The organism is Alkalihalobacillus pseudalcaliphilus (assembly GCF_028610675.1).
Classification (GTDB): domain Bacteria; phylum Bacillota; class Bacilli; order Bacillales; family Bacillaceae_D; genus Alkalihalobacillus; species Alkalihalobacillus pseudalcaliphilus.
This window is the reverse complement of sequence record NZ_JAQQWS010000001.1, coordinates 1-96843: the sequence shown is the minus strand read 5'-3', so window position 1 is coordinate 96843 and position 96843 is coordinate 1. Positions and strand designations below refer to the sequence as shown.

Annotated in this window: 97 protein-coding genes; 1 reads left to right on the top strand and 96 read right to left on the bottom strand. The window is 38.3% G+C overall.

The window, feature by feature from the left end; all coding sequences use genetic code 11:
- Positions 1-329: 329 nt before the first annotated feature.
- The 20 genes from ymfI to truB all read right to left on the bottom strand — a co-directional run bounded on the left by ymfI (position 330) and on the right by truB (position 22696).
- Complete coding sequence (ymfI, locus tag PQ479_RS00485; RefSeq protein WP_047987937.1) at positions 330-1064, bottom strand: elongation factor P 5-aminopentanone reductase; 735 nt, start codon at positions 1062-1064, stop codon at positions 330-332.
- Positions 1054-2352: an EF-P 5-aminopentanol modification-associated protein YfmH gene (gene yfmH / locus PQ479_RS00480; protein ID WP_047987936.1), complete on the bottom strand. Its 1299-nt coding sequence runs from the start codon at positions 2350-2352 to the stop codon at positions 1054-1056. Before yfmH ends, ymfI begins: the two co-directional genes overlap by 11 nt.
- Before the next feature lie 3 nt (positions 2353-2355).
- Positions 2356-3633, bottom strand: a complete 1278-nt coding sequence (yfmF, locus tag PQ479_RS00475) for an EF-P 5-aminopentanol modification-associated protein YfmF (protein WP_047987935.1) — start codon at positions 3631-3633, stop codon at positions 2356-2358.
- Between the two features lie 35 nt (positions 3634-3668).
- The gene (locus tag PQ479_RS00470) at positions 3669-4394 is read right to left on the bottom strand and encodes a GntR family transcriptional regulator (RefSeq protein WP_047987934.1); all 726 of its coding nucleotides are present in this window, start codon (positions 4392-4394) and stop codon (positions 3669-3671) included.
- Positions 4395-4456: 62 nt separating this feature from the next.
- Positions 4457-6820, bottom strand: a complete 2364-nt coding sequence (locus tag PQ479_RS00465) for an FtsK/SpoIIIE family DNA translocase (RefSeq protein ID WP_273716688.1) — start codon at positions 6818-6820, stop codon at positions 4457-4459.
- Positions 6821-6961: 141 nt separating this feature from the next.
- On the bottom strand, positions 6962-7183 hold the full coding sequence (locus tag PQ479_RS00460; RefSeq protein WP_047987932.1) for a YlzJ-like family protein: 222 nt from the start codon (positions 7181-7183) through the stop codon (positions 6962-6964).
- Complete coding sequence (locus tag PQ479_RS00455; RefSeq protein WP_047987931.1) at positions 7180-7923, bottom strand: ClpP family protease; 744 nt, start codon at positions 7921-7923, stop codon at positions 7180-7182. The genes PQ479_RS00460 and PQ479_RS00455 overlap by 4 nt, the downstream gene beginning before the upstream one ends.
- 131 nt (positions 7924-8054) lie before the next feature.
- Positions 8055-9722 (bottom strand): ribonuclease J, encoded by a 1668-nt coding sequence (locus PQ479_RS00450; RefSeq protein ID WP_047987930.1) that lies wholly within the window; start codon positions 9720-9722, stop codon positions 8055-8057.
- Between the two features lie 387 nt (positions 9723-10109).
- Positions 10110-10976: a 4-hydroxy-tetrahydrodipicolinate synthase gene (gene dapA / locus PQ479_RS00445; RefSeq protein ID WP_047987929.1), complete on the bottom strand. Its 867-nt coding sequence runs from the start codon at positions 10974-10976 to the stop codon at positions 10110-10112.
- Positions 10977-11030: 54 nt separating this feature from the next.
- Positions 11031-12248 carry an aspartate kinase gene (gene dapG, locus PQ479_RS00440; protein WP_047987928.1) on the bottom strand — a complete coding sequence of 406 codons (1218 nt, stop codon included), beginning with the start codon at positions 12246-12248 and terminating at the stop codon, positions 11031-11033.
- Positions 12249-12263: 15 nt separating this feature from the next.
- Positions 12264-13307 carry an aspartate-semialdehyde dehydrogenase gene (asd, locus tag PQ479_RS00435; RefSeq protein WP_047987927.1) on the bottom strand — a complete coding sequence of 348 codons (1044 nt, stop codon included), beginning with the start codon at positions 13305-13307 and terminating at the stop codon, positions 12264-12266.
- Between the two features lie 129 nt (positions 13308-13436).
- Positions 13437-14030, bottom strand: coding sequence for a dipicolinate synthase subunit B (dpaB, locus tag PQ479_RS00430; RefSeq protein ID WP_047987926.1), 594 nt, complete (start codon positions 14028-14030; stop codon positions 13437-13439).
- Between the two features lie 19 nt (positions 14031-14049).
- Positions 14050-14925: a dipicolinic acid synthetase subunit A gene (gene dpaA / locus PQ479_RS00425; protein ID WP_047987925.1), complete on the bottom strand. Its 876-nt coding sequence runs from the start codon at positions 14923-14925 to the stop codon at positions 14050-14052.
- 477 nt (positions 14926-15402) lie between these two features.
- On the bottom strand, positions 15403-15648 hold the full coding sequence (locus PQ479_RS00420) for a YlmC/YmxH family sporulation protein (protein WP_047987924.1): 246 nt from the start codon (positions 15646-15648) through the stop codon (positions 15403-15405).
- An 81-nt stretch (positions 15649-15729) separates the two neighbouring features.
- Complete coding sequence (locus PQ479_RS00415) at positions 15730-16971, bottom strand: M16 family metallopeptidase (RefSeq protein ID WP_047987923.1); 1242 nt, start codon at positions 16969-16971, stop codon at positions 15730-15732.
- 11 nt (positions 16972-16982) lie between these two features.
- A complete protein-coding gene (locus PQ479_RS00410) occupies positions 16983-17960 on the bottom strand; it encodes a polysaccharide deacetylase family protein (protein WP_047987922.1) in 978 nt (325 codons plus the stop codon).
- A gap of 107 nt (positions 17961-18067) precedes the next feature.
- Positions 18068-20185 (bottom strand): polyribonucleotide nucleotidyltransferase, encoded by a 2118-nt coding sequence (gene pnp / locus PQ479_RS00405; protein ID WP_047987921.1) that lies wholly within the window; start codon positions 20183-20185, stop codon positions 18068-18070.
- Between the two features lie 224 nt (positions 20186-20409).
- A complete protein-coding gene (gene rpsO / locus PQ479_RS00400; RefSeq protein ID WP_047987920.1) occupies positions 20410-20679 on the bottom strand; it encodes a 30S ribosomal protein S15 in 270 nt (89 codons plus the stop codon).
- 112 nt (positions 20680-20791) lie between these two features.
- On the bottom strand, positions 20792-21748 hold the full coding sequence (ribF, locus tag PQ479_RS00395) for a riboflavin biosynthesis protein RibF (RefSeq protein WP_047987919.1): 957 nt from the start codon (positions 21746-21748) through the stop codon (positions 20792-20794).
- A gap of 21 nt (positions 21749-21769) precedes the next feature.
- Positions 21770-22696: a tRNA pseudouridine(55) synthase TruB gene (truB, locus tag PQ479_RS00390; RefSeq protein WP_047987918.1), complete on the bottom strand. Its 927-nt coding sequence runs from the start codon at positions 22694-22696 to the stop codon at positions 21770-21772.
- Positions 22697-22737: 41 nt separating this feature from the next.
- Between truB and PQ479_RS00385 the strand changes: the two genes are divergently transcribed.
- On the top strand, positions 22738-23151 hold the full coding sequence (locus PQ479_RS00385; RefSeq protein WP_273716687.1) for a hypothetical protein: 414 nt from the start codon (positions 22738-22740) through the stop codon (positions 23149-23151).
- 126 nt (positions 23152-23277) lie between these two features.
- On the opposite strand, the gene rbfA is transcribed toward PQ479_RS00385, so the two are convergent.
- The 76 genes from rbfA to PQ479_RS00005 all read right to left on the bottom strand — a co-directional run bounded on the left by rbfA (position 23278) and on the right by PQ479_RS00005 (position 96339).
- Positions 23278-23637, bottom strand: a complete 360-nt coding sequence (gene rbfA / locus PQ479_RS00380; protein ID WP_047987915.1) for a 30S ribosome-binding factor RbfA — start codon at positions 23635-23637, stop codon at positions 23278-23280.
- 33 nt (positions 23638-23670) lie between these two features.
- Positions 23671-23952 carry a DUF503 domain-containing protein gene (locus PQ479_RS00375; RefSeq protein ID WP_047987914.1) on the bottom strand — a complete coding sequence of 94 codons (282 nt, stop codon included), beginning with the start codon at positions 23950-23952 and terminating at the stop codon, positions 23671-23673.
- The gene (gene infB, locus PQ479_RS00370; protein ID WP_047987913.1) at positions 23949-26090 is read right to left on the bottom strand and encodes a translation initiation factor IF-2; all 2142 of its coding nucleotides are present in this window, start codon (positions 26088-26090) and stop codon (positions 23949-23951) included. Before infB ends, PQ479_RS00375 begins: the two co-directional genes overlap by 4 nt.
- 15 nt (positions 26091-26105) lie before the next feature.
- Positions 26106-26417 carry a YlxQ family RNA-binding protein gene (locus tag PQ479_RS00365; protein ID WP_047987912.1) on the bottom strand — a complete coding sequence of 104 codons (312 nt, stop codon included), beginning with the start codon at positions 26415-26417 and terminating at the stop codon, positions 26106-26108.
- Positions 26414-26689 carry an RNase P modulator RnpM gene (rnpM, locus tag PQ479_RS00360; protein ID WP_047987911.1) on the bottom strand — a complete coding sequence of 92 codons (276 nt, stop codon included), beginning with the start codon at positions 26687-26689 and terminating at the stop codon, positions 26414-26416. The genes PQ479_RS00365 and rnpM overlap by 4 nt, the downstream gene beginning before the upstream one ends.
- A 21-nt stretch (positions 26690-26710) precedes the next feature.
- The gene (gene nusA / locus PQ479_RS00355) at positions 26711-27844 is read right to left on the bottom strand and encodes a transcription termination factor NusA (RefSeq protein WP_047987910.1); all 1134 of its coding nucleotides are present in this window, start codon (positions 27842-27844) and stop codon (positions 26711-26713) included.
- Between the two features lie 48 nt (positions 27845-27892).
- Positions 27893-28363 (bottom strand): ribosome maturation factor RimP, encoded by a 471-nt coding sequence (gene rimP, locus PQ479_RS00350; RefSeq protein WP_047987909.1) that lies wholly within the window; start codon positions 28361-28363, stop codon positions 27893-27895.
- A 181-nt stretch (positions 28364-28544) separates the two neighbouring features.
- Positions 28545-32849 carry a PolC-type DNA polymerase III gene (locus PQ479_RS00345; RefSeq protein WP_047987908.1) on the bottom strand — a complete coding sequence of 1435 codons (4305 nt, stop codon included), beginning with the start codon at positions 32847-32849 and terminating at the stop codon, positions 28545-28547.
- A gap of 521 nt (positions 32850-33370) precedes the next feature.
- Positions 33371-35083 carry a proline--tRNA ligase gene (locus PQ479_RS00340; RefSeq protein ID WP_047987907.1) on the bottom strand — a complete coding sequence of 571 codons (1713 nt, stop codon included), beginning with the start codon at positions 35081-35083 and terminating at the stop codon, positions 33371-33373.
- Positions 35084-35121: 38 nt separating this feature from the next.
- The gene (gene rseP / locus PQ479_RS00335) at positions 35122-36378 is read right to left on the bottom strand and encodes an RIP metalloprotease RseP (RefSeq protein WP_047987906.1); all 1257 of its coding nucleotides are present in this window, start codon (positions 36376-36378) and stop codon (positions 35122-35124) included.
- 20 nt (positions 36379-36398) lie between these two features.
- A complete protein-coding gene (dxr, locus tag PQ479_RS00330) occupies positions 36399-37547 on the bottom strand; it encodes a 1-deoxy-D-xylulose-5-phosphate reductoisomerase (RefSeq protein ID WP_047987905.1) in 1149 nt (382 codons plus the stop codon).
- 38 nt (positions 37548-37585) lie between these two features.
- Positions 37586-38386 (bottom strand): phosphatidate cytidylyltransferase, encoded by an 801-nt coding sequence (locus tag PQ479_RS00325; RefSeq protein WP_047987904.1) that lies wholly within the window; start codon positions 38384-38386, stop codon positions 37586-37588.
- A gap of 19 nt (positions 38387-38405) precedes the next feature.
- Positions 38406-39176 (bottom strand): isoprenyl transferase, encoded by a 771-nt coding sequence (locus PQ479_RS00320; RefSeq protein ID WP_047987903.1) that lies wholly within the window; start codon positions 39174-39176, stop codon positions 38406-38408.
- A 125-nt stretch (positions 39177-39301) separates the two neighbouring features.
- Positions 39302-39859: a ribosome recycling factor gene (frr, locus tag PQ479_RS00315; RefSeq protein ID WP_047987902.1), complete on the bottom strand. Its 558-nt coding sequence runs from the start codon at positions 39857-39859 to the stop codon at positions 39302-39304.
- 1 nt (position 39860) lies between these two features.
- On the bottom strand, positions 39861-40577 hold the full coding sequence (gene pyrH, locus PQ479_RS00310; RefSeq protein ID WP_047987901.1) for a UMP kinase: 717 nt from the start codon (positions 40575-40577) through the stop codon (positions 39861-39863).
- A gap of 115 nt (positions 40578-40692) precedes the next feature.
- Positions 40693-41577, bottom strand: a complete 885-nt coding sequence (tsf, locus tag PQ479_RS00305) for a translation elongation factor Ts (protein ID WP_047987900.1) — start codon at positions 41575-41577, stop codon at positions 40693-40695.
- 168 nt (positions 41578-41745) lie between these two features.
- Entirely contained in the window at positions 41746-42471 is a 726-nt protein-coding gene (rpsB, locus tag PQ479_RS00300; protein WP_047987899.1) for a 30S ribosomal protein S2, read from the bottom strand.
- Between the two features lie 164 nt (positions 42472-42635).
- Positions 42636-43193: a DUF6115 domain-containing protein gene (locus PQ479_RS00295; RefSeq protein WP_053070324.1), complete on the bottom strand. Its 558-nt coding sequence runs from the start codon at positions 43191-43193 to the stop codon at positions 42636-42638.
- 11 nt (positions 43194-43204) lie between these two features.
- Positions 43205-43525 carry a hypothetical protein gene (locus PQ479_RS00290; protein ID WP_047987898.1) on the bottom strand — a complete coding sequence of 107 codons (321 nt, stop codon included), beginning with the start codon at positions 43523-43525 and terminating at the stop codon, positions 43205-43207.
- Positions 43526-43541: 16 nt separating this feature from the next.
- Positions 43542-44939, bottom strand: a complete 1398-nt coding sequence (locus PQ479_RS00285) for a DUF342 domain-containing protein (RefSeq protein WP_047987897.1) — start codon at positions 44937-44939, stop codon at positions 43542-43544.
- Between the two features lie 112 nt (positions 44940-45051).
- Positions 45052-45819 carry a FliA/WhiG family RNA polymerase sigma factor gene (locus tag PQ479_RS00280; RefSeq protein ID WP_047987896.1) on the bottom strand — a complete coding sequence of 256 codons (768 nt, stop codon included), beginning with the start codon at positions 45817-45819 and terminating at the stop codon, positions 45052-45054.
- Positions 45820-45838: 19 nt separating this feature from the next.
- Entirely contained in the window at positions 45839-46327 is a 489-nt protein-coding gene (locus PQ479_RS00275) for a chemotaxis protein CheD (protein WP_047987895.1), read from the bottom strand.
- Positions 46328-46329: 2 nt separating this feature from the next.
- Positions 46330-46959: a chemotaxis protein CheC gene (locus PQ479_RS00270; protein WP_047987894.1), complete on the bottom strand. Its 630-nt coding sequence runs from the start codon at positions 46957-46959 to the stop codon at positions 46330-46332.
- Between the two features lie 18 nt (positions 46960-46977).
- Positions 46978-48051: a protein-glutamate methylesterase/protein-glutamine glutaminase gene (locus PQ479_RS00265; RefSeq protein WP_083991191.1), complete on the bottom strand. Its 1074-nt coding sequence runs from the start codon at positions 48049-48051 to the stop codon at positions 46978-46980.
- Positions 48052-48078: 27 nt separating this feature from the next.
- Positions 48079-48930: a MinD/ParA family protein gene (locus tag PQ479_RS00260; protein ID WP_047987893.1), complete on the bottom strand. Its 852-nt coding sequence runs from the start codon at positions 48928-48930 to the stop codon at positions 48079-48081.
- Positions 48923-50068 carry a flagellar biosynthesis GTPase FlhF gene (gene flhF / locus PQ479_RS00255; protein WP_047987892.1) on the bottom strand — a complete coding sequence of 382 codons (1146 nt, stop codon included), beginning with the start codon at positions 50066-50068 and terminating at the stop codon, positions 48923-48925. The genes PQ479_RS00260 and flhF overlap by 8 nt, the downstream gene beginning before the upstream one ends.
- The gene (gene flhA, locus PQ479_RS00250; RefSeq protein WP_047988018.1) at positions 50065-52077 is read right to left on the bottom strand and encodes a flagellar biosynthesis protein FlhA; all 2013 of its coding nucleotides are present in this window, start codon (positions 52075-52077) and stop codon (positions 50065-50067) included. The genes flhF and flhA overlap by 4 nt, the downstream gene beginning before the upstream one ends.
- Positions 52078-52113: 36 nt before the next feature.
- Positions 52114-53208 carry a flagellar biosynthesis protein FlhB gene (gene flhB, locus PQ479_RS00245; protein WP_047987891.1) on the bottom strand — a complete coding sequence of 365 codons (1095 nt, stop codon included), beginning with the start codon at positions 53206-53208 and terminating at the stop codon, positions 52114-52116.
- A 3-nt stretch (positions 53209-53211) separates the two neighbouring features.
- Complete coding sequence (gene fliR / locus PQ479_RS00240; protein WP_047988017.1) at positions 53212-53985, bottom strand: flagellar biosynthetic protein FliR; 774 nt, start codon at positions 53983-53985, stop codon at positions 53212-53214.
- A gap of 2 nt (positions 53986-53987) precedes the next feature.
- Positions 53988-54257 (bottom strand): flagellar biosynthesis protein FliQ, encoded by a 270-nt coding sequence (gene fliQ / locus PQ479_RS00235; RefSeq protein WP_047987890.1) that lies wholly within the window; start codon positions 54255-54257, stop codon positions 53988-53990.
- A gap of 15 nt (positions 54258-54272) precedes the next feature.
- A complete protein-coding gene (fliP, locus tag PQ479_RS00230; RefSeq protein WP_047987889.1) occupies positions 54273-54977 on the bottom strand; it encodes a flagellar type III secretion system pore protein FliP in 705 nt (234 codons plus the stop codon).
- Complete coding sequence (fliO, locus tag PQ479_RS00225) at positions 54970-55695, bottom strand: flagellar biosynthetic protein FliO (RefSeq protein ID WP_047987888.1); 726 nt, start codon at positions 55693-55695, stop codon at positions 54970-54972. The genes fliP and fliO overlap by 8 nt, the downstream gene beginning before the upstream one ends.
- Positions 55696-55731: 36 nt before the next feature.
- Positions 55732-56094 carry a response regulator gene (locus PQ479_RS00220; RefSeq protein WP_047987887.1) on the bottom strand — a complete coding sequence of 121 codons (363 nt, stop codon included), beginning with the start codon at positions 56092-56094 and terminating at the stop codon, positions 55732-55734.
- A gap of 27 nt (positions 56095-56121) precedes the next feature.
- A complete protein-coding gene (gene fliY, locus PQ479_RS00215; protein ID WP_047987886.1) occupies positions 56122-57312 on the bottom strand; it encodes a flagellar motor switch phosphatase FliY in 1191 nt (396 codons plus the stop codon).
- Positions 57305-58297 carry a flagellar motor switch protein FliM gene (gene fliM / locus PQ479_RS00210; protein WP_047987885.1) on the bottom strand — a complete coding sequence of 331 codons (993 nt, stop codon included), beginning with the start codon at positions 58295-58297 and terminating at the stop codon, positions 57305-57307. The genes fliY and fliM overlap by 8 nt, the downstream gene beginning before the upstream one ends.
- A 50-nt stretch (positions 58298-58347) precedes the next feature.
- On the bottom strand, positions 58348-58782 hold the full coding sequence (fliL, locus tag PQ479_RS00205) for a flagellar basal body-associated protein FliL (protein WP_047987884.1): 435 nt from the start codon (positions 58780-58782) through the stop codon (positions 58348-58350).
- Entirely contained in the window at positions 58769-58993 is a 225-nt protein-coding gene (locus PQ479_RS00200; protein ID WP_047987883.1) for a flagellar FlbD family protein, read from the bottom strand. Before PQ479_RS00200 ends, fliL begins: the two co-directional genes overlap by 14 nt.
- A 402-nt stretch (positions 58994-59395) precedes the next feature.
- Entirely contained in the window at positions 59396-60247 is an 852-nt protein-coding gene (gene flgG, locus PQ479_RS00195; protein WP_047987882.1) for a flagellar basal body rod protein FlgG, read from the bottom strand.
- Positions 60248-60340: 93 nt separating this feature from the next.
- Positions 60341-60718, bottom strand: coding sequence for a TIGR02530 family flagellar biosynthesis protein (locus PQ479_RS00190; RefSeq protein WP_047988016.1), 378 nt, complete (start codon positions 60716-60718; stop codon positions 60341-60343).
- Positions 60719-60731: 13 nt separating this feature from the next.
- Positions 60732-61217, bottom strand: coding sequence for a flagellar hook assembly protein FlgD (gene flgD, locus PQ479_RS00185; RefSeq protein ID WP_047987881.1), 486 nt, complete (start codon positions 61215-61217; stop codon positions 60732-60734).
- 16 nt (positions 61218-61233) lie between these two features.
- Complete coding sequence (locus PQ479_RS00180; protein WP_047987880.1) at positions 61234-62619, bottom strand: flagellar hook-length control protein FliK; 1386 nt, start codon at positions 62617-62619, stop codon at positions 61234-61236.
- Between the two features lie 33 nt (positions 62620-62652).
- On the bottom strand, positions 62653-63234 hold the full coding sequence (locus PQ479_RS00175; RefSeq protein ID WP_047987879.1) for a magnesium transporter MgtE N-terminal domain-containing protein: 582 nt from the start codon (positions 63232-63234) through the stop codon (positions 62653-62655).
- A 14-nt stretch (positions 63235-63248) separates the two neighbouring features.
- On the bottom strand, positions 63249-63686 hold the full coding sequence (gene fliJ, locus PQ479_RS00170) for a flagellar export protein FliJ (protein WP_083991189.1): 438 nt from the start codon (positions 63684-63686) through the stop codon (positions 63249-63251).
- Positions 63687-63688: 2 nt separating this feature from the next.
- Positions 63689-65005, bottom strand: a complete 1317-nt coding sequence (gene fliI / locus PQ479_RS00165; RefSeq protein WP_047987878.1) for a flagellar protein export ATPase FliI — start codon at positions 65003-65005, stop codon at positions 63689-63691.
- The gene (fliH, locus tag PQ479_RS00160; protein ID WP_047987877.1) at positions 64986-65777 is read right to left on the bottom strand and encodes a flagellar assembly protein FliH; all 792 of its coding nucleotides are present in this window, start codon (positions 65775-65777) and stop codon (positions 64986-64988) included. Before fliH ends, fliI begins: the two co-directional genes overlap by 20 nt.
- Positions 65770-66786, bottom strand: coding sequence for a flagellar motor switch protein FliG (gene fliG / locus PQ479_RS00155; RefSeq protein WP_047987876.1), 1017 nt, complete (start codon positions 66784-66786; stop codon positions 65770-65772). The genes fliH and fliG overlap by 8 nt, the downstream gene beginning before the upstream one ends.
- A gap of 13 nt (positions 66787-66799) precedes the next feature.
- Positions 66800-68374 (bottom strand): flagellar basal-body MS-ring/collar protein FliF, encoded by a 1575-nt coding sequence (gene fliF / locus PQ479_RS00150; protein ID WP_047987875.1) that lies wholly within the window; start codon positions 68372-68374, stop codon positions 66800-66802.
- Positions 68375-68423: 49 nt separating this feature from the next.
- On the bottom strand, positions 68424-68717 hold the full coding sequence (gene fliE / locus PQ479_RS00145) for a flagellar hook-basal body complex protein FliE (protein WP_273716684.1): 294 nt from the start codon (positions 68715-68717) through the stop codon (positions 68424-68426).
- A gap of 14 nt (positions 68718-68731) precedes the next feature.
- Positions 68732-69196: a flagellar basal body rod protein FlgC gene (gene flgC / locus PQ479_RS00140; RefSeq protein ID WP_047987873.1), complete on the bottom strand. Its 465-nt coding sequence runs from the start codon at positions 69194-69196 to the stop codon at positions 68732-68734.
- 2 nt (positions 69197-69198) lie between these two features.
- On the bottom strand, positions 69199-69606 hold the full coding sequence (gene flgB / locus PQ479_RS00135; protein ID WP_337957068.1) for a flagellar basal body rod protein FlgB: 408 nt from the start codon (positions 69604-69606) through the stop codon (positions 69199-69201).
- 426 nt (positions 69607-70032) lie between these two features.
- Positions 70033-70812, bottom strand: coding sequence for a GTP-sensing pleiotropic transcriptional regulator CodY (codY, locus tag PQ479_RS00130; RefSeq protein ID WP_047987871.1), 780 nt, complete (start codon positions 70810-70812; stop codon positions 70033-70035).
- A 26-nt stretch (positions 70813-70838) separates the two neighbouring features.
- The gene (gene hslU, locus PQ479_RS00125; RefSeq protein ID WP_047987870.1) at positions 70839-72236 is read right to left on the bottom strand and encodes an ATP-dependent protease ATPase subunit HslU; all 1398 of its coding nucleotides are present in this window, start codon (positions 72234-72236) and stop codon (positions 70839-70841) included.
- 35 nt (positions 72237-72271) lie between these two features.
- Positions 72272-72817, bottom strand: a complete 546-nt coding sequence (hslV, locus tag PQ479_RS00120; protein WP_047987869.1) for an ATP-dependent protease subunit HslV — start codon at positions 72815-72817, stop codon at positions 72272-72274.
- 60 nt (positions 72818-72877) lie between these two features.
- Positions 72878-73789, bottom strand: coding sequence for a tyrosine recombinase XerC (gene xerC / locus PQ479_RS00115; protein ID WP_047987868.1), 912 nt, complete (start codon positions 73787-73789; stop codon positions 72878-72880).
- Positions 73790-73852: 63 nt separating this feature from the next.
- On the bottom strand, positions 73853-75160 hold the full coding sequence (gene trmFO / locus PQ479_RS00110; protein WP_047987867.1) for an FADH(2)-oxidizing methylenetetrahydrofolate--tRNA-(uracil(54)-C(5))-methyltransferase TrmFO: 1308 nt from the start codon (positions 75158-75160) through the stop codon (positions 73853-73855).
- Positions 75161-75419: 259 nt separating this feature from the next.
- Positions 75420-77492, bottom strand: coding sequence for a type I DNA topoisomerase (gene topA, locus PQ479_RS00105; protein WP_047987866.1), 2073 nt, complete (start codon positions 77490-77492; stop codon positions 75420-75422).
- Positions 77493-77660: 168 nt separating this feature from the next.
- Entirely contained in the window at positions 77661-78530 is an 870-nt protein-coding gene (gene dprA / locus PQ479_RS00100) for a DNA-processing protein DprA (protein WP_047987865.1), read from the bottom strand.
- Between the two features lie 623 nt (positions 78531-79153).
- Complete coding sequence (gene sucD / locus PQ479_RS00095) at positions 79154-80068, bottom strand: succinate--CoA ligase subunit alpha (RefSeq protein ID WP_047987864.1); 915 nt, start codon at positions 80066-80068, stop codon at positions 79154-79156.
- A gap of 17 nt (positions 80069-80085) precedes the next feature.
- The gene (sucC, locus tag PQ479_RS00090; protein WP_047987863.1) at positions 80086-81246 is read right to left on the bottom strand and encodes an ADP-forming succinate--CoA ligase subunit beta; all 1161 of its coding nucleotides are present in this window, start codon (positions 81244-81246) and stop codon (positions 80086-80088) included.
- Positions 81247-81603: 357 nt separating this feature from the next.
- A complete protein-coding gene (gene mnhG, locus PQ479_RS00085; protein ID WP_273716838.1) occupies positions 81604-81969 on the bottom strand; it encodes a monovalent cation/H(+) antiporter subunit G in 366 nt (121 codons plus the stop codon).
- Entirely contained in the window at positions 81962-82237 is a 276-nt protein-coding gene (locus PQ479_RS00080) for a Na(+)/H(+) antiporter subunit F1 (protein WP_047987861.1), read from the bottom strand. The genes mnhG and PQ479_RS00080 overlap by 8 nt, the downstream gene beginning before the upstream one ends.
- Positions 82230-82715, bottom strand: coding sequence for a Na+/H+ antiporter subunit E (locus tag PQ479_RS00075; protein WP_047987860.1), 486 nt, complete (start codon positions 82713-82715; stop codon positions 82230-82232). Before PQ479_RS00075 ends, PQ479_RS00080 begins: the two co-directional genes overlap by 8 nt.
- Positions 82716-82720: 5 nt before the next feature.
- Entirely contained in the window at positions 82721-84205 is a 1485-nt protein-coding gene (locus tag PQ479_RS00070; protein WP_047987859.1) for a Na+/H+ antiporter subunit D, read from the bottom strand.
- The gene (locus PQ479_RS00065) at positions 84198-84536 is read right to left on the bottom strand and encodes a Na(+)/H(+) antiporter subunit C (protein ID WP_047987858.1); all 339 of its coding nucleotides are present in this window, start codon (positions 84534-84536) and stop codon (positions 84198-84200) included. The genes PQ479_RS00070 and PQ479_RS00065 overlap by 8 nt, the downstream gene beginning before the upstream one ends.
- Entirely contained in the window at positions 84536-84970 is a 435-nt protein-coding gene (locus PQ479_RS00060; RefSeq protein WP_047987857.1) for an MnhB domain-containing protein, read from the bottom strand. The genes PQ479_RS00065 and PQ479_RS00060 overlap by 1 nt, the downstream gene beginning before the upstream one ends.
- Positions 84967-87375: a Na+/H+ antiporter subunit A gene (locus PQ479_RS00055; RefSeq protein WP_047987856.1), complete on the bottom strand. Its 2409-nt coding sequence runs from the start codon at positions 87373-87375 to the stop codon at positions 84967-84969. Before PQ479_RS00055 ends, PQ479_RS00060 begins: the two co-directional genes overlap by 4 nt.
- 251 nt (positions 87376-87626) lie before the next feature.
- The gene (locus tag PQ479_RS00050; RefSeq protein ID WP_047987855.1) at positions 87627-88589 is read right to left on the bottom strand and encodes an MBL fold metallo-hydrolase; all 963 of its coding nucleotides are present in this window, start codon (positions 88587-88589) and stop codon (positions 87627-87629) included.
- Positions 88590-89714: 1125 nt separating this feature from the next.
- Positions 89715-90002 (bottom strand): EscU/YscU/HrcU family type III secretion system export apparatus switch protein, encoded by a 288-nt coding sequence (locus tag PQ479_RS00045; RefSeq protein WP_047987854.1) that lies wholly within the window; start codon positions 90000-90002, stop codon positions 89715-89717.
- Positions 89999-91663 (bottom strand): hypothetical protein, encoded by a 1665-nt coding sequence (locus tag PQ479_RS00040; protein WP_047987853.1) that lies wholly within the window; start codon positions 91661-91663, stop codon positions 89999-90001. The genes PQ479_RS00045 and PQ479_RS00040 overlap by 4 nt, the downstream gene beginning before the upstream one ends.
- A 45-nt stretch (positions 91664-91708) precedes the next feature.
- Positions 91709-92515 (bottom strand): ribonuclease HII, encoded by an 807-nt coding sequence (locus tag PQ479_RS00035; RefSeq protein ID WP_047987852.1) that lies wholly within the window; start codon positions 92513-92515, stop codon positions 91709-91711.
- A gap of 78 nt (positions 92516-92593) precedes the next feature.
- Positions 92594-93457 carry a ribosome biogenesis GTPase YlqF gene (gene ylqF, locus PQ479_RS00030; RefSeq protein WP_047987851.1) on the bottom strand — a complete coding sequence of 288 codons (864 nt, stop codon included), beginning with the start codon at positions 93455-93457 and terminating at the stop codon, positions 92594-92596.
- A gap of 10 nt (positions 93458-93467) precedes the next feature.
- Positions 93468-94022 carry a signal peptidase I gene (lepB, locus tag PQ479_RS00025; RefSeq protein WP_047987850.1) on the bottom strand — a complete coding sequence of 185 codons (555 nt, stop codon included), beginning with the start codon at positions 94020-94022 and terminating at the stop codon, positions 93468-93470.
- Between the two features lie 185 nt (positions 94023-94207).
- On the bottom strand, positions 94208-94555 hold the full coding sequence (rplS, locus tag PQ479_RS00020) for a 50S ribosomal protein L19 (protein WP_047987849.1): 348 nt from the start codon (positions 94553-94555) through the stop codon (positions 94208-94210).
- A 113-nt stretch (positions 94556-94668) separates the two neighbouring features.
- A complete protein-coding gene (gene trmD / locus PQ479_RS00015) occupies positions 94669-95415 on the bottom strand; it encodes a tRNA (guanosine(37)-N1)-methyltransferase TrmD (protein ID WP_047987848.1) in 747 nt (248 codons plus the stop codon).
- Entirely contained in the window at positions 95405-95932 is a 528-nt protein-coding gene (rimM, locus tag PQ479_RS00010; RefSeq protein ID WP_047987847.1) for a ribosome maturation factor RimM, read from the bottom strand. Before rimM ends, trmD begins: the two co-directional genes overlap by 11 nt.
- Positions 95929-96339, bottom strand: coding sequence for a YlqD family protein (locus PQ479_RS00005; RefSeq protein WP_047988014.1), 411 nt, complete (start codon positions 96337-96339; stop codon positions 95929-95931). Before PQ479_RS00005 ends, rimM begins: the two co-directional genes overlap by 4 nt.
- Positions 96340-96843 lie beyond the last annotated feature (504 nt).

The following is a 96843-nucleotide window of genomic DNA, read 5'->3' as shown; positions in this document are numbered from 1 at the left end:
CGTGCCTTTTCGTTACTTTACTCGCTCACTTCCCTCGAGTAACTGTCGCGTTCGACTCTTTTCGTTACTTTACTCACTCACTTCCCTCGAGTAACTGACACGTTCGGCCCTTTTCGTTACTTTACTCACTCACTAACTCACATATTATTAACCTTATCATGCAGACTCTTCGATTTTTGTACTTCTCATTCAAATACCAAATGAACGAAAAGCTACCAGTTAAAGAGCTAGACACTACTTTCATCTTTGTTGGTGGCGAACACCTTCTCAAAGATCACTTTAAGAGGAATGAGACCCCCCTCCCGACTAAACGCCAGAGACATTCTGTTTTATGTATACCATGCACCGTTGATGGATAGGATTTGTCCATTGATATAGGATGCTTGCTCGGTTAATAAGAACGTAATATAGGCAGCAACTTCTTCGGATTCTCCTAAGCGTCCAGCTGGTATTTCGTCGATTAATTGCTGGCGGTCTGTTTCGTTATAGCGGGTGAGCATTCCTGTATCAATTGCTCCTGGTGCTATTGCATTTACTTGGATGTTACTTAAGGCTACTTCTTTAGCTAGTGCTTTAACAAAGGCGTTAATTCCACCTTTAGCGGCTGAATAAGTCACTTCACAAGAAGCCCCCGCCAAACCCCAAATAGAAGAAACAAAAATTAACTTTCCTTTTTGGTTACGAATCATTCCCTTTAATAGTTGCCTTGCTATCCTCATTGGATTATAAAGATGTACCTGCATTACCTCAAGAAGCGTCTCATCGGATATATCAGTGAATAACTGCACAGAGTCCATACCCGCATGATAAACAAGAGCATCAATATTTGTTGGAATTTGAGCAATGAGTTGATCAGTTCCATCTCTCGTACTTAAATCTGCTTGAAGAATGAAAACTTCAGCTCCTAAGTTCTCACACGTATGTTTCACCTGCAAAATTCGCTCTCTATTTTTATGATAATGTAAATACAGTATACGACTAGAAGAGGCAAGCGCCTTAGCGGTCGCTTGCCCAATACCTCCAGAAGCTCCTGTTATCAGGAGATGTTCTTTTTTATTGCTCATGGTAACCTTCTGCCTTTACTTCAGAAACCGTAAAGCAATCAAAATCGAAGTGTTCCTGTAAAATAGCTTCGAGGTCTTTAGCTTGCAAGCTTTCAAGAACAGGCACAATATCAAATAAATTCATATCATTAAATTTATACCGCGTAAATTGATTAGCAATATACTCCGGTGAATTTAATGAGCGTAAAAATGAACCGATTTTTTTCTTAATCGCTCGATTAACTACTTCTTCTGAAAGCTTGCTTTGTTTGAATTGGCGAATTTGCTCATCCAATTTTTTAGCAAGCTGAATTGGCTTTTTCGTATCTCCTCCAATAATCGTAAAACCAAAACCATTTTCTGCCGAATAGTCAAATGAGAAGCTGTCATCAATAAGACCTTCTTCATAAAGGGTTTGATAATTCGAAGAGCTTTGCCCAAACATGAGATCTAAGAGGATATTCAGAGATAACTCGTAACGAAGTAATTCCTCACCTTGTTTATTTGGATTTTTATCCTTAAAACCAATTAATAGCTTTGGCGTTTGAACCGGCATTGTCACGACATGGTGGGCTTTGGCGACTCCAGGACCTTCTTCCGGATAAAATCGTTGAATTTTCTCAGGTTCAGCAAAATCCTTTTTAGCTTGATTCGCTTTGACCTGTTCTAAAATTTTCTCAGGTTCAACAGGACCCACCACAAATAAAAGCATATTATTGGGGTGATAAAATGTATGGTAGCACGTATACAATAAATCTTTTGTTATTTTTGCAATGGATGCTGCCGTTCCAGCTATGTCAATTTTAACGGGATGATTTTCATACATATTCTCAATAACACCAAAATAAGCTCGCCAGTCTGGGTTATCATCATACATCGTAATTTCTTGTTCAATAATGCCTTTCTCTTTTTCCACACTTTCTTCTGTAAAGTAAGGATGCTGAACAAAATCAATGAGCGTTTCTAAATTCTTTTCTACATTTGATGTACTCGAAAATAAATAAGCTGTTCGTGTAAAGCTTGTAAAGGCATTAGCTGAAGCCCCTTGTTTACTAAAGTCTTGAAACACATCTCCATGTTCATCCTCAAACATTTTATGTTCTAAGAAATGAGCAATTCCATCTGGAACCCTAATAGCTTCCTGTTCAGCAATTGGGACAAACTCGTTATCAATCGAACCATATTTTGTTGTAAAAGTAGCAAATGTTTTGTTAATCTCCTTTTTCGGAAGGATATACACATCAAGACCATTATCCAATTGCTCGTAATATAATGTTTCTTTTAATTGGGCAAACTCAATCGGTTTCATGGCTTACTCCTCCTTCCCTTTTAAGAAATAAATCGTATCTAACTCTATTTTCTTAGCAGCCGCAACGACTTGTTTCTTCGTGACAGCTTTAACTTCTTCAATCCAATCATACACCGTACGTTGATGGTCACTGACCACTTGATGATAGCTTAGCTCAACAAACCCTCTAGCTACGTCAACACTTTCTAACAATTGATTAATGAGCATCGCCTTCGTTTGCTCTAATTCAGCCTCACTGAAGTCTCCTGCTTTCATCGCATCCATTTGCTCTTTAATAATTTCAACAGCCCGACCGTATTTCGAAAACTCTATTCCTGACATAACCATTAACAAACCTTTATGGCTTTCAAAGCGAGAGGCCGCATAATAGGCAAGACTTTCTTTTTCCCTAACATTAATAAAAAGCTTAGAATGAGAAAAGCCGCCAAATAAGCCATTACATACTTTCATCGCAACATAGTCAGGATCGGCAAAAGTAGTATGTGCTCTAAAGCCGATATGTAACTTGCCTTGTTTAACATCCTGCTTGTCAAAAACGACTTTTTCCTTTATTTCTGTTGGTGTTGATGTCTCAAGTGCCTGATATTGACTAGACACATTTACATTGGCGAAGGTTTGCTCGACTATTTCTTTTACAGAGGCTTCTTCAAAATCACCGACAATATAAAGGTTGAACCGACTTTGTGCAAGCATTTTTTGATAGGCGGTATATAATGATTGAGGAGTAATAGCTTGGACTTGTTCCTTCGTACCAAAGGATGTTAGGGCGTAACGCTCATCCTTACACATTTCCTCTGTAATTCTCATGTTTGCATAGCGCATCTTGTCATCAAAAACCGATTCAATACGTTGGATAAGTGAACGTTTTTCACTTTCTACAATTTCCTGCTTAAACTGCTCATTTTCAATATTTGGTTCAAAAATTACTTCATGTAACAAAGAAATTCCTTCTTGAAGCAAGGATGTCCCCTCACTTAAAAACTTCTCATTGGCTACGTCAATACGAATTGAAATCACATGGTTTTCACCTTTTTTTTGAACATCCGTGGCAAGCATTGCTCCGTACATATCATCTAAGCGTTGGCGAAATTTAGCTCGTTGATTCGTTTTAGCCGTTGTGCTTTGAAGTACTTCTGGTAGAAGTGCGCGCCCTGCAACAGTATCAGCCTCTAAGGGGGCTTCAATCATCATTACAATACTATACGTTTTAAATTTTTCTGTTTGCACAAGGTGTGCCTTAATGGCATTTATCGAATAAGGAATTTCCTTTAGCACGGTCATCTTATCTAGACTCCTTTTTTGGTGTTTTGATTAGGTTATGCTTTTATCCGCTTTCTTAAAACGTGAAACTTAAATTTATCAGCCCGAAAATAATTCAAAGAATATAAAATCGGTTCATCCTGCTGATTATAATGAACTTGCTTTAACAATAATAAAGAAGTTTCTGGATCACATTCAAGAATTTCTGATACTGTTGGATGGTACCCCATCGGTTCAATATAGGTCACAGCGTAGGCAATTTCTTGACCAGATTGCTCTAGAAATGTAAAAATCGACTTCAAATCATGAATGGAAAACCCTTGTAGCCGCTCATATGGTAGTCGGTCTAAACAATAAACAATCGGTGTATGATTAGCCGTTCGAACACGTTCTATTTCTAAAATTTTCTCCGTTTCTATTGGAGAAAATTTACTCTTATCGTCTTCTGTAGCTTCCTTAATTGAAGATGACAAAAATATCGTACCAGGCTCCATGTTAGCCTGTGCAATCATATCTGTCACACTATGAAGCTCTTCTATACCAGCTGAAAATAACGGCTTTGCATGAACGAAGGTCCCCACACCGTGACGTCTAATCACGATACCCTCTTCCTCTAATAACCGTAATGCCTCTCTAAGTGTAGCTCGACTTATGCCTAATTGCTTTGATAAATCAAACTCAGAGGGTAGTTTTTCCCCTTCTTGATAAACCTTTTGCTCAATATCTTGCTTAATTCGGTCAATGACTTGTAAATATAATGGCCGCTGGTCCGACTTGATCACATACCCCACTCCTTCAAACTTCCCATTTACTCTCGAATAATCACTTATCTTTATCTAAAAAATTACAACGACTGTTCTTCATCTTCTCTTTTTGAAATTAATACTTCACGAGGTTTACTTCCTTCGTATGGCCCCACAACACCACGTTCTTCAAGTTGATCAATGATTCGAGCTGCTCTTGCATAGCCCACACGGAATCGCCTTTGGATCATCGAAACAGATGCAGAGTTCATCTCCGTTACTAACTGGACAGCATCATCATATAAATCATCCGTTTGCTCATGATTCTTCGTCGACGTTTCTTCTTGTGGAATCATTTCTTCTATATACTGTGCTTTTTGCTGAGATATCACATACGATACCACCGCTTCTACTTCATCATCTGATAGAAACGCACCTTGTACTCGAGTTGGTTTGGTAGCTCCGACCGGTAAATATAACATATCCCCTCTACCTAAAAGCTTTTCCGCACCAGCCGAATCAATAATCGTTCGTGAATCTACTTGTGAGGAAACACCAAATGCTATTCGGGATGGGATGTTTGCTTTAATGACACCGGTAATAACATCAACGGATGGTCTTTGCGTCGCAATAATCATGTGAATACCTGAAGCCCTCGCCATCTGTGCAAGTCGGGCAATGGAATCCTCCACATCACCGCTAGCTACCATCATCAAATCGGCTAACTCATCGACAATAACGACGATATAAGGTAAGAATGGTTGTTTCGCTTGCTGACCTTCATTAACACGACGAATATATTCATTATACCCTTCAATATTTCGCGTCCCAGAATGAGAAAATAAATCGTACCGCCTTTCCATTTCTGCGACAACCTTTTTTAATGCTTGAGACGCTTTTTTTGGTTCTGTCACAACAGGGGTTAATAAATGTGGAATCCCATTATAGACATTTAGTTCAACCATTTTCGGGTCGATCATCATTAATTTCACTTCATGTGGTTTAGCTTTTAACAAAATGCTTGTAATAATTCCATTAATACATACACTTTTTCCACTACCCGTTGCCCCAGCTACGAGTAAATGCGGCATTTTATTTAAAGGAGCGAGCACTGGTTCACCAGAGATGTCCCTGCCTAATGCTACCGATAAGACATTCGTATCCTCTTTGGAACGATCAGAATCTAGCACTTCTCGTAATGTGACAATGGCTACCTCTTGATTAGGGACTTCAATCCCAATGGCTGATTTACCTGGGATAGGTGCTTCAATCCGAATATCTTTCGCTGCCAACGCTAATGCTAAGTCATCCACAAGGTTTACGATTTTACTTACTTTTACACCCACACTCGGGTTCACTTCATATTTGGTTACAGAAGGACCTAAATGAACCTTCATGACCTTTGCTTTTACACCAAAACTTTCTAATGTTTGCTCAAGCTTCCTTGCATTAGATGTCAATCGCTGTCTATCATGACTTTGATTAGCTAATTGCGGGGCTTGTAAAAGGTCAAACGTCGGCAACTGATAATCCTTATTCTCTTCCATCTCAGTTGTGATCAAACCAACAGAGAGTTCTTTTTCTTGTTCATCCTCTGTTTGATTCCCTTTTTGTTGAACTTTATTTGCTTTGATGATGTCTTCATTGTCAGCTAGTGGTTCATCGGTTTCACTCATATTATTAGCATTTGCGTAAGCTTTTTGAGCAAAATCAACAATTTCCGGCTCGATTTCTTCTCCATCTGATTGCTGTTCTACTTTGGTCAATTCTTGTTTATTTGTTTTTCGTTTTCTTTGATTTTCACGCTCTTCCTGAAGTTTTTCTTGTGTTTGTTCCTTCCAAGCTTTCCCTTCTTTCCAGAAATTTTGGAAGGTATCTGCTAAATATACGTAAGATTTCCTCATGCTATTTGAGACCATTTCAGTAAATGACTTACCTGTAATCAATATGAGTCCGACTATAAATAAAACAAAACAAAGAAAGTAAGATCCCGTATCAGCAAAGAGAAAATGACTCAGTGCATAAATAATTGAACCGACCATACCTCCACCTAAATCTTGCGATCCAGGTGATTCTCCCCTAATTTCCATCATAAATAATCGGACTGTGTTTCTAATGACGGATTGGTCAGCAAAGCCTTCTCGAAACCCTAGATTTCGAAACAAACCAATATGACTAAATAATGCAAATGAACTCATTAATACATAAATTCCAGCTATTCTTCTTGACCATAAAACAGGCTTCTCTCGTTTAAAAATTATGTATAAGGCAATAGCCAATAACCCCAAAGCTAATAATACAAACCATTCACCTAAAATAAAGCGAAATAAACTAACAAAGGTTTCCCCCACCGTTCCTAGTCGCGCCAGGGTGACAACTGCAATAACCAACAGACCCAAACCAATTAATTCAAAGGTCAGCTGTGACTTCCATTGTGTTTTTTTCTTTTTCTTTCTTTTCGCCAATGTACTCACCCTTATTTTTCTTAAAATAACCAATACTAACAAGCAGCCAAAATATGGCTGCTTGTCTTCAATACATATATTATAGCATACTCATCGTCAACAGATAATCAAAGAATGCTTAAACATTCCCGCCTTTCCATATTAGTGCAATAATCCTGCTTTCACTATTGTGCCTGGGGTATAGTGTTCTTGAAGATAAGCCATCGGATTCGAACAGACAAGACGAACAATCATACATTCATCCGTACTTATTTGTTGAACGATAACATGTCCATGTTCTATAGGGATCGTTTTATATTGACTATAATGGCTGTCATCTTCTGGAAAGATCATTTCGTGAGGGACCATCGTATACATAATCATTGGATTGGTACCCCTTCGTGTTTCTTTTCATCGATAAGCAGATTTAACTTTTTAAGAGCTTGTCCAATTCCTCCCACTTCATCAATTAATCCATACTCTACCGCATCAGTTCCGACCACATTCGTGCCAATATCTCTTGTTAAATTCCCTTTACTAAACATTAATTCTTTAAACTTATCCTCCGAAATCTCAGAATGCTTCGTCACAAACTTAATCACTCTTTCTTGCATTTTATCTAAGTATTCAAAGGTTTGCGGAACACCAATAACAAGCCCCGTTAAGCGTACGGGATGAATCGTCATAGTTGCTGTTTCTGCAATCAGAGAATAATTGGAAGCAACTGCTATTGGTACACCAATTGAATGTCCTCCACCTAATACGAGTGTGACGGAAGGTTTCGACATCGAGGCAATCATCTCAGATATAGCCAAACCCGCTTCAACGTCACCACCAACTGTGTTGAGGATAATAAGTAGTCCTTCTATTTTAGAATTTTGTTCAACCGCTACTAATTGCGGAATGAGATGTTCGTACTTTGTTGTTTTATTTTGTGGCGGCAATTGCATATGTCCTTCAATTTGTCCAACCACAGTCATACAATGTATATTTGAATTTTCCATTTGCGGGACGTTCGTTTGCCCTAATTCTTGAATTTTTTCTAATATACCACCTGTCTTTTCTTCTTTTTTAGGCATTTCTTCAACAGGTTTTTCTTGGCTAGAGGCTTGATTATCAAACATATACATCCTCCTTCTAATGTGATGCTGTTAGTATGATCCTTATTTAGGCATTTATTCGATGGCCGTCGTTGAATAGCAGATTGAAAAAGAAAAGACGAGCAGCTCATTACATGCTACTCGTCTTTTTAACATTATACCTCCATAATAATTGGTAAAATCATTGGGCGGCGTTTCGTTTTTTCGAAAAGGTAACGACTTAATCCTTCTCTAACATTACTTTTTAATGATGACCATTCATTTACATTTTCAGTCATACATTTTTGTAAAATACCTGATACGAGTTCATTCGCGTCTTCTAGCAACTTCTCTGATTCTCGTACATATACAAAACCTCTTGAAATAATATTTGGTCCTGATACGATTTGGCTGGTTTTCTTATTTAACGTTACCACAACAACCAAAATCCCATCTTTGGATAAAAGTCTGCGGTCTCTTAGTACGATATTACCTACATCTCCGACACCTAATCCATCGATTAAAACATTACCAGAAGGAACTTTTCCTGCTTTACGTGCTTGACCTTTGGCAAACTCAACAACATCACCTTTATCGACAAGGAAAATATTTTCTTCAGGTATACCAACTGCCACCGCTAAATCTTTATGTGCATGCTGCATTTTAAATTCACCATGAACTGGCACAAAGTATTTTGGTTTCATTAAGTTTAACATCAACTTAAGCTCTTCCTGACTTCCGTGTCCTGAAGCATGAACTTTAGCTTGTCCGTAAACAACATCTGCTCCAATTCTATGCAACTTATCAATAATACCTGCTACAGATTTTTCATTACCTGGAATCGCATTCGCCGCAATAATGACCGTATCATACTGGGTAATTGTAATTTGGCGATGTGCCCCCTTTGCCATTCTTGTTAAAGCTGACATAGGTTCACCTTGGCTTCCAGTCGTTAAAATTGTTACATGTTCATCATCATACTTATTCAACTCATCGACTTCTATAATTAAGTCTTCAGGATATGTTAAATAACCTAATTTTGATGCAATCGAAATGACACGAACCATACTTTTTCCAACAATCGCCACTTTTCGATTGTTTTTTAAAGAGGCCTCAAACACTTGTTGAATTCGATGGACATTGGATGCAAAAGTTGTCACAATAATTCGGCTCGCTGTATTTTCAAAGACATCCTGAATCCCTTGCCCTACCTCTGTCTCAGATTTCGTTAAACCCGGACGTTCAGCATTTGTACTATCAGAAAGTAAACAAAGAACGCCTTTTTGACCGATTTGAGCCATTTTACCAATCTCTGCATGAAGACCATCCACAGGTGTTTGATCAAATTTAAAGTCACCTGTATGTACGACATAACCTTGCTCGGTTTCAATACAAATCCCAACAGAATCAGGAATACTGTGATTCGTTCGGAAAAAGGAGACATTCGTACTTCCTACAACAATCTCTGAGCTTTCCGTTATAAGATTTAACTTCGTCTGACGCCATATGCCAGCTTCCTTTAATTTCTCTTCCACTAAGCCAAGGGTTAATTTTGTTCCATATACAGGAACATTTATTTTCTTTAATACATAGGAAAGGCCACCGATATGGTCTTCGTGACCGTGTGTTAAAAGAATCGCTCTAACACGATCTTCATTTTCCAGTAAATATGAAACATCCGGTATGACGATATCAACACCTAACATATCATCATCAGGGAACATGAGACCCGCATCGACAATAATGATATCTTCGTTAACTTCCACTCCATACATATTTTTTCCGATCTCGCCTACTCCACCTAAGGCGAAAACGCGTACTTTTTCAATTTTTTCGTTCGACAATGTGCTTCCTCCTATTTTGCAGAAAAAACATAGCTGATGCTTGCTTTTTTTCTTTCTTTTTAATTAGTTTGACTTCTTTTATGTTCATTGACATTGCTAATAACACTAGACTATTTCACAAATAGCTAGTTCGATTCTTTCATATATCCGACCCATATTCTTGGCATAAATGGTTCAAATAAAAGGGGTGAATAACAATTATTCACCATAACCGTCCGAATCACTTGTTATCAGTATACCTTATTTTAGAAATGAAAGACAAGGCTTGTCTTCCTTCGTTACTAAAAACAAGCAAATTTCTCCACAACTTGCCAAGGCATTAGCTAGAATGAATAAAAGTAAAAAACTACCTCAAGAGCCTTTAAAGACTCATTAAGGTAGTTTTATTTAAAACTGAAAAATTTGATCAAGAATTTGTTTCGTTGCTGGTTCTGGCTCTACGAGTGGAAGCCTGACACCACCAACATCTATTCCCTTTTTCATGAGGGCATATTTCACACATGTTGGACTCGGTGCTAAAAACATCGCTTTCATTCTAGGGAGTAAATAACGATGTAAGGTGCCAGCCTCGCTATGTTCACCCTTTAAATAAGCCTGAATCATCTCTTTCATCTCTAGTCCATATACATGGGCCGAAACAGATACAACTCCATTTGCTCCAATAGCAAGGGCAGGCAATGTTAATGAGTCATCTCCACAATATACGATAAACTCTTCATCCGTACCACTTATAATCTCAGCCATCTGTTCTAAGCTTCCGCTCGCTTCTTTAACTGCAAATATATTTTCAACTTTTGACAATTCTACGACTGTCGCACTTTCCAAATTTGTCACTGTACGAGGCGGAACATTATAAAGCATTACCGGTAAATGAGTCGCTCTGGCAATCGATGTAAAATGTTGAATCAACCCTTTTTGAGAGGGTTTATTATAATAAGGTACTACAGCCATAACTCCATCTACCCCAAGTTCAGTAGCTTTCTTTGCCGCTTCTATTGATTGTAAAGTAGAATTACTACCCACTCCTGCAATCACAGGAATACGTTTATTGACATATTGAACAACAAAGTCAAAAAGCTTCTCCTTTTCATCCTTTGTTAATGTTGGAGACTCTCCTGTTGTCCCATTGACAACAAGAGCATCCGTACCTGTGGCAATTAAATGTTCAATTAATTTTTCAACTTGACGATAATTAATTTGACCATCTGCTTGAAAAGGAGTAACCATCGCTGTTAATAATCTTCCAAACTTCATTCAATACAACTCCTTTAATCGTCAAAACAGACAATATGAGGTAGGATGGATGGCTTATCGGTCTGCTTCCATTAATTCAAACATATGGTGAAGGGCATTAACAGCTTTCACTAAGTCAACACCTTTTACTAACACCCATATCGTTGTATGTGAGTCCGCCGATTGAAGTATTTGTATATTTTCACGAGAAAGTGCACCGACTATTTTGGCTGTTACACCTGGTACGCCTGTCATACCAGCACCAACTGCTGAAACCTTTGCACAATCCTTTTGCAGTTCAGGTTCATAGCCCATTTCCTTTAATACCCGAACAGCCCGATCCGCTACATGGTCGGCTACGGTATATACGACTCCTCGTGGATTAATATTAATAAAATCGACACTGATTTTCTCATTGGCCATCGCTTTAAAGACCTTCTCTTGTAAATCATACTGCCCATCCTGAGCAAATACTTTAATTTGAGTGACATTAGATAAATGAGCAATCCCTGTAATGATGCGTTCTTTTACATCTCTTGTCGTTTCTTCATGTAATGATGATGTAATTAAGGTTCCTTTAGCATTCGACATTGTCGATCGAATTCGAATTGGAATTTTTGCCTGCATGGCAATTTCAACTGCACGTGGGTGAATAACTTTAGCTCCTTGATAAGCCATATTACAAATCTCTGTGTATGTCATGACATCTAATGCTTTCGCTTCTTTAACAATACGAGGGTCAGCCGTCATAACTCCTTCTACATCGGTAAAAATATCGACCCATTCTGCATGTAATGCTGCTCCTAAAGCGGTCGCCGATGTATCACTACCACCTCGACCGAGTGTCGTCACTTCTCCACTTTCTGATTGACCTTGAAAGCCAGCGACGACTAACACATCATAATCAACAAAATGTGTCTTTAAATGCTCAGAACGCATATCTGTAATTTTTGCTTGTGTAAAGTCGCCGTTTGTACGAAAACCAGCCTGAGCACCTGTTAATGCACGTGCTTTTAGGCCTTTTTTTAATAATGTTTCTGTAAAAACAACCGAGGAAATAACTTCTCCACAAGAAACTAGTAAATCTTGTTCTCGCTTCGGCAATACATCCGTATCCATTAATCCAAGCAATGTATCGGTTGCATACGGCTGACCTGCCCTCCCCATTGCTGAGACAACAACAATGACTTTATTTCCTTCTTGAACGGCTCTTTCTACGTGTCTCGCCGCTAAATCTCTTACTTCTTCATCTTTAACTGATGTTCCACCAAACTTTTGAACAACGATTTTCATAATCCACCACTCTATTTATCCTAGTATATTTAACTTAATTAAGCTTTCTGCAATCTGAACGGAATTCCATGCTGCACCTTTTAATAAATTATCAGAAACGATCCACATATGATAACCATTGTCACGATCTAAATCACGGCGTAAACGACCTACAAAAACATCATTTTTTCCTACAGAAGTGGATGCCATTGGATAGATTTGGTTCTCTGGGTCATCTTGAACGGTAATGCCAGCAGAAGCTGCTAATAATTCCTTTACCTCAGCAACACTTGTGCCACCTTTTTCTGTTTCAATATAGACCGATTCTGAATGTCCTGTCTCAATTGGAAGTCGTACACACGTTGCGGCAACTTCCAAATCAGCCATATGCATTATTTTTTTCGTCTCGTTGATCATTTTCATTTCTTCAAATGTATATCCATTTTCCTGGAATAAATCGATTTGTGGAATTGCATTAAAAGCAATTTGGTAATGCTTTTTGTCACCACTGCAAGGTAGTATTTCTGCTTTTACCTCGTCACCATTTAAAATTGCTTTCGTTTGGTCGTGCATTTCTTCAATCGCTTCAAGGCCTGCACCTGACACGGCTTGATACGTTGAAACGACAACCTTCTTTAATCCTAAATTCTGACGAATTGGTTCTAAGGCTACAACCATTTGAATCGTTGAACAATTAGGGTTAGCAATAATACCTTGGTGTTTGGCTATATCTTGTTCATTCACTTCTGGAACGACCAATGGTACATTCGGGTCCATTCGGTAAGCACTTGTATTATCAACAACAACCGCACCTCTTTTCACAGCCTCTGGTGCTAGCTTTTTAGATACAGAACCACCTGCACTAAAGAGTGCAATATGAATGCCCTCAAATGAATCTGGTGTAGCTTCTTCTACTGTATATTCAATACCTTTATATTTAATTTTTGTACCAGCTGAACGCTTAGAAGATAATAATTTCAATTGATCGATGGGGAAATTTCTTTCTGATAATGTTTTTAGCATTTGTTGACCGACTGCTCCCGTTGCTCCTACGACTGCTACATTGTACTGTTTTTGCATGAATACGTCTCCCTTCAGTTTTCAATCCTCTGGCATTTAAATCAGCCTTCTTTGTTTGGCTGTTTTCATCACTCTATTAAACTTTAAGGGAAAACAAGTTTTAATGCAACTTTTGCTATAAAAGGTGAGCTAATCGCGATATTTCTCAACGAGAATCGGTTGGAATTGTTCTCCTGCAATCGCAGATTCAACGGTATCAACTAATGAAGTCATTCTTGCTACTAATGAATTTGGCTTTTTTACTGGGTCATCTTGACCAAATGGAATAAAATAAATATTTTTTGTCGCCATTAAACGCATAATATTAACGCCATTTAATCCTAAAGCATCATTTGTTGATATACCTAATACAACCGGATTTCCATTTCTTAAGGTCGCTTTTGCCCCCATTAAAACAGGAGAATCCGTTAATGCATTGGCAAATTTACTTGTTGAATTCCCTGTAATTGGTGCAATTACCATACAATCTAAAGGTGTCTTTGGCCCAAATGGCTCCGCTAAAACAATGGAGTTAACAATAGGTTCTTTTGTAATCTCTTTAATTCTTTTCAACCAATCGTCACTATTTCCAAACTTCGTATCTGTTGATTGAACCGTATATGTGACAAAAGGTGTAACTTTTGCTCCTAATTGAACTAACTTTTCCATTTCCGGCAAAACAGCGTCATACGTACAATGAGAGCCTGTTAATCCAAATCCGATGTGTTTTCCTTTTAATGACATAATTCTCCTCCTTCTTTACCTATTGTTCTAAAATTAACTCGGTTAGAACATTAGCAAGAATTATTCCAGCTGTTTTTGGAGCTACAATACCTGGTAAGCCAGGTACAAGCTGTGCACGAATACCTCTTTTTTCCGCATAATCAAAATCCGTTCCCCCTGGCTTGGATGCAAGATCAATGATTAACGAATGAGTTGGGATTTTGGCTAACACCTTTTCTGTAAGAACAAGGGCAGGAATCGTATTGATAAACAAATCACACGCCTCACTATGCTGCTCCAGATCCGATATCGGTATGGCTTTTAACCCCATTTCTGTTGCTCTTGCTAATAAATCAGCTTCTCTAACAGCCACCTTCACCTTGGCTCCAATGGCAGAAAATGTTCGAGCAATGGTCATCCCCGTACGTCCAAGTCCTAGTACGATAATATCAGCGTTGTGAAGAGTAATATCTGTATGCTGTATGGCAATCATCAAGGCACCTTCTGCTGTTGGAATGGAGTTATATATGGCAATATCATCACGGTCCATTAATTTAACAAGTTTCCGATTCGCTTTTTTTGTAATATCCGTTAAATATTCATTACTAATGCCACTGTATATGACACAATGTTTAGGTGATTGTTGTAAATGTTTGCGGTTAAGTATCACTTTTTCATTTGAAAAAACAGTTTCAACACTGCCATGCGCATCAGTCCCACTAACTGGTAAGATGACAGCATCAACATTTGACCAGTTAATATCATCTATTCCTTCTTTGGAAGCACCGATAAAGCCATCATCTAGTTGTTGAAAGCCAACCAGTGACAGCTTTGCTTGTAGCCTTGATAGCTTTCTAATAATTTCAAGCTGTCTAGCATCTCCACCAATGATGACTATATGTTTTCCTTCAAGCATCAAAATCGGTCTCCTTTCCAACCATTTTTCATCTTTTCTTTGTTTAAACTTTGCGTATTGGGATGAACGATAGTGCTTCAAAATAGCATATGTCTCCAATCAGTTCATGGTGAATACAATTGCTTAAGTCCCCTTTATGAAAAAGCCTAACTTTATGTAGGTGAAAATACGTCTTGATCGTTCTCTCGCGCACTCACCTTGCTCTGTTCTTCTTGCTCGGGCTTTCTACGGCTTTTTTCAGCTCGCAAGCCCGCAACCACTTGTAACTATCCCAATATGTATAACTAGCCACCTTCCATTTATCATTTACACACACGTCCACTCTTTAACTGGTGACTTTTCATTCATAAATGATTTTGAGACTGCTCATGTTTGATCGTAATCAGGTTATTGCTCGTACCTATCGCTCATAAGTACATCTCCATACAAAAAACCTGAGATTTTTCTATATATAGAAAAGTCTCAGGTTTTTTAAAACTAAGATTCCATTCTTTCTAAATCAATTATGATCATATCCTGACCAATTTTTTTGATTTGCTGCCAATAAACGGTCACCTCATGCTCCTTTTTACCGAAACCAAACCATTTCATCGTCGGAATCATAAAAGCATGAATGTCGCCCGTCTCCTCATCAATTAACAAATCCGTTTGACCGAGAATCCCTAATCGCTCACCACGCTGAAAATCAATAATTTCCTTATTACTCATTTCACTTAATCGCAACGGATATCACCCCACTAAAAATTAGTTGTCCTTATTTCAATGTATGTACTCAATTAAAAATAAGACCAACTAAGCTAAGTATTAGTGTTGAAGTGAGTGTGGCATTTCTCCATTGGCATTAATTAATGAAATCGATGGTTTATTTGATAAAATCGACTTCGCCAGTTGATTAACATCCTCAAGGTTAACATCGTTTATTTCCTCAATGATTTCATCTAAACTACGATGCTTTTTTAACAATAGCTCGTTTTTGCCATTTCGACTCATTCGACTATTGGTACTTTCAAGACTTAACATAAGATTTCCTTTTAGTTGCTCTTTGCCGTTTTCAAGCTCTTTTGCTGTCATCCCAGATGCTGACAGTTGCTCCGTTGTCTCTTTAACCGCCGTAACCAGCTCATCTAATTGCTTATGACCTGTACCTGCATAAATGGTTAACATTCCACTATCTTGATAGGAGGAATGATAGGAAAACACAGAATAACATAAGCCACGTTGTTCTCGAATTTCCTGAAACAGACGACTACTCATACTTCCACCTAATAAATTGTTAAGTAAAACGAGACCGTAAATATCTTTATGACCAATTTCTAAGCCAGGATAACCTAAACAGATGTGTGCTTGCTCTGTATCTTTTTTACGAACAATTTTTTCTGGCATAAAAGTCGGTGCTGTTATTGTTGGTGTATGTGTCGTTGGTTTTACCTTAGAAAATACTTCCTTGATCTGTTCAATCATTTCTTTAGTAATATTACCAGCAATTGAAATGACGACATAGTCGCCCGTATAATAGCGGTCCATATAATCACGTAAATGCTCATTGGTAAACGTCTCTAATGTTTGGACCGTACCAAGAATCGGATAAGCCAAAGCATGATTGCCATAGCTGACTTCACTTAATAGATCATGAACAATATCATCGGGGGTATCATCCACCATCTTTATTTCCTCAAGCACTACATTTCTTTCTTTTTGTAGCTCCGTTTTATCGAACTTCGAATGAAAGAACATATCAGATAAAATATCAATAGCTATTTGTGTATGCTCATCTAATACTTTTGCATAATAGCACGTATATTCCTTTGAGGTGAAGGCATTCACTTGCCCACCGATACGATCAAATGATTCGGCAATTTCAGCCGCTGTTCGTGTTTCTGTTCCTTTAAAAAACATGTGTTCCAAAAAGTGAGAAATTCCATTTTCCTCTTTTAATTCATTTCTTGATCCTGTCCCAACCCATATTCCCATTGAAACAGAACGTACATATGGGATTTCCTCAGCTAAAATCCGAACCCCATTTTCTAGTTCAATCTTCTGAATCACTCTTTTACCTCCTAGTTTTGAGTAGAGGTTACACCTTGTAATCTTTTCTCATCCATCAAATCCGATACAGTACCAATTTGAAAACCTTGTTCTTTTATACCACTAATCATTGACTCCATACCTTTTGCCGTTGACTCTGTTGGATGCATAAGAATCGTTGCTCCATTATGGACTTTACTTACGACCTTCTGACTCATTTGCATCGGATCTGGTTTACGCCAATCAATGGTATCGACAGACCAAAGAATGGTTTGCATTTGATAAAAAGCTGCCCTGTCTACGACTAATTGGTTAAAACTACCACTCGGTGGTGCAAACCACTTAGGTGACACATTTAATGTTGCCTCAATCACGTCATTGGTTTTGGATAACTCTTCGTCTATTCTTTTTTCCGTTAAAGTTTGCATATCCGGGTGCGAATAAGCATGGGAGCCTATTTCATGACCTTCTTCCTGAATCATCATCGCCATTTGTGGATTGCTTTTAACCCAAGAACCATCTAAGAAAAAAGTTGCTTTTATGCTGTGTTTATTTAGTGTTTTTAAAATGTCAGGAATATATTCATTACCCCAAGCAACATTAATTAAGAAGGAGACCATTGGTTTCTCTTCATTGCCACGGTATATCGGTTGTGGCTCTAAGTCCTCTAAATGTATCTTCGGTGAAACCTCTTCAAAAACAAGCTCATTTTCATCAAAAAGCCCTAACTTCTTCATCTTATCATAGGAACTTTCTACGTCAACTTTTAATCCATTATAACCAGGCACCGCTTTCCAGACACGGTCAATTCGTGCATCAATTGGTTTCATTTCATAATCAGGTGCTTTAGAACTAATTTCTTGCCATAATGGATCTTGCTCAGCCATCACGAGCAAACTTTCTTCTTTCACAGACTCTATATAGTTTAATGAAAAAGGATTATGAACAGCTGCAAATGATAGGCTTACTAATACTAAGCAAAGCAAAGTGTGAATGACTACCTTTTTCATATCATCCCTCCCTTTGCTTCATCCTATGACAATCAGGGACAAGTTAGAACATAGCTCACTTGTCTAAGAGCATAAAAAAAAGACTGGAAAAACTCCAGCCTAAGCTCTTATTTCTGAGCTTGTTGTTCGCTTTGCTCTTTTAAAATAACTTTACGAGAAAGATTAACGCGACCTTGGTTATCAATCTCTGTTACACGCACAAGGATTTCATCACCAATTTTCACAACGTCTTCCACTTTGTTCGTACGCTCTTCCGCAAGTTGGGAAATGTGAACGAGGCCATCTTTTCCTTTGAACAATTCTACAAACGCCCCAAATTTCTCGATACGTTTTACCTTACCTAAGTAAGTTTGTCCAACTTCAACTTCACGAACGATATCTTCAATCGTAGAGCGAGCTTTTTTGTTCATTTCACTATCTATCGATGAAATGTAAACTGTACCATCTTGCTCAATATCAATTTTGACACCTGTATCCTCAATGATTTTATTAATCATTTTACCGCTTGGTCCAATAACATCACGGATTTTATCAGGATTAATTTTCATTGTTAGAATCTTTGGTGCATATTCAGAAAGCTCTTCACGAGATTCAGAAATCGTTGCTAACATACTATCTAAAATAACCATACGACCTTTTTTCGCTTGTTCTAAAGCTTCTTCTAAGATCTCACGATTAATACCAGAGATTTTGATATCCATTTGCAGAGCCGTTACGCCTTTTTGTGTACCAGCTACTTTAAAATCCATATCTCCTAAAGCATCTTCCATACCTTGAATATCTGTTAAAACACTAATATGTTCATCTTGTTTTACTAATCCCATCGCAATTCCAGCTACAGGTGCTTTAATCGGAACTCCGGCATCCATCATCGCAAGTGTGCTTGCACAGATACTAGCTTGAGAAGTTGAACCATTAGATTCTAATACCTCTGATACTAGACGAATTGTATAAGGGAAATCTACCTCATTTGGAATGACTGGTTCTAATGCACGTTCACCTAAGGCACCATGTCCAATCTCACGGCGACCAGGACCACGGATAGGACCGGTTTCACCCACACTGAACTGAGGGAAATTATAATGATGCATAAAACGCTTAGACTCTTCGATTCCAAGTCCATCAAGAATTTGTACATCACCTAAAGCACCAAGCGTACAAATACTAAGCGCTTGAGTTTGTCCGCGTGTAAATAAACCAGAACCGTGTGTACGAGGTAATAAAGTTACTTGAGATGATAGAGCTCTAATTTCATCAATCGCTCTTCCGTCAGGTCGAATCTTTTCAACCGTTATTAAGCGTCTAACTTCTTCTTTCACAAGCTTTTGTAACGTTTCTTTTACGTCACTTAGCTTAATATCTTCATCTGCACGCTCTTCAAATTTTGCCAACGTTGCATTCATTACTTCATCAATGGCAGCTTGTCTTGCATGCTTCTCTTGTACTTGAACCGCTTGTTTCAAGTCTAATTCAGCTATTTCACGTACTTCTTTTTCGAGCTCAGCATCAACTTGTTTTAAAACAACTTCACGCTTTTCCTTACCTACTTTGGCGACAATTTCTTCTTGGAACGCAATTAAGCGTTTAATTTCTTCATGACCGAACATAATCGCTTCAAGCATTACTTCTTCTGGTACCTCATCAGCACCTGCTTCAACCATATTTATTGCATCTTTTGTTCCAGCCACAACAAGATTTAAATCACTTTTGTCTAGTTGCTCTGGCGTTGGATTAACCATAAAGGTACCGTCTTCTGAACGACCTACTGTCACACCAGCAATCGGTCCGTCAAACGGGATATCTGAGATTGACAAAGCCAGTGAAGAACCAAACATAGCAGCCATTTCAGATGAACAGTTTTGTTCAACACTCATGACGATACTAATTACTTGAACTTCATTACGGAAACCATCTGGGAATAATGGTCGGATCGGACGGTCAATTAATCGGCTAGCTAAAATCGCTTTTTCACTAGGGCGACCTTCCCTTTTAATGAATCCGCCTGGAATTTTACCAGCTGCATATAATCTTTCTTCATAATTAACAGTTAAAGGGAAAAAGCTTACATCCTTTGGATCCTTGGAAGCTGTTGCTGTACTTAAGACAGCTGTATCCCCATAACGAACAAGAACCGCACCGTTCGCTTGTTTAGCTAATTGTCCCGCTTCAATAGTTAGCGTACGTCCGGCCCATTCCATTGTAAATACTTGTCTTTCTTGTTCCATTACGCGTACTCCTCTCGTACACAAAAATAATCATGCTTATATACTACTTTTAAGCTCACTACTTATTATTGCCTATTTAACCAAAAAATAAAAGGATTACTTCTATTTAACACGTATAAACTAATTGAAGCTTCATATGTATGATTCTTTTGATGATGCTATCTTCATATTTTAAAGGCTTAAAGAGCGAAAAAAGCGGGAATTCTCCCGCTTTCACTTCGATACTATCGACGTAAGCCAAGCTTATCAACTAAGTTACGGTAACGTGTTACATCTTTGTTACGTAAGTAAGTTAACAAGTTACGACGTTGACCTACCATTTTTAAAAGACCACGACGTGAATGGTGATCCTTCTTATGAGTACGTAAATGCTCATTTAATGTGTTGATCTGCTCAGTAAGGATAGCGACTTGAACTTCTGGAGAACCAGTGTCCGTATCATGCACTTTAAACTCAGCGATAATTTCATTTTTACGCTCTTGTGTTAATGCCATCCTATTCACCTCCCTTTCGAAAATCTCCCATCCCTCGCAAACGTCGGTGAAATCGTTTTGCCAAGAAAAGGATTAGTACTTCATGTACATGACTACTATACATGGATTCTTACTAGAATGCAAGTTCATTTTCATTGAAAAAATCAATGGCTGTTAGTTTATCAGTGTTGATTTGTTTAACTAGATCATTAAAGTCGGCAAATTTCTTTTCAGAGCGAATTCTAAAAATCCATTCTACTTTTAATGATTCTCCATACACATTTTGATCAAAGTCTAATAGATGGACTTCAATCGATGGTTCAGGCTTTTGATTTTCATTAAAAGTCGGTACATAACCAAGATTACAGACTCCAAAATAGGCTTTATTCTTATAGCTAACACGAACACCATATACACCCGTTTTCGGGATCACATAACGTTTGTTCATTTGAATATTGGCAGTAGGAAAACCTAGCTTTCGTCCTCGTTTATCGCCATCAACAACGATCCCCTGAATGGAATAGTAACGGTTTAAATCATATGGAACTTGCTCAACTTGCCCAGCTTCTAATAACTTTCTTATATGGGTTGAGCTGATTTTTTTATTCTCGTACTCCAATTTTGGTACAATACTTTGTGTAAATCTCTCTTTCGAATGCTCAGGTAATGTGTTTATATTACCTTTCCCTCGTGATCCATATGTGAAATCAAATCCACAAACAGTGTGCTGAACATGCAGATTTATTATATATTGTTCTACAAATTGCTCTGGAGTTAGCTTAGCGAAATCTTCCGTAAAGGAAACGACGAGTACTCGATCTACGCCTAATTTCTCTAATAACTGCAACTTATCTTCAAGTGGCGTTAAATGCCTCATTGGTTCAGCCACTTTTGATAATACTTCCTTTGGATGTGGAGAAAACGTCATGAGCGTTAATAACAAGCCTTTCTCAACGGCTTGCTCGGCAGCCACTTTGATAACCTCTTGATGACCTTTATGGACACCGTCAAAATAACCTAATGCCATCACAGTCGGTTTGATATCTATTTCTGTTGGATCGATGGGATGCTGCAAATAAATCGTCTCCATCTTCAGTCCCCCTTGTATGATTTACTGACCAGCTGATATAAAAAGCATCTTTTCAGGTTTGATCAATCCTTCTTTTGTTGGATGATCTTGATAGATCGCTAAACATTGACCTTCTCTATTATAAAAGGTAAATCGACTTTCTTCTATAGATTTGTCTTTGGTTAATACCGAACCAAATTTAATCTTCTGTTCTATCTCTTCATCAACTGTATAGGAAGGTAAATGAGCGATCGCTCGATCAAGAGGTAATAAGTAACGATACCTTTCTTCAACACTCGGAAAATTTTCAAGCTCTTCTAAAGTTATGCAATCATCTAGCAGAAATGGTCCTGAAGATGTTCGAATGAGCTTAGACATATGAGCAGGCAAACCAAGCTTTTTACCTATATCAACCGCTAATGTCCTTACATATGTCCCTTTTGAGCAAAGAACGGATATACGAAAGCGGATGACTTTAGCTTCTTGGTCTAACTGGACATCATCAAGACGTATTATTTCATAGATGTTTACTAGCCTCTTTGGCCGTTCTACGACTTCATTTTTCCTTGCATAATCATACAATCTCCGACCATTTACTTTTACTGCTGAATACATAGGAGGAATTTGTGTGATTTCTCCTTGAAAGGTCTTTAATGTTGCATCTATTTGTTCATTTGTAAGGAGCTGATCGATGTCAACTTGCTCAATCATTTCACCTGTTTGGTCTTCGGTCGTTGTGGCGATTCCTAAAGTGACTTCAGCTTCATAGGCTTTTGCATAGTCAGACATATATTCGGCAACTTTGGTAGCTTGTCCAATACAAATTGGTAAAACACCCGTGACTGCAGGATCTAATGTCCCTGTGTGCCCTACCTTTTTTGTTTGAAATAGTTTTCTTATTTTTACGACACAATCATGTGACGTCATTCCGGCTGGTTTTAATAATGACAGGATGCCAGCTGTTTTCATCTACAAAACTCCTTAATATATATACTTTGTATGGAAGTTACTTGGAGCGATGGGTTTTACGTTTACTCGGGCTTCCTCCACCTTTTTCAGCTCGCAACCCGCGTTTGCTCGGGCTTTCTTACTATTTTTCAGCTCGCAACCCCGTGATTCCGCGTTTGCTCGGGCTTTCTTCTCCTTTTTCAGCTCACACCCCCGTGATTCCGTGTTTGCTCGGGCTTTCTTCTTCTTTTTCTGCCCGCAACCCCGCGATTCAGCGTTTGCTCGGGCTTCCTTCTCTTTTTTCTGCTCACAACCCCGTGATTCAGCGTTTGCTCGGGCTTTCTTCTCCTTTTTCAGCTCACAACCCCGTGATTCAGCGTTTGCTCGGGCTTTCTTCTTCTTTTTCTGCCCGTAACCCCGCGATTCAGCGTTTGCTCGGGCTTTTCCTTCTCTTTTTTCTGCTCGCAACCCCGTGATTCCTCGTTTGCTCGGGCTTTCTTACAATTTTTTCTAGCTACGTTCAATCTTTATGGTGAAAGATTGAACAGGGGATCCTCTATGTAAAAAAGGATAAGAGCCGATGTGGCCCTTATCCTATTTCATTATTCTCCTGATTTAGGCTCATCGTTAATTTTATTCAATAATGATTCAATTCGATTTCCGTATTCGATCGATTCATCAAATTCAAAAATGAGCTCAGGTGTTTTGCGTAAACGAATTCTTTTACCGATTTCACTGCGGATAAAACCCTTTGCTTTTGATAGACCCATCAGCGTAGCTTCTTTTTGTTCATCACTACCTAAAACAGTAATAAAAACCTTCGCTTGCTGTAAATCACCGGTCACATCTACACCGGTCACCGTTACAAAGCTAATTCTAGGATCCTTCAGTTCACGCATAATAATATCACTTAGTTCTTTTTTCATCTGCTCACCAACACGGTGTGCTCTTACATTACTCATACGTTATTCACCTCAAAACATACAACAATCTTATTATAACCATTCATAGTCCGTTAATGTGCGCTCAGCTCTATCATCTTGATCGATCAAAGCTAACCCACGTTGTAATTCCTTTTCACAAACAGCTCTAGTATTACCGACTGTGACGATTGATACTTCAGCTCGTTGCCAAACATCTTGGTAATCCGTTTCAGCAATTGACAGGTTATATTTTTGTTTTAAACGTGTAAGGATACTTTTGAGAACGGAACGTTTCTCCTTTAAGGAGTGAACATCACTAATTATGAGCTCACAACGTATAGAGCCTATGATCATTTACGTTCAATTTCCTCCATAATGTAAGCTTCAATTATGTCGCCTTCTTTTACATCATTAAAGTTCTCAAGTGTAATACCACACTCATAACCTGCTGCAACTTCTTTAGCGTCATCTTTGAAACGTTTTAAAGCATTAATAGCACCTTCATAAATAACGACACCATCACGGATCAAACGAACGGTAGAATCACGAGAGATCTTACCTTCTGTGACATACGACCCTGCAATTGTACCAATTTTGGACACTTTAAAAGTCGTACGAATCTCAACTTGACCGATAACTTTTTCTTGATATTCTGGGTCAAGCATCCCTTTCATCGCTTGTTCAACTTCTTCAATCGCATTATAAATGACTCGGTGTAAACGAATATCCACCTTTTCAGCTTCAGCGATACGTTTCGCATTGACATCAGGTCTTACATTAAAACCGATAACAATCGCATTTGAAGCAGAAGCTAAAATAATATCAGACTCAGAAATAGCCCCAACGCCTGTGTGAATAATTTTCACTTTCACACCAGCTACTTCGATTTTCTCTAATGAACCTCTCATTGCTTCAACGGCACCTTGTACATCCGCTTTAATAATGATATTGATATCTTTCACTTCACCTTGTTGAATTTGATTAAATAGATCATCAAGACTAACACGAGAATTTTCTGTACGATTTTCTTCACGTTGGCGGCTATAACGGGCTTCACCAATTTGACGTGCTTTTTTCTCATCAGCAAATACTTGGAATTGGTCACCAGCTTGTGGTACATCATTCAAACCTGTAATTTCAACAGGCGTAGATGGACCTACTTCTTTCACACGACGACCGATATCATTAACCATCGCACGAACACGACCAAATGTATGACCAACTACGATTGGATCACCGACTTTTAATGAGCCATTTTGAACAAGTAAAGTCGCTACTGCTCCGCGTCCTTTATCTAGCTCTGCTTCAATGACTGTACCTTTAGCCGCAATCGTTGCGTCAGCTTTATACTCTTCCACTTCAGAAACAAGTAAAATCATTTCTAATAATTCATCTATTCCTGTTCCGTTTAATGCTGAAACATTTACAAAAATCGTGTCTCCACCCCAAGCCTCTGGAACTAATTCAAATTCCGTCAGCTCTTGCATCACACGGTCAGGGTTAGCTGCTTCTTTATCCATTTTATTCACAGCAACAATGATTGGAACACCAGCTGCTTTCGCATGGCTAATGGCCTCTTTCGTTTGTGGCATAACACCATCATCTGCAGCTACGACTAAAATCGTAATATCAGTAACTTGGGCACCACGAGCACGCATCGTTGTAAAAGCGGCGTGACCAGGTGTATCTAAGAAAGTAATCTTTTTACCTTCCGTTTCAATTTGGTAAGCACCGATATGTTGAGTGATACCACCAGCTTCACCTTCAGTTACTTTCGTATGACGAATAGAATCAAGTAATGTTGTTTTACCATGGTCAACGTGTCCCATAATCGTCACAACTGGAGGACGCTCTCTTAATGCTTCTTCATTAACTACTTCTTCGTATTCTTCAAAATCAATTTCATCAATAATAATTTCTTCTTCGACTTCCACACCATAATCAGTCGCAATAAGTTCAATTGAATCTTTATCTAATTCTTGATTAATGGTGGACATAACACCAAGGAACATTAATTTCTTAATGATTTCACTTGGTTCCTTATGAAGAAGCTTAGCTAATTCTCCTACTGTTAGAGAACCAGAGAAGGTAATCTTTTCAGGTAATGGCTTAGGAGCAGCAGGTTGTTGCGGCCTTTTAGGACCCTTACTATTCCCTTTATTGATTCCTTTTTGATTACGATTTTGTGGACGGTTTTGACCGCCTTTTTGTTGCTTTTGGTTCTTATTTGCTGGATGTTGATTATTTTTTTGATTTTGATTCTGGTTCTGATTAGTTTTAGGGCGAGCTTTAGCACTTGTTTCTTTTTTGCCGCCCTCGGATTTTGAACTTGTTTGATCCGTAGAACCATTATTCAAAACCTTTAACATATCATCGGTAAGAACAGACATATGATTCGTTACTTCAATGTCTTTTGCTTTTAATTGATCGATGACTTGTTTACTTGAGATGTTGCGTTCTTTTGCATATTCGTAGATTCTCATTTTTTTCATATAAGTCCTCCACATTCATTGGTCAATGAATGCAGTCATTTTGGTGGCAAAACCGCTATCTTTAATGCCGATGACGACTCTTTCTGTCTTGCCAATCGCCCGACCAAGCGTTTCACGGTCGGCGACAATCCGAACTGGTACTTGATAATGACTACATTTGTCCAAGATTTTTTTCTTTGTATTTTCTGAGGCATCTTGCGAAAGGAGTACTAATCGAACCGATTTGGCTCTCACTTCCTTTGTGACGAGTTCCTCTCCAGTCACAATTTGTCTTGCTCTTGCTGCAAGTCCTAGTAAGGATAACCATTTAGAGCTTTGCTCGTTCATGATTTTGCTCCTTGCTCTCTTTCAAGCTCTAATTGATCGTACGTTTCAGGGCTCACCGATATTTGCAGCTGCTTTGATAAGATATCTTTTTTCTTTGCTAATTCGAAGTACTCTTTACCGTTAGTGATATAAGCACCACGACCATTTTTTTTGCCTGATAAATCAAGAGAAACTTCCCCTTCTGGAGAACGCACGATTCGAATAAGCTCTTTTTTAGGTTTCATCTCATTCGTGACAATGCATTTGCGGAGTGGCACTTTTCTATTTTTCATCAATACCTTCCCCTTTTCCTCTTATTCAAATTTTGAATCGGCTTCTACAGATTGGTTAGCTTCATCAAAATTAGGTGATGAATCCTCTAAAAATGAGTCATCCTCTTTTAATAAGCCTAGATCTCTCGCTTCAGATTCACTCTTAATATCAATCTTCCAACCTGTTAACTTAGCTGCCAATCGGGCATTTTGGCCTCGTTTACCAATCGCTAATGATAATTGATAATCTGGAACGATAACCTGAGTCATCTTATCTTCTTCATTAACATTGACTTTTAATACTTTAGAAGGACTCAAAGCATTCGCCACATATTCAACAGGGTCTTCTGACCAACGGACGATATCAATTTTTTCACCTTTTAATTCGTTTACAATCGTTTGAACCCGTCCACCCTTAGGTCCTACACAGGCACCTACTGGATCTACTTCAGGATTATCTGCATGTACAGCAATTTTAGAACGATCGCCGGCTTCACGTGACACGGACTTAATTTCAACTGTTCCATCATAGATTTCAGGTACTTCTAACTCAAATAAACGCTTTAATAAGCCCGGATGAGTTCTAGAAATTAAAATCTGTGGACCTTTTGTTGTTTTTTCTACCTTCGTAATATACGCCTTAATACGGTCATTATGTGCGTATGATTCGTTTGGCATTTGCTCATTAATAGGAAGTAAGGCCTCTACTTTACCTAAGTCGACATAAATAAAGCGATGGTCCTGTCTTTGGACAATCCCAGTCATAATATCTTCTTCACGGTCGATAAAATCAGCGTAAATAATGCCTCGCTCCGCTTCACGAACTCGTTGAGTCACTACCTGTTTAGCTGTTTGTGCAGCAATACGACCAAAATCTTTTGGTGTCACTTCAATTTCAACAATGTCATCCACTTCATAACTAGGGTGAATTTTTTTAGCTTGCTCAACAGCAATTTCAAGTCTTGCATCAAAAACTTCTTCTACAACTGTTTTCCTTGCAAAAACACGGATACGTCCATTATCGCGATCAACATCAACACGAACATTTTGGGCTGAGTTAAAATTTCTCTTATAGCCAGAAATCAAAGCAGCTTCAATCGCTTCAATGATTACCTCTTTGCTAATCCCCTTTTCTTTCTCTAATGTCGTTAATGCATCCATAAATTCAGTATTCATGGATTTCACTTCCCCCTTTCAAGTATTCAAAATCAACCTTTTGACTTCTTATAGTTTTATAGCCAATCTTGCTTTAGCAACTTTATCATATGGAATGGTTACTACTTTTTTTCTTGTCTTAATGGTTAATTCAATTTGTAATTGTTCACCATCGAAAGAAAGTAAATCACCTTCAAAAGCCTTCTGTCCATCAATCATTTCATAGGTTGAAACATGAATGTATTTATTCATAGCTTTTTCTAAATCCTGCTTTGTATTGAGAGGGCGTTCAGCTCCGGGTGATGAAACTTCTAAAAAGTAGGCTTGTTGAATCGGATCAACTTCATCTAATACTTCACTTAGCTTCTCACTTACGGTGCTACAATCTTCTAAATCAACACCCGTATCAGAATCTATAAATACACGTAAAAACCAATTAGGTCCTTCTTTTTTAAACACGACTTCAACTAATTCTAATTGCAATTCTTCTACAATCGGTTCAACAAGATTTGCGACTACGTCCGTTACTTTATTGCTCACTTCAAACCCTCCTTCATCACGACAAATAAGTGCTCACAGTTGTTAAGTTGGAGAAAATTTCTCCCAATCAACAACGAAAGAGTGGGTTTCCCCACTCTTTCCCGGACTGTTATACTAAGTATTACCATAAACAGAATATCATAATCACCCATAATTTGCAACTTAAGCTAGTAGGTAAAGGCTAAAACAAGGAAAGCTGATTCGAATCAGGTAGCCCTTCAAGGCAACCGTGGTCATCTAAACTTTCTAAAACCGTCTTCGTCAGCTTACTTCTTTGTTGTAAATCCTCTTTGGATAAAAATTCACGTTCTTCCCTTGCCTTAACAATGTTAATAGCAGCATTTGTTCCAACCCCCGTCATTGCATTAAATGGAGGCAGTAAATCTTTACCGTCTACAATAAATTCCGATGCACTCGAACGGTATAATTCAACCTTTTTAAAATTATATCCACGTTCTACCATTTCTAAAGCCAATTCCAATACGGTGAGGACAGCTTTTTCTTTCGGTGCTGCATCTAATCCTTTTTGATTAATTTCCTCAATTTTTGCTTTAATAGCAGCTGAACCTTTAATCATCGTGTCTAAATCAAAATCATCCGCTCTTACTGTAAAATATGAAGCATAATACAAGATCGGGTGATGAACTTTAAAGTATGCGATCCGAACCGCCATTAAGACATAAGCGGCAGCATGGGCTTTAGGGAACATATATTTAATCTTCAAACATGAACCAATATACCAATCTGGTACACTATTTTCCTTCATGACTTCGATCCATTCCGGTTGTAGCCCTTTGCCTTTACGAACCGACTCCATTATTTTAAACGCCAAAGAAGGTTCAAGACCTTTATAGATTAGATAGACCATAATATCATCACGACAACCAATAACATCTTTTAATTCACAAGTTCCATTATAAATGAGCTCGTTGGCATTATTTAGCCAAACATCTGTCCCGTGAGATAATCCCGAGATTTGTACGAGTTCCGAAAAAGTACTCGGTTTCGTTTCTTCAAGCATTTGCCGAACAAAGCGCGTCCCGAATTCCGGAATCCCTAAAGTACCGGTTTTACATAAAATTTGCTCTTCTGTAACCCCTAACACCTCTGGCCCACTAAAGATTTTCATAACCTCTGGGTCATCTGTCGGTATCGTTTTCGGGTCAATTCCACTTAAATCCTGTAGCATTCGAATTACTGTAGGATCGTCATGCCCTAGTATATCAAGTTTCAGCAAATTATCATGGATAGAATGAAAATCAAAATGAGTTGTTTTCCATTCCGCTTTTTGATCGTCTGCGGGAAATTGGATCGGGCAAAAATCATGAATGTCCATATAATCAGGGACAACGATAATTCCACCTGGATGCTGACCTGTTGTTCGCTTAACCCCCGTACAACCTGAAACTAAACGATCAATTTCAGCTCCGCGCATCGCCAAGTCATGGTCGCCTTGATATCCTTTGACATAACCATAGGCTGTTTTTTCTGCGACGGTTCCTATTGTGCCGGCACGGTATACATAATCCTCACCAAACAATTCTTTTGTATAATGGTGGGCCCTTGGTTGATATTCTCCTGAGAAGTTTAAGTCGATATCAGGAACCTTATCACCTTTAAACCCTAAGAAGGTTTCAAAAGGAATATCTTGTCCATCTTTCACATAGGCTGTGCCACATTCAGGACAATCTTTATCAGGTAAATCATAACCCGATCCCACTGAACCATCATCAAAGAAATAAGAATGGTGACATTCTGGACAAACATAATGTGGTGGCAATGGGTTAACTTCCGTAATTTCTGTCATGGTAGCGACAAAGGAAGACCCTACTGAACCACGTGACCCAACTAAATAACCATCGATCAGTGATTTCTTTACGAGCTTATGAGAGATGAGGTAAATAACAGCGAAGCCGTGTCCGATAATACTTTTTAATTCCTTCTCAATTCGAGCTTCAACGATTTCCGGTAAATCTTCACCATAGATTGAACGGGCACGATTATAACTCATCTGTCTAACCTCATCATCTGCACCTTCAATTTTTGGTGTATATAGATCATCTGGGATTGGTTGAATCTCTTCAATTAAATCAGCAACATGATTAGTAGCATCAATCACGACTTTTTCAGCAATGTCATTACCTAAAAATTGAAATTCCTGAATCATTTCATCCGTTGTTCGAAAATGTACTTTTGGTAATGTTTGTTTATTCAATGGGTTTGCCCCACCTTGAGAGGCAACGAGAATTTTACGGTAAATATAATCTTCCTCATCAAGATAGTGTGCATTTCCGGTTGCCACGACGGGTTTATCTAACTTGTCACCTAACTTGACAATGTTATGAACAATCTCTCTTAAGGCCGTTTCACTTTTCACCAATTCTCGTTCAATTAAATGACGATAATTACCTAACGGCTGAATTTCTAAATAATCATAAAACCGAGCGATTTCTTCGACTTCATCCGGTGACTTTTGCATCATCGCTTCAAAGACTTCACCCTTATCACAAGCTGAACCAATTAAGATCCCTTTACGATATTTTTGTAATTGTGACCGTGGGATACGTGGTGTTCTAAAATAATAGTTCACATGTGACATCGTCACTAATTGATAGAGGTTTTTAAGACCCTCTTGCGTTTGAGCAAGCAAGATACAATGGGAAGGTCGCTGGCGATGAAAATTCCCTTGTCCCATATGTTCATTTAATTGATGATGATGGGTAATCTCCTTTTCGATCGCATCTCGAACCATACGCCAAAGTAAATAACCAGTTGCCTCAGCATCGTAAATCGCCCTATGATGACTGACAAGTTCAATGTCAAACTTTTTACATAAAGTATTTAAACGATGATTCTTCAGCTCAGGATAAAGGAATCGACCAAGCTCTAATGTATCAATGACCGCGTTATGAGCTTCATCTAGACCTACTTTTTGGTAGCCAACATTGATAAACCCCATATCAAAGCTAGCGTTGTGAGCCACTAAAATCGCATCGCCACTCCACTCTCTAAATTTCTTTAAAACATCCCCAACTTCTGGAGCACCTCTCACCATATCATCTGTAATACCGGTTAATTCTATAATCGTATTGGTTAGAGGTTCATGCGGATCAGCAAAGGATTCAAAACGATCAATAATTTCACCATTTTTAACTTTAACAGCGGCAAGTTCAATAATTGTATTATAGACGGCAGATAAGCCTGTTGTCTCAACATCAAAGACAACATATTCGGCATCAAATAACTCCTTATTTTGCTCATTGTAAGCAATCGGAACACCGTCATCAACTAGATTTGCTTCTAAACCATATAACACCTTAACTCCATGTTTTTTACCAGTAGAATAGGCCTCTGGAAAAGATTGCACGACACCATGATCCGTGATCGCGATCGCTTTATGTCCCCATTTCGCCGCTTGTTCTACATATCTTCCAGCAGAAACAATCCCGTCCATTTGACTCATCGTTGTATGGAGGTGGAGTTCTACCCGCTTTCTATCTTCTTCACCTTGGTCAATTCTTAGCTGTGGTTGAATTTCATTAATGTCATTGGCAATCATTACGAGGTCACGTACAAAAGTATCCATTTGAATGCCACCACGGACCTTCAACCACATCCCCTTTTTCACAGATTGTAATAAGGGTACATCTTCTTTATCACGCGAGAAAATTTTAATCAGGATTGAATCGGTATAATCCGTTATTTTAAAGGTTAATAATGTACGTCCACTTCTTAATTCTCTTGTTTCAGCAGCAAAAACATAACCTTGTAGGGTAACGCGACGCTCCTCATCAATAATTGATTCAATAGGTAACGGCTCGTCCTTAATTGGATATCCAAGTGTTAAGGTTTGGTTCTTCAGATGTTTCTCTGTTTCTTTTTCTTGCTTTTTCTTTTCTAAGATTGCTTCAACTACTTTGGAATGATCTTCTTGGTCTCTTTGCTCAATAAAGCGTTCAAAAGCTTTTTGTGATTCTTGAACATGAGCATCAATATGAACCATTGGTAGAGAGAGCTTACTTAAGCATTCTCTAAGGGGCTCGTCTAATTTTCGTTTGAGAGCCACAGCTTCGGTTTCATTTCGAACATTGATTACAAGTCTCTTACCGTCGTATCTAGGCGTTTGGTTTTGTAATAATTCCCGTAAGCCCGAAGAGATATTTTCTAATTTTCCCACGACAGTTGGCCAGTATTGTTGCCATTGTTCTTCTGTTAATTCTTTTGTCCCATATTCTATCGAGAAGTGGACCGTTGCTATATTTTGAAAGGTATCTTTGAGTCGTTGTGCAAATAGCTGATATAGATTGGCTGGAATAATTTTAGGAATATAAAATTGGAAATGCCAACTTTTTTGTTCTCTATGAATCGTTAATTTTTGAATGAGTGCTTCTTCTAAATAGGTTTGAACGAGTTCTTCGGGTATTTCAATTTGCTTCATGAGGAGCTTGAACCGTTCTTTTCTTACTTGATTGTCGGCTTGAGTCATTGTTTCGTCTCCTTTCTATGGGAGGTTCTATTAGCAAATAGAGGGCACCTCGTCTTTTGAGATCCCCTGCTTTTTGTATGGAAGTTACTTAAAGCTCATGTGCGGAGCGTTAATTACCGCTACCGAAAATCATGCTCCGAGACAATCACGTGGCGCTGAGCTAACCGGCGCAGCCAGTGGATCTCAGCTCTGCCACTTCGTCCCATGGGAGTCTCGGCATGACTCGCCCGCTGGGTTACTGCTGATTCTCAAGTACAAATAACATTCATTAAAAAAACCAAAAAACAAAGTGAATCTAGAGCCAACATGCTAAAGGCAATATCCAACTTCCATGTTTGCTGATGGTGGCTGGATGTGCGGTGTGCTGAATTTTTGGGTGTTGTCCGTGCGGGCAACACCCAAAAAATGTCGGGGCTACGGCAGCATATGAGCATCCTCAAAACCGTTTTTGAATGAAGAGCCACCAGTTAAAGAGTGAATCGGTCAAAGAACAAAGCGTTTATCATTATTACTGAATGTTTTTACGCTTGTCCTTTTAGTTCTAGGACTTTGTTGGCAAGGGCTTCTTCGATTTCTTGGAGGGCTACTTCTTCCATTTCGCCTTCTTTACGAATTTTTAATTCGACGATACCTTCATTTGCTTTTTTACCAACGGATAGTCGAATTGGAATACCAATTAGATCCGCATCTTTGAATTTTACGCCCGCACGCTCTGGTCGATCATCATATAGGACTTGATAACCTTTACTTTTTAATAATTCATACAGATGGTCAGCTAACTCTTTTTGCTCCGCATTTTTACTGTTCATCGCTAATAAATGAATGTGGAAAGGAGCAACATCATATGGCCAAACGATGCCGTTTTCGTCATGATGCTGTTCAATTATTGCTGCCACTACACGTGAAACACCAATTCCGTAACATCCCATTAAAATTGGTTTTGCTTTTCCGTTTTCATCTAATACTTGAGCATTCATACTTTCAGAATAGAAAGTGCCCAATTTAAAGACTTGACCAATTTCAATTCCTTGGGCGAAGTGAATCGTCCCATTTCCATCAGGTGAAAGCTCTCCTTCTTGAATAAAACGAATATCACCGTAAGCGTCGACTTGGAAATCGCGTTCCACATTGACACCGACAAAGTGGTGCTCGGTTTCATTTGCTCCACAAATACTATTTACCATATTTTTAATTGCAAAATCGGCGTAAATCTTCACCTTTGTGCCAACAGGTCCAATTTGACCGACAGAAGCATTCATCACATCTTGTACGTCTACTTCTGACGCTAGACGGACTTCTTTAGCATGAAAAGCATGTTTAAGCTTGACCTCATTTAGTTCATGATCGCCACGTACAAGAACGAGAACAAATTCATCGTCAAGTTGTACTAACAATGATTTAATGATGTTTTTCTCTTCAACATCTAAATGATTGGCTACTTGTGATACTGATTTGGCATCAGCCGTATGAACTTTTGACAATTCCATTTGTGACTCATCAGACTTTTCATCACTTACATGAACAGCAGCCATTTCAATGTTTGCTGCATAATCCGACCCATCAGAATACGCAATCGTATCTTCTCCTACACTAGCAAGGGCCATGAATTCATGTGTATCCTTACCACCCATTGCTCCGGAATCCGCAATAACCGGACGGAAAGTTAAACCAACTCGTGTAAAAATATTAGAGTACGCTTGATACATGTTTTGATATTCCGCATCTAATGAATCTGCATCCGTATGGAAAGAATACGCATCTTTCATGATAAACTCACGCCCACGTAGCAATCCAAATCGAGGTCTTCTCTCATCACGGAACTTCGTTTGAATTTGGTATAAATTCATCGGTAATTTCTTATAAGACTGTACGAAGTCACGTACGATAGAGGTAATCACCTCTTCATGTGTTGGACCTAATGCAAAGTTGCGCTCATGGCGATCTTGCAAACGAATTAACTCACCGCCCATTTTATCCCAACGACCAGATTCTTGCCATAACTCGGCAGGATGTAACGTAGGCATGGTTAGTTCCTGTGCACCTGCTTTATTCATTTCATCACGCACAATCGATTCAACGTTTTGAATAACTCGTTTGGCTAATGGTAAATAAGCATATACACCAGAAGCAATTTGTTTCATCATACCTGATCTTAACATTAATTGATGGCTTATTACTTCTGCATCAGAAGGAACATCTCTTAATGTCGGTAACAAAAAAGAAGATTGTTTCATACTCATAATCCTTTCTATTCCAAACAATAAATTCTTATTTACATAAATAAACGGTTAATATCGTTCCAAGTAACGATAATGACTAGTAAAAATAAGAGGGCAAATCCAATAAAGTGGACCATTCCTTCTTTATTAGAATCGATTGGCTTTCCGCGAATCGCTTCAAGTCCTAGGAAGACAAGTCTCCCTCCATCCATTGCTGGAATCGGCAATAAATTAATAACACCGAGGTTAACACTTAAAGCAGCGGACCACTGAATTAATACAAAAATCCCCATTGCTGCAGCTTGCCCCGTATAATCATAAATACCTACTGGACCCGCAATATAATCCATTGAGAACTCTCCTGTAATTAACAACCCTAATACTTCAAAAATCATCGTTGTGAATGTGTAGGTTTGCTCAACCCCAAAAGATAAAGCTCCCCATAGCGAAAACTCAGTCGGTTGGAAAATACCGACGACACCCTCCGGTTCACCGTTTTGACCTTCACGCATTTGTGGGGTCACCGGAATCGTTAATGCTTCGCCATCACGCTCCACCACAAAATCAATTTCTTCGTTAGGGTTTGCTTGAATGATAGAAGTCATATCTTCCCAAGTTGAAACATTCGTTCCATCAATGGAGACTACCTCATCACCAGTAACAAGTCCAGCTTCTCCAGCAACTCCATCCTCAGACAAATTACCGATACGTGCTTCATCAACAGGAGTACCTTGTACTAAAGCTACAATCGTTAACAATACAATCGCTAAGACAAAGTTCATCATCGGTCCAGCAAAGATCGTTAATGCACGTTTGCCTACTGATTTAGATCCAAACTGCCGACTCCATGGAGCAATTTGAGTTGGAATTTCATCATGTATGACTTTTGCTTTTTCATCTACATGATAAATCACTTTCTCATCAAGTTCATTGTAAGCAACGATTTTTAGTTCATGCACTAAATCGATACTTTCAACTTGAACCACTGTCGCATTAGGATGTTTTGATTTATTATTAATAATAATTTCACTGACTTTGTCCTCATCATTAACAATTAAACCAATATCATATCCAGGTTTGATTTCATACGCCTCTGGCTCTTCTCCCGCCATACGTACATAACCACCCAATGGAAGCATCCGAATCGTATAAACCGTTTCATTTCTTTCAAATGAAAATATTTTTGGGCCAAAACCAATAGCGAATTCACGGCAAAGAATACCTGCTTTTTTAGCAAAATATAAATGTCCCCATTCATGGATAAAAACTAATAATCCAAAAACTAATATAAATGAAAGTAACGTTTCCAATGCCTACTTCTCCACCTTTCCTAATCGATTTTGGAGTGGATAAACGCTCTTGTAAGCTGATCGATTTCCATGATCTCCTCAAGCGAAGGTTGCTTTATTCCTTCATGATATTCAAGTGCTTGTTCAATTAAACATTCTATTTCTAAAAAGCTAATTTTATTATGTAAAAATGCGGCAACCGCTTCTTCATTTGCGGCATTTAATACCGTAGGAAATGACCCACCTCGTTTCCCAGCTTCGAACGCATAGGAAATTGCCTTGAAGCGTTCAACATCTAAAGGTTGGAAATGAAGCTTTCCGACTTCCCATAAGTTTAACCTTTCCGTATTTCTTCTTTCAAGTCTTTTTGGATAAGTTAACGCATATTGGATCGGTACTCGCATATCCGGTGTTCCTAATTGAGCCATGACACTCTTATCATGAAACTCTACCATAGAGTGTATGATACTTTCCTTATGTAAAAGTACATCGATTTTTTCATAGGGAACTTGAAATAACCAATGAGCCTCTATCACTTCTAAACCTTTATTCATCATGGTCGCTGAATCAATCGTAATTTTTGCTCCCATCGACCAATTAGGGTGATTTAACGCCTGTTCAACCGTTACTCCTTGCAATTGCTCGCGACTTAAATCACGAAAACTGCCACCAGAAGCCGTCAAGATTAATCGATCTATGTCCTCATAACGCTCACCATTCAAAGCTTGAAAGATCGCCGAATGCTCACTATCAACCGGCAATAAAGAAACCTGATATTTTTGTGCGGCAGCTGTAACTAGATGTCCCGCTGTTACAAGCGTTTCTTTATTAGCTATTGCAATGGGTTTGCCTTCTTTTATAGCTGCTAAAGTAGGTTCTAAGCCGACACTACCAATAACCGCATTGACTAAAATATCCACCTCATGAAATGCCGCTACTTCTATTAACCCATGCTTACCATCAACAAATCGTACCTCTGAGCTACATTGCATCGCTAATTTATCTTTATCTTCTTTAGAAATGACCGAGACTAGCTTCGGCTTAAATTCTTCGATTTGTTGAATCGCAAGGTCTAGATTTCGTCCTACAGACATCGTTATTAGCTCAAACTCTTCACGATGCTCTCTAATAATATCTAGTGTTTGAGTTCCAATCGAACCTGTTGAACCCAATAATCCAATTCTTTTCATCGTTCATGCCCCTTTTCAGTCATTACTAGATTTGACGTTTAAATTAACTGCAGTAAATGTAAAATCGGCATGACATAAATCAAACTGTCAAATCGGTCTAATATCCCACCATGACCAGGTAAAACCGTTCCAGAATCCTTTACAGAATAATGACGCTTTAAGGCAGATTCAACTAAATCACCTAGTTGGCCAAATGTTGATGCGACAAGCATTACAAGTAACGCAATGAAATAACTTTCAAATAATTGAGGGAAAATCATATAAAAAGCGGTCCCTAATGCAATTGCACTAATAATTCCACCAATTGCACCTTCAATCGTTTTTTTCGGGCTAATATCTGGCCAAAGCTTATGTTTACCAAACGCTCTCCCTATAAAATAAGCACCTGAATCGGTTGTCCATATTAATAATAAAACAAAAAATACTAACCACATTCCTACGTCTGCAATTTCTCTTGTCATTAATAAATAATGAAAACCGAAGCCGACGTATACAGAAGATAGTACAACGAAACCAACTTCATCAAAGGTAAATTTATTTTTAGACAGAACTGTAAGCATTAATAAAAATAAAATCAAAAATACAAATGATTCTATTTTTGTAAATTGGATCGGTACTACTGCGTCAAACCAGGTAGAAGGAATGAGAAGCAGCCACATCGAGCCAAGGCTAATTATGCCCATCGTTGAAAACGGTGATATCTTTTTCATCTTTAACAACTCTGTCATCGCAACAGAGGCAACAATAAAGATAAAAGCAGAAAATAACCAGCCGCCTGCAATAACTAAACTTATAAAAACGATTCCACCAATTAATCCTGTAATAATCCTTTGCTTCATTTATTTGCCGCCCCCTTCATTAGACGCCACCATAACGTCGTGCTCTTTTTTGATAGACGGCAATCGCTTCCGCAAAGTGTGATTCATTAAAGTCCGGCCAGAGTACATCCGTGAACCATAACTCACTATATGCAGCTTGCCATAACATAAAATTACTTAAACGAATTTCACCGCTCGTCCTAATTAACAGATCGGGATCTGAAATGGAAGCGGTCATTAAATACGAGCTCATAACCTCTTCGGTAACCTCATCACTTGACAGCTTACCAGCTGCAACATCCTCACTAATCTGTTTAATTGCCTCTAACATTTCAGACCGACTACCATAATTTAAAGCAAAATTTAAAATTAATCCGTCGTTATCTTTTGTTTCCTCTACTGCATTTCGAACAGCCTTTAACGTATGTTCTGGTAATTGTGCCATACTACCCATTAATCGAACATTAACATTTTCTTGCTTTAAAATCGGCAATTCACTTTTAAAAAATATCTCGGGCAAACTTAACAAATAATCCACTTCTGCTTTTGGACGTTTCCAATTTTCTGTTGAAAAAGCATACAATGTCAAAACTTTAACATCTAGTTGATTTGCTTGCCTCACGATTTTATTAATCGCTTTTATTCCTTCACGATGCCCGGCGATTCTCGGTAGGCCTCGCTTTTTTGCCCAACGTCCATTACCATCCATAATAATTGCCACATGGTTAGGTATATTCGTTGTTTCAAGTTCGGCAATGGCTTCATTTGAATCCTTACCTCTTGCTCTCCATTTAGAGAATTTATCAAGCATCCGTCTGCCCTCCATTTATGCACAGCTGGACCACTGCTTTGCTTCTTACGATTCTAAGAGAAAAAGTGTAAAAAACCCCCTAAAAAGAGGGTCTTTCTTCTTGATCTAGTTTACAACGATTTCGCTTAGACTTCCATAACTTCTTTTTCTTTTTGTGCGGCTACAGCGTCTACTTTTTCAATCGTTTTATCTGTAAGCTTTTGCATCGTATCTGTATCACGACGCAAGTCATCTTCCGTCATCTCGCCATCTTTTTGAGCTTTCTTTAACTCATCATTGGCGTCACGACGTACATTACGGATTGCCACTTTTGCTTCTTCTGCAGAACGTTTAACTAATTTAACTAGTTCTTTACGACGCTCTTCCGTTAACGGAGGAATTTGAATACGAATGACCGAACCATCATTTGAAGGTGTTAATCCTAAATCAGCCTTCATAATCGCTCGTTCCACATCAGAAATAGATGATTTATCAAAAGGTTGAATAACAAGTAAACGTGCTTCTGGCACAGAAATCGTTGCTAACTGATTTAAAGGCGTCTCAGCTCCGTAATACTCAACCGTAACTCGGTCTAATAAAGCAGGGTTTGCACGACCAGCACGAAGTTTTGCAAGTTCACGGTTTAAAGACTCAATTGCTTTTGTCATTCTTGATTCTGCGTTTTTCAAAATTTCTTGTGACATCTTATTTCCCCCTAACTACTGTACCGATATCTTCACCAAGTACAGCTCGCTTAATATTTCCTTCTTCCATAATGGAGAAGACAATTAATGGTATATTATTATCCATACATAAAGATGATGCTGTTGAATCCATAACGGCTAAGCCTTCTTTTAATACATCCATGTAAGTTAATGATGTATATTTAACCGCGTTTTCATCCACTGAAGGATCAGCACTATATACGCCATCCACTTTATTTTTGGCCATAAGAATCACTTCTGCTTCAATTTCAGCTGCACGTAGGGCTGCTGTCGTATCCGTTGAGAAGTATGGATTCCCTGTTCCTGCCGCAAAAATGACAACTCGTCCTTTTTCTAAATGACGAATCGCTTTACGACGGATATATGGCTCTGCTACCTGACGCATTTCAATTGATGTTTGTACACGTGATTCTACACCAATATCCTCAAGGCTATCTTGAAGGGCTAATGAATTCATGACCGTAGCCAACATCCCCATGTAATCTGCTGTTGCACGATCCATACCTTTCGCACTTCCAGCCATACCTCTCCAAATGTTCCCACCACCAACAACAACGGCCACTTCTACATCAAGTTCAATAATTTCTTTCACTTGAGTCGCAATCGATTGGATGACAGATGGATCAATACCATAGCCTTGCTCACCAGCTAATGCCTCACCACTTAGTTTTAAAACAACACGATTAAATTTTTGCATGACGACCTCCATTATCACAAATAGAAACAGTAATTGATTTCGAAATAAATAAATCCTCTAATTTAGGTTTTTCTTGAAAAAAAGGGACACGTACAACTGTGCCCCAAATCTCCAATTATTTCTTTACTTGAGACATAACTTCATCAGCGAAGTTATCCACTCTTTTCTCAATTCCTTCTCCTACTTCATAACGGATGAATGTTTGAACAGATGCACCCTTAGCTTGTAAGAACTTGCCTACTTTTTGGTCACCATCTTTTACAAACGGTTGATCAACTAAACAAACTTGTTCGAAGAATTTGCTTAAACGACCTTCAACCATTTTTTCAACGATTTTTTCTGGTTTACCTTCATTTAATGCTTGTTGTTTTAAGATTTCGCGCTCATGGTTAATCGTCTCTTCTGAAACAGACGTACGATCTACATAAGTTGGATTAATCGCGGCTACGTGCATCGCGATATCTTTTGCTAATTCAGCATCCGTTGTTCCGTTAAGAACCGTTAAAACACCAATGCGGCCACCCATGTGTAAATACTCGCCAAATGCGTCTGCATCTGTCTTTTCAATAACTGTGAAGCGACGTAAAGTTAGTTTTTCACCAATTTTCGCTACGGCTGTATTAATATACTCTTCAACTACTGGTCCATCACCTTTGAAAGCTTGTGTTAAAGCTTCTTCAACGTTTGCTGGGTTTTCCGTTAAAACATGTTCAGCTAATTCTTTAACTAAAACTTGGAACGCTTCGTTTTTAGCAACAAAGTCCGTTTCAGAGTTAACTTCAATAAGAACCGCTTTGTTACCTTCAGATTTAACAAAAGTTAAACCTTCTGCTGCGATACGATCAGCTTTCTTCGCTGCTTTTGCAATCCCTTTTTCACGAAGAAGGTCAACCGCTTTTTCCATATCACCATCAACTTCAGTTAATGCTTTTTTACAATCCATCATTCCTGCGCCTGTTTTTTCACGCAATTCTTTTACCATACTTGCTGTAATTGCCATTATTTACGCCTCCTCAAACCTCAGTATGTTCAACATTTTTATGGTTCAAACATCGTTTTCCCCATATGTAAAGCTTCATTGTCATAGAACCGCTTTTGGTTCATATGCTTTAAAAAAGGGCGGAAAAGGGTAACCCCCTTTACCACCCTTGAAGTCAAACTAATAAAATTAAGCAGTTGTTGTTTCTTCTACTTCTTCTACTTCTACTTCTTCAGCTGTTGTTGCTTCAATTACAGCATCAGCCATTTTAGCTGTTAGAAGTTTAACGGCACGAATCGCATCATCGTTACCTGGGATTACATAATCAATCTCATCTGGATCACAGTTTGTATCAACAATCGCTACAATTGGGATATGAAGCTTGTGAGCTTCTGCAATTGCAATGCGCTCTTTACGTGGGTCAATAACAAATAATGCATCAGGAACTCCCGGCATATCTTTAATACCGCCTAAGAATTTCTCAAGACGCTCCATTTCTTTCTTAAGAAGAATAACTTCTTTCTTAGGAAGAACTTCAAATGTACCGTCTTCTTGCATTTTCTCAAGGTTTTTCAAACGCGTAATACGCTTTTGAATGGTTTCAAAGTTTGTTAATGTACCACCTAACCAACGTTGGTTGATGTAATACATTCCACAACGTTCAGCTTCTTCTTTCACTGAATCTTGTGCTTGTTTTTTTGTACCAACGAAAAGGATTTTCCCTCCGTCAGCTGCGATGCTACGTACGAAATTGTACGCTTCATCTACTTTCTTAACTGTTTTTTGTAAGTCGATAATGTAAATACCGTTACGCTCTGTGAAGATGTAGCGATCCATTTTTGGGTTCCAACGACGAGTTTGGTGACCGAAGTGTACCCCAGCTTCTAATAGTTGTTTCATGGAAATAACTGCCACATCAAACACCTCCTTATAATTGGTTTTTATTTTCCTCCGCATCCTTCATATTTAAGCAAAACTGTCATTGACAGCACCAATGCTCAAATCAGCATGCGTGTGTGATTAACACCGTCAATTAATATACCATAATAGCACTGCTTCTTGCAAGTAATTCTTCTAGTTTAGCGATAAAAATTCAAAATTAATTGGACTTCCCCTTTGCCAATTTGTAACTTTTGGGCAATTTCTTCAACTGTTAATCCTTGCTTAGCTAAATTTAGCACTTGTAAAGTCTGGGATTGTTCCATAATAACACCTTGCTCACCCGTATCAAAAGGGGCTTCGTAGGACTCGTACTTTTTCTGTTCAATTTCTAAATGTTCGGTAAAGCTTTTCGGTTGCTCCAAAGAAACTTGAGCTTCATTCGTTTGCTGGTGGATAGAGTGATTGCTACCTAATTCGAGTTCAGCGTTTGATTTGGTACTAGGCTCTACTGCTGCTCTATCCTCACTATGTATGTGTGGTTGCTTTTTCTCTTTTCTTTGGAGCTCTAAAATGAATCGCTCATTTTCTTGCTTGATTTCATCTGTTAATTGAATTAAGAGTGCTTGCATTTCTGTTTTTTGTTCTTGAATGCTCGTAACTGTTTGTTCTAATCGGGTCACTTTCTTCCATAATATAACGACTAGAAATAATAGCACGACTAAAGCTACGATCAAAAAACTAGTTATATCATTCATCGTCTAACCTCTCAACCTGAATAATCGATAAATTTCCCTTTAAAAGGATGCTGTTGCTTGTGAGTGTGCGTGCTCTTGTCTTGCTTCTCCTCTTGAGGCTCATCGCCTTGATTGGATTGCTCTTGCTTGTCGTTTTTCTCGTCTCTTATTTTCTGAAAATTTGACTGATGTGTTTCTTGAATGGATTGACGAAGTTGCTTCATTTTCTGCTCTTCCTCTTGAGCCTGCAATTCTTGCCGTGTTTGAAAACGTTGCTGCATTTGCTCTTGAATCTTTCCTGTTTTCTGAGATTGTGGAAAAGAACCTTGCATTTCAATAGGGCGAAGACTCATCGTTATCCTCCTTGCCTCATTTCAAGCTAGAAATGGTAATTTCATTTTGCATCAAAGCTATTTGTGACTTTGAATAACTCGAGGTAAGTTTCCTACGATACTTCCCAAAATGAACATTTACATTAGGATAAATCATTTTATCCGCTTTCATAAAACCAAAGTTTGCCGACTGATTCATTTCTTTCATTTCCGCTACACTTTCTTCAAGTAGCTCTCGTTTCGTTATCGACTCTTTTAAGAAATGAAGCACCCTTAATTTATGTATTTTTTCTTTGCCTTGTAAAGGGCCGACTCTTTTCTCTTTTTCTAATAAAACATTCAATAATTTAGATGATTTCATGATACCATCTTTTAGCTCTATTAACTGCTTCTCCATCGTACGCTGCTGCTCAACAATTTGCTTGGAAGGACCTACATAAAAATCGGTTTTAGTATGTAGGGCATTCCCAAACTCATTCGCTTGAATTTTAAAACCTGCCGACACAACGCCTCCGACAATATTCCCTTTTCCCTTCATACAAACGATTTCAGTAGTCGCATAACAATGACTATGTAAAATCGACTGTGTCACATAAATAGAATCGCCAACCTTCACATTTCCTTCATTAATAAAGGTCGTGTAAAGTGAATGCTTTGCTTGAATATCACTTTTGTTTTGACCAACAATACCAGCACCTACATAAATAGATCCACCCGCCTGAATCGTGGCACCCTCAATCGTTCCATTCACACGAATATCTCCACCTGCAATAATTTTAAATCCAGAAGGAACATTTCCATTGACATGTACATTGCCAATAAAATCGATATTACCCGTTCTCGTTCCAATATCTCCTTTAACTTGGTAGACAGGATAAACATGAACCGTTTTTTTCGTCATCGACATTTGACCACTTACAAGTGCATACAAAGTTTGACTCTTTTGATCAATCCTCGTATTTTTTCCTATTCTTAGCTTGAAATCTTTTCCTCTTTTTGGCTCTACCGGCTCACCTAGCACATTCATACCTGCTTCACCATTAGTTGCCGCCACTTTCTGTGCGAGCTTTTCACCCTCTTTCACAGAAGGGATGTCTAACACTTGCTTCAAATCAATAATACCAGAATGTTCGACTGAATGTTGATTAGCCTCATCCGTCGCTCTAACCGCAATTAGAAGATACGCATCCTGCCCCTTAACCGGTTCTATCCCTTTGGCAACTTCTATCGGCTCAAGCCATTCCGTTTGATTCTCAACCAATGTTGAAATAGCATCCATTAAAAGGCCATACGTTACACCTTTCGTTTGAAGATAGTCAATTATCAATTCAACCGATAAAGTATCTGCTTTTTCTACTTTCTCTTTTTGATGAAGAATTGCTTTCATTTTTTGTTGTTCCAAGCGCAGTGAAAGATAAGGTTCAACAACATGCATTCAATCATCCCCTTTATATATGACATCATATAGTTATATATTTTTTAAGATTAGACAGCACCATCGATACTACCTTCCAGATCCTTGGTTTCTTCATTGGATGATTAAGCTTTCACTTTATTTTTTTTGAGAAAGCTTGTTTTAGCCGAGCAATAGATTTGGAGTGAATTTGTGAGATTCTTGATGTAGAAAGATTTAACACTTCTCCGATTTCCGTAAGCGTAAGGCCCTCATAATAAAATAAACTAATCACCAACTGTTCTTTTTCATTCAGTGAGCGAATATGTTCGACGAGCTCTTTTTTCGTTAAATCATCCATTAATTTTTGTTCTGGTGTTAATGTTTTTTCATCTACAATCGTCGCCATAAAAGTGTCTGACTTATCTTGTTCTTGTGTATACTCATCTATCGACAGCATATTGGCCGTAAATTGCTCCATCTGAATTTGCGTAACCTCTGCCTCAGTCATTCCTAACTCATGGGCGATCTCTAAAACTGTTACATTTCTACCTAATAATTGCTCTAGTTTTTCAACAACAGCATCAACCTTTTTTACCTTTTCTCTCATAGAACGTGGTAACCAATCCGCTTTTCTTAATCCATCAATGATGGCTCCGCGTACACGGAAGGATGCATACGTATCAAACTTTAAATCACGTTCTGGGTTGAATTTTTCTATAGCATCAAATAAGCCATAATGTCCATGACTGTATAATTCGTCGCGATTAACATTCTTAGGCAACCCACTAGCGATTCGTTGAACATGATAATGAACAAGCGGTAAATACAATCTCACTAAATCATCACAAGCTTCTCGGTCTTTTTGTTTTAACCATAAATCCCAAAGTTTCTTATCATCCTCAATCATAACTTGAGCCATAAAGATTCACCCTTTCTAATTAAATGTCTTTTGTCCCCTCATGGACGGTTCTTATATGTAATAGCTGAGTTACCGAATCAAATTCAATGGTTCGACCACTTTTTCCACCAATATCTTCAGATACGATGGGTATGTGAAGCTCTTTTAATTTTTCTTTGACTGCTTCTGTGTTTCTCGGTCCAATTCTCATTAAATTAGAGCTTCCAGCAAATGAAAACATTTGGGCTCCACCAGCAAGCTTTGCTTTGATAAACTGGCGGCTCGCACCCATATTAAGCATCGTCTCAACTAAATCATCAATAGCTGTATCCGCATATTTAGCTCTGTTAGGAACCATTTGTCTCGCTTGTTTAGAATCAGGAAGCATAATATGGGCCATGCCTGCAACCTTTTTCAAGGAGTCATATAGGACAATACCAACACATGAACCTAATCCAGATGTTCTCAGTTTTAAAGGAGCTACGATTGTTTGGACATCTGCCATACCTACTTTTACAACTTCGTTCATACTTAGGACACTCCTAACGCTTCAAACAACGTGGGAAAAGATTCAGGATCAGGAATAAAGAAGAATTGTCCGTTAATAGGATTTGTCCGATGATCAACTTCAATAATATTCGTTTCTATTAGAATAGCTGCATCTGCCACTTCTGAAATCGTTAACACACCATAATGAACGACCGCCCCCGCCATATCCACGACCATTTGCGGTACAGTTGGCTGCAAATTAAGACCGGTAAAGTCAGAAAGTGCCGACAAATAAGAACCCACTAGAATATTCCCTAATTCTGAGAGAGCTGAAATCCCCATTTGAACCTGCTCATCGTCAGCTCTAAATGAAAATGATTGTCCTATTAACTTACTTGCAAATTTTTCAGCATCGGTAACCGTCGTCAAAAAAAACATACTTCCTAACGAATCGCCAGTAAACCTAAAAAATACGGCCGCCACCTCGGCATCTGCACCACCAACAATATTCGGTAAATCTTGGAAGTCAACTAAGCTAGCATTTGGTACATTCATTTCTACTTTCGTATTCATCAATTTTGATAATGAGGTAGCTGCATGTGCTGCTCCAATATTTCCAATTTCCTTCAAAATGTCAAAATGATGTGATTGCAAAGTTTGTAAAAAGGACATCGTTTCAACTCCCTTTCATTAAGCAAGGCTTATTAATTCATGCGCTATCTGTGGCAAATCCACTACTTTTTCAATTAATTGAGACGAGATGGCCACCTTAGGCATCCCAAACACAACACTTGTTTGTTCTGATTGAGCTAAGGCGATAACTTTTTTTGACTTTCTTAAATGAAAGAGGCCCTCTGTTCCGTCTGACCCCATCCCTGTCATAATGACGGCTATAATTTCCTCGATATCAACATCTGCTAGCGAGTAAAAAAGCTTATCCACTGCAGGCCTAAGTCCTCTAATTGGAGAATCTTGTGATAAGTTAGCACGTAATAAAGATTGATGCTGTTCAACTTTTAAATGACAATGACCCGGAGCAATATAAACATGGCCTGCCTTCAGCTCTTCTAAATGACTCGCTTCCTTAACCGTTAACTGAGACAAACTATTCAACCTATTCGCTAATGATTCCGTGAAACCAGCTGGCATATGTTGAACGACCAATATCGGATGAGGGAAATCTTTTGGTAATCGTGGAATCACTTCTTTTAGTGCTCTTGGACCACCAGTAGAAGTGCCAATCACGACTAACTTTTGCCATGTACGTTGATTAGAATTATTTTTATGCCAATGCTTGTTTGGTGTTAGTAAAGATTCATTAGACGACTCTGCTAACATGGAGGAACTGCTAGTTAAGACCGTGACCTTAGCTGCACATTTCACTTTTTCAATAATCTCAGCTTTAATCGTCATTAAGTCTAATGAAATCGAACCAGATGTTTTGGTTACAAAATCGATCGCTCCATACTCCATTGCTAACAATGTATTTTCAGCACCTTCTTTAGTCGTGCTACTTAACATAATAATCGGACAAGGGTTCGTTGCCATAATCACTTTTAAAGTTTCTATACCATCTAATAGAGGCATCTCGACATCTAAGGTCATAACATCCGGTTGCAGCGTATCTCTTTTTTTAAGTGCATCCTTTCCGTTCCGAGCGGTACCCACCACTTCTATATAAGGGTCTGATTGCAGGATATCCGAAATAACCTTTCGCATAAATGCAGAATCGTCAACGATTAGAACACGAATTTTTCGTCTCACAAAAACAACTCCTACAGCACATTCTATTTATCTTAAAAACCAAGACTTTAATTGGTTTACGAAACGGTTAGGGCTTGGTTGCTCGCCCAAACTACCACTCAGTGAACCTGCTACTTTTCTCACTTCTTTACTGATCTGTGCCCTTGGACTCATAAGTAAAAATGGCTTTTGTGCTTTGACCGCCTTCATTACATGGTTATCCTCAGGCAATATTCCAAGCAAGCGTAAGTCAACATGTAGAAATCTCTTCGTCACTGTACTTAAATTCGCAGCGGTTCGCTCCCCCTCCGCTTTTGATTCTGCTTTATTAATAATGAGGTGAAGCGGTTGTCTATGCCCCTTATTCCTCATATATTTGATCGTTGAATAGGCATCCGTAATCGCAGTTGGCTCTGGCGTTGTAACAACAATAACTTCATCCGCTGCTAGCATAAGCCCATAAGAGTTTTCTGATATACCCGCTCCTAAATCGATAATTAAATAGTCATTCAAATAACCAAGCCTATTTATCTGTTCACCAAAATGTGTCATCTTATCTTGATCGAGATGGATTAAATCCGTTAAACCTGTCCCTCCAGCGAGAAAAGGAAGTGAACCCGGCCCCCATTCTAAAACGTCTTCAACCAATAATTTAGATTCAAATAAGTCCACGATACTTTTTGATGCTGGCTTCCCAAGTAATACTTCTAAATTACCCATCCCTAAGTCGCCATCAATGAGTGTCACTTTATGATGTAACTGCTGCAAGGCTAGGGCTAAGTTAATCGAAATATTAGATTTACCTACGCCACCTTTTCCACTTATGACAGCTAACACTTTAGAGCGTTGTTGATAACGCTCTTGCATCAGTTTACGAAGTTTATCGGCTTGGTCAATCATGTTCATTGCCCCTGATTATTTGAGAAACAAGCCACTCTTTTGAAGGGATCAACCAATCGTCTGGGACGTTCTGTCCGTGACTAACACAGGCCAGCGGTAAACCTTCTTCTATAGGTATATTAAGAAGTGCTCCGAGTGAGCTTGTTTCATCTTTTTTCGTTAATATGACTTGATTAATTTCAATCAAAGAAAATTGTTCGATAATCTGTTTCATATCTTCATATTTTGACGTAAGTGATAACACTAAGTACGTATGTGCATCTTCTTTAAAGTCGATGATTTGTGAGAGTTCAGATACATACTTCCTATCTGTAAAATTTCTACCCGCTGAATCTATTAAAATAAGGTCATACTGTTCAAATTTTTGTTTAGCTTGACGCATTTCCTCCATCGTATAAACAACTTCTAATGGAAGCTCTAAGATTTTGGCATACGTCTTTAACTGCTCCACAGCGGCAATTCTATACGTATCTGTTGTAATAAAAGCGACTTTCTTCTGCTTCTTTAAAGACGCCCATGCGGCTAGTTTGGCGATTGTTGTTGTTTTCCCTACACCAGTAGGCCCGATTAGCTGGATGAATTTTTTATCAAAGTTCACATCACCAATCGAGCTCTCTCGTAATTCTTCTTTCAATACGTTCACTAGCTTTAGTTCCCAACCATTTGCAGACAAAGCTGGCATTTGGTCAAGCGTCGCCGCATACTCCATCATGAGCTCCTTAAGCACTCTTTGAATAATCGTTTGACTTACCCCATGTGTTTGAAGTTTTCTCGATAACCTCTCGATCGGTGCCGGATAAAGGTTGACCTCAAACTTGTTCTGTTCCGATAAATCCTTGAGTAAACCTTTTACCATTTTCAACTCTTCTGTTAGTACGCTTTGATCATGCTGGGCTTTCTCCATTTCACTGTGAGAAAAATCAGGTTTGTCGAAACTTTTTTTGATAACACCTGGCTTTTCTTGTTCTTTAGAATCGACAGCAGCAATAACTTCGAGCTTTTTCTTTGTAAAAAATCCTAAAAAACCACCTGTTTCAACTTCCTTAGAGTGGAGGATAATGGCATCTTTTCCGAGTTCGGTCTGAATAGATGCCCTTGCCTCAGCCATAGATTTGACGATATATTTTTTTACCTTCATGCCGGATTCACCACCCCAACACTTTGTACTTCAACTTCAGCTTCTAATTCGTTATATGAAAGAATCGTCACTTGTGGTAAATACCTTTCAAGTAGTTGGCGTACATACATTCTAACAGCAGGTGAACATAAGATGATTGGTGCCTGTCCCATTTGAGCTAAGCGCTCTGCTTCTTGTTGACTCGCCTGAATGATGGCTTGGGAATCATTTGGATTTAATGAGACAAAGTTACCATGTTCTGTTTGTTGAATCGCGTCCGCTACCTTTTTTTCAACGGAACCACTTAGCGTAATGACGTATAAAGGTTCGCCAGGCGTGGTTATTTGTTTCGTAATTTGCCTTGATAATGATTGACGTACATATTCAGTCAGTAAACTCATATCTTTCGTCATTGAGCCATAATCGGCTAAGGTTTCAAAAATAACCGGTAAATTCCTAATCGAAATATTTTCTTTTAATAAACCTTTTAATACTTTTTGAATCTCACCAATAGATAATAGATTTGGAGTTGTTTCCTCTACTAATGCAGGGTAAGATTCTTTTAAATGGTCAACAAGCTGTTTCGTTTCTTGACGACCTAAAAGCTCAAAGGCATGCTTTTTAATAATTTCGGTTAAATGTGTGGAAACAACAGATGGTGGGTCAACAACGGTATAACCCGAAAGCTCTGCCTGTTCCTTCATTTCTTCATTAATCCAAATCGCAGGTAAACCAAACGCTGGTTCGATCGTTTCAATTCCTACAATGGATTCATCATCGATCCCAGGACTCATCGCCATATAATGATCAAGCAATAATTCCCCTTTGGATATTTCATTACCTTTAATCTTAATCACATATTCATTCGGTTGGAGTTGGATATTATCTCTAATTCTTATGACTGGAACGACCATACCTAACTCTAGTGCCAGCTGTCTTCGAATCATCACGACCCGATCTAACATATCGCCACCTTGATTCGTATCAGCTAGAGGAATTAAACCATAACCGAATTCAAATTCAATTGGTTCAATTTGTAACAAACTAACGACACTTTCAGGCGATTTCATATCTTCTTTTGGCTCTTCCTCATTGGAAGCTGCCACTTCATTTTCAAGTGTATGTTTCTCCATACGCTGAAGCTGAAATGCCCCTGCCGCAATAAGACCAGCCACAGAAAACGTAATCCATTTATCAATCGGTGTTAGTACACCTAACAAAAAGATGGTCGCTGCCGCAACATATAGCATTTTCGGATAGGCAAATAATTGGCTAGTTAAATCCTCACCTAAAGTTCCATTTGAAGCTGCACGTGTCACGATAATACCTGTGGCAGTTGAAATAAGTAAAGCAGGTATTTGTGTAACAAGCCCGTCTCCAATTGTTAATACGGTATATGTTCTTGCAGCTGTCCCAAGATCCATACCCATTTGCATCATTCCAATAATTAATCCAAATATCATTGAAATAAAGACAATCACGATATTGGCAATCGCGTCACCCTTTACAAATTTACTGGCACCATCCATGGCACCATAAAAATCTGCTTCTTTTTCAATTCTTTCTCTTCGGTCTTTAGCTTCATGGTCAGAAATTAATCCCGCATTCAAATCTGCATCAATACTCATCTGCTTACCAGGCATCGCATCTAACGTAAAACGAGCCCCAACTTCAGAGACACGCTCTGCCCCTTTTGTAATAACGATAAACTGAATTAAGACAAGAACCATAAATACAACAAAACCTACTAAAGCATTACCACCTACAACAAAATTTCCGAACGTATCGATCACATTTCCAGCATCCGCTTGTGAAAGGATCGAACGAATCGTCGAAACACTTAGCCCAATTCGGAACAAAGTTACGAGTAAGAGCAACGTAGGAAATATGGAAAATTGTAAGGAATCCTTTGTACTCATCGCCACTAAAATAACGATGAGAGAGAGGGAGATATTTGTAATAATCAAGAAATCAATTAATGTCGTAGGAAGTGGAATAATTAACATAATGACGATAAAAATAACGCCCATTAAAACGGATAACTCTTTTAGCTTCAAAATGTCTCCCTACTTTCCAACCTGTTTATTTTTTAAACGATATACATACGCTAGTACTTCAGCAATGGCTTTAAATAACGACTCAGGCACTTGGTCACCTATTTCAGTTTGACCATATAACGCCCTAGCTAATGGTTTGTTTTCTACTAAAATTACATCATGTTCTGTTGCGATACTTTTGATTTTTTGTGCAACAAAATCAACACCCTTTGCAATCACAACCGGTGCATCCGACTTTTGATCATCATACTGTAAAGCTACTGCATAGTGAGTCGGGTTTGTAATGACGACGTCAGCTTTTGGTACTTCCTGCATCATTCTTTGCATCGCCATTTCCATTTGTTTTTGCTTCCGCTTTGATTTAATTCGAGGATCACCCTCCATATTTTTATGCTCATCTTTTATATCTTTTTTTGACATCCGCATTTGTTTTTCATTATCGTAACGTTGGTAAATATAATCTGGGACAGAGAGCAGTAATAAAAGTAAAGCTACTAGCATACCCATTTGAGCGGTTAATGTTGCGATTTGAGCAAAACCAATTTCCACAGATTTTTGAGATATAAGCATGACGTCCTCTAAGTTAAACCAAATTAATACAAAAACAACGACACCGACAAATGTTATTTTTAATAATGATTTGGCCAATTCAACAAGGGCACGTGCAGAAAATATCCGTTTTGCCCCTTTTATCGGGTCAATTTTTTTAAGATTAAATTTTAACGGTTCTGTCGTAAACATCACACCAACTTGGATAAAACTAGCAAAGACACCCGCGACCATTGCCATTAACATAATCGGTAATAGAACAACGGCAACTTGAACAATAATATCCCAAAACATAATCTCCAAATTCCTAGCGGTTACATCCATTAATAAATACGTTTGGAAGTTATGTCTTAGAAAATCATAAAGGGCTTGCCCGACCATACCTCCACCAAATAACCATAAAAAGATAAACACAAATAATAAAATAAAAGCCGTATTGACATCTGTACTTTTGGCAACCTGTCCTTTTTTTCGCGAGTCTTGTCGTTTTTTAGGCGTTGCTTTTTCTGTTTTCTCTTCTGCAAAGAATTGCAGGTTTATTTTGACTTCCTTCATGAATTACGCCCCTAACAATTGCATGAGAGTTCGCATTGCTACAATGATTTCATTCATTAAAGCCCTCACAAGCATAAAGAAAACACCCATATATACCGTTAATAATAAGAGACCTACCATTATTTTTACGGGCAACCCAACTACAAACACGTTCATTTGTGGTACAGATCTTGAAATCATACCTAATGCAACATCTACTAAAAAAAGAGAACCAACAATTGGTAATGCCATTTGAAAAGCAATCATAAACATCTTTGCAAATGTAGCAGCCACAAAATACACAACACCCTCATCACCAAAGGGCAGGAAGAGCTGATCAATAGGAATAAACTGATAGCTGTAAAACACACCATCCAGTAATAAGTGATGACCATTAATCATGAGTAAAAATAAAATCGCAAACGTATATAAATACGTTCCAACCAATGGACTTTGAGCCCCAGTCTGTGGGTCCACGACATTAGCAATGAGAAAGCCCATGTTCATATCAATAAAACCACCCGCTATTTGAATAGCATATAACATAATCATCGCTATTAATCCGACCATTAATCCGACAAGTACTTCTTTGATGATTAGTAAAAAATATACCGCGTCGATTTCAACAAACGGATCTTGTAACGTAAATATGAGCGTCCATGCTAAAAAAAGAGAAAGCCCGATTTTAAAAGTTGATGGAATCGTTCGATAACCATAAATCGGTAATACCGCAATAAAAGCTAGTATTCGTACAAATACTAACAAAAAGCCTGGTAGATAGTTTAACCATTCCATCATCATTACCCAATAAACCGATAAAGATTGCTAAAAATATCGTGAGCAAAATCAGTTAGTAATGAAAGCATCCAAGGGCCAAACACAACTAAAGCCACTAATACACCGACAATTTTCGGAATAAACGCCAACGTTTGCTCTTGAATTTGCGTTGTCGCTTGAAAGATACTAACGAGTAATCCAAGCCCCAGTGCCACGAGTAACAAAGGGCCCGCAATTAGTAAAATAACCCATACGCCATTTTCAGCTAAACTAATAATAAATTCTTCACTCATTTACGCACCCTCCCTTCACTGAAAGCTCCTGAGCAAGGATTCAACAATCAAATACCAACCATCAACGAGCACAAATAATAAGATTTTAAATGGTAATGCAATCATAACTGGAGGAAGCATCATCATCCCCATCGACATCAAGACACTAGCAACAATCATATCGATAACAAGAAATGGTACAAAGATAAGAAAACCGATTTGAAACGCTGTTTTTAATTCACTAATGGCAAAGGCTGGTATAAGTGAAGTTAAAGGTATGTCATCTAATGTTTCGGGTTGTTCTAATCCTGCATAGCCCATAAAAAGAGCCAAATCTTTTTCGCGTGTATGCTTAGCCATAAACTCCTTCATCGGAATCACGGCTTCTTCTAAAGCCTCTTCCTGAGTCATTTCCTCATTTAAAAAGGGGGTTAAGGCTCGTTCATTCACCTCTGACATAACCGGGGCCATGATAAAAAATGTAAGAAAAAGTGCTAGTCCGATTAATACTTGGTTAGGTGGCATCGATTGGGTAGCCAGACCTTGACGTACAAACGATAAGACGATCACAATCCGTGTAAAAGAAGTCATCATTATTAAAATCGCAGGAGCTAAAGATAGGACTGTTAAAATAAGCAATAACCGAATCGTTGTTGCAACACTTGCTGGTTCATCTGAAAAAACACCTAAGTCCAAACCAGGTATGGTTACTAAATTAGGGAGTGCCACTAATTCAATCATGCTTGTCTCGCTCCTTTACCGATTGATGCAATTTCTTCTGTGAGCTAGACACATCTGCTAATTGCTTGTCCAATAACTGCTTAAATGCTTGAGCTTCTTGGTCATTTTCTGTCTTTGTACTTGTTTGTGCCTTTTGCTTATTAGTCAAACCCTTTAACCAAGCCACACCTTTTTCTAAAGGAATATCATTCATTTTTTGCATTTGCTCTTCATGCATATTTAATAACTTCTCAATTTCCTCGGGATCATCTACTTCTTTTAACAATTGAATAGAATCGCCAACACCTACAATTAATAACTTCTCCCCAACTCGAACAATCTGAACTGAGCGATTAGCACCTAATGAAACACCACTTAAGTTTTGTAGATAGTGACTAGACTGAAACCGTTGCGTTTTTTTATTAATAAAACGTAAACCAAAATAGATTAAAACAACGATAAATGCAAAAGCTATTAATAACCGAATGACCGAAGAAAATAAGTTGGGGCCACTAAATCCGACTAACTCCTGTTCCTCACGGTCGTTTGTTCCTTCTTCTAATTCATCACCTTGTTCAACTACATCCCCCTGCACATCTTGCTCTTCTTCATTTAACTGATTCAACTCGAGCACTTCTGAAACACTCGGATTCTTGTCTTGCTCAGAAGCCACAATATGAGTTGGTTCCATAATCATGAACGAAAAACAAAGGGCTACGAGTCCGATTCGAAATAACATCACCTTCGTACTCCTCACAATAATCCTGATAATCTCCTAATCTAGTGTTTTCTTAATCGCTTCTAAAACGCGATCAGACTGAAAAGGTTTAACGATGAAATCTTTGGCACCTGCTTGAATCGCGTCAATAACCATCGCTTGCTGCCCCATCGCCGAACACATAATCACTTTAGCACTAGGATTTATTTCTTTAATTTCCTTTAAAGCCGCAATTCCATCCTTTTCAGGCATCGTAATATCCATCGTGACTAAATCAGGTTGCAGTTCTTTATACTTTTCAACTGCTTGAAAACCATCGGCTGCTTCACCTACAACTTGATAACCACCTTTATTTAAAATATCTTTAATCATCATTCTCATAAATGCCGCATCATCTACGATCAAGATATTTTTACCCATGCTTATTTCATCCCTTCTCCACATACATTACTTTAAGTTTCTTACGCGTTGTTCCTGACTAATAATATCAGTAACTCTTACCCCAAAATTCTCATCAATTACGACTACTTCACCTTGAGCAATTAACTTTTGATTAACAAGAATATCTACAGGCTCACCAGCCAGCTTATCGAGCTCAATAATCGAACCTTGTGTAAAGCTTAAAATTTCTTTAATTGATTTTTTTGTTCTCCCTAGCTCTACCGTTACTTGCAAAGGAATATCTAATAGAAGATTAAGATTGTGAGACTCCTCTTCTTGAAGTTGAGTTGGCTCAAAATTGGAGAACATTGCCGGTTGGACATCTACATGCCGCTGTCCAAACTGACTTCCAAAATGCTTTTGCTCTTTAGGCTTGTTCTCACTTACATGATCCATCGTATTCCACTCCGAGCCTTTGAGCCCGTTCCTTTCAGTAAACTGAATTTCTTTCGGGATATCACTCTCCCTATGATTCGGTTTCTTGATTTCTTCCTTTGGTTCCTCCATAAGTATCTCACTTGGCTTCATTAATTCTTCAATCATCTTTTTCGCAAAAGATACGGTTACTAGCTGCATAATGGTCGAATCTATCAGTTCACCCACCCTTAAGCGGAACGAGATTTTGACAAGAGTCTTTTCGTTAGGAAGGTGTTCAAGACCAATACCGTTCTTTAAGTCCATCATGTCAATACTTGGTGGTGAAATATCGACTTTTTTATTAAAGATAGTTGACATCGACGTAGACGCGGAACCCATCATTTGATTCATCGACTCTTGAACGGCACTTAAATGCATTTCTGACAGCTCTTCATCAACGTTCGTACCATCGCCACCTAACATTAAATCAGCGATGACCGCTGCGTCTCTCGTATGAATGACAAGTAAGTTTGTACCTTCAAACCCTTCTGTATACTGAACATGTACAGCAACATGGGGCTTAGGAAACGCTTCTTTTATATTTTTATATTCAATAAGGCTCACTTTCGGTGTGGTGATATCTACTTTTTGCCTCAATAATGTTGATAGAGCCGTAGCCGCACTCCCAAAAGAAATATTACCAATTTCACCGAGGGCATCCTCTTCAATTTCTGATAAATAATCTGAAATAACTAAGGAGTCTGCCGTTGATGTGGTAGACTCACCATCTATCCCTTGCAAAAGAGCGTTAATTTCTTCCTGTGATAACATATCACTCATCACTCAATACCTCCTCTAACTTTTCAGTGACTTGTACAGCCATTTGTTTCTTTAACTTACCTGGTTGGGCAGAAAATTTGGCTTCCCCTCCAACATAAACGGTTAATGGTTCAGTTATTAAATTGTTTAATTCAATGACGTCACCTTTATCAAGGTGTAAAAATTCCTCAACCGTAATCGAGGAACGACCTAACTCCGCTTGAACTAATAATGGAGCTTTACGTACATTCGACTCTAAATATGTAAATTCATTAGGTTCACGTTCTTTTTTCTTTTCTTGCATCCAATAATGAAGAGATAATTTAGGTAAAATCTCCTCCAACACAACATGGGGTAAACAGATATTAATCATGCCTGACGTTTCAGCAATCGTTGTTGATAATGAAATAACAACAACCGTTTCATTTGGGGATACCATCTGAAGGAATTGGGGATTCACTTCTAAATCCTCTAATTCTGGTTCTAGTTCAACGATTGATGACCATGCATCTTGAAAGCTATCTAATGTTCGTTGAAATAATTGAGACATGATTTTTGTTTCAATTTCTGTTAGATTCTCTACTTTATTTAAACTTATCCCTTTACCACCCAATAAACGATCTAGCATCGCATAGGCTATATGAGGATTAATTTCCATTATAAATCTGCCATTTAAAGGCTTCGGTTGAAACACATTTAAAATCGTCATTTTAGGTATAGAGCGCACAAATTCCTCATATGGCAATTGGTCAACAGACGTTACAGAAATTTGCACATAGGTCCTTAATTGTGCGGAGAAGAAAGTGGTTAATAGTCTCGCAAAGTTTTCGTGTATACGTGTAATGCTCCTAATTTGATCTTTAGAAAATCTTAGGGCACGCTTGAAGTCGTATACTCGAATTCTTTTTTCCAATTCTTCCTTTTTAAGCTCCTCAGCATCCATCTCCCCCGTTGAAATGGCCGATAATAAAGCATCTATTTCACCTTGTGATAATACATCAGTCAAAACGCTCACCTCACTTTTCCTTCTGACATCTTTCTTTTATAGACTCATGATTATTGAATGACCCAACTTGTTGTATATACATTTTGCACCTCGCCGGAGTCTAAAAGAGTATTAATCTCCTCTTTCAACTGAGCTTCAATTGCCCTCATTCCATCACGACCACTTAGTTCGCTTGAGGTTTTTTCTGACAACAAACTTAAAATGAGGTGATTGAGTTGAAAATCACGTTTCTCAATTTCAGTTAATGTATCTTTGGAATCTCCTTGAATGAAGAAGCTTACACGTATATAGTCATTGGATTTCAGATTCGTAACAATTTGTTCTGTCTCAAATGACATTTCGATGATGTCGTCAATCGATGATTGATTATTATCTGCACGAGCAAATTGACCACTCTGATTCAAAAAGATAATGACAGCCACTCCTACTAAACTGAATGTAAGCATTAAAATGAGCGTAATTTGAAACATTTTATTCTTCTTCATTTTTTTCTCCTATTTCCTTGTGAAGCTCACCTAGACCAATGTATTGATAAAGTTCATTGATTTTCGTATAAACTTCTGAGAGGTCATTTTTTACAACTAACTTTTTACCGTTTAATAGGGTAATCGTAGTATCTGGTAATGATTCGATTTGTTCAATTTGAAGAATATTAATTAAGAATGCATTTCCATTTAATCGATTTAGTTCAATCATCGGTACTGTCGGGTTTGTGTGACCCTTCTCCTTTTTATTTTATATGAAAGTTACTTATAGGCGATAGATTGTGCCGTGAAGTTAGCTCGTCATCCATCTTGCGATAAATGACCTTAGTAGGACAGTCCTCCCTGTTTGTTCAAGCCGACTCCTGATGGTGATCGATTAGTAAACGGGCCAACAGTTTGAACAGTCGCCACTACTTTCATCTTTGTTGGTGGCGACTGTTTGTGCGGTGCACTGAATCTTTTTGAGCACGCTTTTCGAGCTAACGTCCAAAAAACGGCGGGGTTACGGCAAAATGTGAGAATTCTCAAAACCATTATTGAATGATGCCACCAGTTAAATGTTAATCACTATGGTTAAGCTACTGGTTATATCATTAGGTTCACTTTTAACGATTTATCGTTTTAAATTAATTAACTCTTGTAAAATATCATCTGAAGTTGTGATAATTCGTGTGTTTGCTTGGAAGCCTCGTTGAGCGACGATCATTTCCGTGAATTCCTCTGATAAATCAACATTTGACATCTCTAATGTACCAGCGACTAAACTACCGGTACCTCCAGCACCTGGTGTCGATAATTCAGCTGGTGCCGGTCCTGAGTTTGGTGTTGTGACAAATAGATTATCACCGGCCTTTGCTAAACCTTCAGCATTGGCAAATTTAGCTAAACCTATTTGCACTTCAGTAGGAACTAGATTTCCTTCTGAGTCAATAATGTTTATGGAGCCATCGGCACCAATTGAAAAGCTTTTAATATTGTTTAAAGCTTCTTCTAAATCAGCTGGCATGTCTCCACCATTTGCAATCGCTAAGAAGTTAATATCTTCGCCTGCACTACTTTGGAGCTTTAAACCACTTGAATTGACTAGGTTTCCTTCCGCATCCAGATAAAAGTTACCTGCTCTAGTGTAGTAATCTGACTCACCATCATTAACAACAAAATATCCGTCACCAGAAATACCTAAATCTAGTGCTCTACTCGTATTTTGTAAGCTTCCTTGCGTGTGGATTGTATCAATCGACGCTAGCTGCATACCTAAGCCAACTTGAGCAGCATTAATACCTCCTCGACCACCTGCAACCGGTGCTGTAGCACCTGATAATTCTTGTGAAACCATATCAGAGAAAGTCGTTCTCCCTTTCTTAAAACCGAACGTATTAACGTTGGCAATATTGTTTCCAATCGTATCTAACTTGATTTGTGAGTTTTTCATACCAGAAATCCCGGCATACATTGAACGTAACATGAATGAACACTCCTTTAGTTTTAAGTGGTTATCTACATCTGTCATTCAGTAGATTAAAGCTTCCTATTAAGGTCCAGCTTTTTTTAATCATTTTTAGTCATTAATTAAAATCGTTCCATTAATATTTGTAAAAATTTGTTCATTGGCTTCTTCACGATTTAACGCCGTAATGACCGTTTCATTTTTGGCACTAATAATAAGTGCGGCATCATTTGTAAGCACAAGTGAATCTTGTACCCCCATTTTCTGGGCTTGTTTGATTTTTTGATGAATCATATCCCAAGTTTGAGCCCCTATCACAATCCCTCTTTCTTCCATTCGTCCTTTGGCATGCTTACTTACCTTCAGTGGTTCTGACAGCTCTTTAAGAAATAAATCTTTAAAAGAAGTATCTCCCTTTCTTTCCGAATGTTTAATAGGTAGAGGATGCGGGTGGAGTGCTTGCAAGGAGGCGATTGTTTGTTTATCCATATGAATCCCCATCCTATGACTCTATCTCCTTGTCATCTTGTTCCTTACTAACTGGCTCGACTTGAACTAATTGGAAGTTACTAATCCATGTTTGGTTATCAAGCAATAATCGAATACTTCCATCCATCTCTATCTTGACTGAAACCACGTCATTTTCTAAATATTGAACATCTTGACCGACGCCATCATCACGATCGACTAACTGCATCCATTGAACATTTTTACCGATTAATTCACTGTGTGTAACTAAGCTTTGAGTAATTTGTGTATCTGCCAAATATTGAATAGACTGATTCATATTCGTCATTTGCTCTAGACTTGAAAACTGAGCCATTTGAGCAATGAACTCACGGTCATCCATTGGATTCGTTGGATCTTGATTTTGCATTTGTGCAATAAGTAACTTCAAAAAGTCATCTTTACCTAACATATTATTAGAAGTGCTACGTTGTTGTTGTTGTAGACTCGAAAGCCATAAATCCGTATTAACCGTTGCCATAATTATCCTCCCTCCATTAAATAGTTTCATCAAATGAGTAAGTTTCTAGCCATTCATAAAAATCAGCTTCATCTTCCTCATTTTCAAAAAATAGTTGCGACTGAGGTTGCTCTTTCTCTTGCTTGGATTGCTGATTTCCTTCAAATTTCTCACGTTGTTCACTAACTTCCACTTTATCAAGATGTAATTGCTGTTGGGCAAGCGCTTGTCTAAGTTGTGGCAGTTGCGATTCTACTAATTCTCTTGCACCAGCCGTTTGCGTCAAGATCTTAGCTATTACTTGACCTTCTTGGACAGTCAATTGAATATCCAACCGCCCTAAATGCTCTGGAAAAAGCCTTACTTGAATCGTCTGTGTATCGGTCAATTGCGTATTTTGTAAAAGCTGTCTTTGAAATATTTGCTCTAATTGTTTCAAAAATTGATTTTGAACAACTGCTGGTTCTTGATGAACACCTAAACGAATCGTCGCTTGCTCAACCTGAGACAAAAACATAGAACCATTAAAACGTTCAGCTTCTAGACCTTGAGCATTGCCACCTTCAAGCAATCCGTGTTGTGTTGTTGTCGTAACCGCTTGATCGAGTCCATGTAAGTTATTGACCATAAATGGCGCTTTGGAAGCTTGGTGGTCACCACTATGATTCCTGAACGGAGTAGCAAAAGTCACATTGTTGTTTTGTAGGTTGAAAGATTGATGAGAAGGGCTCTCATGACTACTAGCTTTTTGAACAGCATGCTGAACTTGTTCTCTCACAAAATACATAAAACGCTGCCAGACATCGGGCTCTTGTTGTTCTTGTCCTTTTTTAACAACCTGACTTTCAATTTGCATCCATTGATTTTGGTCCAATTGTACGAGTTGCTGAATAAGGACCAAAAGTTGATTTTCACCAGTTTCTTGAATATCTTTATTACTTTCTACCTCGCTCTGTAATAAATGTTCAAGCTGTTCTGGAAATAAGTTGGCAAGGTCACTTATTAAATGAATCATTTCTACCAACTGTGGATTTTCTTGAGTAGAAATGGTCTGCCCTTCTGTTTGCATATATGCAGAGAACCATGCCGTTATCTGCTGTAAAGCTTCTTCAGTTAGGTTCCCATCTCGTAGTACATTTGAAGGATTATCTGTTGCCACAAGCTCGTTGATAAGATCAGGTGCATGAGCTTGACCTAAACCGATTTCTTCCTCTTTTGAATTGTTCGGGCTAGCGAGTAGAAACTCTTCAAGTTTTTTAAGCACTTGTTCCAGGTCTAGTTCCTCTGACGTTTGACTTTCTTGATCACTTACTGGCATTGAACTTTGCAGGAGCTCAGCAAAATGTACGTTAGTGCTTGTTAATTCTTTACTAGAAGCTTGAGTATATGTAACAAGTGAATGAATCTGCTGAACCATCGTCATTTTCTTTTCACCTCCTTTCAACTTCTACGTATATTAATACTGGGCCAATCTTTTCATGATTTCAGCAGCTCGCTCACTTTCTAAACGAGCAATAATATTACTACGATGATCGGGTGCGATTTCCATCAAATGATAAATGGTTTCATCAAGGTTAAGCTCAGAAATAATTCTTGCAGCATTTTTTGCCGACATATTCTCATAGATTTGAGCAATAGAGTCGTTTGCCGAATTACTCTCAAACTCGCTTGTTTCACCGGCAGTAAAATCGGCTTCCACACTGAGTTGTTCGGTTAATTGCTCATTATCCGCTTCTAGATCTTGAATATGCTGTTCCTTTGCTTGTAGTTCACTATGCAAAATACCAACTTGATTTTCCGCTTCTAATACTCTTCCTTCTAATACTTCAATCTGTTCGACTATGTTGTTCCCCTCTGCATTCGTTTGAACAAAGTTGGATACAACCGGAAGTGAACTTGACCATTGCTTGAAACGCTCTTGTGCAGAATCATCGATAACCATCCAAGCTACGACAGCAAATGTAACTATGACAATAATCGGAATGAGGAAAACCATGAAAAACCACGTCGATTTTTTAGGTTTTTTCATTTCTGTCATCAGTCCTCCCCCTTTCACCTTTTTGCATACATCATCGTCGAAAGTTCATCCATCATCTTTCGTTCACTTTGCTTCTGTTCTTCCACAAATTGACTTCGCTTTATATTTTTCATTTTTTCATACTTTTTGAACTCAACCGTACGCTCCATTAATTCATGCTGCTTTAATTGCATTTGATGTCTCGCCATATTTGTCTTTTGCTGTTGTTGATTAATCTCATTTTGCAAACGGAGAAACTGTGACTCTTGCTGTTGGATATCTCTGATCAAAATACCAGAAACAATTCGCTCTCTAGCATCTGCTTCTAGTGTCTCCTTTGTTTTCAATAGATTATATAAAACGGTTGCCTTCTGCTCGAAATCTTGCACCGCCATCGCATACATCGATTGCCCTTCTTTTTTCTCTCTTTCTTTTAAATCCATTACTTTATGAAGAGAAAAATGAAAATTCAAAGTTACCTCACCTCTTGACCAAATTGCTGGAGAAATTGTTGAATAGATTGTTGCAATGTACTAAGCTCATCTGTCTGTTGCTGCAAAAATGCTAAAATCGCCGGATACACAGAAATAGCTTCATCAATATTAGGCGAAGAACCTTTTTTGTATGCACCAATCTGAATTAAATCTTCCGCCTCTAAGTATGTCGACAAAATCCCTCTAATTTTCTTAGCAAGCTGACTATGTTCTGTTTGTACGATATCATCCATAACTCTACTAATACTTTTTAAAATATTGATGGCTGGGTAATGACCTTTATTGGCTAATTGTCGCTCTAAAACAAAATGACCGTCCAAAATCCCACGAACCGCATCAGCGATCGGTTCATTCATATCATCACCATCAACTAAAACAGTATAAAAAGCCGTAATACTACCATTCTCACTCGTTCCTGAGCGTTCTAATAACTGAGGCAACATCGCGAATACGCTTGGTGTATATCCTTTTGTCGTTGGTGGCTCACCAATTGCAAGTCCAATTTCACGCTGAGCCATCGCAAAACGTGTGACAGAATCCATCATTAAATTGACATTCATACCTTGGTCACGAAAATATTCAGCAATCGCTGTAGCGGTTAATGCCCCTTTTATGCGCATTAATGCTGGCTGATCGGATGTGGCAACGACCATAATCGTATTCTTCATCCCTTCTTCTCCTAGGTCACGCTCGATAAAATCCTTTACCTCACGACCACGCTCACCGATTAAGGCAATAACATTGATATCAGCAGCAGAGCTTTTAGCAATCATTGCCATCAATGTACTTTTACCTACCCCACTACCGGCAAAAATCCCAACACGCTGCCCTTTCCCTACTGTTAGAAATGTATCAATCGCTCTTACGCCTAAACTTAACGGCTCTTCAATTCGAGGTCGTAATAATGGGTTTGGTGGTTCGTTTTCAGTTGGATAGGACGTAAGCCCCTTTGGTAATGATTGGCCTGTTAACAATTGGCCAGCACCATCAATCACTTTTCCAATAAGAGAATGTCCAACTTTTACTTCAAGTGGTTTCCCGGTCGCTTCAACGAGACAACCTGGCGAAATGGCCGTTGTCGAATGAAGAGGCATTAAGAGCACATCATCATCACGAAATCCTACAACTTCCGCCTTTACCCTTTGCGTATTTTTTTTTCCCACAAGGATGTAACATAATTCACCTACAGAAGCTTGTGGTCCTTTTGCTTCTATAGTTAGACCAACGACTCGTGTGACTTTTCCATACCATTTATAAGGGGATAAATCACTCATATTGTCAATGAGATGTTGAATCATTTTGTAACTCCTCTAACAATTCTAGTAATTGTTTTTTTAACTCCTTCAGTTGCTTATCTAAGGTAGCTTCTAACTTGCCTAACCTCGTCTCTACCACACAACCTAATTCAGGTAAGGAAACATCTGAATAAATATAGAGCTTTTCAGTGCGGGTTAAGAGCTGATTTAACTCTTCCTTTTGCTTTAATGTTTGCTCATACCAATTTGGATGCACGTAAATTTTAACCTCTTCATGCTCCCTTAGCTCAGTCATAACTTGCTTTAACATCTTGAACCAGTAAACTTCGGAGTCAGTTAAGCGTTCTCCCAAGACTTTTTCGGTTAAGCGATAGGCAATGTCGATGATTTGTGGTTGAGCCTCTTCTAGCATATGGTCATAATCTATTTTTGCTAAATCAATCATTCCATTCGCTTCAGATATTAATTGAACATATTGCTGATAAGCCTCTTCTTTCCCTTGTGAGAAGCCATGCTTATAACCTGATTGAATGGCCTCTTCTTTTAATTGTTCAAGCTCTTGCAAATGCTCTGTTCTCTTTTGTTCAAGCTTAGCTTCCAAATCTTTAGCTTCTCTTTGAGCTTGATTTAAAATATCCTCTGCCTGCTTTTTCGCATCTAGTCTTATTTGCTCGATTTCAGCTTGGAAATTCTCTTCTTTTTGAACCTGAGACGTTTCATCTACTTCAAAATCGGGTATAAAATTAGTAAGAGTTCGAATTTTTATCTCTTTTCCTTTTCCTAAAGCTTGTGTCGACTTTATGATACTAGACAACGATATCATCTCCTCCACCACGTGCAATCACAATTTCACCGGCCTCTTCTAGTCGGCGAATAATCGTGACAATTCTTGACTGAGCCTCTTCTACATCACGTAAACGGACAGGCCCCATGTATTCCATTTCTTCTTTAAAGGCCTCTGCCATTCGTGTTGACATATTACTTAAGACAACATCTTTCACTTCATCGCTTGCTACCTTGAGTGCTAGCTGCAAGTCATCATTCTCCACGTCACGAATAACGCGTTGTATTGAACGATTATCCAACGTAACGATATCTTCAAAGATAAACATTCTTTTCTTAATTTCTTCAGCTAATTCTGGGTCTTGAATCTCTAAAGCATCAAGAATCGTTCTTTCTGTACTTCGATCAACACTATTTAACACATCTACAACAGATTCGATTCCACCAGCATCCGTGTAATCTTGGGTAACGGTCGCTGAAAGCTTTTGTTCTAAGATGGACTCTACTTCATATATAATTTCAGGAGATGTTCGGTCCATTAAAGCAATTCTTTTCGCTACATCGGCTTGAACTTCTTGCGATAATTCTGATAAAATTTGTCCCGCTTGCTCACTTTCTAAATAAGAAAGGATTAAGGCAATCGTTTGCGGATGCTCATTTTGTATAAAGTTTAAAATCTGTGCTGGCTCTGCTTTTCTCGCAAAGTCAAACGGACGTACTTGAAGTGTCGATGTGAGACGGTTGATAATATCCATGGCCGCATTTTCACCTAACGCTTTTTCTAATATGCTTTTAGCGTAACCAATTCCTCCTTGAGCGATATAGTCCTGAGCTAATACAAGAGCATGGAATTGTTCAAGAATTTCTTCCTTTGTTTCAGATTCTACTTTTCTCACGTTTGATATTTCTAAGGTTAATTGCTCAATTTCTTCTTCATTTAAGTGTTTATATACATTTGCCGCCACATCCGGACCTAATGAAATAAGAAGGACAGCTGCCTTTTGTTTTCCAGTTAAACCTCTTTTGGGTGTTCTTGCCAACTTTTACGCCCTCCTAATCCTCAGATAACCAAGTTCGTAGCAACTTCGAGAAGTCTTCTGGCTTTTCTTTTGCCATTTTTTCTAGTTGTCTTTTTTTCATTTCATGTTCACTTAACTCTTCGTCACCTAACAAATCTTCAATATCATAAGAAATAGCTGAAGTTGTTTCTTCCTCAATTACTTCTTTCTTACGTCCTTTTATTAATAGAATGATAAGTCCGATGATAATTAATACTAATATAGCTGCAATGACATACATCAATGTAGGAATTCCCATTTGTATAGGTTCTTCAAATTCAACTTTGCCATTAAATGAATGTGATGAGACGAACACACGCTCCCCGATCATCGCATCCGTTAACTCCAATCCATCCACTACTGGGATTGATGTCTTCACAATTGTAGCTAAGATTTGTGCAATATCTGTTTGTTGCTCCAAAGGTAATTCTTCCATTCCCTCAGGTGGTTCTACTAGTACTTGAATTCCTAAGTCACGAATTTGGTAAGGACTTTCAACAATTTCACGATTAATTCGATTTACTTCTGAATTAATTCTCTCCTCCGAGCGTTCCCATTCGGACTCTTCTGTCCCATCTACACCTTGATAATTTGGAATCTCATCTCCACTACCAACAATTCCTCCTGGTTCAGAGCCTGTACCACTATATGCCTCTTCAATTCTCTCAACACTAATAGCGATTCCTTCCATCGTTTCCTCATTAACGGGCGTGACGAGTTGCTCCACACGATTTTCTTGCGTGAAGTCAATATCCGTTGATACAGAAATAAGTACCTTATCAGGGCCAACCAAAGTACCTAACATTTGTTGAATACTTTGCGTGATATCACGTTCAATATCCTTTTGAATCTTTCTTTGTTGTTCGTATGCTGAAAGTATTGATGAGGTGTTATCATCTTCATATAAATAACTGTTAAACATTTGGTCAGAGATACCGATATTCTCTATAGGGAGATTCGGTACACTTCGAGATACTAAGTGATAAAGCCCTCTCACCTGGTTTGCATCTAATGTATAACCTGAATTCAAGTTTAAAATAACAGCTGCCGTCGCTTGCTGTGTTTCAGCGTTTAACCAAAGACTGTCCTCAGGTAATGTAATCATGACATTTGCCTGACGAATACCATCCATTGAGCTGATCAAATTTTGTAGTTCTGTTTGAATGGCCGCCCTTTCAATAACCCTAAACTCATTGTCTGTCATTCCAAAACCCATTTGGTCCTTAATGGCTGTATAATCAATTTGACCAGTATTAGGAATTCCTTCTGCAGCCAGCTCTACTTTGAGATTATCTACTAAGGAATCTGGAACCATAATGGTTGTACCATCATGACTGACTTGGGAGCTTATACCACGTGAATCCAACGTTTCTTTGATTTGACCAGTTTCTTGAACACTTAAATTACTATATAAAGGAACAAAATTAGTTCGTGTAGTAAAAAACAGTAACAAGCTAACAAATACGACAATTCCTATGGCTGCAATCAACCAATACTTTTTTTGATTGGCCGTTCTTTCTGTCCAATAGCTCGTTATCTTTTCTTTATAAGATAAAAGTTTCTCGTTCATAGCTCCTCCTACAATTTATCAACAGTAGAGACATTTCGTGGCACGATTTTTAGACCTGCATTCTCATAATCTCTTGATAGGCTTCAACAACTTTATTACGAACTTCTACTGTAGCTTGGAGAGCAACCGAGGCCTTTTGACCGGCTATCATGACTTCATGTAAATCATCTATTTGCCCTGTTACAAGTAGCTGCGTTTTATGCTGTGAATCTTGTTGTAACTGGTTGACATTATTTAGTGCGTCTTGAAACGCTGTTTTAAATGACGCCTCAGCCTCAGCTGGCGTACGTAATGCTTTCTGATTATGTAAGACAAAAGGGGATTGAATACTATTTATTTCCATCATTTACACCTTAATTACCCTTTCCCAATCTCTAAAGCTTTTAAGAGCATATTTTTTGATGCGTTCATCGTTGTTACATTGGCCTCATACGACCTAGTTGCACTCATTAAATCAACCATTTCCCTAAGTGGGTCTACATTAGGCATTGATACATACCCTGCTTCATCTGCATCAGGGTGATTTGGCGAATAGACAAGCTTAAATGGCGTTTGATCCTCTTCGATTCGATTGACCTTTACACCATCACCTATTGCACCCTTTCTTCCCATCGCTTGTGTAAGCTGTTTTGAAAAGGAATTGGCCCCTGTTTCATGCGGACTAAACGAAACCATCTTACGACGATATGGTTGCCATTCTCCGTTCACCAGTTGACCTCTTGTCGTTTCTGCATTAGCCATATTGGAAGATACTACATCCATTCTTAACCTTTGTGCGGTTAAGGCTGATGCGCTTGTGTTCATACTGTTAAATATCGTCACGATTAGCTCCCTCCCCTGATGACCATTTTCAAATTGGAATAACTTCCATTCAATCGATCAATTAAACTATTATAATAGATTTGGTTTTTGGCAAGTTCAGCCATTTCCACATCAACATCTACATTTGCACCATTATGATTATAAGTCGTTTTTTGCGTTTCAATCATTGGAGATGAGGCCGTACTACTTTTATAATCAAAGTGGCGACGGTCGGTTTTATGAGCGTTTATCTTCACCTGTGCCAACTCGTTCTGTAAGACGTGGTCAAAAGAGACACGCTGAGCTTTATAATTAGGTGTATCAACATTAGCAATGTTATTGGATATTGCTTTGTGTTGCATCGTTGAACCTCTTAGGCCTTGTTCAAGCATTTGCATCGTAGTGCCTGAAAATAAATTCAAAATTTCCACCTCATTTCATACTTACCAATAATTAGTCGAGTTTATTCTACATTTTCCCACATATTACTTCTCTATCAAAATTGTAATAAACATTGGGTCAAATGTCTAACACCGTTTTACCTATTTAATGATTTGGTAAAAATGGACTAGCCTAATAGGTAGATAATTTATCTCTTTTTTAGGTCGTTTATAACAATTTCTAGAACTTTTCGCTGTTTCCCCTTCATGACATGACCATTTAACCAGTAAAAGTACGAATAAAAATCATGGTCACTAGCCCTTCATTTACGTACAGTTTCCCTCAATACTAGATGAATCGCCTCCTCCATATTCCTACCAAGTGATATATTTCCAGTTTTCACATGACAAAAGGACCACCTTCAATGAAGGTGGTCCTAGTTCTAAAAGCACATATATTATTACGGTACGTTACTTTTATTTCGATTTTAATTTATCTAACTCAATTAAGAATTTGTCGTTTAATACTTTGATGTAGGTACCTTTCATACCTAATGAACGTGATTCAATCACTCCTGCACTTTCAAGCTTACGTAAGGCATTAACTATTACAGAACGAGTGATACCTACACGGTCAGCAATTTTACTTGCTACAAGTAAACCTTCCTTGCCATCTAACTCGTTAAAAATGTGTTCTACCGCCTCTAATTCACTGTAAGATAATGAACTAATAGCCATTTGTACAACTGCTTTGCTTCTTGCTTCCTCTTCAATTTCTTGTGTTTTCTCATGAAGAATCTCCATACCAACAACTGTTGCCCCATATTCAGCTAAAATTAAATCGTCATCAACAAACGAATCTCCTAAACGTGAAAGAACTAATGTTCCTAAACGTTGGCCTCCGCCGATAATCGGTACAATTGTTGTTAGGCCAGAGGCAAACAAGTCTTTATTCTCAACAGGGAAAGCCGTAAAAGTGCTTTCGATATCTAAGTTAGCTGTTGTTTCTTCTACTTTAAATAATCCTGATGTATACTCTTCAGGGAATTGACGGTCTTCAAACATTTTCTGCATACGCTCATTTTCAATCTCTTGGCTAATAGCAAATCCTAAAAGTTTACCGCGACGACTTACAACAAATACGTTTGAACTGATCGCATCACGTAATGTTTCTGCCATTTCACGGAAGTTTACGTGTTGGCCCCCTGTTTTTTGTAACATTTCATTAATCTTTCTTGTTCTTGATAATAAACTCATTTCAAAATCCTCCTAAAATTACTTTCTTATAGTATAAATTGACTTAAATCTCGATTTGTTGCAATGGATGCCAGTTTATCATCGACATATTCTGGCGTTATGACAATCTCCTGCAAATTAATATCTGGTGCTTCAAAAGATAAATCTTCTAACAACTTTTCTAATAACGTATGAAGTCGTCTAGCACCGATATTTTCGGTGTCTCGATTCACTTCTGTAGCAATTGTCGCAATCTTACGAACAGCTTCGTCAGAAAAAGAAACTTTTATACCTTCCGTTTCTAAAAGAGCGATATATTGTTTGATTAAGGCATTATTTGGCTCAACCAAGATTCGTACAAAGTCCTCAACTGTTAGGTTCTCAAGTTCAACACGGATTGGAAACCGTCCTTGAAGCTCAGGAATTAAGTCTGAAGGTTTTGCCACATGGAAAGCACCTGCTGCAATAAATAAGATATGATCGGTTTTAACTGAGCCGTATTTAGTCACAATTGTCGAGCCTTCTACAATCGGTAAAATGTCTCGTTGTACGCCTTCTCTGGAAACATCAGCTGATTGTTGATTACCCTTACCTGCCACTTTATCAATTTCATCTATGAAGATAATTCCTAGTTGCTCCGCCTTTGTCAGTGCTTCTTGAATAACTTCATCCATATCAATTAATTTTTGTGCTTCTTCTTCAGTAAGGATTTTTCTTGCTTCAGAAACAGGTAATCGGCGTTTCTTCTTTTTCTTTGGCATCATATTACCTAACATTTCCTGCATATTCATGCCCATTTGCTCCATACCTGCTCCTTGAAACATATCCATAAAGCCTTGACTTTGCTCTTCCACTTCAATATTAACCAGATAATCTTCTAACTCACCTAAAGCTAGTTGATGAGCCATTTGTTTCCTTTTTTGAGCAATCCCTTGCTCAACTTCAGGTTTCACTTCATTCTGCTCGGCTTCATTTTGCTGACCAAAAATCATTTCAAACGGATTTTTATATTGATTTTGCTTTTTGGCTTCTGGTACTAATAATTGAACAAGCCTTTGATTTGCTTGAGTTTCCGCTTGGCCCTGCACTGATTTTATCTTGCCCTCTTTAATCATACGAACGCTCGTTTCTACGAGATCTCGTACCATTGATTCAACGTCTCGACCGACATACCCCACTTCAGTAAATTTCGTTGCCTCTACTTTAATAAATGGAGCTCCAACTAATTTCGCTAAACGCCTGGCAATCTCTGTTTTCCCTACACCTGTTGGCCCTATCATCAAAATATTTTTTGGTGTTACCTCATCTTGAAGCTTTTCATCTAGTAAGCTTCGACGATGGCGATTACGTAAAGCAACAGCCACTGACTTTTTCGCAGCTTCCTGCCCAACGATAAATTGACTTAAACGTTCAACGATCTGACGTGGTGTTAAAGATGTACTCACCTTTTATCGCCCTCACTTTCGTCTAACAAACAATTTTATCCTTCTAACTCTTCGATGATAACTTGGTCATTTGTATACACACATAAGTCTCCAGCCGTACGAAGAGCTGCTTCAGCTATTTCCCTTGCAGATAATGTCGGTGCATGATTTTTTAAAGCTCTACCGGCAGCTAAAGCATAATTCCCACCAGAACCAATCGCCAAAATACCATCATCTGGTTCAATTACTTCTCCCGTTCCTGAAACAAGAAGTAGATGGTCCTTATTCATAACAATTAGCATTGCTTCTAGCTGTTTAAGCATCTTATCCGTGCGCCATTCTTTCGCAAGTTCAACAGCAGCCCTTTGTAAGTTACCATTATACTCTTCCAGTCTACTTTCAAACTTCTCATATAATGTAAATGCATCCGCAACCGAACCAGCAAACCCAGCAATTACTTTCCCTTGATATAACCGCCTTACTTTTTTAGCACTATGTTTCATGATAACGGCATTTCCTACTGTCACTTGCCCGTCTCCAGACATCGCAGAACGGCCATTATGCTTGACGGCAAAAATCGTTGTTGCATGAAATTGACCCATCTCCATTCCTCCTCTGGACTAATCATTCTACATGTTTTTTTCCATGACGCTACCACCCATTTATGCCCTTGGATGATTTTGCTTATACACATCTCTTAAACGTTCCTTTGAGACATGCGTATAGATTTGTGTAGAGGATAAGCTCGAATGACCTAATAACTCTTGGACAACTCTTAAATCAGCACCATTATTTAATAAATGGGTTGCAAAAGAATGTCTAAGCTGATGTGGACTAATATTAGCGGTAAGAGCGGCTTCTTTCATTCTCTTTTTTAAAATATCACTATATGATCGAACTGAAAGTGGTTGACCGCTATAATTCAAAAATAAATGGTTACTTTCCTTGCTCTCTTTAGCTTTTGATAATAATTGAAGCCGACCATCAAGTAAGTATGTGTTCAATGCCTCACAAGCAAATTGACCAATAGGCACATAACGTTCTTTATTCCCTTTACCATGAATCAGAACCGTCTCGATTGAGAAGTCAAGATCAGACACCTGAAGCTGTTGACACTCACTAACTCGCATACCTGTGGCATACAATAGTTCGAGAATAGCTCGGTCACGTTGCTCGAGAGGCTTCTCCCCTTCCAATGAAAGAAATAGCTGTTCTATTTCTTTTTCGTATAAGAAATTAGGCAGTCTACTTTTTTGCTTTGGTAAGGGGACAAGTTTAAATACGTTGTCTGCAATAACATTCTCTTTTTCTAAGAATCGAAAATATGTTCGCAAGGCAGAAAGCCTCCTCGAAACTGATTTCCGTTCATACTTCTTGTTAAAGAGCCGTTCTAAATACAACTTAATATGCTCATACTTAACATCAACAACCGATACTATTTTATGTTCATGTAAAAACAACTCAAAATCTTCCAAATCAATTTGATAATTTCGTACTGTATGGATGGAACAGTTTTTTTCAACTTTTAGAAATTGAAAAAAAGATTGTCTAAAACCATGTGCATTCTTAGGCATAGCTTCACCACCTTGCAAAGCTTATCAAATTCTATCATGAAAAAAGAGCAGTTACAATTATCTTTACACTTTTTTCACAAAATTCTGAATCTCACCCAATGCGCGTTCAGCCAGCTTTTCGTAACGGTCTTTTTTATTTCTGATTCTTTCAGAAAATGGTGGTAATAAACCAAAGTTAGCGTTCATCGGCTGGAAGTTCTTAGGGTTTGCATTCGTAATATATTGCGCCATACTCCCCATGATTGTTGACTCTGGTAATTCAACGAGCTCTTCATCTTTTAGAAGTTTGGCCGCATTAATACCAGCAACTAATCCAGCTGCTGCCGATTCTACATAGCCTTCTACACCGGTAATTTGTCCAGCAAAGAAAAGATCTTCTCTGTCTTTGTACTGATAGGTTGGCTTAAGAAGATTAGGTGAATTTATAAATGTATTGCGGTGCATCACACCATAACGGACAATTTCAGCATTTTCTAATCCCGGAATTAAGCGAATAACATCTTTTTGTGGTCCCCATTTTAAATGCGTTTGAAATCCAACGATGTTATAGAGGGTTCCCGATGTATTATCTTGTCTTAATTGGACAACTGCATAAGGTCTTTTCCCTGTTTTTGGGTCTTCTAACCCTACTGGCTTCATTGGTCCAAATAGCATCGTCTTTTTACCACGGTTGGCCATCACTTCTATGGGCATACAGCCTTCAAAGAAGATTTCTTTTTCGAACTCTTTTAATGGCACGGTTTCAGCAGTTGTTAACGCTTCGTAAAAACGGTCAAATTCTTCTTCTGTCATCGGACAATTAAGATAGGCCGCTTCTCCCTTATCGTAACGAGATTTCAAATAAACCTTGTCCATATCAATCGAATCGGTTTCGATGATAGGTGCCGCTGCATCATAAAAATATAAATACTCCTCACCAGTCAAAGCACGTAGCTCTTTTGATAAGTTGTCGGAAGTTAACGGACCTGTTGCAATAATCGTTGGTCCTGCCGGAATCGATGCAACCTCTTCATTCATCACCGTGACATTAGGATGGTTTTTCACTTTCTCAGTAACAATGGCCGCAAAGTCATGACGATCAACAGCAAGGGCCCCACCAGCTGGTACAGAAGCTGCATCTGCTGCCGCGATAATAACCGAGTCTAGCGTACGCATCTCCTCTTTTAATACACCTACTGCATTCGTTAAAGCGTTTGAACGTAAAGAATTACTGCAAACTAACTCGGCGAATTTATCAGTATGGTGAGCAGCGGTTTGGCGAACTGGCCTCATTTCATATAAATGCACCTTGATTCCTCTTTTAGCTAATTGCCAAGCAGCTTCACTACCTGCTAGACCAGCACCCACTACATTAACGTGATTGTTTTCCATTCCTTTTATCCTCCTTTTCTTCAATTGTGAACATTACGTGAATTCTTAACTTTATCAATGATCATGACTATTAATTTCTGCCGTTTCAAAAAAATGAATGAGTCATTCATTCCTTCAATCTTCATACACTTCCATCTGACTCTAAGCATACGAACGCCTTCACCTTATTAAAGGTGAAGGCTAAAAGTATGGTCATCTCACTTAAATGCCAAACATATAATAATACTTTTTTAGACAAGATTCAACAAAAACAACTTAATTAATTTGCTTCTTCTTGATAATCACATTTCGTACAGTGAACTTGAACGCCCTTTTTCGACTTTTTCTCAACCAATAGACTCTCACATTTTGGACATGGTCGACTAATTGGCTTATCCCATGAGATAAATTCACACTCTGGATAACGAGTACATCCAAAGAATATCCGCTTTTTCTTACTTTTTCGTTCGACGACTTGGCCTTCATGACAGGTCGGACATGTGACACCTATTTCTTTCACGATCGCTTTTGTATTACGACAGTCAGGGAAGTTTGAACAAGCCATAAATTTACCATAGCGTCCCATCTTATATACCATGGCGTGACCACAAAGCTCACAGTCCTCACCAGCCGGTTCATCTTTAATCTCGACTTCTTTCATCTCTTCTTCCGCGACTTTTAACCTTTTTTCAAACCCTTGATAAAAATCATCAATTATCTGAACCCATTGATGAGCTCCATCTTCTACGGAGTCAAGGTCTGTTTCCATTTTTGCAGTAAATTCAACATCAAGAATTTCTGGGAAGAATTCAACGATTAAATGCAAGACAATTTCGCCAAGCTCTGTTGGTACAAAGCGTTTTTCCTCTAAAGCCACATAGCCACGACGCTGAATCGTATCCAACGTTGGTGCATAAGTGGAGGGACGCCCAATTCCTAGCTCCTCCATTGTTTTGACTAATCTGGCCTCTGTATACCTTGGAGGTGGCTGAGTGAAATGCTGATTCGGTTCAATCGTTTCTTTTTGAACAGATTGGCCTTGTTCGAGAGCCGGTAATAACCGGTCTTCTTCTTTAGTTCCATCATCATTTCCTTCAATATATACTTTCATAAACCCGGCAAACTTTAGCTTTGATCCTGTAGCCCTAAAGATGACACCTTCATTTAACAAATCAACACTCATCGTGTCCATAACGGCTGGTGCCATTTCACTTGCGACAAAACGCTCCCAGATTAACTTATAAAGGCGAAGTTGGTCTCTAGCCAAATATGATTTTAACTCTTTAGGCTCCTTAAACACCGATGTTGGACGAATCGCTTCATGGGCATCTTGAGAATTCGTGCCTTTTTTATCGACTCGTGGTTTTTTCTTAAGAAACTCACTTCCATAGGTCGTCTCTATAAATTCTTTAGATTCTGCCTGAGCCGTTTCCGAGATTCTTGTTGAATCCGTACGCATATAGGTGATTAAACCTACTGTACCTTCTTTCCCTAAGTCAATCCCTTCGTATAGCTGTTGAGCTAACATCATGGTTTTCTTAGCACGGAAGTTTAACTTTCTCGCGGCTTCCTGTTGTAAAGAGGACGTTGTGAATGGTGCTACTGGATTACGTTTTCTCTCTTTCTTACTCACAGAAGATACGCTAAACGACTGATCATTCATACGCTGTAAAACCTGATTGACTTCCTCTTCTGAAGCTAAACTCACCTTTTTACCGTCAACTCCGTAGAACTTAGCATCAAATTGCTCTTTATTTAACGTAAACGTTCCGTCAATACTCCAATACTCTTCTGGTTTAAATTGTTGAATCTCTTTCTCTCGTTCGATAATCATTTTGACCGCTACGGATTGCACGCGTCCAGCACTTAAACCTTTTTTCACTTTTTTCCATAATAGCGGGCTAATATTATAACCTACTAATCGATCGAGAATTCGTCTTGCTTGCTGAGCATCCACGAGATCCATATTGATCGCTCTTGGCGTCTTAAACGCATCCTTAATCGCTTGCTTTGTAATTTCGTTAAAAACGACTCGGCATTTTGATGCAGGATCTATTCCTAGACTATGAGCTAAATGCCAAGCAATCGCTTCCCCTTCACGATCGGGGTCAGCTGCTAAATAGATTTTTTTCACTTTTTTTGCTGCTGCTTTTAATTCTTTTAATACGGGTCCTTTGCCGCGAATTGTTATATAACGCGGGTCATAATTTTCTTCAACATTTACTCCCATTTGACTTTTTGGTAAGTCTCTTACATGACCCATTGATGCTTTCACAATGTATTTTTTTCCTAAATACTTGCCAATGGTCTTTGCTTTTGCGGGAGATTCTACGATTACTAAATAATCGGCCATAATGCAACTCCCTCTCTCGAAGATAAAATTAAAATCTTCCTCATTATTAAACAGACCTTCTCGGTTTGTCAAACGGAACTATCCATTTTTTTTCAAGAAGCTTCGACTTTAATGGTCGTCAGAACAAAAAATCGTACTATTATATAGTAGAAACTCGTCAAAAATCGACTATGTCCATTCCTCCCAAATATCTTTTGCTTGCGTCACCATTTTAGCACCTTGTTGAATTAAATAGTTCGTACCACTAGAGCTCTTCGTGTAAATCGGCCCTGGTGTTGCAAAGACTTCTCTACCTTGCTCTAAAGCTTGATCGGCCGTGATGAGCGAGCCACTCTTTTCCTTTGCTTCAATGACTAAAACACCATAGGATAACCCACTTATAATTCGGTTTCTTTCAGGAAATTGCCATTTTTGCGGACGCTTATGTGGAGGATATTCACTAACAATTAATTGTTCCTTTTTCATAGTCTCATATAATTTTCGATTAGATTTTGGGTAGACATGTAAGACACCTGAGCCTAATACTGCAATTGTATTCCCTTGGTTTTGAATGGCTGCTTGATGGGCATAAGTATCCACACCAGCGGCGATGCCACTGACGATAGTCCATTGCTTCTCTATTAGCTCCGGTAAAAGGGTATCGATAGAGCTTCTTCCAAGTGATGTCATTTCTCTAGAACCTACTACCGCTAACATATTCGTTTGCAATAACGCCTGGTTTCCTATCGTATACATAACAACTGGTGGATCATAAATTTCTTTTAAAAGCAGTGGATAATTGGTATCAAAGATAGTCATCACATCAATTTTGTTTTCCTTTAAGTATTGGTCAATCTTTTTATCGGTTATACGCTCATAATCTTCTTGGAAAGCGGTAACTTGTTTGGAGTTCCAACGAAATAATAATTGTAAGGAGGAGAGTGTTTGTTCTGTGACAATCTGTAAAGAGGGGTCATGTTTAAGTAATTGGAGCAACTTCTTATTCGACATACCTCGACAAAAATGAATACGTATTAATAATTGACGAATTTGTGACAATTGTTCACAACCTTTCAGATAGATGGAGTTATTTGCGGTGGCTCATTCGAGGTGAACTGTTATTGAACAGATTTACGGTCTTTAATAAGTACTTCGACATTTTTCTTTAATTTCCTTTGTAAGCTAATATGCGGAGCTTTAATCATTACTCCCGAAAATCATGCTCCGCGTCTTGCGAGGTGGAACTGAACTAACTTGCTTCACCATTGGATTTCAGCCCGCCTCATGTCCCTCGGGAGTCTCCGCATGTTTTCGTCCGCTGGGTTACCCTAAATTTTCTAGTTAAAATAATTAAAACATTCATTAAATTGAATGAGAACAAAAAAACAAAGTGAATGAAAAACCACCATGTATAGAAGCAATATTTAATTGAACAAATGCCTCTAGTAAAAGAATCAATGGAATGAACACTTGTAAAGTCAAAAGCTAAAATCAGCATTGGTAAATTACTCGTTGTTAATAGGGCTCCTATTTCCGCTATCAAATGGCTCTCTTTTTTTTATTTACACCGCTTTAACAATTCTTTTCCCTACTCCATTGCTGCGTATTTCGATTTGTTCACATCATTGCTTTCCTATATCATCAAAAAACCTCTGGGCCTAAGCTCAGAGGTTTTTCTAATATTATTTTGTTACTTCATGTGTGATACATTTTTCGTAAATGCCTTCTTCTTTTAAAACAGAGATTAATGTCTCACCCATTACCGATGGCGTTTCTGCAACCTTCACACCGCAGCTCTCAAGCGTTTTAATTTTTTCGGCAGCTGTACCCTTACCACCTGAAATAATCGCACCAGCGTGGCCCATACGCTTCCCTGGAGGAGCTGTTTGACCACCGATAAAGCCAACAACTGGTTTTTTCATGTTTGCTTTGATCCACTCAGCAGCTTCTTCCTCAGCTGTTCCACCAATTTCACCAATCATAATCACGGCATATGTGTCAGGATCTTCATTAAATAAATCTAATACATCAATGAAGTTCGTACCATTAACTGGATCTCCACCGATACCAACAGCACTTGACTGACCGATACCGTTTGTTGATAATTGATGTACCGCTTCATATGTTAATGTACCAGAACGTGAAACAACGCCTACATGGCCTTTTTTATGAATATATCCAGGCATAATACCAATTTTGCTTTCTTCAGGAGTGATTACACCTGGGCAGTTTGGCCCGATTAAGCGTGTTTTCTTTCCTTCCATATAACGCTTCACATTAACCATATCGATGACTGGAATACCTTCTGTAATACAAATCGCTAACTCAATCTCAGCATCTACCGCTTCCATAATGGAATCAGCTGCAAAAGCAGGTGGTACGTAAATAACCGTTGCGTTTGCACCAGTAGCTGCTACAGCTTCTGAAACTGTATTAAAAACTGGAACGCCTTCAACTTCCGTGCCACCTTTACCAGGCGTCACACCACCAACGATATTTGTTCCATACTCAAGAGCTTGTTGTGTATGGAAAAGACCTGTTTTACCTGTAATCCCTTGCACGATTACTTTTGTATCTTTATTAATGAGGATACTCATTTGTTTGTCCCGCCTTTCTATTTCACTAGAGATACGATTTTTTGTGCACCGTCTGCCATTGAATCAGCAGCCGTGATATTTAAGCCAGACTCACTTAAAATCTTCTTACCTAATTCAACATTTGTTCCTTCTAAACGAACAACTAAAGGAATCTCTAAACCGACTTGTTTCGTTGCTTCAACTACTCCTTCTGCAATGATGTCACATTTCATGATACCACCGAAGATATTAACGAAAATCCCTTTAACCTTGTCATCAGATAAGATTATTTTGAATGCTTCTGTTACCTTCTCAGCTGTTGCACCGCCCCCAACATCTAGGAAGTTCGCAGGGTCACCATTGTAATGTTTAATGATATCCATCGTTGCCATTGCAAGTCCAGCCCCATTAACCATACAACCAATATTTCCATCTAATGCGATGTAGCTTAAATCGTATTTAGACGCTTCGATCTCTTTTTCATCCTCTTCTTCTAAATCACGGAATGCTAGAACATTCTTTTGACGATAAAGGGCATTTGAATCAAAGTTAAATTTCGCATCAAGTGCCATAACTTTACCATCACCCGTTGTTACCAATGGATTGATTTCTGCTATGGATGCATCTTTTTCAACAAATACTTGGTATAAGCCCATCATAAATTTAACAGCTTGACCAATTAATTCTTTTTGAATATTAATATTAAAAGCAATTCTTCTTGCTTGGAAACCTTGTAAGCCTACAGCAGGATCAATAATTTCTTTAAAGATCTTCTCAGGAGTTGCTTCTGCTACTTCCTCAATCTCCGTACCACCTTCTTCTGATGCCATTAACACAATTCGAGAAGTTGCACGATCTAATACTAATCCAATATAATATTCTTTTTGAATATCGCAGCCTTCTTCAACAAGTAAGCGCTTTACTTCTTTACCTTCAGGACCCGTTTGATGAGTAACTAACGTTTTACCTAAAATCTCACTCGCATATGTACGAACTTCTTCAAGATTTTTGGCTACTTTTACACCACCAGCTTTTCCACGCCCACCTGCATGGATTTGAGCTTTTACTACATTAACTTGTGAGCCTAACTCTTTAGCAGCCTCTACAGCTTCTTCTACAGAAAATGCCACTTTACCATTCGGAACAGCTACTCCATATTGACGAAGGAGCTCTTTCCCTTGATATTCATGGATATTCATTCTCTCCAGCCTCCTATCGGTAACTTAAATTGTTTCAACCTCAATCATTATTTGCCCGATTGATTAGAACCATATTTATTTTAGCATTATTAGAATTATTTGTGGAGGATTTTATTCAATAAATCGACAAATTCTTTTCTATTGTAAGAATATTTATATTATCAGAAGCTTATAACCCCCACCGTTATAATCTTTCTCCAAATTTCTTTCCGTAACCGCTTACTTTAATTTTTTTATGTATTTTTACTTTTTTTATAAAACAAGTATCGATAACTCCATGTAAGATGCAGCGATAATTATTTTTTTACAATAATAAATAAAACCATCCCTCATAAATATGATGAGGAATGGTTCGTCTTAAGTAGATTCTTTTTTATCTCGCTCTTTCAACTCTTCATAATAAGGCTTGAGCTCATCTCTAATCGTTTTATCAGACAACGGTGAATTCAAGCGATAAGATGAACGAGCAATGATAAAGACCGCAATAGGTACCGTAATAACGATCAATATTATACCTAATAAGATCTTGCCTAAGAATAGTCCATGTTCATACTGAAAATAAATGAACGTAGCTATCAAAATGAGCAAAGAAGCCGTAACCGAGCTTTTACCGGTTGCATGTAAGCGCGAATAAACATCTGGTAACCGTAAAATCCCAAGTGCAGCAATGATACTAAATATACCTCCTATTACAACCAATATGGAAATAACCCATTCAATCACGCTCAAATAAATCACCCCTCTCAAGGAATAACGCAATGGATACGGAGCCGACAAAAGCAATAATCGCAACCACAATAATGACATCCGTGTAAGCATTCGTATCTTGTACCATCATAAGCATTGCTACAAAACTAATGAGAAGTAGCCCGATTGTATCAAGTGCAACAATTCGATCTGAAAGAGTTGGTCCAATAAAAACTCGAATACTACTAAGAATAATGGAAATAGATAATATGAATAATACCGTGATGATAATCGTATTAAACATAGTCCCTTGTCACCTCCAAAATTCGTTTTTCGAAGGTATCTAAAATGAAACGTATCCGCTCTTCACGGTCTCCAGCCTCCAAGAAATGAACAAATAAAGTTTTTCCATCTTCAGAAAACTCCATCGATAAAGAGCCTGGCGTTAACGTTAATGATGCTGCAAGTAATGTTTTTTCTGTTTCTGATTGGAGTTTTGTTGGTATCGCAATAATACCTGGTTCTATATCAATTTTTGGACTGATAACAATTTTAGCAACATGTAAGTTAGCAACAACGAGTTCTCTTAAGAACACAGCAATAAACACAAAAGCAGCCCAGACCCTTCCTAAATAAAAGCGCTCACCTTTCAAGCTAATAAAGAAGAATACAATCCCGATACTAACCGCATAACCAAGACCTAAGTCAACAATGGTAAAGCTATTTTGAAACAACATCCATGTTACCGTAATTACGATCGTCATAAAAATTTGAAATAACATGATATCTACTCCTTCAACACTGCATCTATATAAACAGATGGATCAAGTAATTCAGTAGCCATCAATATCGCATAGTGATAGAATGGCTCAGCTGCTAAACCTAATAAGACCGTAAGAATTAATAATAGAAAAATCGGTGCCATCGTTGAGAAAATAGATGTGTTCGCCTGCTCTTGCGAATGCTTTTGTTTTCCCCAAAAGACATTCATAAAAATCTTTAGCATTGAGAATAAAGTTAAGAGTCCCACAAATAACGCTAGGATTGCTAGGAGATAATGACCTTCTTCAAACGAAGCAAATAGTAACGGGTATTTACCGATAAAACCACTCAAAGGCGGAATTCCTGCAATGGATAAACCCATTACGAGGAATGACCACGCTAATATTGGATGTGTTTTTAACAAACCTCCCATTTTACTCAAATCATTTGTGCCGGTTATTTTTTCGGTTGCACCTGCATACAAGATAAGTCCTGTTTTCACAATAATATTATGTGCTAAAAAGAAAATAGCTCCCGCTAAAGCTGTTATCGTAAAAATGCCAAGACCCATAATCATATAACCTATTTGGCTAATAATGTGAAAGGCTAATATTTTTTTGAAATTAAATTGAGCAACAGCCCCTAAAACCCCAAGTAACATCGTAAAGCCTGCTAATATCAGCATTAATGTTTGGTGTGTAAAAGCAATATCATGGTTGAAAATAAGGGAAAATACTCGAATAATCGCATATACCCCTACTTTTGTTAATAACCCTCCAAACAAGGCCGTAATCGCTGCTGGAGGACCGTAATAAGAGCGTGGCAGCCAAAAGTATAAAGGAAATAACGCTCCTTTTATCGCAAAAGCAATAAAGAATAAAATCGCCACAACAAGCAAAGGTCCATTTTGTTCTAAACTGCTAACACGCTCTGCTAGATGGGCCATATTTACCGTACCTGCAATCCCATACACATACGCGATAGCTGCTAATAGGATCATGGAGGAGAATACATTAATAACGGCATATTTAAATGTTTCACGTAACTGAAACTTGCTTCCTCCCATCACCATTAAAGCGTAAGACGATAAAAGCATCACCTCAAGAAATACAAAAAGATTAAATAAATCCCCGGTTAAAAAGGCTCCATTTACACCAGTTAGTAAGAAAAAGAAAAAAGGATAAAAATAATATCGTTCTCTTTCAAAATGCATCGTTGGAAAAGAGAAGAATAAGCATACTAATGCAACCAATGTCGCTAATACAACCATCATCGTTGCAAACATATCCCCTACTAAAACAATGCCAAACGGTGCTTGCCATCCGCCCACTGCTAAAATGGCCATTCCATTTTCGTATACATCAAGTGCCAAATAAATAGAAAAGGCAAACAATACAATGACCGTTAGACTACTAATCACTCTTTGCACATAATAGTGCTTTGCAAACATAATCAGAAGAGCACCGACTATAAAAGGAATAATAATCGGGAGCATGACTAAATTATTCATGATTTTCACCTCTTAATTGCTCGAGGTCTTCCGTTCCGTGTTCCTCATAAATTCGATAAGCAAGAATAATGAGGAAGGCAATAATACCAAATCCAATGACAATCGCCGTTAATACTAATGCTTGTGGTAGTGGATCGGTTGCCTGCTCACCACTAATATGGACGAGTGGTGGATACCCTTCTCTTAATCCCGCCAATGTGAAAAAAAGTAAATGTACACCGTGTGATATTAAAATAGTGCCAATCGCTACCCTTATTAAGCTCCGTGTTAATAAAAAATACGTACCTATTGCACATAAGACAGCGATTGCTATTAACATGATTAGTTCCATTAGCTCTCATCCTCCGCAATCGTTACTGTCGCTGCCATCGCCATTCCGATAACACCTAAAAATATTCCTAAATCAAAAGGAACAGCTGTTGTTAACTCCACTTCACCTAGAAATGGCAAGTCAAAGTAATCAAAGTATTGTGTAAAGAAGGCATCCCCTACAAAAACACCAGTCATGCCGACTCCAATGGAAAGTAGTAAACCTAATGATATAAGAATAGGATAAGTTACTTTCATCAATGCCTTTCCTTTGCTTTGACCAAAAAATAAATACACTAACATCAGTGAAAGTCCAGCCATTAAGCCCCCTATAAAACCACCACCGGGTTCATTATGCCCGGCAAAAAATAAATAAAAGGAGTAGGAGAATAAGATGTATATGACAATCGTTAATAATACTCGATACATGACATCATGTGTCCTTGAAAACTTCATACATCTTCCCTCCTTCCCATCCGATGCTTAACCATCGTAATAATCGCTAACCCTACAATACCAAGCACTAGAACCTCAAGTAATGTGTCTAGAGCACGGAAATCTACAAGAATAACATTGACGATATTCGTACCGCCACCGAGCTCATAGGAGTTTTCAATATAATACTGAGAGACTGGAGTAAAATCATGATCGCCATTAAATAAAATGGCACTCACTCCGAGTAAAAACACACCGACTCCAACACATATAGATAAAATGATATTGACACTCTTTTTTGTTTTGGAGCGCTTTTCCGTTTTAAAAGCAGGTAAATATTTAAATGTTAGCAACAGTAAAATAATCGTTACCGTTTCAACAAGTAACTGAGTAAGTGCCAAATCTTGTGCACTAAATAAAGTAAATAGTAATGATAAAACTAAACCTATGACACCTAAATTAATGAGTAAGGTTATTCGGTTTTTCATAAACGGCATTGTTAAAGTACTAAATACGAGTAAAGCGATTAAGCCTATCGTATAAGGTTCTATAGGGCTCATACCCTCCATACTCATAGCCAAACTATTTGAACGTATAAACGCATACGCAACAATACCAATGATAAAGATAAGCATATAAGCCATGTAGTCTCTTAAGCTTCCAGTTATTTGTTTCTTCGTCATCCATTTCGCCGAACGATCTAATCCAATAATTCCTTCTTCATAAACACGATGTAATGACTCTCGTTCTCGACTTAACCAGCAGCTCTTCTTTTTTATTGACGGAAACTTTATAAATAAAAATGTACCAATCAAAATAACACCAATCGACATAAATAATTCAAGTTCAAAGCCATGCCAGAGACTCAACTCAATATTCACCGCTTCTCGGTCAACTGCCGGCAAAATGCTAGCAACGGTCGGCTCGATGATATAAGGAACTAATAGATTCGGAAAAACGCCTAACACAACAACTAATATCCCTAAAATAATCGGACTAATCAGCATACCTATTGGGGCTTCATGAACCTTTACTGAATAGTTACTCGGCTCAAATTTCCCTGTAAATGTTCGAAACAGCATAATCGCACAATATACGAACGTGATGATACTCGCTAGCCAAGCAATTAGTGGAATCATAATGCCTAAGCTATCATGTATAGGCATTTCACTAATCGTTAAGAGACTCGTAAAAAACTTCTCCTTACTTAAAAATCCATTAAATGGAGGAATTCCTGCCATAGCGGCCAAACCAATAAGCGATATAGTAAAAGTGACTGGCATAATTGACAATAAGCCACCTAATTTTCGAATATCGCGTGTACCGGTTTCATGATCAACAATTCCAGCTGTCATAAATAAACTTCCTTTAAAAGTAGCATGGTTAATTAAGTGAATGACAGCTGCTGTCATAGAGGTTGCATACAAATTCACTTCATCAAACGTTCTAACATTCATCGAATAAGAGCCAATTCCAAACAACATCATAATGAGGCCGAGCTGACTAATCGTTGAATAAGCTAAAATTCCTTTTAAATCATATTGCCTTAAAGCACATAGGGCACCCCAGGTTAGCGTAACAAGCCCTACAATCATCAAAATCCAAACCCAACTAGTTGCAACACCAAACACAGGTGTTAACCTTGCAACAAGATATATACCGGCTTTAACCATCGTTGCTGAATGTAAATAGGCACTTACAGGGGTAGGCGCTTCCATGGCATCTGGTAACCAAATATGGAAAGGGAATTGAGCGGATTTTGTAAAAGCTCCTAATAATACGAGGATCATTGCCGGAATAAATAGCGGACTAGCTACTAATGTATCAGCTTGACCGATTAACGATTGAATACTAAATGTATTCGCCTCAAGGTAAAGCAAGATGAAACCAGCCATCATCGCAAACCCACCAAAAACAGTGATGAGCATCGATTTTCTAGCTCCAAAAATCGATTGATCGCGTTGATACCAAAAGCTAATTAATAAAGCAGATGCCAAACTTGTTAACTCCCAGAAAACATAGAGAACAATTAAGTTATCGGATAAAACAATCCCAAGCATTGCTCCCATAAACATTAATAAGTACGTGTAAAATTGATGGAGGTTTTCTTTATTTTTATCTAAGTAAAAGATCGAATAAAAAACAACTAATGCACCGATACCCGTAATCAGTAATACAAAAAGTAAGGCCAATCCATCTAAATAAATGGAGAAATGAAAATCGAGTGAAGGTATCCATTGTACTTCAGACAAAATGGTTATGCCTTGACTTAATTGAGGTATGTATTGTGAGAAAAATATAAATAACACGATTGGTACAAGTAAAATGTACCAACCAATATGTCGCTTCTTCGTAAAAGAATAAATAAATGGAATGGTAAGGGCAATGATAAAGGGGCTAAGTGTAGCCAAATGAAGAATTGACATTTCATCCTTCCTTTCTAGCTTTTATGAAGTACTTTTTTACTAATTGCTTCAATTAAAATTCCCTCTTAACTCGGAAAATAAACGTCAAGATAGTTGGATATAATTTTCACAATAAAAAAACCATCAACGTTAATTCGTTCATGGTTCCTACATACGTATAAAAAATGAAAGGGGAAAACAAGGTATCGCATGGTAATTTAAGTGGCGAGTAAAAATTTCATCTCTCATTCTACCAAAATGTATGGTACTTCTCATTGGTTCATTCTGTATATATGAGGTGTTGCTTTTGATTGAATGAGTCTATTTTCATCTACTAAATACACAATATGGGCAATGGTCTCTGCAATAGCAAATCTCCATTGATGGGCCGTTAGCTTTTTATGTGCAAAGAGCTGCTCTGCTATTTGGTACGCTGTTTGCCCATATGACAATTGCTCTATTTTTGCCAATCTCTTTTGATGGTGTCTAATAATTTCATCTGCCCGAAGCTTATGATCGGTAATCAGAGAACCATGTGCGGATAAAATAAGCTCTACTTCCAATTTTTTGATTTTATATAGTGATTCCATATACTCATGCAATGGCTTTTGGCTTGCATGGGGCCATACGCTTATATTAGGGGTAATTTTATCGAGCAAATGGTCTCCAACGATCATAAGACGATCATCACGCTGATAAAGACATATATGGCCATCACTATGTCCAGGAGAATGAATGACCTCCCAACTCTGTCCGTTGATCACAATTTTTTCACGAATGCATTGGATTTTTGGTAGTGGTTGAACATATTTAGCCAATTGGTCCATATGCGCTTGAATATCTTCACTTAATTGATTTGGGACCCCATAGTTTACAAACATATCTTTTAAAAGTGCCGACTGATTAGAATCTGTTGCGAAAACTTGTTCAAGCATTTTCTTATCTATTTCATGCATAAATAGCTCTGCACCTGTTAATTCTTGCATCCAACCAGCTAATCCAGAGTGATCGGGATGAAAATGGGTTAGGTAGATCGTTTTAATCATGGTAGGTTCGATCTGAAGTTCGGCGAATACAGCTAACCAATAGTCTTTCGCCTCTTTGTTATTTAGCCCCACATCGATTAAGACATAATGCTCATAATCCTTTAATAAATAGCTATACATATATCTCATTGGAAAAGGAATTGGAACACCTACTCGAAAACCCCTTTCTTCTATTTTTTCAATATTCATATTGCCCTCCTCAGAATGTGAATGATTGGATTTTTATCTTTTTGACTGGTTTTGTATGAAAGTAAGTGCGAACATGGAGCGTTGCACGTCGCTACCGAAAATTATGCTCCGCTGGGTTACTACTAATTCTCAAGTTCACAAAACAACCTAACGTCATTCTTTTAAAATGAAAATGAACAAATTCAAATTGAATGAAAAGCCACCAGTTAAAGATGAAACTGCACTTTCATATTTGTTGGTGGTGGAGTAATACTTGCTTTGCATCGATTATATACCACTACCCACTCTGGCTGATACTTACTTGTTCTTTTATCTACTACTGCTCCCTGTGATTGATATCTTCTTGTTGTCTTTAAACGCTTTTTATTTACATTTTCGTCTCTGCCACTGCAAAACACTGAAGTCTCCGAATTTATCACTATTATAAAGTAATAAATCATGTTCTGCATGCTCAATATCATAGAAAGAACTTAACCATTAAGCTTTCATTACTAACTTGCCCCATTCAAAGCTTATTCGTACCCATCTCCTCTAATATAAAAAAAACTATCAAAGTTTTGCATGATAGTTTTTATTCAATATCCTCATCCTCAAAATCCCGTGCATTTTTATTACGTAAATAAATCATATAAGAAAACGGGCACAGAGTGCAATAAAAAAGAGGAACATAGTAATTAATTTTGCTTGTAACGTATTCTCACTAAGAATGCATTTTGATTTGTATGAGAAGTAAACAAACCAAAACTAAACACTTTCTTACAAAATGCCCATGGCGGAGCCAAAACCAGCTCCGCCACCAACAAACATGAAAGTAGTATTTGGCTCTTTAACTGGTGGAACTTCATTCAATTTGGTTTTGAGGATGCTCATTTTTGGCCGTAGCCCAACCACTTTTTGAAAGATAGCTACGCACGAGCTTTCCAAAAAGATTCAGCGCACCGCACAAACAGCCACAACCAACAAAAAAGAGAGAGTAACCCATCAGGATAGCTTCTAATATCAATTTCCAAGTGTTTTTGGTCCGTTAGCCAAGCTCGCTTGGCTAACGGTCCAAAAACAAAGACCGAAAGGTCAACATACATGAGCATAAGCACTAACTTTCATATAAAACCATACCAACCACATCTAACTTTTAGATATTTCTTGATAACTTTTATCCACTAAGTAAATAAAGGCAAATACTTCGGCGACAACTTGATATAGTTCTTCGGGGATCGTTTGATTAAGCTCAAGTTCTGCCAGTAATTGCACTAAGCTCGGATCTTCTTGAATAGGGATTTGGTGTTCTTCTGCTCTCTTCACAATTTCTTCTGCAACGAAACCACGCCCTTTTGCACTTACACGTGGCACTTGCTCTTTCCCCTGGAGATATTTAAGTGCCACCGCTTTTTTAAAAGATTCATTGGTCTTCATATGCGAATATCGACTCCTTGGTAATGTGAATAGCCTTGATACACTTGACGGCTAGAGGTAATTAGCTTTTGTTCCGCTTTTGCCTCTTGTTTCCATTGTAACGAGATTAACTCATAACCTAACTCTATTAACCGTTCCTTTAAAACCGGCATAAACATTTCCAATAAAACGGATGGTTTAGGCTGTTCATTGTATAGAGTCATACCCAATTTTTTCTTCTGTATTTTTACATCAACAATGGTCTCTGCAAGCCCTTTAAGATTCAGATAAAATAAAATCCGACAATGATTTGGATCAATATTCCCATTCACGTCTGTTTTCCCTTGCCATTGAATATCGGCATAAAATGTCTGTCCACCGATAACTAGTGGATAATGAACGAGTAATTGCTGAAAAAAACCTTCTTGCTGTTCAAGTGAAGCTAGGATCTGTGTCCCAGTAATATGTGAAAGAAGCGTTGAAAGCATTCCTTGAATTTGGCGATTAACGGGTTCTAGTTGCGCTTGAAGTAATATCGATTTTAATGACGAGCTTTGCTCCACTTGTACCATTCTATCCATATGAATTAGCCCATTTTCATGCTGCAAACCTATTCGTTGGAGCACACTTTGTAAATGCGTTGCAAGGGCTGGCTGTTGAGTCGTCCTTTTCAAAAGACTTGACCAACTTTCTGTAATCACTTGCTTCACTACTTTATTCTCAGCCGCTGAGAGGGCCGTATGCATGACCGTATGTATCGGTAGCTCTTTCGAAATTAATTTCGAAATTTGATGTTGAACCCAATCATTTTTTTGCTGTTCTGACCAATGGTGCTGTTGAAAGAAGGTAGCAACACTCCGAAGTCCACTTTGCTTACTTGGTAGCGGTACTAAATGGTCTTCACTTAAGCGTGCTGTTAGAAAACGCATCACTTCATCCACATGAACTCCCTTTGGCAAGAGCCTTTGCATCACATTTTGGAGCACTTGCCTGTCACCATCGGTCCGAGCCTCGGACATCCTCTGAATAAAAGTAACAAGTGGCGACTTACTTTCATGACGTTGAAAATTTGAAAGCCATTTTAAAAGTTCTGTTTCTAACCTTTGAGCATGGACGGTTCCTTCTGATTTTAATTGACTTAAAAGTTCAACAATGATTGTCATTAGTTGCTGAGGGTTTTGTCTTTCCTGATAAGCTAGATAGCCTTCTTTTGATAACGGCCAGCCTAGCTGCATCATTTGTACCAGTTGATTTAATGAGGAGCTACCCAACTCACTTCTTTGGAAGAGTGTGAGTGCATCTATGAAGCTTTGCCTTGTAAAAGGGATCGATTTCACCTGTAACGCATGCAAGAGCTGTAATCCTTTTTGGTCAGTTGGTAACCCTAATTTACTTAATGTTTCGGGACTGCCCTCCTGCCCCTGCTTTGAAGCTGTTAACGGTCTAAGTCGTGGTAAGCCTTTACTTCTTATTACTTCAAACCAGTAGGTCTGTCCGACAACTAATCCAAGCTCTAACTTTGCTGTGAGCATTTTTCCGTTCATGGATAGTAACGCAGTATTCTGGGGGAATAACTTCTGAACTTGACCTCTTAACATGTGACCTTCCCTGAAATTCATAGAATCTTGCGTTTGCGATGAGGACCGTAACGTATGCTGTTCAGAAAATAGCTTAGATATCATCGTTGACTTCCCCCTTTACCCTCTTAATATATCGTGTTATTGAAGTTAAGATAGCGTTGTCTGACTCGACCTGTCTTTCCCCGCTAATTCTATTACAGGTTTAAAACTTTTGCGATGCTCATGAATAATTCCATGTTCCTTTATTGCTTCGAGGTGCCCTGCTGTACCGTATCCCATATTATTATTAAAGTGGTATGTGGGATATTCTTGATGAAGCTTTGTCATATAATGATCTCGAGCAACTTTTGCAATAACGGAGCTAGCTGCGATAGAGAGACTACGAGAATCCCCTTTAACCAAAGATTGCTGCTCGATGTCAATCTCTAATTTCATTGCATCTAATAATAGATACGTAGGTTTCGTTGTTAAACTGAGGATCGATTCTAGCATCGCCTTTTTAGTTGCCTCATAAATATTAATTTGATCAATTTCAGTTGCGTCAATCATGGTAATACTATACGCAATGGCTTCTCTTTTGATAATAACGTCAAATTCTTCACGTTTTGCTTTTGTAAGTTTTTTTGAATCCGTTAAACCTAATAATTGAAAATCTTGAGGTAATATAACAGCGGCTGCGACAACCGGCCCTGCAAGTGGACCTCTTCCAACTTCATCAACACCAGCAATCCATTGGTGATTTTGTTTATATAATGCCTGCTCAAATTGAGTCATTTCGCTATGCATATGTAAAAGCTCTTGCTCTTTTTCAAGCTGTTTCTTGTAACGTTTCAGCATCGTTTGAACGCCTTTACGCTCATCCAAAGCAAGCTCCGTCAGTAACTCATTTGTCGGTTTATCATTTTCGAATAATAGCTCTTCTATTTCTTTCATTGTTCGTTTGGTCCCAGACATTTTTCACTTTCCTTTCATATCGTCATTTCCTTTATAAGCTTTAATTAACAAAAGAAAACCGTCTAAAGAAATATTCCTTTAAACGGTTTCAATCTCTCCAACTGGCCTTTCAAAGCTTAAGCGACCTAATAACCCACTTCTTAATTCTCTTAAAAGAGTTTCTGCCACTTTATCATAATCGATATAACCACCGCTCATCTTAAAGCCTCTTTTATGTCCAATCTGATCAAAAATCTCGACATTGTCTTCAGAAAGCTCCTCTAACTTATATCGTTCCTGTAAACGCTCTGGGTAGTGGACTTTTAAATACTTAATCGCAAACAAGGCAATATCCTGAAAATCCAATATCTCGTCCTTTATCGCCCCTGTTACTGCTAGGCGAAAACCAGTATCTTGGTCCTCAAATTTCGGCCATAAAATCCCTGGTGTATCCAATAATTCTAATTGCTTGCCTACTTTTATCCATTGCTGTCTTTTCGTTACTCCAGGACGATCACCAACCTGTGCCGTTCTTTTTGAAGCAAGTCGGTTAATTAACGTTGACTTCCCTACATTAGGAATTCCCAAAATCATAGCTCGAATCGCTCTTGGTTTCATCCCTTTTGCTTTCATTTTATCTAGCATCGGTGTGGCAAGCTTTTGACAAGCAGCACTAATCTTTTCTGTCCCTTTACCATTTTGAGAATTAATAATAAGAACCGAATAACCTAACGCCTCGAAATAGCTCTTCCATTTCATCGTTAGTCCTTCATCGGCTAAATCTGCTTTGTTTAATAAAACTAATCGCGGTTTATGTTCCACAATTTTATCGATCATCGGATTCCTTGATGACAATGGAATTCTTGCATCTACTAATTCAATCACAACGTCGATCATTTTTAATTGTTCCGTTACTTCTCTTCTTGCTTTGGCCATATGACCAGGAAACCATTGTATTGTCATAACTTCGCTCCTATTTCGCTACCCTTACTTCTGTTATTGGCCAAAATATCACACTAGCTTTTCCAATAACTTTATCCGTTGGTACCGTGCCAATATCTCGACTGTCTTTACTATGTCTACGGTTATCACCTAATACGAATAGATGATCCTCTGGTACGACAAATTCATTGGTAACATCAACTAGTTCAAAGTTATTGGTTAATGTCTCACCTTGATAGTTTTCCTTTAATTCATCTAAAAATCTCTCTTCTACCGGCTCACCATTCACATATAATGTGTCCGAACGATATTCTATTTCATCTCCAGGAAGACCAATCACTCTTTTTATATAATCCTTCCCACCAGGAGCATGGAAAACAACAATATCAAATCGCTCTGGCTCAAAAAGAGTGTAGCTAATTTTATTTACGATCATTCGATCACCGTTATGTAAAGTCGGTGACATCGATTCTCCGTCCACAACAATGGGGGCAAATAAAAAGTAACGAATTAAAAATGCTAACGCTAATGCAATAACAATTGCTTTTATCCATTCCCATGAACTGCTTGTATTCTCTTTCTCCATTTTTTAGCCTCCAAATTGACGAATATCCACCCTACTTTATTTTAGCACAATTTAGTAGTAGATGACTAATGTGATTAGTCGGTCTTTCATTTGTTTTTAGGTTTCTTATTCCTATTGAAAAAGGACAGTTTCCCAGATGGGTCACTGTCCTTTTAATCGTTAAAGATACAAAATTTCTGCCGCTATTATCTACGAATTTCTTTAATACGCGCTTTTTTACCGCGTAATTCACGTAGGTAGTAAAGTTTCGCACGACGTACTTTACCGCGACGCTTCACGTCGATCTTAGCGATCTTCGGTGAATGTAATGGGAATGTACGTTCAACGCCTACACCGTAAGAAATTTTACGAGCTGTGAAAGTTTCGCTGATACCAGTACCACGTTGCTTGATTACAACGCCTTCAAATAACTGAATACGCTCACGAGTTCCCTCAACAACTTTAACATGAATCACTAACGTATCACCAGGACGGAAGTCAGGTAAATCAGTACGTAGTTGTTCATTTGTAATTTCACGAATGATGTTGTTCATGTAATTCCACTCCTTCCACACAGATGCTCTTGAATATCCTCAAATCATAATCAGCGGAACATCGTAATCCGGGCAAATGCCACAAAGATTATATTAACATAAATAGACCGCCCTCACAAGTCTTTCTTTGCTTCTTCCTCAATTTCCTTCAGCCATAATTGCTCTTCTTTTGTTAAAGGGCGATTCTGTAATAAATCCGGTCTTCGTTGCCACGTTCTTCTTAATGCTTCCTTTGACCGCCATTCTTCAATATGGAGGTGGTGGCCAGATAAAAGTACTTTAGGAACTTGTAAGCCTCGAAAGTCAGCTGGCCTCGTATAATGAGGATGTTCCAACAATCCCGTTGAGAAGGAGTCGGTGACGGCTGATTCAGCATTTCCTAAGACACCAGGTAATAACCTTACAATGCTATCGGTTAATACCATCGCCCCAACTTCGCCACCGGTCAAGACATAATCACCAATCGAAACCTCATCTGTGACCAGATGCTCACGGATACGTTCATCATACCCCTCATAATGACCACATAAGAACACCAAATGTTTCTCTTGAGCTAATTCCTCTGCTTTTTTCTGAGTAAATGTTTTACCTTGTGGACATAAAAGAACAACCCTTGGCTTTTCAGATGAGTTATGTTCTAAATCAGCTACCGCATCAAAAATTGGTTGTGGTCGTAACACCATACCTGCTCCCCCGCCGTACGGATAATCATCGACTTTATGGTGTTTGTTGTCGGCATAGGTTCGAAAATCAACCACATTAATCGAAACTAACTCTTTCTCTTGAGCATGTTTTAAAATCGAGGACCCAAATACACCAGGAAACATTTCAGGAAACAAAGTTAAAATATCAATTTTCATCAATTAAACCTTCCATCGCATGAATCGTAATAACTTTCGCTTCCACGTCAACTTGTTTGACCACTTGTTCAATGTACGGAATCAATATATCCTTCCCTTGTCCGATTCGTTGCACAATCCACACATCATTTGCTCCTGTTTCTAAAATCTCCCGCACTTTCCCAAGCTCTTGGCCCTCTTCGGTCTTAACAAGGCAACCGATGATTTCATGATAATAATACTCATACTTATCAAGTTCATCTAAAAATGCTTCATGAACATAGAGAAATTCACCTTTAAAGCGTTCAACATGATTGATATTAGTATATCCATCAAATGTGAGCAAATCAAAGTTTTTATGCTTACGATGACCTGTTACCTTTACTTTAACTTCTGATTTTGTTTCCTTGTCAATAACCATTAATTCTTGTCCACTAGCAAAGCGGTCTTCTGTAAAATCCGTTGAGGCTATGACTCGTACTTCTCCTTTGACCCCATGGGTATTGACAATTTTACCAACTTTAAACCATTCACTCATATATCTTGCCTACTTTCTCTAAATTCAGCTATTATTCCATCTTTTATAATAACCTCGAGCTCTTCATTTTCGTCTAACCACCTATCTCCTACTTCAAATTCGATAAGTGTGTCAATGCTGCCTGAGCGAATTTCTGAACCTATCTCTAATTTTTGGAGCTGTTGCTTTTTAAAATGAAGAGCATGGAGACGTTCTTTCCTTTTATCAAGCTCTTTCTTATAACGTTTCCTTACTACGGCTTGATCATGCTTTTGATTAACATCCTTTAATGCTTTATGTAACTGAAATTCAAGCTGTTCAAGCTCTCTTTTACAACTTTGTTCATCTTCTAGAATATTGGCTAACAACGTTTCTTTTTTGCTCGCTGTTAATACATGCTTGACGGTTGCCTTTCTTATTATCTTCATATCCAAACACCCCACCTTGTAGAAGACCATCTTTTTTATAGTTTACCTTAAAAATGCACGAACTTCTATCTTTGGTGGTTTTATAGGAAAGTTGATACTGATGCTCAAATGCGGAGCTTTGCTCACCGCTACCAAAATCATGATCCGCTGGGTTAGTACTATTTTCAAGTAATAAAACAATCTAACACCTTTCTTTTAAAACGAAAAAGAACAAAACCAAATTGAATAAAGTTCACCAGTTAAAAGCTAAACCCTACTTTCATTTTTCCGGTTTCATTGCTGCATATTTTCATTTACTCCGCATCGGCCCTTCTTTTTTTAGTTTCATTGCTACGTATTTTGATTTACTTCGCATTGGTGGTCCGTTTTACCACTCATTGCTGTGTATTTTAATTTGCTCCGCATTGACGGCTAGACGTTTTCTCTGAATCGGGATAGAAGGAGGCGACTAACCTCCACCCCCCACACCACCGTACGTACGGTTCCGTATACGGCGGTTCCATT

What these genes read in the sequence shown, in the direction of transcription:
- ymfI (WP_047987937.1), bottom strand. Translation starts at nt 1,064, where the DNA reads ATGAGCAATAAAAAAGAACATCTCCTGATAACAGGAGCTTCTGGAGGT.
- yfmH (WP_047987936.1), bottom strand. Translation starts at nt 2,352, where the DNA reads ATGAAACCGATTGAGTTTGCCCAATTAAAAGAAACATTATATTACGAG.
- yfmF (WP_047987935.1), bottom strand. Translation starts at nt 3,633, where the DNA reads ATGACCGTGCTAAAGGAAATTCCTTATTCGATAAATGCCATTAAGGCA.
- PQ479_RS00460 (WP_047987932.1), bottom strand. Translation starts at nt 7,183, where the DNA reads ATGATTATGTATACGATGGTCCCTCACGAAATGATCTTTCCAGAAGAT.
- PQ479_RS00455 (WP_047987931.1), bottom strand. Translation starts at nt 7,923, where the DNA reads ATGTTTGATAATCAAGCCTCTAGCCAAGAAAAACCTGTTGAAGAAATG.
- dapA (WP_047987929.1), bottom strand. Translation starts at nt 10,976, where the DNA reads ATGAAGTTTGGAAGATTATTAACAGCGATGGTTACTCCTTTTCAAGCA.
- dapG (WP_047987928.1), bottom strand. Translation starts at nt 12,248, where the DNA reads ATGAAAATCGTTGTTCAAAAGTTTGGTGGAACATCAGTTAAAGATGAA.
- asd (WP_047987927.1), bottom strand. Translation starts at nt 13,307, where the DNA reads ATGCAAAAACAGTACAATGTAGCAGTCGTAGGAGCAACGGGAGCAGTC.
- dpaB (WP_047987926.1), bottom strand. Translation starts at nt 14,030, where the DNA reads ATGTCATTAAAAGGAAAACACATCGGATTTGGATTAACAGGCTCTCAT.
- dpaA (WP_047987925.1), bottom strand. Translation starts at nt 14,925, where the DNA reads ATGCTTGAAGGAAAACATATAGTCATCATTGGTGGAGATGCTAGACAG.
- PQ479_RS00410 (WP_047987922.1), bottom strand. Translation starts at nt 17,960, where the DNA reads ATGAAAAAGGTAGTCATTCACACTTTGCTTTGCTTAGTATTAGTAAGC.
- pnp (WP_047987921.1), bottom strand. Translation starts at nt 20,185, where the DNA reads ATGGAACAAGAAAGACAAGTATTTACAATGGAATGGGCCGGACGTACG.
- rpsO (WP_047987920.1), bottom strand. Translation starts at nt 20,679, where the DNA reads ATGGCATTAACACAAGAGCGTAAAAATGAAATTATCGCTGAGTTTAAA.
- ribF (WP_047987919.1), bottom strand. Translation starts at nt 21,748, where the DNA reads ATGGAGACGATTTATTTGCAGCATCCCATCGATCCAACAGAAATAGAT.
- truB (WP_047987918.1), bottom strand. Translation starts at nt 22,696, where the DNA reads ATGAAAACAGCTGGCATCCTGTCATTATTAAAACCAGCCGGAATGACG.
- rbfA (WP_047987915.1), bottom strand. Translation starts at nt 23,637, where the DNA reads ATGAGTAATGTAAGAGCACACCGTGTTGGTGAGCAGATGAAAAAAGAA.
- PQ479_RS00375 (WP_047987914.1), bottom strand. Translation starts at nt 23,952, where the DNA reads ATGATCATAGGCTCTATACGTTGTGAGCTCATAATTAGTGATGTTCAC.
- infB (WP_047987913.1), bottom strand. Translation starts at nt 26,090, where the DNA reads ATGAAAAAAATGAGAATCTACGAATATGCAAAAGAACGCAACATCTCA.
- PQ479_RS00365 (WP_047987912.1), bottom strand. Translation starts at nt 26,417, where the DNA reads ATGAACGAGCAAAGCTCTAAATGGTTATCCTTACTAGGACTTGCAGCA.
- rnpM (WP_047987911.1), bottom strand. Translation starts at nt 26,689, where the DNA reads ATGAAAAATAGAAAAGTGCCACTCCGCAAATGCATTGTCACGAATGAG.
- nusA (WP_047987910.1), bottom strand. Translation starts at nt 27,844, where the DNA reads ATGAATACTGAATTTATGGATGCATTAACGACATTAGAGAAAGAAAAG.
- PQ479_RS00345 (WP_047987908.1), bottom strand. Translation starts at nt 32,849, where the DNA reads ATGACTCAAGCCGACAATCAAGTAAGAAAAGAACGGTTCAAGCTCCTC.
- PQ479_RS00340 (WP_047987907.1), bottom strand. Translation starts at nt 35,083, where the DNA reads ATGAAACAATCTTCTTTTTTGTTACCGACATTAAGAGATGTTCCTTCT.
- dxr (WP_047987905.1), bottom strand. Translation starts at nt 37,547, where the DNA reads ATGAAAAGAATTGGATTATTGGGTTCAACAGGTTCGATTGGAACTCAA.
- PQ479_RS00325 (WP_047987904.1), bottom strand. Translation starts at nt 38,386, where the DNA reads ATGAAGCAAAGGATTATTACAGGATTAATTGGTGGAATCGTTTTTATA.
- PQ479_RS00320 (WP_047987903.1), bottom strand. Translation starts at nt 39,176, where the DNA reads ATGCTTGATAAATTCTCTAAATGGAGAGCAAGAGGTAAGGATTCAAAT.
- frr (WP_047987902.1), bottom strand. Translation starts at nt 39,859, where the DNA reads ATGTCACAAGAAATTTTGAAAAACGCAGAATCAAGAATGACAAAAGCA.
- pyrH (WP_047987901.1), bottom strand. Translation starts at nt 40,577, where the DNA reads ATGCAAAAATTTAATCGTGTTGTTTTAAAACTAAGTGGTGAGGCATTA.
- tsf (WP_047987900.1), bottom strand. Translation starts at nt 41,577, where the DNA reads ATGGCAATTACAGCAAGTATGGTAAAAGAATTGCGTGAAAAAACAGGC.
- PQ479_RS00295 (WP_053070324.1), bottom strand. Translation starts at nt 43,193, where the DNA reads ATGAATGATATAACTAGTTTTTTGATCGTAGCTTTAGTCGTGCTATTA.
- PQ479_RS00290 (WP_047987898.1), bottom strand. Translation starts at nt 43,525, where the DNA reads ATGAGTCTTCGCCCTATTGAAATGCAAGGTTCTTTTCCACAATCTCAG.
- PQ479_RS00285 (WP_047987897.1), bottom strand. Translation starts at nt 44,939, where the DNA reads ATGCATGTTGTTGAACCTTATCTTTCACTGCGCTTGGAACAACAAAAA.
- PQ479_RS00280 (WP_047987896.1), bottom strand. Translation starts at nt 45,819, where the DNA reads ATGGCTCAAGTTATGATTGAGGATGATAAGAAACTTTGGGATTTATGG.
- PQ479_RS00275 (WP_047987895.1), bottom strand. Translation starts at nt 46,327, where the DNA reads ATGAACGAAGTTGTAAAAGTAGGTATGGCAGATGTCCAAACAATCGTA.
- PQ479_RS00270 (WP_047987894.1), bottom strand. Translation starts at nt 46,959, where the DNA reads ATGTCCTTTTTACAAACTTTGCAATCACATCATTTTGACATTTTGAAG.
- PQ479_RS00260 (WP_047987893.1), bottom strand. Translation starts at nt 48,930, where the DNA reads ATGATTGACCAAGCCGATAAACTTCGTAAACTGATGCAAGAGCGTTAT.
- flhF (WP_047987892.1), bottom strand. Translation starts at nt 50,068, where the DNA reads ATGAAGGTAAAAAAATATATCGTCAAATCTATGGCTGAGGCAAGGGCA.
- flhA (WP_047988018.1), bottom strand. Translation starts at nt 52,077, where the DNA reads ATGGGCGTTATTTTTATCGTCATTATGTTAATTATTCCACTTCCTACG.
- flhB (WP_047987891.1), bottom strand. Translation starts at nt 53,208, where the DNA reads ATGAAGGAAGTCAAAATAAACCTGCAATTCTTTGCAGAAGAGAAAACA.
- fliR (WP_047988017.1), bottom strand. Translation starts at nt 53,985, where the DNA reads ATGATGGAATGGTTAAACTATCTACCAGGCTTTTTGTTAGTATTTGTA.
- fliQ (WP_047987890.1), bottom strand. Translation starts at nt 54,257, where the DNA reads ATGAGTGAAGAATTTATTATTAGTTTAGCTGAAAATGGCGTATGGGTT.
- fliP (WP_047987889.1), bottom strand. Translation starts at nt 54,977, where the DNA reads ATGATTGAATTAGTGGCACTCCCTAATTTAGTAACCATACCTGGTTTG.
- fliO (WP_047987888.1), bottom strand. Translation starts at nt 55,695, where the DNA reads ATGTTATTTCGAATCGGACTCGTAGCCCTTTGTTTTTCGTTCATGATT.
- PQ479_RS00220 (WP_047987887.1), bottom strand. Translation starts at nt 56,094, where the DNA reads ATGGGTAAAAATATCTTGATCGTAGATGATGCGGCATTTATGAGAATG.
- fliY (WP_047987886.1), bottom strand. Translation starts at nt 57,312, where the DNA reads ATGAGTGATATGTTATCACAGGAAGAAATTAACGCTCTTTTGCAAGGG.
- fliL (WP_047987884.1), bottom strand. Translation starts at nt 58,782, where the DNA reads ATGAAGAAGAATAAAATGTTTCAAATTACGCTCATTTTAATGCTTACA.
- PQ479_RS00200 (WP_047987883.1), bottom strand. Translation starts at nt 58,993, where the DNA reads ATGATTGAACTAAATCGATTAAATGGAAATGCATTCTTAATTAATATT.
- flgG (WP_047987882.1), bottom strand. Translation starts at nt 60,247, where the DNA reads ATGTTACGTTCAATGTATGCCGGGATTTCTGGTATGAAAAACTCACAA.
- PQ479_RS00190 (WP_047988016.1), bottom strand. Translation starts at nt 60,718, where the DNA reads ATGGATAAACAAACAATCGCCTCCTTGCAAGCACTCCACCCGCATCCT.
- flgD (WP_047987881.1), bottom strand. Translation starts at nt 61,217, where the DNA reads ATGGCAACGGTTAATACGGATTTATGGCTTTCGAGTCTACAACAACAA.
- PQ479_RS00180 (WP_047987880.1), bottom strand. Translation starts at nt 62,619, where the DNA reads ATGACGATGGTTCAGCAGATTCATTCACTTGTTACATATACTCAAGCT.
- PQ479_RS00175 (WP_047987879.1), bottom strand. Translation starts at nt 63,234, where the DNA reads ATGACAGAAATGAAAAAACCTAAAAAATCGACGTGGTTTTTCATGGTT.
- fliI (WP_047987878.1), bottom strand. Translation starts at nt 65,005, where the DNA reads ATGATTCAACATCTCATTGACAATATGAGTGATTTATCCCCTTATAAA.
- fliF (WP_047987875.1), bottom strand. Translation starts at nt 68,374, where the DNA reads ATGAACGAGAAACTTTTATCTTATAAAGAAAAGATAACGAGCTATTGG.
- fliE (WP_273716684.1), bottom strand. Translation starts at nt 68,717, where the DNA reads ATGGAAATAAATAGTATTCAATCCCCTTTTGTCTTACATAATCAGAAA.
- codY (WP_047987871.1), bottom strand. Translation starts at nt 70,812, where the DNA reads ATGAGTTTATTATCAAGAACAAGAAAGATTAATGAAATGTTACAAAAA.
- hslV (WP_047987869.1), bottom strand. Translation starts at nt 72,817, where the DNA reads ATGGGTCAATTTCATGCAACAACGATTTTTGCCGTCAAGCATAATGGC.
- xerC (WP_047987868.1), bottom strand. Translation starts at nt 73,789, where the DNA reads ATGCCTAAGAATGCACATGGTTTTAGACAATCTTTTTTTCAATTTCTA.
- trmFO (WP_047987867.1), bottom strand. Translation starts at nt 75,160, where the DNA reads ATGGAAAACAATCACGTTAATGTAGTGGGTGCTGGTCTAGCAGGTAGT.
- topA (WP_047987866.1), bottom strand. Translation starts at nt 77,492, where the DNA reads ATGGCCGATTATTTAGTAATCGTAGAATCTCCCGCAAAAGCAAAGACC.
- sucD (WP_047987864.1), bottom strand. Translation starts at nt 80,068, where the DNA reads ATGAGTATCCTCATTAATAAAGATACAAAAGTAATCGTGCAAGGGATT.
- sucC (WP_047987863.1), bottom strand. Translation starts at nt 81,246, where the DNA reads ATGAATATCCATGAATATCAAGGGAAAGAGCTCCTTCGTCAATATGGA.
- PQ479_RS00080 (WP_047987861.1), bottom strand. Translation starts at nt 82,237, where the DNA reads ATGTTTAATACGATTATCATCACGGTATTATTCATATTATCTATTTCC.
- PQ479_RS00075 (WP_047987860.1), bottom strand. Translation starts at nt 82,715, where the DNA reads ATGTTATTTCAAATTTTTATGACGATCGTAATTACGGTAACATGGATG.
- PQ479_RS00070 (WP_047987859.1), bottom strand. Translation starts at nt 84,205, where the DNA reads ATGAATAATTTAGTCATGCTCCCGATTATTATTCCTTTTATAGTCGGT.
- PQ479_RS00065 (WP_047987858.1), bottom strand. Translation starts at nt 84,536, where the DNA reads ATGGAACTAATCATGTTAATAGCAATCGCTGTCTTATGTGCAATAGGT.
- PQ479_RS00060 (WP_047987857.1), bottom strand. Translation starts at nt 84,970, where the DNA reads ATGAAGTTTTCAAGGACACATGATGTCATGTATCGAGTATTATTAACG.
- PQ479_RS00055 (WP_047987856.1), bottom strand. Translation starts at nt 87,375, where the DNA reads ATGTCAATTCTTCATTTGGCTACACTTAGCCCCTTTATCATTGCCCTT.
- PQ479_RS00050 (WP_047987855.1), bottom strand. Translation starts at nt 88,589, where the DNA reads ATGAATATTGAAAAAATAGAAGAAAGGGGTTTTCGAGTAGGTGTTCCA.
- PQ479_RS00045 (WP_047987854.1), bottom strand. Translation starts at nt 90,002, where the DNA reads ATGAAGACCAATGAATCTTTTAAAAAAGCGGTGGCACTTAAATATCTC.
- PQ479_RS00040 (WP_047987853.1), bottom strand. Translation starts at nt 91,663, where the DNA reads ATGATATCTAAGCTATTTTCTGAACAGCATACGTTACGGTCCTCATCG.
- PQ479_RS00035 (WP_047987852.1), bottom strand. Translation starts at nt 92,515, where the DNA reads ATGTCTGGGACCAAACGAACAATGAAAGAAATAGAAGAGCTATTATTC.
- ylqF (WP_047987851.1), bottom strand. Translation starts at nt 93,457, where the DNA reads ATGACAATACAATGGTTTCCTGGTCATATGGCCAAAGCAAGAAGAGAA.
- lepB (WP_047987850.1), bottom strand. Translation starts at nt 94,022, where the DNA reads ATGGAGAAAGAGAATACAAGCAGTTCATGGGAATGGATAAAAGCAATT.
- rplS (WP_047987849.1), bottom strand. Translation starts at nt 94,555, where the DNA reads ATGAACAACATCATTCGTGAAATTACAAATGAACAACTACGTACTGAT.
- trmD (WP_047987848.1), bottom strand. Translation starts at nt 95,415, where the DNA reads ATGAAAATTGATATTTTAACTTTGTTTCCTGAAATGTTTCCTGGTGTA.
- rimM (WP_047987847.1), bottom strand. Translation starts at nt 95,932, where the DNA reads ATGAGTGAATGGTTTAAAGTTGGTAAAATTGTCAATACCCATGGGGTC.
- PQ479_RS00005 (WP_047988014.1), bottom strand. Translation starts at nt 96,339, where the DNA reads ATGAAGATAATAAGAAAGGCAACCGTCAAGCATGTATTAACAGCGAGC.